At 62.2% G+C, this 99162-nt stretch carries 90 protein-coding genes, 1 tRNA gene and 1 pseudogene; 52 read left to right on the top strand and 40 right to left on the bottom strand.

Annotated features, from left to right (window positions below; translation table 11 throughout):
• From MPC4_RS07865 to rpmG, 12 genes and pseudogenes are all read left to right on the top strand, one after another.
• Positions 1-192 (top strand): annotated as a pseudogene (locus MPC4_RS07865) (hypothetical protein); the annotation flags it as partial.
• A 229-nt stretch (positions 193-421) separates the two neighbouring features.
• The gene (locus MPC4_RS07860; protein ID WP_174512025.1) at positions 422-736 is read left to right on the top strand and encodes a hypothetical protein; all 315 of its coding nucleotides are present in this window, start codon (positions 422-424) and stop codon (positions 734-736) included.
• Positions 737-805: 69 nt separating this feature from the next.
• Positions 806-1840 carry a ligase-associated DNA damage response exonuclease gene (locus tag MPC4_RS07855; protein ID WP_174512024.1) on the top strand — a complete coding sequence of 345 codons (1035 nt, stop codon included), beginning with the start codon at positions 806-808 and terminating at the stop codon, positions 1838-1840.
• Complete coding sequence (locus MPC4_RS07850) at positions 1837-3495, top strand: cisplatin damage response ATP-dependent DNA ligase (RefSeq protein WP_174512023.1); 1659 nt, start codon at positions 1837-1839, stop codon at positions 3493-3495. The genes MPC4_RS07855 and MPC4_RS07850 overlap by 4 nt, the downstream gene beginning before the upstream one ends.
• A gap of 598 nt (positions 3496-4093) precedes the next feature.
• On the top strand, positions 4094-4789 hold the full coding sequence (locus tag MPC4_RS07845) for a response regulator transcription factor (RefSeq protein ID WP_134486331.1): 696 nt from the start codon (positions 4094-4096) through the stop codon (positions 4787-4789).
• Positions 4790-4834: 45 nt separating this feature from the next.
• The gene (locus MPC4_RS07840; protein ID WP_174512022.1) at positions 4835-6667 is read left to right on the top strand and encodes a stimulus-sensing domain-containing protein; all 1833 of its coding nucleotides are present in this window, start codon (positions 4835-4837) and stop codon (positions 6665-6667) included.
• Positions 6668-6710: 43 nt separating this feature from the next.
• On the top strand, positions 6711-7262 hold the full coding sequence (locus tag MPC4_RS07835; protein WP_174512021.1) for an HPr kinase/phosphorylase: 552 nt from the start codon (positions 6711-6713) through the stop codon (positions 7260-7262).
• 345 nt (positions 7263-7607) lie between these two features.
• Positions 7608-8009, top strand: coding sequence for a PTS sugar transporter subunit IIA (locus tag MPC4_RS07830; protein WP_134486327.1), 402 nt, complete (start codon positions 7608-7610; stop codon positions 8007-8009).
• Positions 8006-8341, top strand: coding sequence for an HPr family phosphocarrier protein (locus tag MPC4_RS07825; protein WP_134486325.1), 336 nt, complete (start codon positions 8006-8008; stop codon positions 8339-8341). Before MPC4_RS07830 ends, MPC4_RS07825 begins: the two co-directional genes overlap by 4 nt.
• 337 nt (positions 8342-8678) lie before the next feature.
• Positions 8679-9128, top strand: coding sequence for a DUF983 domain-containing protein (locus tag MPC4_RS07820; RefSeq protein ID WP_174512020.1), 450 nt, complete (start codon positions 8679-8681; stop codon positions 9126-9128).
• 23 nt (positions 9129-9151) lie between these two features.
• The gene (locus MPC4_RS07815; RefSeq protein ID WP_244628902.1) at positions 9152-10351 is read left to right on the top strand and encodes an MFS transporter; all 1200 of its coding nucleotides are present in this window, start codon (positions 9152-9154) and stop codon (positions 10349-10351) included.
• A gap of 204 nt (positions 10352-10555) precedes the next feature.
• Entirely contained in the window at positions 10556-10723 is a 168-nt protein-coding gene (gene rpmG, locus MPC4_RS07810; protein ID WP_134486319.1) for a 50S ribosomal protein L33, read from the top strand.
• A gap of 104 nt (positions 10724-10827) precedes the next feature.
• Here the strand turns inward: rpmG and recO are convergent, their stop codons facing one another.
• The 11 genes from recO to pyrH form a co-directional block, all read right to left on the bottom strand.
• Entirely contained in the window at positions 10828-11574 is a 747-nt protein-coding gene (gene recO / locus MPC4_RS07805) for a DNA repair protein RecO (protein ID WP_174512018.1), read from the bottom strand.
• A gap of 51 nt (positions 11575-11625) precedes the next feature.
• Entirely contained in the window at positions 11626-12597 is a 972-nt protein-coding gene (locus MPC4_RS07800) for a quinone oxidoreductase family protein (RefSeq protein ID WP_174512017.1), read from the bottom strand.
• Between the two features lie 100 nt (positions 12598-12697).
• Entirely contained in the window at positions 12698-13177 is a 480-nt protein-coding gene (gene fabZ / locus MPC4_RS07795; RefSeq protein ID WP_174512016.1) for a 3-hydroxyacyl-ACP dehydratase FabZ, read from the bottom strand.
• A 125-nt stretch (positions 13178-13302) separates the two neighbouring features.
• A complete protein-coding gene (lpxD, locus tag MPC4_RS07790) occupies positions 13303-14349 on the bottom strand; it encodes a UDP-3-O-(3-hydroxymyristoyl)glucosamine N-acyltransferase (RefSeq protein ID WP_174512015.1) in 1047 nt (348 codons plus the stop codon).
• A 317-nt stretch (positions 14350-14666) separates the two neighbouring features.
• The gene (gene bamA / locus MPC4_RS07785; RefSeq protein ID WP_244628901.1) at positions 14667-17093 is read right to left on the bottom strand and encodes an outer membrane protein assembly factor BamA; all 2427 of its coding nucleotides are present in this window, start codon (positions 17091-17093) and stop codon (positions 14667-14669) included.
• 277 nt (positions 17094-17370) lie between these two features.
• Entirely contained in the window at positions 17371-18516 is a 1146-nt protein-coding gene (gene rseP, locus MPC4_RS07780; protein ID WP_174512013.1) for an RIP metalloprotease RseP, read from the bottom strand.
• Positions 18517-18677: 161 nt separating this feature from the next.
• Positions 18678-19907, bottom strand: coding sequence for a 1-deoxy-D-xylulose-5-phosphate reductoisomerase (gene dxr, locus MPC4_RS07775; protein WP_174512012.1), 1230 nt, complete (start codon positions 19905-19907; stop codon positions 18678-18680).
• Positions 19908-20102: 195 nt separating this feature from the next.
• A complete protein-coding gene (locus MPC4_RS07770) occupies positions 20103-21038 on the bottom strand; it encodes a phosphatidate cytidylyltransferase (protein WP_244628900.1) in 936 nt (311 codons plus the stop codon).
• Complete coding sequence (locus MPC4_RS07765) at positions 21035-21817, bottom strand: isoprenyl transferase (protein WP_134486306.1); 783 nt, start codon at positions 21815-21817, stop codon at positions 21035-21037. Before MPC4_RS07765 ends, MPC4_RS07770 begins: the two co-directional genes overlap by 4 nt.
• A gap of 269 nt (positions 21818-22086) precedes the next feature.
• Positions 22087-22647 (bottom strand): ribosome recycling factor, encoded by a 561-nt coding sequence (frr, locus tag MPC4_RS07760; RefSeq protein WP_174512011.1) that lies wholly within the window; start codon positions 22645-22647, stop codon positions 22087-22089.
• Positions 22648-22872: 225 nt separating this feature from the next.
• A complete protein-coding gene (pyrH, locus tag MPC4_RS07755; protein WP_174512010.1) occupies positions 22873-23631 on the bottom strand; it encodes a UMP kinase in 759 nt (252 codons plus the stop codon).
• A 324-nt stretch (positions 23632-23955) separates the two neighbouring features.
• On the opposite strand from pyrH, the gene MPC4_RS07750 reads away from it, so the two are divergent.
• Positions 23956-25413, top strand: a complete 1458-nt coding sequence (locus MPC4_RS07750; RefSeq protein WP_174512009.1) for a histidine kinase — start codon at positions 23956-23958, stop codon at positions 25411-25413.
• The gene (locus MPC4_RS07745; protein WP_174512008.1) at positions 25410-26045 is read left to right on the top strand and encodes a response regulator; all 636 of its coding nucleotides are present in this window, start codon (positions 25410-25412) and stop codon (positions 26043-26045) included. Before MPC4_RS07750 ends, MPC4_RS07745 begins: the two co-directional genes overlap by 4 nt.
• Before the next feature lie 98 nt (positions 26046-26143).
• Here the strand turns inward: MPC4_RS07745 and MPC4_RS07740 are convergent, their stop codons facing one another.
• On the bottom strand, positions 26144-26938 hold the full coding sequence (locus tag MPC4_RS07740; RefSeq protein WP_174512007.1) for an invasion associated locus B family protein: 795 nt from the start codon (positions 26936-26938) through the stop codon (positions 26144-26146).
• 312 nt (positions 26939-27250) lie between these two features.
• On the opposite strand from MPC4_RS07740, the gene MPC4_RS07735 reads away from it, so the two are divergent.
• The 9 genes from MPC4_RS07735 to MPC4_RS07695 all read left to right on the top strand — a co-directional run bounded on the left by MPC4_RS07735 (position 27251) and on the right by MPC4_RS07695 (position 37495).
• A complete protein-coding gene (locus MPC4_RS07735) occupies positions 27251-29086 on the top strand; it encodes an extracellular solute-binding protein (protein WP_174512006.1) in 1836 nt (611 codons plus the stop codon).
• 120 nt (positions 29087-29206) lie between these two features.
• Positions 29207-29980: an SPFH domain-containing protein gene (locus tag MPC4_RS07730; RefSeq protein WP_210253614.1), complete on the top strand. Its 774-nt coding sequence runs from the start codon at positions 29207-29209 to the stop codon at positions 29978-29980.
• Between the two features lie 249 nt (positions 29981-30229).
• Entirely contained in the window at positions 30230-30883 is a 654-nt protein-coding gene (locus tag MPC4_RS07725) for a DsbA family oxidoreductase (protein ID WP_174512005.1), read from the top strand.
• A 252-nt stretch (positions 30884-31135) separates the two neighbouring features.
• Complete coding sequence (smc, locus tag MPC4_RS07720) at positions 31136-34591, top strand: chromosome segregation protein SMC (RefSeq protein WP_174512004.1); 3456 nt, start codon at positions 31136-31138, stop codon at positions 34589-34591.
• A gap of 266 nt (positions 34592-34857) precedes the next feature.
• Complete coding sequence (locus MPC4_RS21180; RefSeq protein WP_244628899.1) at positions 34858-35244, top strand: AtpZ/AtpI family protein; 387 nt, start codon at positions 34858-34860, stop codon at positions 35242-35244.
• Between the two features lie 82 nt (positions 35245-35326).
• Complete coding sequence (locus tag MPC4_RS07710) at positions 35327-36067, top strand: F0F1 ATP synthase subunit A (protein WP_174512030.1); 741 nt, start codon at positions 35327-35329, stop codon at positions 36065-36067.
• 54 nt (positions 36068-36121) lie between these two features.
• Positions 36122-36349: a F0F1 ATP synthase subunit C gene (locus MPC4_RS07705; RefSeq protein WP_134486290.1), complete on the top strand. Its 228-nt coding sequence runs from the start codon at positions 36122-36124 to the stop codon at positions 36347-36349.
• A gap of 90 nt (positions 36350-36439) precedes the next feature.
• A complete protein-coding gene (locus MPC4_RS07700) occupies positions 36440-36997 on the top strand; it encodes a F0F1 ATP synthase subunit B family protein (protein WP_174512003.1) in 558 nt (185 codons plus the stop codon).
• 15 nt (positions 36998-37012) lie between these two features.
• Entirely contained in the window at positions 37013-37495 is a 483-nt protein-coding gene (locus MPC4_RS07695; RefSeq protein WP_174512002.1) for a F0F1 ATP synthase subunit B family protein, read from the top strand.
• A 250-nt stretch (positions 37496-37745) separates the two neighbouring features.
• Here the strand turns inward: MPC4_RS07695 and MPC4_RS07690 are convergent, their stop codons facing one another.
• On the bottom strand, positions 37746-38558 hold the full coding sequence (locus MPC4_RS07690; protein ID WP_174512001.1) for a transglutaminase-like domain-containing protein: 813 nt from the start codon (positions 38556-38558) through the stop codon (positions 37746-37748).
• A 196-nt stretch (positions 38559-38754) separates the two neighbouring features.
• Here MPC4_RS07690 and lptM point away from each other — a divergent pair, with 196 nt between their 5' ends.
• The 5 genes from lptM to MPC4_RS07665 all read left to right on the top strand — a co-directional run bounded on the left by lptM (position 38755) and on the right by MPC4_RS07665 (position 44068).
• The gene (lptM, locus tag MPC4_RS07685) at positions 38755-39012 is read left to right on the top strand and encodes an LPS translocon maturation chaperone LptM (RefSeq protein ID WP_174512000.1); all 258 of its coding nucleotides are present in this window, start codon (positions 38755-38757) and stop codon (positions 39010-39012) included.
• 12 nt (positions 39013-39024) lie between these two features.
• Complete coding sequence (lysA, locus tag MPC4_RS07680; RefSeq protein WP_174511999.1) at positions 39025-40296, top strand: diaminopimelate decarboxylase; 1272 nt, start codon at positions 39025-39027, stop codon at positions 40294-40296.
• A 126-nt stretch (positions 40297-40422) separates the two neighbouring features.
• Positions 40423-43107, top strand: a complete 2685-nt coding sequence (locus MPC4_RS07675; protein WP_244628898.1) for a TIGR02302 family protein — start codon at positions 40423-40425, stop codon at positions 43105-43107.
• Positions 43108-43217: 110 nt separating this feature from the next.
• On the top strand, positions 43218-43406 hold the full coding sequence (locus MPC4_RS07670; RefSeq protein WP_134486278.1) for a twin transmembrane helix small protein: 189 nt from the start codon (positions 43218-43220) through the stop codon (positions 43404-43406).
• Between the two features lie 68 nt (positions 43407-43474).
• Entirely contained in the window at positions 43475-44068 is a 594-nt protein-coding gene (locus MPC4_RS07665) for a cob(I)yrinic acid a,c-diamide adenosyltransferase (protein WP_174511998.1), read from the top strand.
• A 27-nt stretch (positions 44069-44095) separates the two neighbouring features.
• Here MPC4_RS07665 and MPC4_RS07660 read toward each other — a convergent pair whose 3' ends face one another.
• The 4 genes from MPC4_RS07660 to MPC4_RS07645 are packed head-to-tail and all read right to left on the bottom strand — an operon-like array spanning position 44096 to position 47874.
• Positions 44096-45682: a peptide ABC transporter substrate-binding protein gene (locus MPC4_RS07660; protein WP_174511997.1), complete on the bottom strand. Its 1587-nt coding sequence runs from the start codon at positions 45680-45682 to the stop codon at positions 44096-44098.
• Positions 45683-45724: 42 nt separating this feature from the next.
• Positions 45725-46564, bottom strand: coding sequence for a carbon-nitrogen hydrolase family protein (locus tag MPC4_RS07655; RefSeq protein ID WP_174511996.1), 840 nt, complete (start codon positions 46562-46564; stop codon positions 45725-45727).
• An 8-nt stretch (positions 46565-46572) separates the two neighbouring features.
• A complete protein-coding gene (locus tag MPC4_RS07650; RefSeq protein ID WP_174511995.1) occupies positions 46573-47220 on the bottom strand; it encodes an alpha-ketoglutarate-dependent dioxygenase AlkB in 648 nt (215 codons plus the stop codon).
• A gap of 33 nt (positions 47221-47253) precedes the next feature.
• Entirely contained in the window at positions 47254-47874 is a 621-nt protein-coding gene (locus MPC4_RS07645) for a 2,3-bisphosphoglycerate-dependent phosphoglycerate mutase (RefSeq protein WP_174511994.1), read from the bottom strand.
• Between the two features lie 306 nt (positions 47875-48180).
• Between MPC4_RS07645 and MPC4_RS07640 the strand changes: the two genes are divergently transcribed.
• Positions 48181-48576: a DUF6460 domain-containing protein gene (locus MPC4_RS07640; RefSeq protein ID WP_174511993.1), complete on the top strand. Its 396-nt coding sequence runs from the start codon at positions 48181-48183 to the stop codon at positions 48574-48576.
• Positions 48577-48599: 23 nt separating this feature from the next.
• On the opposite strand, the gene MPC4_RS07635 is transcribed toward MPC4_RS07640, so the two are convergent.
• Positions 48600-49718, bottom strand: coding sequence for a quinone-dependent dihydroorotate dehydrogenase (locus tag MPC4_RS07635; RefSeq protein ID WP_280514762.1), 1119 nt, complete (start codon positions 49716-49718; stop codon positions 48600-48602).
• A gap of 195 nt (positions 49719-49913) precedes the next feature.
• Here MPC4_RS07635 and MPC4_RS07630 point away from each other — a divergent pair, with 195 nt between their 5' ends.
• Entirely contained in the window at positions 49914-50603 is a 690-nt protein-coding gene (locus MPC4_RS07630; RefSeq protein WP_174511991.1) for a 4'-phosphopantetheinyl transferase family protein, read from the top strand.
• A gap of 78 nt (positions 50604-50681) precedes the next feature.
• Here MPC4_RS07630 and MPC4_RS07625 read toward each other — a convergent pair whose 3' ends face one another.
• From MPC4_RS07625 to MPC4_RS07610, 4 genes are all read right to left on the bottom strand, one after another.
• The gene (locus MPC4_RS07625; RefSeq protein ID WP_244628897.1) at positions 50682-50966 is read right to left on the bottom strand and encodes a YodC family protein; all 285 of its coding nucleotides are present in this window, start codon (positions 50964-50966) and stop codon (positions 50682-50684) included.
• A 154-nt stretch (positions 50967-51120) separates the two neighbouring features.
• Positions 51121-52020 (bottom strand): oxygen-dependent coproporphyrinogen oxidase, encoded by a 900-nt coding sequence (gene hemF / locus MPC4_RS07620; RefSeq protein WP_174511990.1) that lies wholly within the window; start codon positions 52018-52020, stop codon positions 51121-51123.
• Between the two features lie 197 nt (positions 52021-52217).
• Entirely contained in the window at positions 52218-53753 is a 1536-nt protein-coding gene (locus MPC4_RS07615; RefSeq protein WP_174511989.1) for a globin-coupled sensor protein, read from the bottom strand.
• 170 nt (positions 53754-53923) lie between these two features.
• Positions 53924-54433, bottom strand: coding sequence for a tRNA (cytidine(34)-2'-O)-methyltransferase (locus MPC4_RS07610; protein ID WP_174511988.1), 510 nt, complete (start codon positions 54431-54433; stop codon positions 53924-53926).
• Positions 54434-54616: 183 nt separating this feature from the next.
• Here MPC4_RS07610 and petA point away from each other — a divergent pair, with 183 nt between their 5' ends.
• The 9 genes from petA (at position 54617) to rimO (ending at position 63786) form a co-directional block, all read left to right on the top strand.
• Positions 54617-55144, top strand: a complete 528-nt coding sequence (petA, locus tag MPC4_RS07605; RefSeq protein WP_174511987.1) for a ubiquinol-cytochrome c reductase iron-sulfur subunit — start codon at positions 54617-54619, stop codon at positions 55142-55144.
• Between the two features lie 96 nt (positions 55145-55240).
• The gene (locus MPC4_RS07600) at positions 55241-56494 is read left to right on the top strand and encodes a cytochrome b (RefSeq protein ID WP_174511986.1); all 1254 of its coding nucleotides are present in this window, start codon (positions 55241-55243) and stop codon (positions 56492-56494) included.
• Positions 56495-56627: 133 nt separating this feature from the next.
• Positions 56628-57497, top strand: coding sequence for a cytochrome c1 (locus tag MPC4_RS07595; RefSeq protein ID WP_174511985.1), 870 nt, complete (start codon positions 56628-56630; stop codon positions 57495-57497).
• A gap of 240 nt (positions 57498-57737) precedes the next feature.
• On the top strand, positions 57738-57872 hold the full coding sequence (locus tag MPC4_RS21735) for a multicopper oxidase domain-containing protein (RefSeq protein WP_210253613.1): 135 nt from the start codon (positions 57738-57740) through the stop codon (positions 57870-57872).
• Positions 57873-57914: 42 nt separating this feature from the next.
• The gene (gene chrA, locus MPC4_RS07585) at positions 57915-59144 is read left to right on the top strand and encodes a chromate efflux transporter (RefSeq protein WP_210253612.1); all 1230 of its coding nucleotides are present in this window, start codon (positions 57915-57917) and stop codon (positions 59142-59144) included.
• A 389-nt stretch (positions 59145-59533) separates the two neighbouring features.
• Positions 59534-60256, top strand: coding sequence for an outer membrane protein (locus MPC4_RS07580; protein WP_174511984.1), 723 nt, complete (start codon positions 59534-59536; stop codon positions 60254-60256).
• Between the two features lie 222 nt (positions 60257-60478).
• The gene (locus MPC4_RS07575) at positions 60479-61264 is read left to right on the top strand and encodes an outer membrane protein (protein WP_174511983.1); all 786 of its coding nucleotides are present in this window, start codon (positions 60479-60481) and stop codon (positions 61262-61264) included.
• A 257-nt stretch (positions 61265-61521) separates the two neighbouring features.
• A complete protein-coding gene (locus MPC4_RS07570) occupies positions 61522-62271 on the top strand; it encodes an outer membrane protein (RefSeq protein ID WP_174511982.1) in 750 nt (249 codons plus the stop codon).
• Positions 62272-62415: 144 nt separating this feature from the next.
• Positions 62416-63786 (top strand): 30S ribosomal protein S12 methylthiotransferase RimO, encoded by a 1371-nt coding sequence (rimO, locus tag MPC4_RS07565; protein WP_174511981.1) that lies wholly within the window; start codon positions 62416-62418, stop codon positions 63784-63786.
• A 90-nt stretch (positions 63787-63876) separates the two neighbouring features.
• Here rimO and mltG read toward each other — a convergent pair whose 3' ends face one another.
• The 5 genes from mltG to fabD all read right to left on the bottom strand — a co-directional run bounded on the left by mltG (position 63877) and on the right by fabD (position 69554).
• Positions 63877-65595 (bottom strand): endolytic transglycosylase MltG, encoded by a 1719-nt coding sequence (gene mltG / locus MPC4_RS07560; RefSeq protein WP_174511980.1) that lies wholly within the window; start codon positions 65593-65595, stop codon positions 63877-63879.
• A gap of 341 nt (positions 65596-65936) precedes the next feature.
• Positions 65937-67199 (bottom strand): beta-ketoacyl-ACP synthase II, encoded by a 1263-nt coding sequence (gene fabF / locus MPC4_RS07555; RefSeq protein WP_174511979.1) that lies wholly within the window; start codon positions 67197-67199, stop codon positions 65937-65939.
• A gap of 119 nt (positions 67200-67318) precedes the next feature.
• Positions 67319-67558 (bottom strand): acyl carrier protein, encoded by a 240-nt coding sequence (locus tag MPC4_RS07550; protein ID WP_134486242.1) that lies wholly within the window; start codon positions 67556-67558, stop codon positions 67319-67321.
• A gap of 270 nt (positions 67559-67828) precedes the next feature.
• The gene (fabG, locus tag MPC4_RS07545) at positions 67829-68566 is read right to left on the bottom strand and encodes a 3-oxoacyl-[acyl-carrier-protein] reductase (RefSeq protein WP_174511978.1); all 738 of its coding nucleotides are present in this window, start codon (positions 68564-68566) and stop codon (positions 67829-67831) included.
• A gap of 25 nt (positions 68567-68591) precedes the next feature.
• The gene (gene fabD / locus MPC4_RS07540; protein ID WP_280514757.1) at positions 68592-69554 is read right to left on the bottom strand and encodes an ACP S-malonyltransferase; all 963 of its coding nucleotides are present in this window, start codon (positions 69552-69554) and stop codon (positions 68592-68594) included.
• A gap of 247 nt (positions 69555-69801) precedes the next feature.
• On the opposite strand from fabD, the gene MPC4_RS07535 reads away from it, so the two are divergent.
• The 5 genes from MPC4_RS07535 to rplI all read left to right on the top strand — a co-directional run bounded on the left by MPC4_RS07535 (position 69802) and on the right by rplI (position 73089).
• Positions 69802-70218, top strand: a complete 417-nt coding sequence (locus MPC4_RS07535; protein ID WP_174511976.1) for a hypothetical protein — start codon at positions 69802-69804, stop codon at positions 70216-70218.
• Between the two features lie 254 nt (positions 70219-70472).
• Positions 70473-70922 carry a 30S ribosomal protein S6 gene (rpsF, locus tag MPC4_RS07530; RefSeq protein WP_174512026.1) on the top strand — a complete coding sequence of 150 codons (450 nt, stop codon included), beginning with the start codon at positions 70473-70475 and terminating at the stop codon, positions 70920-70922.
• Entirely contained in the window at positions 70922-71164 is a 243-nt protein-coding gene (gene rpsR / locus MPC4_RS07525) for a 30S ribosomal protein S18 (RefSeq protein ID WP_134486235.1), read from the top strand. The genes rpsF and rpsR overlap by 1 nt, the downstream gene beginning before the upstream one ends.
• Positions 71165-71435: 271 nt before the next feature.
• The gene (locus MPC4_RS07520; protein WP_174511975.1) at positions 71436-72497 is read left to right on the top strand and encodes a YybS family protein; all 1062 of its coding nucleotides are present in this window, start codon (positions 71436-71438) and stop codon (positions 72495-72497) included.
• Between the two features lie 22 nt (positions 72498-72519).
• Positions 72520-73089, top strand: coding sequence for a 50S ribosomal protein L9 (gene rplI / locus MPC4_RS07515; protein WP_174511974.1), 570 nt, complete (start codon positions 72520-72522; stop codon positions 73087-73089).
• A gap of 229 nt (positions 73090-73318) precedes the next feature.
• Here the strand turns inward: rplI and MPC4_RS07510 are convergent, their stop codons facing one another.
• The gene (locus tag MPC4_RS07510) at positions 73319-74965 is read right to left on the bottom strand and encodes a porin (RefSeq protein WP_174511973.1); all 1647 of its coding nucleotides are present in this window, start codon (positions 74963-74965) and stop codon (positions 73319-73321) included.
• 424 nt (positions 74966-75389) lie between these two features.
• Here MPC4_RS07510 and MPC4_RS07505 point away from each other — a divergent pair.
• A tRNA-Ser gene (locus MPC4_RS07505) sits at positions 75390-75483 on the top strand.
• 152 nt (positions 75484-75635) lie between these two features.
• On the top strand, positions 75636-76106 hold the full coding sequence (locus tag MPC4_RS07500; RefSeq protein WP_174511972.1) for a DUF2147 domain-containing protein: 471 nt from the start codon (positions 75636-75638) through the stop codon (positions 76104-76106).
• An 861-nt stretch (positions 76107-76967) separates the two neighbouring features.
• Here MPC4_RS07500 and MPC4_RS07495 read toward each other — a convergent pair.
• The 5 genes from MPC4_RS07495 to gatC form a co-directional block, all read right to left on the bottom strand.
• Positions 76968-77408, bottom strand: a complete 441-nt coding sequence (locus tag MPC4_RS07495; RefSeq protein WP_174511971.1) for a histone H1-like repetitive region-containing protein — start codon at positions 77406-77408, stop codon at positions 76968-76970.
• Between the two features lie 684 nt (positions 77409-78092).
• A complete protein-coding gene (gene gatB, locus MPC4_RS07490; protein ID WP_174511970.1) occupies positions 78093-79580 on the bottom strand; it encodes an Asp-tRNA(Asn)/Glu-tRNA(Gln) amidotransferase subunit GatB in 1488 nt (495 codons plus the stop codon).
• Complete coding sequence (locus MPC4_RS07485) at positions 79577-80386, bottom strand: toll/interleukin-1 receptor domain-containing protein (protein WP_174511969.1); 810 nt, start codon at positions 80384-80386, stop codon at positions 79577-79579. Before MPC4_RS07485 ends, gatB begins: the two co-directional genes overlap by 4 nt.
• Positions 80387-81868, bottom strand: coding sequence for an Asp-tRNA(Asn)/Glu-tRNA(Gln) amidotransferase subunit GatA (gene gatA, locus MPC4_RS07480; protein ID WP_174511968.1), 1482 nt, complete (start codon positions 81866-81868; stop codon positions 80387-80389). It abuts the gene before it with no gap.
• A gap of 57 nt (positions 81869-81925) precedes the next feature.
• Positions 81926-82213 (bottom strand): Asp-tRNA(Asn)/Glu-tRNA(Gln) amidotransferase subunit GatC, encoded by a 288-nt coding sequence (gene gatC / locus MPC4_RS07475; RefSeq protein WP_134486222.1) that lies wholly within the window; start codon positions 82211-82213, stop codon positions 81926-81928.
• A 199-nt stretch (positions 82214-82412) separates the two neighbouring features.
• On the opposite strand from gatC, the gene MPC4_RS07470 reads away from it, so the two are divergent.
• On the top strand, positions 82413-83210 hold the full coding sequence (locus tag MPC4_RS07470; protein ID WP_210253611.1) for an alpha/beta hydrolase: 798 nt from the start codon (positions 82413-82415) through the stop codon (positions 83208-83210).
• Between the two features lie 106 nt (positions 83211-83316).
• On the opposite strand, the gene MPC4_RS07465 is transcribed toward MPC4_RS07470, so the two are convergent.
• Positions 83317-86214: a cation-translocating P-type ATPase gene (locus MPC4_RS07465; protein ID WP_174511966.1), complete on the bottom strand. Its 2898-nt coding sequence runs from the start codon at positions 86212-86214 to the stop codon at positions 83317-83319.
• 155 nt (positions 86215-86369) lie between these two features.
• Positions 86370-87068, bottom strand: a complete 699-nt coding sequence (locus MPC4_RS07460; RefSeq protein ID WP_174511965.1) for a metal-dependent hydrolase — start codon at positions 87066-87068, stop codon at positions 86370-86372.
• Between the two features lie 196 nt (positions 87069-87264).
• On the opposite strand from MPC4_RS07460, the gene ruvX reads away from it, so the two are divergent.
• Positions 87265-87747 carry a Holliday junction resolvase RuvX gene (gene ruvX / locus MPC4_RS07455; protein ID WP_174511964.1) on the top strand — a complete coding sequence of 161 codons (483 nt, stop codon included), beginning with the start codon at positions 87265-87267 and terminating at the stop codon, positions 87745-87747.
• Between the two features lie 83 nt (positions 87748-87830).
• On the opposite strand, the gene MPC4_RS07450 is transcribed toward ruvX, so the two are convergent.
• Positions 87831-89336, bottom strand: a complete 1506-nt coding sequence (locus MPC4_RS07450; RefSeq protein WP_174511963.1) for an amino acid permease — start codon at positions 89334-89336, stop codon at positions 87831-87833.
• A gap of 287 nt (positions 89337-89623) precedes the next feature.
• On the opposite strand from MPC4_RS07450, the gene MPC4_RS07445 reads away from it, so the two are divergent.
• The 3 genes from MPC4_RS07445 to MPC4_RS07435 all read left to right on the top strand — a co-directional run bounded on the left by MPC4_RS07445 (position 89624) and on the right by MPC4_RS07435 (position 92733).
• Positions 89624-90892, top strand: coding sequence for a flavin monoamine oxidase family protein (locus MPC4_RS07445; RefSeq protein ID WP_174511962.1), 1269 nt, complete (start codon positions 89624-89626; stop codon positions 90890-90892).
• Between the two features lie 76 nt (positions 90893-90968).
• Positions 90969-92222, top strand: a complete 1254-nt coding sequence (locus MPC4_RS07440; RefSeq protein WP_174511961.1) for a GNAT family N-acetyltransferase — start codon at positions 90969-90971, stop codon at positions 92220-92222.
• Positions 92223-92298: 76 nt separating this feature from the next.
• Positions 92299-92733 (top strand): HIT family protein, encoded by a 435-nt coding sequence (locus MPC4_RS07435; RefSeq protein ID WP_174511960.1) that lies wholly within the window; start codon positions 92299-92301, stop codon positions 92731-92733.
• A gap of 79 nt (positions 92734-92812) precedes the next feature.
• Here the strand turns inward: MPC4_RS07435 and clpA are convergent, their stop codons facing one another.
• The 3 genes from clpA to MPC4_RS07420 all read right to left on the bottom strand — a co-directional run bounded on the left by clpA (position 92813) and on the right by MPC4_RS07420 (position 96584).
• Entirely contained in the window at positions 92813-95305 is a 2493-nt protein-coding gene (gene clpA, locus MPC4_RS07430) for an ATP-dependent Clp protease ATP-binding subunit ClpA (protein ID WP_174511959.1), read from the bottom strand.
• Positions 95306-95318: 13 nt separating this feature from the next.
• A complete protein-coding gene (gene clpS / locus MPC4_RS07425; RefSeq protein WP_425312432.1) occupies positions 95319-95720 on the bottom strand; it encodes an ATP-dependent Clp protease adapter ClpS in 402 nt (133 codons plus the stop codon).
• A gap of 522 nt (positions 95721-96242) precedes the next feature.
• Entirely contained in the window at positions 96243-96584 is a 342-nt protein-coding gene (locus MPC4_RS07420; protein WP_134486202.1) for a phasin family protein, read from the bottom strand.
• Between the two features lie 248 nt (positions 96585-96832).
• Here MPC4_RS07420 and MPC4_RS07415 point away from each other — a divergent pair, with 248 nt between their 5' ends.
• Positions 96833-98641 carry a serine hydrolase gene (locus MPC4_RS07415; protein ID WP_174511958.1) on the top strand — a complete coding sequence of 603 codons (1809 nt, stop codon included), beginning with the start codon at positions 96833-96835 and terminating at the stop codon, positions 98639-98641.
• A gap of 69 nt (positions 98642-98710) precedes the next feature.
• Here MPC4_RS07415 and MPC4_RS07410 read toward each other — a convergent pair.
• The coding region (locus MPC4_RS07410) for a DnaJ domain-containing protein (RefSeq protein WP_174511957.1) at positions 98711-99162 on the bottom strand (452 nt) is incomplete at its 5' end.

The raw sequence follows: 99162 nt of genomic DNA, 5'->3' as shown, positions 1-99162 counted from the left end.
GGTTGGCGCGGCGGCGGCTGGGGCGGTCCGGCGGCGGCCGGTGTTATCGGCGGCCTTGCGGTCGGCGCGCTCGCAGCCTCGGCCTATCCTTATGGCTACGGCGGCTATGGCGGCTGCTATGTCCAGAATCAGCCGGCTTACGACGGCTATGGCTTTTTCCTCGGCTATCGGCCCGTGCGCGTTTGCTACTGACGCTTCAGCTACTTACGCTTTTGCTTGGCCGCAAAGTCCAGCAGCGTCGGTTTATTACGGAAGCCCCGTCGAATTGACGGGGCTTATTTAATTTTTGGCTAATTTTGTTGCGCGATCGACGCAACTTTCCAGCTTGCGCTGCGTTATAGGTGTGATGCCGCACAGCGTGCCCTGACGTGATGAAGGAAAGTCGTCGTGTCAGACGCGCCGGGTGGAAGGAGACAGGCTGATGGTCAATTCTCGCAAAATAATCGGATTGCAGGCCCTGAAATTCACGATGGCGGGGATTGCGGTTTCGTGCCTTGGCGTGGCTGTCTTCGCGGCGCCGATGACGATGACGCCGAAGAGCAAAATTGCCGACACCGGCCAGATCTTCGAGCATAGGAGCGTATATTCGCCAGGTTACGAGCCGCTGGCCCGGGGTCCGGCGATGCAGCTTGGCCGCGCCGCTCCCGGCGAAGATGAAGATTGCGTGCGCGTCACCCGCGTCACCGGCCCCGATGGCCGCGTCTATGTGACCCGCGGGCTCGTCTGCGCGAACTGAAAGTTTCAATCCGGCGAGGCTTCGCCGGCGGATCTTGCTGACGTCGGGTCTCTTCCCCATCTCGGGATCATGGCGTCAGCTTATTTTCTCTCCCTGACGCCCGCTGGTCTTTACTGCCCGGCGGGCGATTTTTTTGTCGATCCGCTGCGGCCGGTCCCGCGCGCGCTCATCACACATGCGCACTCGGATCATGCCCGCGCCGGTCACGGCGCTGTTCTCGCAACGCGCGAAACGCTGGAGATCATGGCCATTCGGCTCGGCTCCGCTTTTGCCGGGTCGACTCAGACTGTCGCCTATGGCGACCAACTGCGGCTCGGCGCGATCGACGTCAGTTTTCATCCGGCGGGCCATGTCCTCGGCTCAGCCCAGATCCGAATGGCGGACAGGACGTGCGTCATCGTTGCTTCGGGAGATTACAAGCGCGAGGCCGACCCGACCTGCGCGCCATTCGAACCCATATCCTGCAACGTCTTCATTACCGAGGCGACATTTGGCCTGCCGGTGTTCCGGCGCTCGAAGACGAAGGATGAGATCGAAAAGCTTCTTGCTTCACAAAGTCTTTTTCCCGAGCGCGCGCATCTCGTCGGCGCCTATGCGCTCGGCAAGGCGCAGCGCATCATCGCCCTGCTGCGCGCGGCCGGCTATGACCGGCCGATCTACCTGCACGGCGGCGTCGAAAAACTGACGGCCTTTTATCAGGGGCGAGGGATCGAGCTTGGCGAATTGCGCAGCGTCGCTCTCAGCGATCGCGCGAAACTCGCGGGCGAAATCGTGATCTGTCCGCCGGGCGCCTTGCAGGACCTATGGTCCCGGAAATTTCCGGATCCGGTGGCGGCCTTCGCTTCTGGCTGGATGCGGGTGCGAGCACGGGCGCGCCAGCGCGGCGTTGAACTGCCTCTCGTCATTTCCGATCACGCCGACTGGGACGGTCTGACGCAGACCATCATCGAGACCGGCTGCGAAAAGGCGCTGGTGACGCATGGCGAGGCGGAAGCTCTCGTCCATTGGGCGCGCGGCGCCGGGATCGAGGCCGAGCCTTTGCATCTGCTCGGCTATGGCGACGAGGAAAACGAAGGTCAGCCCGCCACGGAGGAGAGCGCTTGAACGCTTTCGCCGAACTCCTCGACCGCCTCGCTTTCGAGCCTTCGCGCCTCGGCAAATTGCGATTGATGACGGAATTTTTCCGCCATCAGCCGGACCCGGAGCGCGGCTATGCGCTTGCGGCGCTCACCGGCGCGCTATCCTTTCAGCACGCCAAGCCCGGCCTTATTCGCGGCCTCATCAGCGAACGCGTCGATCCGGTCCTGTTTGCGCTTTCCTATGATTTCGTCGGCGATCTGTCGGAAACCGTCGCTCTGCTCTGGCCAGATCGCCCCGACGCAAATCGGGACGCCGGCGACAATGGCGCGCCTCTGCTGCTCTCGGATGTGGTGCGCGAACTCGGCTCCGGCGGCAAGATCGGTCTTGCAAGGCGGCTCGCAGCCTGGCTCGACGCGCTGGATGAGACCGGCCGCTGGGCGCTGTTGAAGCTGATCACCGGCTCGCTGCGCGTCGGCGTTTCCGCGCGGCTGGCAAAGACGGCGGTCGCTAAACTCGGCGGCAAGAAACCGAATGAAGTCGAAGAGACATGGCACGGCTTGAGGCCGCCTTACCTTGATCTCTTCGCCTGGATGGAGGGCCGCGAGGACCGGCCGGACCCTTCTGATCCCGCGCCCTTTTGTCCCGCCATGCTTGCTCATGCGATCGAAGAGAGGGATTTCGATGAAATTGTTCCGGCCAATTTCATCGGCGAATGGAAATGGGATGGAATCAGGGTTCAGGCGGCGAGCGGGCGCGACGGCGACGGACGCCGGGCGATGCGTCTGTTTTCGCGCACGGGCGAAGATATTTCCGCGGCCTTCCCGGACCTTACGGAATGTCTCGCGCAGCTTCCCTTCGAGGCTTTTTCGCTCGATGGCGAATTGCTGATCGTCAGGGACGCCCGCGTCGAGCCGTTTGGCGTGCTTCAGCAAAGACTGAACCGCAAGACGGCTTCGGTCAAGCTCCTTGCCGAGTTCCCAGCTCACATTCGCGCCTATGATCTGTTGCGGCAGGACGGCGAGGATTTGCGTGCGCTGACGTTCACCGAAAGGCGCGCCAGGCTCGAAACCTTCGCCGCGGCGGCCGGTTGTTCGCGGCTTGATCTATCGCCGCTTGTTCCCTTCGTCTCCTGGGAGGAACTGGCGCAGGCGCGGAAAAATCCGGCGGCCTTCGGCGCCGGGCAGAACGCCGAGGCGATCGAAGGCTTGATGCTGAAGCGGAAGGATTCGATCTATGTGCCGGGGCGCCCGAAAGGCCTCTGGTACAAATGGAAGCGCGACCCCTTCACGGTCGACGCCGTGCTCATGTATGCGCAGCGCGGCCACGGCAAACGCTCATCCTATTATTCCGACTTCACCTTCGGCGTCTGGCGCGACGAGCCCGAAGGAGCCCGGCTGGTTCCCGTCGGCAAGGCTTACTTCGGTTTCACGGATGCGGAGTTGATCGAGCTCGACCGCTATGTCCGCAACCACACCGTCAATCGATTCGGTCCTGTGCGGGAGGTGGCCTACGGACGCGCGGAGGGGCTCGTCCTCGAGATCGCCTTTGAAGGGCTGAACCGCTCGAGCCGGCATAAATCAGGCGTTGCGATGCGCTTTCCGCGCATCGCCCGCATCCGCTGGGACAAGCCGGCGCGCGAAGCTGACTGGATCGAAGGGCTTGAAGCTTTGCTGCGGTAGCGTTTCTTCAAGGTACGGCGTCTTGCGCAGGACTCTCAAGTCTCCTTGGCGTTGACGCAAGCTCCGGCAAGTTACGGCGCGCGTTCGTTTGGATGCTTGCCGGCAAGCGGTCGCGTTCAAGAGTCGCAGGGCGAAAGAACGGCCAGGCTCACGCCCTCCCTCTATGATTGCGGCGAACTCAGCCTTTGTCGCAGCGCAAAACAGGCGATAAAACGGCGCCAAACCGGTCAACCGTGGGCTTGCCTTATTTCGGCCGCTGAATTTTCCTGTTATGACATTGAGGCGCGCGTGGTAACCGGAAGCAAAATCTGCCTCCGGCTCCCAAAAATCCAACGTTGAAAGCTGTGGCGGTCGAGCTGACGGTAAGTTCAGTGATGATCTTCTAGGCAATAGCCTGTATCGGTGCTATCTGGAGTCTTCCCGATGCTGTCTCGGCGGTTCGTGCAAGTCGTGTCTGGCGCTGGAAAATTCGGTCTGGCGCGGGATTTGGACGAATATCGCGCTGACGCAATCATCAAATCGAGTGACTGAGACTACTGCATTTCCGGTAGTTCACGCGAAGTTCCTTGCGCGCTCACTTTCGAAGTTAGGACCATTCATGCCTATGATTGCCCTGGTCGATGATGACCGCAATATTCTCACCTCCGTTTCGATCGCTCTCGAGGGCGAAGGCTATCGGGTGCAGACATATACGGACGGCTCGACCGCGCTTGACGGCCTCAAGAGCGATCCGCCGGATCTCGCCATTTTCGACATCAAAATGCCGCGTATGGACGGGATGGAGCTGCTGCGCAGGTTGCGGCAGAAATCCGATCTGCCGGTGATTTTCCTCACCTCCAAGGATGAGGAGATCGATGAATTGTTTGGCCTCAAGATGGGCGCCGACGATTTCATCCGCAAACCATTTTCGCAGCGCCTCCTCGTCGAGCGGGTGAAGGCGATTCTGCGCCGGGCCAATCCCAAGGACGCCGCGTCGCAGAAGGAAGCCGATGCGAAAATTCTTGAGCGCGGCCTTTTGAAAATGGATCCGGAGCGCCACGCCTGCACCTGGAAAGACGATGCGGTCACGCTCACCGTCACCGAGTTCTTGATCCTGCAGGCGCTTGCGACGCGGCCGGGCGTGGTCAAAAGCCGCAACGCCCTGATGGACGCCGCCTATGACGATCAGGTCTATGTCGACGATCGCACGATCGACAGCCACATCAAGCGCCTGCGCAAGAAATTCAAGGCTGTGGACGATGAGTTCGAGATGATCGAAACGCTGTACGGCGTCGGCTATCGCTTCAAAGAGTAGCGGTGCGCCATTCTTGATCCGCTTCGCTTGGGGGAAGAGGAAGCGATGAGCCTCGAGGCGCAACAGGACTTAAACTTCGAGCGAACGCGCGTCGCCGCGCAGCGCGCCAAGCGCATGCGCCGGAGCTTTTCCGCGCGGCTGCGCGGGCTGCTGCGCAGCTTGAGCTCGCGTTTTTCATCATCGCTGACGCGCCGCATCGTCGTCTTGAATCTCGGCGGCCTCGTCGCCCTGCTCGTCGGCTTTCTCTATCTCAACCAGTTTCGCGAGGGCCTCATCGACGCCCGCGTGCAGAGCTTGCAGACGCAGGCCGAAATCATCGCGGCGGCGGTCGCGGCCTCGGCGACGGTCGACACCGATTCGATCACGATCGACCCGGAAAAGCTTCTCCAGCTGGCGCCGGGAGAAAGCTACGGGCTCGCCGACGACAGCACGCCTTCTCTCCAATTTTCGATCAATCCCGAACGCGTCGGGCCCGTGCTGCGCCGCCTCGCCTCGCCAACGCGAACGCGCGCGCGCATCTATGATCGGGACGGCTATCTGCTGCTCGATTCGCGCTCGCTGACCAGCCGCTCGAATATTCTTCGCTTTGATCTGCCGCCTACCTCCTCTGGCGAAAAAATTTCGCTCATCGAGCGGCTGTGGAGCAAACTGACCAGCATGCTCTGGCGCTCCGACCTGCCGCTCTACGAAGAAAACGGCGTCGACAACGGCAGGAACTATCCCGAAGTCATTCATGCCCTCGGCGGCGGCGTCCAGTCGATCGTCCGCGTCAATGTCAAGGGTGAGACGATCGTCTCCATCGCCGCGCCCATCCAGCGCTTTCGCGTGGTGCGCGGCGCGCTCCTGCTGTCGACGGAAGGCGGCGACATCGACAAGATCATCGCCTCCGAGCGCTGGGCGATCGTGCGCGTCTTCCTCGTCTCAGTGATCATCATGTTTCTCCTTTCGCTGTTCATCGCCGGCACCATAGCGGAGCCGATCCGGCATCTCGCCGAAGCGGCGGAACGGGTCAGGCGCGGCACGAAATTGCGCCGGGAAATCCCGGATTTCACCGATCGCTCGGATGAAATCGGCCATTTGTCCGGCGCCCTGCGCGACATGACCAAAGCGCTTTACAACCGCATCGACGCGATCGAAAGTTTTGCCGCCGATGTCGCGCATGAACTGAAAAATCCGCTGACGTCCCTGCGCAGCGCCGTCGAAACCTTGCCGAACGCGAAGAAGCCCGAGTCCCAGCAGCGTCTGCTCGCCGTGATCGAGCACGACGTCCGGCGTCTCGATCGGCTGATCAGCGACATATCCGACGCCTCGCGCCTCGACGCGGAGCTAGCCCGCGCCGACATGGACCAGGTCGATCTCGAACTGATCCTAAAAACGGTCACAGCGATCAGCAATCAGATCAAAGCCGAACCATCTGTCCAGGTCAGCCTGACGATCGCGCGTCTATATCATGACGGGAACCATAGGCTGGAGTTCAGCGTGCTCGGCCATGATTCGCGGCTTGGTCAGGTCTTCAACAATCTGATCGACAATGCGCGCTCCTTTTCGAACCCGGGCGGATGGGTGCGCGTTCACATGCGCCCGGCCAAGGATTGCACGGACGATGGCTATTGGCGCGACGGATTTGAGATCACCGTCGATGATGATGGTCCGGGCATTCCGGCCGACGCCTTCGACCGCATTTTTGATCGATTCTACACTGACCGGCCCAATCAGGGATTTGGCCAGAACTCGGGGCTTGGCCTATCGATCTCCCGTCAGATCATCGAAGCGCATGGCGGCCGGATCTCCGCGCGCAACCGGCTTGGCGCGATGACCGAAGATGAAGAAGCGCCCGTGCTCGGCGCACGCCTGACGATCTGGCTGCCGAAGGGCTGACCCCAGAGGTTTCTTCTCGAGCGCGCGGAAACGCGAAAGACCCATGCCGCAACTCGATGTGCATGCAAGCGCGGTGGCGATCAGGGAGGCCGGCGTTCTCATTCGCGGGCCCTCCGGGTCCGGCAAGAGCCGGCTAGCTCTTGCCCTAATCGCGGGCGCGCGCGGCGCCGGCGCCTTTTCCCGCCTCATCGGGGACGACAGAATAGCGCTTGAAGCGCGCCACGGACGTCTGATCGCCCGCGGCCATCCAAAAATCCGCGGCCAGATCGAACAGCGCGGCGCCGGCATCTTGCGCCTGCCCTACATAGAGGCAGCGGTCATCCGGGTCGTCGCCGACCTTGCACCCGCCGATGAAGCGGCGCGCTATCCAGAGCCGGCGAGCGAGGACGCGGGGGCCCGCCCGCTAAACTGCGAAGATTGGGATTTCCGAGGTCTTGGCTCCGTCAATGTCGGCGGCCTCTGGCTACCCTCTCTCGTGCTGCCGGCCTGCGTCGGGGCGAGCGACCTCGCTCTGGTGATCTTGCAGCGTTTTCGCTTCGGCTGCGAGTCTGGGTCCCGTCCGAGGCAAGGCGGCGGTGGAACAATGATGACATAGCTGGAAAGAAAATTTCCGAAATCAGACGCTTCATGATTCATTTCACTTGCCAAGACGGCCGCAACGCACAAAATGAGCGCCGCTTACGCGTCTGCAAGAGGTCACGTCTCCGCAAAGATCGTCCGCGCCGCGGTGGCGCTGGAGGAAACCGCTGGAAATCAGGTCATTTAAGCTGGGTCTTGTCATTTCGGATCTTGTCCCTTCGAGACTTTTGCCGCATCGGGTTTTCCACAAGAGGCATTTCTGCTGTGAACCTTCCAAAAGCGCGCGGGTCCCACCTTTGACGAATGTTTGTCCTTTCCGCGCTGATCACCGACGGAGTTCCTGAATGCGCAGGCGCATCCGATGATTGGGATGGTTCTCGTCACCCACGGCCACCTCGCCACGGCTTTTCGTGCGGCCCTGGAGCATGTCGTTGGTCCTCAAAAGCAGATCGAAACAATTTCGATCGGTCCCGATGACGATATCGAACAGCGACGCAAGGACATCGTCGCCGCGGTGGAACATGTCGATAGCGGTTTTGGCGTCGTCGTCCTGACGGATATGTTCGGCGGAACGCCGTCGAACCTTGCAATCTCGGTGATGAATGGATCGCAGGTCGAGGTCGTCGCCGGGATCAATCTCCCGATGCTGATCAAGCTCGCTTCGGTCCGCGATACGTCGAGCCTCGAACAGGCCGTCATTCAGGCGCAGGATGCGGGCCGCAAATACATCTATGTCGCCAGCCGCGTGTTGAGTGGGAAATGATGCATAACGAGCGCGACCCTGCCGATTGGGAGGACTGTCCCGCGTGTCAAGCGCCGGATGGAGCGCTTGTGCGCAACCTCACGATCGTCAACCGCAAAGGATTGCACGCACGGGCGACAGCGAAATTCGTGCGCTGCGTCGATGGCTTTAAGGCCGACGTCATGGTCGGACGCTGCGGAGAGATGGTCGGGGGGACCTCGATCATGGGCATTTTGACCCTCGGCGCGGGACTTGGCATGACGATCACGGTGACCGCGACCGGCGCCGAAGCGCAAAAGGCGCTTGACGCCATCGAGGCGCTTGTGGCCGACCGCTTCGGCGAGGACGAATGAGCGCGAAGGGGCTCCCGTCGCGAGGAAGCTTCTTCATCGCGACCGTCACCTTTGCATGAAGCGGCGCTCCTGAAAGCCGGCCGCCATTGCGGCATCGGCGCAGGATGACCATATAAATTAGGATCATGGACGGTCGAAGCTGTCGGGGCTGGCGCCTCGCAGGGATTCCTCGGCGCCGGACTTTCCATGATTTCGCATTTTCCTGTCGCCGAAGGCGGACTCCGCAGCTGAGAGGATGCTCTTTGCGAAAGCGTCTTACGCACGGCGCGAGAAAACAGTATCAGTCGGGCTGAAAATCCTTGATTGCTTTCTGGAATGATTGGATGAGGAGGCGTTCATGCCTACGCCCGCGCTAGACGCGCCGGCCTTTGCGCCGCAGGCTGCCGAGCAGGAAAAGCGCGACGTTTGGCTTTCCATTCGCCGCGGCTTGGCGGGGCATTGTCCGGCCTGCGGAAAAGGCAGGATTTTCGGGCGCTATCTCAAGGTCAACGCCGTTTGCCCGCATTGCGGCGAGGAGCTGCATCACCACCGCGCCGACGACGCTCCGCCTTATGCGACGATCTTTATTGTCGGCCACATCATCGGCACCCTGATGCTGCTGACAGAGGAATTCTGGCCGGACGCGCCGATTTGGCTGCACGCGATGATATGGCCAACGCTGACCGCCATGCTTTCGCTCTGGTTCCTGCCGCGCGTCAAGGGCGGCTTGATCGCGCATCAATGGGCTTTGCGCATGCACGGGTTCGAAACGGCCGCGTCGCCGCGCCCGCCGAAGCCGGCCGTCTAAATCCCAACTCACTGGATATTGCTGTGCTCAACCGGCCTGAACGCCCTGACAAGGGCGGCGGCGTAGCCTCCGCCCGGGGTCCCTTTGGCGCCATCGCCTGCGCGATCGCAACCGTCTCGATCGTCGGCGTCGGCCTCTCGCTGACGATGACGCTGATCGCCGTCCGCCTCGGCGAGCAGGGGTATTCCGCGCGCGCGATCGGATTCAATACGGCGGTCGCCGGCTTTGCGACTTTGATCAGCGCGGGATTCATTCCAGGTCTCGCACGGCGCATCGGCCTTCAGCGATTGCTCTTCGCCGCCCTGCTCCTTTGCGCGCTATGCCTCGCGGCCATGGCGGCCACGGATAATTACTGGGCCTGGCTTGCCCTGCGGGGAATATTCGGCGTCGGCCTCACCGTCCTTTTCGTTCTGAGCGAATATTGGATCAACGCCATCGCCCCGCCGCATCGGCGCGGGTCGGTCCTTGGATTTTACGCCGCGAGCGTCGCGCTCGGCTTTGCCGCCGGCCCTCTCATCCTCGCCGCCGTCGGGACGGCCGGCCCGGCCGCGTTCATTGTCGCGATCGGGCTTTTCACGGCGGCCGCTTTCCCCATCATTCTGGGCAGCGCGGCGGCCCCGGAGCTTACAAGGCAATCCTCTCTGCCGATCCTCAGCTTCCTGCTCGTCGCCCCGGTGGCCACCCTCGCCGGCCTCCTGCACGGCGCCATCGAGACGTCGAGCATGGGATTGCTTCCCGTTTATGCGCTGCGCTCCGGCCTCAGCCCCGAGACCGGCGCCTCATTCGTCACCCTGTTCGCGCTCGGCAGCGTCGCCTTCCAGTTTCCTGTCGGCTTTTTGGCGGACCTCATGGAGCGTGGAAGGCTGCTGGTCCTCATTGCGCTCATCAGCGTTCTGGGGGCTGTTGTTCTGGCGTTTTCGCCACCCGGGAGTTCGACCGGATTTGGCGCTCTGCTGCTCGTCTGGGGCGGCGTCGTCGGCAGTTTTTACGCGGTCGCCCTCGGCTATCTCGGCTCGCGTTACAAGGGCTCGGAGCTCGCCAGCGCCAACGCGGCCTTCGTTATGCTGTACTCCGCCGGAATGCTGGGTGGACCGCCGGTCATGGGGGTCGGCATGGATGCGCTGGGCCCGCGCGGATTCTTCCTCAGCATAGCCGCGCTGCTCATCGTCTATGTCGTCATCGTTGGGCTGGCGCGCGCCAACGCCTCGAAAGCGCATTCTTGACAAGTGGGCCGCGATCCTTATGGTCGCGACTTTCAGAAATCTTCGCCCCCTAAGCCTTTGGCTTGGGCGCGGGGCGTAGCGCCGCATCCGAAACATGATGGTTCAGCATTGAATCATCATGTTTCTTTAACGTCTCGTTTCAACGTGTGACAGCATCCGAAAAGTCTGCGACTTTCCGGCGTCACGCCCTAAAGGACTGCTTCGATGGCCAAGGCCGCAATGCTCAAGATCAAGCTCCTGTCCACGGCGGACACGGGCTATTTCTATGTCACTAAAAAGAACGCGCGGACGAAGACCGAGAAGCTGACGTTCAAGAAATATGATCCTGTCGTGCGCAAGCACGTTGAGTTCAAGGAAACCAAGATCAAGTAGCCTCTGACAGTTCTGCGACGCGTTGGGGCGCGCCCGTGTGGCTGGCCGCGCGGCGAATGGAAAAGTCGGGAATGTCTCCGATTCTCAGAAAATCGGAGACATTTTTATTGGCCCCAGTCGGCGCGCTTGGCGAGTTCGGCGAGATAGGCGGATCGCGCCTCCGGCAGGCCGAGGCCGCGCGGTCCGAAAACATCGCGAATAAGAAAAAATTCGGTGAGCCTGAAGCCGTCGCGAATATCGCCGGGGCTCGGGCTGCTTTCTTCATACGGATCGCCGCCCTGGCGCAAAAAGGGCGGCAGCGGCAGGAGACGGCCGCGATAGGGCTCCCCCGCTCCCGATGAGACCGCCCGGCCCGATTTCGGCGACACATAGACGAGATCACGCGTGTCGCCCGTCGCCGCGCAGCGGGAAAGATCGAGCCCGAACCCGGTCTCGGTCAGAATATCGACTTCGAGCCGCACGATCAGAGCTGGAAGCTCATCATCATCGATATGATCGGCGATGAACGTCGCCGCGTCATAAAGGTCTGGGTGGGGGTCGCGCTCGGCCAGCAGCCGTAGCAGGGCGCCGATGAGGCCGATGGCGTGCAGCGCCTCCGCGCTCGCCATCAGGCGCGCTGTGCGCAACCGTGTCGGCTCAACGGCGAAGAAGCCTAAATGCTCGTCGAGCCGGGCGCGCCAGACGAGGTCTGCGCTATTGCCTGGCTGCAGAAAGGCTTGCATTTTCCGGGATCTGCCGCCCTTGACGAGACCAAGATGGCGGCCATGCGCGCGCGTCATCGCCTCGACGATAACGCTCGTCTCGCCATATTTCTTCAATCCGATGATGAGGCTCTCATCACGCCATTCCATAGCGGCGAGTCTCTCGGCGTCCGGGCGCCAGCCTGATCCAGGCCAGCGTCATCAAGGAATGAGCACCATCGCGCCGGTCGTCTCGCGCGCTTCGAGGGCGCGGTGCACACTGGCGACATCGTCCAGCGGATAGGTTCCGTGCAAGGGTATCGTGACATCGCCGTTTTTGACGACGCGCAGCAGATCGCGCGCCATCTTGACGAAATCCTCGCGTTTAGCGGCATAAGTATTGAGCGAAGGCCGCGTTGCGAACAGCGAACCTTTGGCGGCCAGCAGCCCGATGTCGAAGGCCTCGATCGGACCTGAGGCCGAGCCGAAGCTGACGAACATGCCAAGCGGCTTCAGGCAATCAAGCGAGGCGGGGAAGGTCGCTTTTCCGACGCCGTCATAGACGACGTCGCACAGAGCGCCCTTCGTGATCTCCTTGACCCGCGCGGCAAAATCCTCCTCCCGGTAGAGGATCACATGTCTCGCTCCGGCTTTTTTGGCGAGCTTCGCCTTCTCGCGCGTGCCGACCGTGCCGATGACATGGGCGCCAAGCGCCCTCGCCCATTGGCAAAGGATGAGGCCGACGCCGCCCGCCGCGGCATGGACGAGGATCGTGTCGCCCGCCTTCACCTTGAACGTTCGACGCACCAGATACTGCGCCGTGAGCCCTTTCAGCAGCATCGCCGCCGCGACGTCGTAAGGAAAGCCTTTCGGCAATTTGATCAAGCGATCCTCGTTGACGATACGCGCCTCGGCATAGCCGCCGAGAGTCGCAAGGGAGGCCACCCGATCGCCGACCTTGACGCTTTTGACCCCTTTGCCGACTTCGATCACTTCGCCGGCCGATTCATTGCCCGGCGTAAAAGGGGAAGGCGCGGGATAATCGCCCTTACGGAAATAGACATCGATAAAATTGACGCCAATGGCGTGATTGCGAATGAGGACCTCGCCGCGCCCCGGCGGCGGCAGCTCGATCTCCTCGACGCGCATCGCCTCCGGCCCGCCAGTTTCGTGAACGCGAACAGCCTTGACCATGAACGCGCCTCCCATTTCTTGTCCAGCGTCCCTTTTGTGAAACCGTCAAGCCGGCGTCTTGCCGCCCGTTCTTAGCTTTTTCCCGGCGGACGAATCGCCGTTATCTCCCGGCCCCGCCATCCTCCGCGATCATCGCGGCGATCTCCGCCTCGCATACGAGAACGCTATCGACGAAAGCCTTGCCCGAATACCACCACATATTGCGGCGGTTATTGGTTTTGGTCATGTGAAACTCGACGCGATCGCCTGGCAACACAGGCTTGCGGAACTTCGCCTTGTCTATGCTCATGAAATAAACGAGCGGCGGGACCGCGCGGTCCCGGGTGTGGGCCCTGATGCACAGCGCGCCAGCCGTTTGCGCCATTCCCTCGATCAAAAGCACGCCCGGCATGACGGGGCGGCCGGGAAAATGACCCTGAAATTGCGGCTCGTTGATGCTGACATTCTTGACGCCGACGCCGAACGCATCGCCTCTCGCCTCAACGATCCGGTCGACCAGCAGAAACGGATAACGATGCGGCAGATATTTCAACAGCTGCAGAATATCAAATGATTCAAGTGTCGCCTCCGGCTCGTTCATCTTGACGCTTTTGCCCTCACTTCTTGTGTGCGACGCTACTTTTCCGTGACATCTCCTTTGAGCATCTTCAGGCAAAGGGGATCAAGGTCGAAACGACGAAAAACCAGCCCAAGCCTCGCCAGACGTCAATTTTTTCCGCGCGTCAATCGCTCGACGATCGCGAGGGCGCGCAGCCAACGGCGCAACGGCCGCGCGGGGGCGCCGGCGTAATGGGCTCCAGCCGGAACATCCGTCCCGACTCCCGACTGCGCGGAAATACGCACGCCGGACCCTATTCGCAGACTTTCCCCGACGCCGGACTGCGCTCCCACGCAGACGAAATCGCCTATGTGCGCCGAAGCGCCAATCATCACCTGCGGCGAAATCCAGCATTTGCGTCCAATCGAGACATCCGGACCAACTTGGGCGAGATTGCCGATTTTGGACGCTTCACCGATCACTGTATCGCGGGCGAAGCCTCGATCGATCGTCGCATTGGCCCCGATTTCGACGTCATCTTGAATGATGACGCGGCCGATCTGGGGCATTGCGAGCGCGTCTGAATGCATGAGACCAATCTCACTGCGCCGTGACCCCGCTTGGCCTATGCGCGCGCCCGCATGCAGATGAACCCGATTGCCGACCAGCGCATTGGTCAGCGTCGCCTGCGCCCCGATCGAACAGTCCCGGCCGACGCGAACGCCAGCTCCGATAACGCTATTGGCCGCGATGATCGAACCGGAGCCGATCTCGGCGCGAGGCCCGATTACAACTCCCGGATCAATGATGACCCCAGGCTCAAGACGCGCCTCCGGATGGACGGACGCGCCAGGATTGACCCCGGTCGCGGCGAACAAGGAGATCGGCCGGAGCGCCGAAGGAAACATCCGCGCGAGGGCGAGCGCAAAGGCGTGCTCCGGGCGCTCCGTCACCAGCGCCACCGTCGGGGCCGGGACGCGACCCGCGAAACGATCCGTCACGAAGCACGCCGTGGCGTTGGTTTCCTGAAGAAGATCGAGACGCTCTGGATGCGCGAAGAAGGTCAGATCGCCGGATTCAGCTTCATCGAAAGGCGCCGCCCCATGGACCAAGAGCGTCAAATCACTGCCATCGGCGACCGCCGCTCCAGTGAGGGCGATGATGTCAGCGAGCGAGAGCTGCATGGCTCTCAAGAAGAAAAGCGGATCACTCATTCAGCGCCCGCGCGGAGGCGAAAAAGCAAATCAGACGACCGCGTCCGGAAATGGTTCATCCGAAACGTCCCGCGCGTTTCAAACAAGGCCAGCTAGAGGCTCTCGTCAAAGGAATGCGTACCACACAATGAGATCGTCACGCATTTCGATTCCATGGGATCCGGCAACGTATCGACGCCGCATCGCCCTGACGAATACACCAGCTCTTTTCGCGAAAGAGAGGCTAAAATTACTCGCCAGGGACCGCGGCCCCACTCAGATCGTCGGCTTAAGCCAGGCATACGGGCGCCAATGGCCGTGGCGCCCGGATTCGTGGCTCAAAAGCTCGTGCCGCCGGTGAACCGGAAGAACTGGGTCTGGTCAGCATTGCTCTTGGTCACGGCCTTCGCGAAGTCGAACCGGATCGGACCCAAGGGCGACTGCCAGATAAGCGAAGCGCCAAGCGATGAGCGAATGGTCATGGCGGCCCCGCCCAAGACAATGCAGTTGCTCTGGGTATAGAGCGGAGGCATGTCATTCAGCGTGCAAGTGCCATTCGGGCTGAAATTCGTTTTGCCAGTGAAGCCCCACAGGCTGCCGGCATCCGCGAATAGCGCGCCCTTAAGGCCAATATCCCGTGGCAGATAGGGGATCGGGAATTGCACTTCGGCGCTGCCGCCGAAATAGCTGGTTCCGCCAAGCGCATTACCCTGAGAGTAGTAATAGCCGCTCGACACGTCGCGAGGACCAAGGCCGTTCGGAGCGAAACCGCGCACAAGGCTCGGACCAAGATTGAAATTATCTACGATGCGGAGCGGATTGCCGCCAAAGCCGAAGATCTCGCCGCCCTGCACGTGAATGACGCCGACTATCTGGTCCATGATCTCGTGGTAGTAGCGAATGTCGCCGGTCGTGCGCACGAACTGCGATTGACCGCCGGCGCCGGCGATGTCCTGCCGCAGCTCCGCCAGGATGCCGCCCGTCGGATTTTTGTTGTTGTCCAGCGTATTGTACGAAAGCGAATAGCCAAACATGGACGTCAGCGTGTTCCCCTGCGCCTCTTTGAGCGCCAGCGAAGCTTCGCCGTTGTTCAGGCAGCTATTGTAATAATTCGGAACCGTCCAGTTGTAGCCTGGCGTCGTTCCCCAGAGAGGGTAAGTACAATCGTTGTAGGGGAACTGCGCTGAGTTCGGGATCGAGATATTCGTATTATAGATCGAATAACGGGGAGAGAAGGTGAGCTCGTCGGTGATAGGCAGGCCGAAGCGCACCGTGCCGCCAGTGACGAAATTCGTATAATAGGAATACTGATTGACGCTCGATTGCTTCGCATAGAGATCGAAGCCCGCGGCGAGACGGTTACCGAGAAAATAGGGCTCGGTAAAGTTGAGTTCGACGCCGCGCGCATATTGTCCCTCGGAGACCGAGAGGCGCACATATTGCCCGCGTCCCATGAAATTGGTTTCCGTCACGGCGACTTCGGCGATGAAGCCGTCCGAAGTCGAGTAGCCGCCGGACACCGACAGCGAGCCGGTCGGCTGATCTTCGACGTCGACGACAACGATGACGCGATCCGGCGCGGAGCCCTGCTCGTTGGTGATCTTCACCTTCTTGAAGTAGCCGAGATTGTTGAGGCGCCGCTCCGCGCGCTCGATGAGCACACGATTATAGGCGTCGCCTTCGCCGAGCTCGAACTCGCGCCTGATGACATAATCGCGCGTTCTCGTGTTGCCGCGGATGACGATGCGCTCGATGTAGACGCGCGGACCTTCCTCGACGACAAAAACGATGGCGACGGTGCGCGTCGCAGGATCACGATCGCCGCGCGGCCGCACCTGCGAGAAGGCGTAACCGTGGGTGGTGACTTCCTTGGTCAGGGCGTCCGTGGTCTTTTCGACGAGATCGCCGTTGTAGGTCTGCCCCGCGGAGAAGCGCACAAGCGGCCGCAATGTCGCCGCGTCGAGCGTTGGCAGGTGGGACTCAACGTCGACGGATCCAACCGTATATTGGGGACCCTCCTCGACGGTGATGGTGATGATGTAGCCGCCAGCTTCCGGATTATATTGCGCGTCCGAGCCGATCACGCGAAAATCGGCGTAGCCATTTTTCAGATAGAACCGACGGATCAGCTCGAGGTCAGACGCGATCTTGTCCGGGTCGTAGACGTCGGACGTCTTGAAGAAGGACATGAAGTTCATTTCCGTCGTCTGCATGAGATCACGCAGCTTGTCGGAAGAATAAACATGATTGCCGACGAAATTGATGGTCTTGATGCCAGTCTTCTCGCCTTCGTCGACGGTGAACACCACATCCATCGTGCCATTTGGCAAATCCACGGTGCGGGCCGTCACCTTCGCTGCGGCGCGGCCAGACCGGCGATATGCGTCCTTGATCCGCTCGATGTCGGCGTCGACCGTCGCCTGACTGTAAGGCCCGCGCGACTTGGACTGAATTTCAGACGCCAGCGTTTCTGTCTTGACCTTGCTGTTTCCCTCGAAGGCGACGCGATTGATGACGTTATTTTCTGTCACTGCAATGACGACGCGGCCGCCTTCATGGAGGACGCGGACATTAGAGAACAAGCCAGTGGCGTAAAGAGCTTTCACGCCCTTGTTGATCGCATCCTGATCGGAGCCGCTGAAATAGGATTGGATCGTCTCGGTGTCGATGCGCTTGTTGCCCTGCACCGAAACGCCCGCAGCGGCGGCCGGCAGCGCGCCGATCAGCCACGCAAGGGCGAGCACGGTGACAAAAAGCCGGTTCATTTGACGACGCACAGACAGCATTAAGACCGGTCTCCACCACGCGCGCTCCCGCCGACTGCCGCCCGAACGCCAGAGTTTGATGCAACTGGCTTTAGGGCGTGGCAGACGCCGACTCGCAAACCCTCAGCTCTGCTTCTACAAGCTTTGCCCCTCGCTGCAAATCAAGATTCACCCGAACGCGGCGTTTTGGACAAGGCGTGGCGATCAAGACACGCTTTGCGGTGAGTAGAAGGTTAACCGTTAAAGTTAATGCTTTGCATCAATGGAGCCGCGGCGCTCAGCCCCAGCGCATCAGCTGCCGCGTCAAGCGTAAAATGTCATTATAGGTCGCGAAGATCATCAACCCCGCGACCAGCGTAAGCCCGACCTTGAAGCCGAATTCCTGCGCTTTTTCGTTCAGCGCCCTGCCCCGCACAGCCTCGACCGCATAGTAGAAGAGATGTCCGCCATCGAGGAGCGGGATCGGCATAAGGTTCAAAAGCCCGACCGAGATCGACAGGACGGCGGCAAGGTTCAAGAGAGCCGCGACGCCGATCTTGGCCATTTGGCCGGAAACCTCGGCGATGCGGATTGGTCCCGAGAGCTGATCAGCCGACTCGCGCCCCATCACCAGCCCGCCGAGATAGGAGCCGGTGCGCGCGACGACATACCAGGTCTCTCCGGTCGCGCGCATGAAGGATTCGCCAAGGCCATAACGCTGAAGGCGCCAATTTTCCGGCTTCGCGCGCGTCTCGACGCCGAGAACGCCGACCCGCGTCGTTCCGAAAGGCGTCGAGATATCGCGTCGGCGCGGAGTCGCAACGAGTTCAACCGTCTTGCCCTCGCGATCGACGTCGAAGGTCAGCGCCGTGTCGCTCGCCGTCTGGACGATGCGCTGCATGTCCTCAAAGCTTTCGATCTTCTTGCCATCGATCGAAACGATGAGGTCGCCGGGCAGGAATCCGGCCGCCTCGGCGGCGCTTCCCGCCGTCACGGCGTCGACCAGAGGCGCGAGCAAGGCGCGCCCGTTGATGAAATAAATGCCGGTGAATATCACGATCGCCAATATGAAGTTGGCGATCGGGCCGGCAGCGACGATGGCTGCGCGCTTCCATACGTTTTGCGCGAAAAAGCTGACCGCGCGATCCTCGGGTGACATCGCGGCCGCGGCGGCGCCATCGGTCATGGAGGCGCCATTCGCGTCGCCATGAAACTTGACATAGCCGCCAAGCGGCAAAGCGCCGATGCGCCAGCGCGTGCCGCGGCGGTCAGTGAAATGGAAAAGCTCCGGCCCGAAGCCCAGCGAAAAGGCGTCGACTTTCACGCCGCACCAGCGGCCGACGAGAAAATGCCCGAGCTCATGGAAGAAAACCACGAGGCTCAGGACGAAAATGAACGGCACGATATAGGCCGCGACCGACCAGAGATGGGCAAGGATCGTCATTTCAGCTCCCGGAGCATTTCAAGCGATGCGGCTTGGCGGCTCGCATAGAGAAGATGCAGTAAAACAACATGCTAGGGCGTTTTCTAAAATTCCTGAAATTGCAAAAACTTAATCAAGGCCGCGCGGCGGCGTCTGTGGTTTGCTCCAAATGATCGCCGCGATCAGTTGACGGCGGCGCCCGCTCTGCCCGCGAGAGCAAAGCGCGCTCTCTCACGCGTCGCCTGATCGATGGCGAGCGCATCTTCAATCGATTCCGGCTCACGCGCGAGGCCGTCAGCCAGAGCCGAATTGCAAGCCTCCTCGACCATTCGGGCGATCTCATGGAAAGAAATCAGTCTTTTGAGAAAGGCCTCGACCGCGATCTCGTTGGCGGCATTCAAAACAGTGGGAAGTCCGCGGCCCATTCGCAAGGCGTCCAAAGCGACGCGCAAAGCGGGAAACCGCTCGAAATCCGGACGCTCGAATGTCAATTGGCCGACCCCCGCGAGATCGAGACGGCGCGCTTTCGTCGAAATGCGCTTCGGATGGGAGAGGCAATGCGCGATCGGCACCTTCATGTCGGGCGCGGCCAGCCCCGCCGTCACCGAGCCATCGGAAAACGCGACAAGACCGTGCACCACGGACTGGGCGTGCACGAGAACGTCGAGCCGCGCGGCTTCGACGCCGAACAGATAATGCGCCTCGATGAGTTCAAGACCTTTGTTCATGAGCCCGGCGGAATCGATCGTGACCTTTGGTCCCATAGCCCAGTTCGGATGGTTCAGCGCCTGCTCGGGCGTCGCCCTGGCGATCTCGTCGGCCGTCCAGGTTCGAAACGGTCCGCCGGAGGCGGTCAGCGTGATCATCTCGATGGTGGCGAGATCGGCGTCGCCCATCGCCTGGAAAATCGCATTATGCTCGCTGTCGACCGGCAGCAGGCGCGTTCCCGACGCGGCGGCCTGGCGCATGAAGGCGTGCCCGGCGCAGACGAGGCACTCCTTGTTGGCGAGGGCGACGGTGCGCCCGGCGGCGAGCGCCGCGAAGGTCGGAGCCACTCCGGCCGTTCCGGCAATGGCGCCCATGACGATGTCGGCTTGATGCAAAGCCGCCTCGATCACGGCCTGCGGGCCGGCCGCCGCCTCGATCGAGGTTCCAGACAACGCTTCTTTGAGGTCAGCATAGCCGTCCGGGTCGGCGACCGCCGCGAATTTGGCGCCGAGTTCACGCGCGACCTGGGCGAGCGCCCTGCCGTCGCGCCCTCCGGCGACCGCCTCGACGGTAAAGGCGCCGTCAGCGCCCTTGATGATCTCGGCCGTCGATCGGCCGATCGACCCTGTTGCGCCAAGCACGACGATGCTGCGCGGTCGGGCGGCCTCGTCCACGGCCTGCCGCAGTTGAATGATGCGTTCCATGCAGCCCCATTGTCGTTTTTTTGAGGATAACCAAAGGCGTGCGGTCTCAGGATAAGATCACGCCCGCAAACATTTGGATAGTGAAGCTTTGAAGCGCCGGAAAGCGGCGTTCCGGCGCATTCCCGAGCGCAATTATCGACGAACCCGATGAGCTGCGCGCTTTTCCCGCTTTTGCGGCGGGGTCGGGAACGCCGACTAGAGCCAATCGAACAATCCTGACGCCAAGCTCCAGTCCCCGATTAACGCCGCGACCAGGGCGGCGAATGTCGCCGCGGCGAGAAAGCCGTCAAGCCGGTCCATGAACCCGCCATGACCCGGGATCAGGGCGCTGGAATCCTTGGCGTCGAAGCGGCGCTTGACGAAGGATTCGAAAATATCGCCGCCCTGCGACACCAGCGCGGTGAGAAGGCCGAGCGCGAAAATAGGCAAGGCGAGCCGCGCGCCGCCGAAACCGGCGGCCATCAGAGCGCCGATCAAGGCTCCGGCGAAAACGCCGCAGAGGGTTCCGGACCAGGTCTTCGAGGGAGAAATTCGCGGCCAGAGTTTTGGGCCGCCGATCAAGCGGCCGCCGAAATAAGCGAAAACGTCGGTGCCCCAGACCGTGGCGCAAAGCCAGAAAATCGCTCTCGCGCCGAATGCCGGCAACGCGTAGAGAAGGCTCACCGACACGATGAGGGCGCCTGCGTAAAGGATGCCCGCGAAGGCCCATATCCTGCGGCGGGGGCCCGCCGCCAGAGCGGCCAGCGCGCCAGCGGCCAGCAGCACGCCGCAACCCAGGATGAAACGGCCTTCGGCCGCGAAAAAAGTGGCGAAGGCCAGAGCCGTCGCCGCAATGAAGAAACGCAGGCGCAGACGCGGCGCGTCGATCAGATTTTGCCATTCCCAGCCAACGGCGAGCGTTGCGCTGAACCAGATCACGGCAAAAATGGCGCCGCCCTGCCAGACCGCCGTCAGCGCCGCGCCGGCGAGCACAAGCGAGGAAGCGACGCGCGGGAGAAGATCGGCGAGCCGCCGGGCGCCCTGGCGCTTCCAGTCAAGGCCCTGCAAGGGCGGCGCGTCCACGCCGCGTGGGTTTTCGGCGCCGTCTTTCAGCATTGAGAGAGAAACCGGCCTATCGAGCAAATGACTCATGTCCTCGCTTTGCCGGCCTCGACAGCCGGGGTGACGCCGCCGAACCGGCGCTCGCGCGAGCCGAACTCGGCGAGAGCCGCCGCGAAAGCCTTGCGGTCGAAGTCCGGCCAATGCATCGGCAAGAAGACGAATTCGGAATAGGCCGCTTGCCACATCAAAAAATTGGACAGCCGTTTTTCGCCGGAGGTTCTGATGATGAGATCGGGATCTGGAATGCCGGCCGTATCGAGCCGCTGGGCGAAAAGCGTTTCGTCAATGTCACAGGCCTTGACGCGTCCGGCGGCGACATCCTCGGCGAGCGCGCGCGCGGCCGCGGCGATTTCCTGCCGCGCTCCGTAGTTGAAGGCGACGACCAGATTGAGCCCGGTGTTCGCGGAGGTCGCCTCCTCGGCCTCGACGAGCAATGTGCGTATATCTTCCTGAAGATCGTCGCGCCGGCCGATCACTCTGATCTTGACGTTAGCCTTATCGAGGTCGCTGAGATCGTGCCTGATGAAGCGCTTCAGCAGCCCCATGAGGTCGGCGACCTCCTGCATAGGCCGGCTCCAGTTCTCCATTGAGAAACTGTAGACCGTGAGATAATCGAGACCGAAATCAATGGCGGCGCGGACGGCGCCGCGCAAAGCTTCGAGACCGCGCCTGTGTCCCTCAAGACGCGGCAGTCCGCGGCTCGCCGCCCAGCGCCCGTTGCCATCCATGATGACGCCGACATGCGCGGGCGCGCCAAAGGGGCGCTGCTGCGCCGCCAGCGCGGGCTTGTCCGAGATCATGCTGTGCATGATGTTGTCCTGGTCGAGAATGGCGCGCGGCGGCCCCGCCCGCGCCTTCGTTCTTTTAAGCGAAATTTCACGGAAAGTCCCAATTCTGCCCGCGCCTTCGACCTGTTAGAAGCTTTAAGAGCCAGCGCCCGGAAGCTTTCAGCCCTGCAACCGGCCGCACCACGAGCGCGCGCTGAAACCGGAAAACCGCAAAGCCGATCGCTGCGCGGTTGCCGGTTCGCCGCCGGCCCGGCGCCCGGCTCATGTGTCCTTATACCAAAAGACCTCGCTCAAACCTGCATGATTTCGCGCTCCTTGGCGGCGACCGCGGAATCGACCTCGGCGACGCTTTGATCCGTGACTTTCTGCACTTCGCTCTCGTGCCTTTTTTCATCGTCTTCGCTGATCGCCTTGTCTTTCAGCAACTTCTTCAATGTGTCGAGGCCGTCGCGGCGCACATGCCTGACCGCGATGCGCGCGTCCTCGGCATATTTATGCGCCACCTTCACCATTTCCTTGCGCCTTTGCTCATTCAGCTCCGGAATGCGAATGCGCAGGATCTGCCCTTCGACCGTCGGGGAGAGCCCGAGATTGGAGTTTCGAATCGCCTTGTCGACGGCGGCGACCATGCCTTTGTCCCAGACCTGGACCGACAGCATGCGCGGCTCCGGCACGCTGATCGTCGCAACCTGGTTCAGGGGCATCGACTGCCCATAGGCTTCAACATGCACCGGCTCGATGAGGCTCGCGGAGGCGCGCCCGGTGCGCAGTCCCCCCAATTCGTGCTTCAAAGTCGCGATCGCTCCCTGCATTCGCCGCTGGAGGTCTGAAATGTCGAATTCTGCGCTCATCGTAAAATCCTGATGCCTGTCCTCATGCACGGTCCTTTAGACCATTTTCGGGCGAAGGGGGATCTTTCGCGCAAAGAAATGCGCTATAACAAAACGATAGAGCTTTTCGTCGATCCCGCGCAATTGCATGGGCGCCTGAACCCCACCCGGCGCCATGATCGCCGCGCCAATCGCCGCCCAACGCCGGTGTTCGTTCGGCCAGCGCGCCGGAGCGAATTCGAGCCGTCAGGGCGAAACGAGGCTGTAGCGGCCATGGCCCTGAAGCGCGCTGCAGATCGCGCCAGGCTCACGAATCGAGAAAACGATGATCGGAATCCGGTTCTCCCGTGCGAGGGCGAAGGCGGCGGTGTCCATGACAGCGAGGTTTTTGGCGATCGCCTCGTCATGCGTCAGTTGTTCATAGCGGGTCGCGGCCGGGTCGCGTTTTGGATCCGCTGAATAAACGCCATCGACCTGCGTCGCTTTCATGATGAGATCGCAGGACAGCTCCGCCCCGCGCAGGGCCGCTCCCGTATCCGTCGTGAAAAAGGGATTGCCCGTGCCGCCCGCCAGCACCACGATGCGGCCCTTGCCGAGATGATGCAGCGCCGCCTGCCGGGAAAAAGGCTCGCACAGCGATGGCATCGGCACAGCCGACAAGGCCCGCGCGCTCTTGCCTTGTTTCTCAATGGCGTATTCGAGCGCGAGCGCATTCATGACCGTCGCCAGCATGCCGATCGAATCGGCGCGCGCCCGTTCGATGCCCTTATCTGCCCCTGCGATGCCGCGGAAAAAATTGCCGCCGCCGACGACTACCGCCACCTCGACCCCAAGCGCCGCCGCGCCGGAAAGGTCCGCGGCGATCTGCGTCAGGGTGGGCATGTCAAGGCCGTGGCTGTGCGCGCCCATCAACGCCTCGCCGGAAAGCTTGACGACGACGCGCCGCCAGGGCGAAGGCTTGGAGGCGAGGCTGGGCGCAGAGCCCTCTTGGCTGGTCTCGGTCATCAACGCCGCCATTCTCGTTGGTTGAAAATCTTCGCCTGAAATCCGGCCGCTCAGCCGGTCGCGAGCAGGCGGCGCCAAAGCGCCGCTACATGGCGCATGCCGCTTTGACCCGTCAAGTCATATGCAAATTATTGCGACGAAACCATTAAGCGGGCAAGGTGGGCCGGGCGCCCGCGACGAGAGCCGGCGCACTCCGCTTTGCGCCCACGCCGTGAATAAATTGCTTCTTTCGTAATGGCCACGCATAAAACGCCGAAGTCGCCGGCTGGCGATGAAGGCGCGAACCATTCGTCCAGGATGCTTTCTAAAGAGCGCACCTCCGTTATGCCGCATTTGACCGCGCAAAACTCCATCAGAATGCGGCTTATTCTCATTCCGGCCTGCATTCTGTCGCTTGGCATCGCCGCTGTCATCGGCGTCACTCTCTATGGCGCAAAGGCCCGCATCGCTTCGGAAATCGACTCCGGCCTGACGCTTGGCGATCACCTGATCCGTTATGCGCTTGACGATCTCGCCGATGCGAGAAGCGGCGACGCCACAGCGCAGAGCCAGGCGCTGTCTCGGCTGCGCGAAGGCCTCGCGCATGTTCGCCATATCAAGGTCGCCTATGCCGCGGGGGCCGCCGCCCCCCCGTTCCCGGAACCGGGCGCTCCCCCGAAGCCGAAAACCGCGGTCCCCGCCTGGTTTCAGGCCCTGCTCCGGCCGGCGACGATTGAAAAGATCTATCCCGTCGCCATCGGCGGCGCGCCGCGCGGCGAGATCGTGATGTCGAGCGAACCCGCCGACGAAATCGCCGAGATCTGGTCCAGCCTTCTGTTTTTGACGGCGCTTTTGATCGCGATCTCGATCGCCATCGTGACGCTGATCCTGTTGACCGCGCGCCATACGCTGGCGCCGCTACGCCAGCTCGTCGATGGCCTCGATCGGCTGGGCCGAGGGCAGTTCGGCGCGGTGGGGGAGATCAGGATCGCCGAATTGCGCCGCATCGGCGAGCACTTCAACAAGCTCGCCGCGACGCTCGCGCGCTCCGAAGATAATAATCATCTGCTCATCGACCGTCTGCTGTCGATCCAGGACGCCGAACGCAAAGAACTCGCCCGCGAGCTCCACGACGAGTTCGGCGCTTCCCTGTTCGGCGTCAGGGCCGCCGCCTCCTGCATCGTCGAGGCGGCGTCCGGCTCCCTCATCGGCCCTGCCGAGGCGCGCGAGATCGTCGAGCGCGCGCAAACAATCTCGGCGCTCGCAGACGCCATCCAAAAGCAGAACTATCGCATTCTCGATCGCATCCGGCCGGTCATCTTGCACCAGATGGGCCTACCCGACGCCCTGCGCCAGCTTGCCGAGGCCTGGCGGTCGCAGCACCGTGATTTCTCATGCGTGATCGATATTGCGGGCCAAGGGCGGATCTTCAATGAAGAGGTCAGCCTGACGAGCTATCGCATCGTGCAGGAATGCCTGACCAATGTCGCACGCCATTCGAAGGGGGGCTCCGTTCGCATCGGCATGTCGGTTGACGCCGCCGCCGCGCCTTCGGGGAGCCCTGAGCTCCGCTTGCGGATCGAAGACGACGGCGCCGGCCTGCCGGCTGATTTCAGATATGGCTTCGGTTTTTTGGGCATGAGCGAGAGAGTGCGAAAACTCGACGGGCGCCTTAAGATCGGCGCCGGCGCGACAGGAGGAGCCTTGATCGAGGCGTTCATTCCTGTGGGGCCGAAAGCACAGGCAGAGACCGCCGGCGATCAAGCAGGCGACAGACGGGCGGAAGAGACGGCCATTCCATGACTGAGCGCGTAAAAATCCTGTTGATCGAGGATCATCCGATCGTTCGCGACGGCTGTTTGCGAATCCTCGCGCGGCGATCCGATTTCGACGCGATGGAGGCCAATTCGGCGGCGGCGGGCCTTGCGGCCAACCGCAGCTTTTCCCCGCAGGTTATCATCCTCGATCTCGAATTACCCGACACTGGCGGGCTCGAGGTCATCCCGGAGCTTTTGCGCGACAACCCTTCGACGCGAGTCGTCATTTTCAGCATGTATGAGGCGGCGACCTTCGTCACCCGCGCGCTCGATCGCGGCGCGCGCGGCTATGTCACAAAAAACGACGATCCGAACGCCATCCTTCACGCCGTCGACAAAGTCCTGTCCGGCTCTGTCTATCTTGGCCAATCGGTCGCCCAGAACCTTGCGTTGGCCAATTTCGAGCCGAGCGAGGATCCGCTGCGCGTCCTCAGCGAAAGGGAGCGGCAGGTCGTGAACCTGCTTGGCGAAGGCATGAGTCTGACGGAAATTTCCGCTTCACTGGCGATTGGCTACAAGACGGCGGCAAATATCGTCTCGGCCGTCAAGCAGAAGCTTCATATCGGCACGAGCCCGGCCTTGATCAAATTCGCCGTCGAATTGAGAAGCAAGGTTTAGAGACAAGCCACAAATGCAAAGTCCGGGAGCCGCGCGGCTCCCGGACCTGAATAACGGGTTTCTGAAGGACAGCCGCCGGGCGACAGATGAACTGGCCCTTACGGCTTGGCCGGGGCCGCCGGCGCAGCGGTGGGCGGCGCGGCGCCGCCCGTGGCGTCGGGCTTGGCCGCCTCGAGCTTCTTACGCTCTTCCTCGGCCCGCTTCTGCAATTCCTCCTGCAATTTCTTCTGCTGCTCCTCGAGCACTTTCGGATCGACCGGCGGGCCCTCGAAAGCCTTTTCGAAATTGGCCATCGGGACGCTGAAGGTAACCAGATTATTAGCCTGATTCTTGACGTCGATACTCATCGTCGTCCCCTTCTTCATCTCGGCGATGGTCGTTCCCTTGACCCGCGCCTCGGCGAAGCAGCCATTCGGGAAGCAGATTTCAAACGCGCCTTCCTGCGTCGCGCCCTTGTCGATCGCGAAACGAAAGCCTGGCCGGAGCATCAGACCGACCGGCAGCAGAAGGCGCACGATACGCGTATCCTCGCCCTTGATGTCGTAGACCGCGAGCGCGAGAACGGGGGCCTGGTCCTTTTGCGCGCTGAAATCGCGGGTCGTGTAGCAAATTTCCTTATTGGCCGCCTGATCTTTGCCGCAGACCTTCGTCCAATCGTTCTGGGTCGGGTAAAGCTCAACCTTGAACGGCCCCTGCTGGGGAGCCGGCTGCGGCGCCGGCGAGCCGGGCACGGCCTGAGGCGGAGCTTCCGCCGGAGCGGCTGGCGCCGCCGCGGGAGCTTGCGCCGGCTTGGCTGGCGCCGTCTTTTTTGCTTGCGCGAAAGCTTCCGCGCCGGCCAGCAAAAACAAGCCAGCGAGACCAGCCGCGCCGAAGCGTTTCAACGAGAAAGACATTGGAATTCCTTTCAAATGGTCCGCCCTTATAGTTCAAGCTTTCGGTAAAATCACCCCCGCGTGTGAGCAAATTCAGACGCCAGGCAAAGAAATGCACGCGAGGCGGATAAAACCGATTTTGCGGACGCCGATAAGGATGGCGCTGATGCGCGCGGGGCTTTATGTGTCAACGCCGCCATGGCGTTCCGGTTATCCAAGATGCGCGTGACTGGCAAGTCCGCGTTCAAAATTGGGCGGCCAGGACCAGCGACTCCATCGGTTGCCGCGAGGCGGCGCCAAAAAAATCATGATTGAATGGTCTAAATTGGCGCGATGACTGAGATTTCAACCCGAATCATCGCAGCCGCGTCACTCGTTTGCGCGATTTTCTGCGGCCTTGCCGCGTTGACTTCGAAGGCCTGGGCCGATTCGGCGCCGCGGCCGGGCATCGCCATGCATGGCGAGCCGGCGCTGCCTGACGGTTTCGATCACCTGCCCTACGCCGATCCGGGCGCACTCAAGGGCGGGCGCGTCTCCATCGGCTTTCTCGGCGCTTTCGACAGCCTCAATCCCTTCAACCTCAAGGCGGGCTCGACCGCGCAAGGATTGAACGGCAACGTGTTCGAGACTTTGATGACGCGCTCGCTCGACGAGCCGTTCACGCTCTATGGGCTGATCGCAAAGACGATCGAGACCGACTCCGAGCGCACGCACGTGACCTTCAGGCTCGATCCTCGCGCGCATTTTTCCGATGGGACGCCGATCACATCGGACGATGTGCGCTTCACCTTCGAATTGCTCAAGACCAAGGGCCGCCCGCAGCAGCGCGCCGCTTATTCTCTCATCAAATCGATCGAAACGCCGGATCCCTGGACCGTCCGCTATGAGATCGCCGCCGCCGGCGATCGGGAAATGCCACTGACCCTGGCGCTGATGCCTGTCCTGCCCCGGCACGCCGTCGATCTCGCGAAATTCGACGACGCTAACCTCGACGTCCCGATCGGATCAGGCCCCTACAAGATCGCCGAGGTAAGGCCGGGCGAGCGCCTCATCTTGAAGCGCGATCCGAATTACTGGGGCAAGGATCTGCCGGTCCGTCGCGGTCTTTTCAATTTCGACGAGATCGACATCGAATATTTCCGTGACGCCAACAGCCTGTTCGAGGCCTTCGCCGCCGGCCTCCTCGATTTTCGCGAGGAGACAAGCCCGGTGCGCTGGACCACCGCCTATGATTTCCCGGCTCTGCGCGATCATCGCGATGTGAAAGCGACGCTGCCCATCGGCGGCCCGAAGGGTATGGAAGGCTTTGTCTTCAATCTGCGCCGGCCGCTGTTCGACGACGTCAGGGTGCGCGAAGCGCTCGGCCTGATGTTCGATTTCGAATGGATCAACGCCAATCTCTACAGCGGCCTTTACAAGCGGACGCAGAGCTTTTTCGATGAATCCGAACTCGCCTCGACGGGCCGCCCGGCAAGCGCCGAGGAGCGCGCCCTGCTCGCGCCATTTCCGGGCGTCGTCCGCGACGACATCCTCGAGGGGCGCTGGCGCCCGCCGGTGACGGACGGATCCGGCAACGACCGGACGATGCCGAAGCGCGCGCTCGCATTGCTCGAAGCGGCCGGCTACGTCTTAAAGGACGGCCGGTTGATGAAGGGAAACGAGCCGCTCGCCTTCGAGATCATGGTGAAAGACCGCAGCCAGGAACGCCTCGCGCTGAACTATTCCGATTCTCTCGCGCGCATTGGCGTCGCGGCGAAGGTGAGACTCGTCGACGAAGTGCAATATCAGCGGCGGCGCCAGAAATTCGACTTCGACATGATGATCGGAAGCTGGATCGCCTCAGCTTCGCCCGGCAATGAGCAGCGTTCGCGCTGGGGATCGAAAAGCGCCGGTCAGGAAGCCTCCTTCAATCTTGCCGGCGTGAAATCGCCCGCGGTCGACGCCCTGATCACGGCCCTTCTCGCCGCCCGGACGCATGAGGAATTCGTCACCGCCGTGCGCGCCTACGACCGCGTGCTGCTGTCCGGTTTTTATATCGTGCCGCTCTTCCATGCCTCGGATGAATGGATCGCGGCCTCGGCGGCGCTGGAGCGGCCGCGTTCGCTGCCGCATTATGGCTCGCCGACCGGCAGTTCGACGCTTGATACGTGGTGGCGCAAACAGCCTTGAAGCATTGGACGCGGATTTTTTCATTTCGGGCGACGCTGCCGCACTACGCGTCAAAAAACTACGCTAAGCTCACCAAAATTTTTACGCCGACAAACTTCCTGCGCCGAAAGGGCTCGGACGATGATCGAGGGCGATGCGACCTTGACCTTTCTGGCCTTGCTGCTTGTGCTTCTCGTCCTTTCGGGTTTCCGCATCGCCAATCAATATGAGCGCGCGGTGGTGCTGCGGCTTGGCAAATATCAGCGCACCGCTGGGCCGGGCCTCTATTATCTGATCCCGCTCGTCGACCGGCGCTGGAAAGTCGACCTGCGCACGATGACGACCGAGGTCGGGCAGCAGGAGGCGATCACCAAGGATAATGTGCCGGTCAAGATCAACGCCGTGATCTGGCGGCGCATCGTGAACCCGCAGCGCGCCGTTATCGAGGTCGCCAATGTCGGCGAATCGGTGATCCAGGTCGCCGTGACGGCGCTGCGCAACGTCATCGGCCAGCACACGCTCGACGACGTTCTGAAAGAACAAGAAACCATCGCGCAGGCGCTGCAGACCTCGATCGACCGCGTGACGGAACCGTGGGGCGTAAAGGTCGAGCGCGTGCAGATGCGCAATGTCGAGATCCCGGAATCGATGCAGCGCGCCATGGCGCAGGAGGCCGAGGCGCTTCGCGAAAAGCGGGCCCGCAAGATCAAGGCCGAAGCCGAAGTCGAGGCGGCCGCCTTGCTGCGTCAGGCGGCCGAGATCATCATGCACAGCCCGGCCGGCCTCGAATTGCGCCGGATGCAGATGATCACCGAAGTCGGTGCCGAGCAGAACACAATGACCATCATCATGATGCCAAGCGAGTTCGTCGAAATGGCGCGCGCGTTCTCCGTCAGAAAGGCGGACGGCGCCTGAAGCCTTTGCGGCGCCCGTATTGAGCCGGCGCAGCTGCGCAGCCTATGGTTGCGCCAACGCGCAATGGCCATTGTCAGTTGAGGCTTGACCATGTATTTTCACCATGAGAGCCTTGTGGAATTCCAGCCGAGGCACGGAGTCGGGCAGCCGAACGGCGGCCCGTTTTTTTTACGCATGATTTGATGTTATTTTCACACGTTTATAATGTTGAATGCGCAAGGTTGGACTTAAAAGCCCCAGGAGCCTTGCATGAGCATCGAAGATCCGTCGCCGATTGCTATTGACCTCGTGGCTGATATCGCCAGCTCCGAGTGCTTCATCGGCTTGCACCTGATCCGGGCCGTTGTCGGCACGGTGCCGGGGCTTTCCGTCGATATTCGCTGGCGGCCTTTCCAGATAGACCCCGACATGCCGCCGGAAGGGCAGGATCGAGCCGCCTATCTGGCCGAGAAATGCGGCCCTCCGGGCGAGGTTCACGAAGTGCTTGCCAATCTTTCCGAACTCGCGCGCGAGTTCGGGCTCGAGCTTGCCTACGACAAGATCGAGCGCCAGCCCAACACGCTCGACGCGCATCGCCTTATCCGCTTCGCGCGCAACTTCGGCGTCGAGATGGCGATCGTCGAGGCTCTTTTCGAGGCTTTTTTCCTGCGCGGGCAGGATATCGGAGACCGCGGCGTTCTCGCGGCGATCGCCGGCCGAAAAGGCATCGATCCGGAGCTTGTCGAGGCGTTTCTCAGCGGATCTGACGATATCGGGGCGATGAAACAGGAGCTCTCGGGCTTTCGTGCGCTCGGCGTCGAGCATGTGCCGCGCTTCATCATCGCGGGCAAGGAAACCATCACCGGCGTCAAGTCGATCGAAGATTTTGCCGACGCGCTGTTCAGATCGATTGAGGATGAGTGAGAGGGTTTTCGATCTGGCGGTTTGCTTGCGTCATAGCCGCCTAACTCCCCTCCTGCCGCTTTGAAGCTTGATGTGCACAGATAATTCAGCGCGCGGTCTTGCGCGCGCCGCTTGGCTCGCGCCGTAATCAGGTGCGGCGAATCGCGCGCCTATCTATTTTCGGTTAACCAAAAGCTAACGGGTTCGGTAAACACTCAAATCTGATGCAGGTTTTTTCCGCGGGGCCTTGCGCCTCGCATTCAGCTTGGTCCTATGAAATTCACCAAACTGCGCATCGCAGGGTTCAAAACCTTCGTCGAGCCGACCGATTTCCTGATCGAGCCGGGCCTCACGGGCATTGTCGGGCCTAACGGCTGCGGCAAATCCAATCTCGTCGAGGCGATGCGCTGGGTGATGGGCGAGACCTCGTCCAAAAACATGCGCGCCTCCGGCATGGACGATGTGATTTTTTCGGGCGGCGGCAACCGGCCAGCGCGCAACATGGCCGAAGTCGTCCTTTTTCTTGATAATAGCACGCGCACCGCCCCCGCCGCCTTCAACGATAATGACGCCATCGAGGTCTCGCGCCGGATCGAACGCGAATCGGGATCGACCTATCGCGTCAACGGCCGCGAAACGCGCGCGCGCGACGTCCAGCTTCTGTTCGCCGACGCCTCCTCCGGCTCGCGCTCTCCGGCGATGGTGCACCAGGGGCAGATCGGGCAGATGATCTCGGCGAAACCTCAGGAGCGCCGCCGCATTCTGGAAGAAGCCGCCGGCGTCGCCGGCCTGCACTCGCGCCGCCACGAGGCGGAACTCCGCCTCAAGGCCGCCTCCGACAATCTTTTGCGCCTCGATGATATTTTGCAGCAGATCGAGAGCCAGACCAAAGGTCTCGAACGGCAGGCCCGGCAGGCGTCGCGTTACCGCGACCTTGCCGCCAGCATCCGGCGCTCCGAGGCTTTGCTCGCGCTGATCAATCATCGCGAGGCGACGCAGGCTCTCGCCGACGCCGAAGCCAAGCTCGCATTTTTTGCGTGCGAGGTTGAGGAAAAGACAAGGCTCCAGGCGGAGGCCGCGCGCGCGCAAGGCATGGCGGCGCATGCTCTGCCAGTGCTGCGCGAGGCGGAGCTCGCCCGCGGCGGCGATCTGCAAAGGCTGATCATCGCGCGGGAGGCGCTCGACGGCGAGGAAAAGCGCGCCAAGGCGCGCAGCGCCGAATTGTCGCAGCGCATCGCTCAAATGAGCAGCGATCTTTCGCGCGAACGCGCGCTGATCGCGGACGCCGCGGGCGTTCTCGAACGTCTCGACATGGAGGCGGCTGAACTTTCGGACGCCGCCGCGGCTGAAGCCGACATCGAGACGCAGGGCCGCGCCCGCCTGATCGAGGCGGAGGCCGCCCTCGCCGCGGCGGAAGCGGAATTATCCGAGGCGCAGGAGCAGCGCGCGGGAATCGAAGCTCGCCGGATGAGCTGCGAGGCCGCGCTGCGCGACGAACGCGCGAGACTGGCGCGCCTTGAGGCGGAATTCACAAAGGTGGCCGACGAGAAAGCCGCGCTTCTCGCTGACCTCGGCGGCGGCGAGGACCGCGCTCTGCTGCAGGAAGCGCTGGAGCAGACGATCGAAACCGCTGGCGCCTATGAAGATGAAATCGCCCAATTCGAGGCGGCCCATGCCGACGCGCGCTCATTGGAAGCCAGTGCGCGCGGAAAGCTGGCGGAGGCCGAACGCAAGGCGCAAAAGCTCGGCACCGAGGCCCAAACGCTCTCGAAGCTGCTGACTGCCGCGAGCGGCGGCTTCTGGCCCCCTGTCACCGACGAAATTACCGTCGCAAGGGGCTTTGAAGCGGCGCTCGGCGCGGCGCTTGGCGATGATCTCGACGCTTCAACCAATCCTTCAGCGCCGGCGCATTGGGCTGAAACCGACAGGCGGGCCGATCCGGCCCTGCCCGAGGGGGTCGAACCACTCGCTGATCTCGTCACGGCGCCCGAGGCGCTCGCGCGGCGGCTCAATCAGATCGGGGTCGTTTCCCGCAGCGAAGGCCCTGCCCTGCTCCCGCTGCTGAAGCCGGGTCAGCGGCTGGTCTCAAAAGAGGGCGACCTTTGGCGTTGGGACGGTTTCGTCCAGGCGGCGGAGGCGCCGACCCCGGCGGCGCGCCGCCTCACGGAAAAGAATCGTCTCGGCGAACTGACCCTTGAGGCCGAGGCCGCCCGCGAGACCGCCGATGCGCTGAAAGCCGAGGCCGAGGAGGCCGAGGCCAAGGTCGCCGCTTGCGCGGCCGCCGAAAGCGGAGCGCGCCAGAGCCACAAAGCCGCCTTGCGCGAGGTTGAAACAGCGCGCGCAAGACATGCCGCGGCCGAACGCGCCGAGGCAAGCGCCGCGGCCCGCCTCTCCGCGCTGGAAGAGGCGACGCAGCGCCTGACCAGCGGTCGCGACGAAGCGCGGGAAAAATTCGCCGAGGCGCAGATGGCGCTCGATGATCTCGCGGATTCCGCCGAATTGGCTGAACGGCTCGAAGTCTGCCGCACGCGAGCCGGCCGCGAGCGCGCCGTCGTCGGCGAGGCGCGCGCCGAACTGCAGGCGCATTTGCGCGAGGCGCAATCGCGGGCGAGGCGCCTCGAGGCGATCGCCAATGAGCGCAAATCCTGGCTGCTGCGTTCGGAAGGCTCCGGCGGCCAGATCAGCGCTTTCGAGGCGCGGATCGAGGAAGCCACAATCGAATATGAACGGTTGGCGGAGGCGCCCGATACATTCCTGGCAAGCCGCCGCGCGTTGATGAATCAGATCGACGCCGCCGAGGCCGCCCGCAAAGAGGCCGCGGACGAGCGCGCCGCCGCCGAGACGATGGTCGCCGCGGCCGATCGCGAGGCGCGGATGGCGCTTGAAGCGATGGGCGCGGCGCGTGAGCAAAAAGCGCGCAGCGAGGCGCGCATCGAAGCGGCGCGGGCGCGTCTCGACGAGGTTTTGCGCGCCATTGGCGCGGAGCTCGACTGCGCGCCTGAAGAGCTTCCGGCGCTGGCGCAAGTCGGCGCCAATGATGATCTTCCGGCGCTGACCGACATCGAACGCCGGCTCGAAGCCTTGAAGCAGGATCGCGAGCGGCTTGGGGCGGTCAATCTGCGCGCCGAGGAAGAACTCACCGAGGCCGAGGCGGCCAAGGCGCGTCTTGCCGCCGAACATGCCGACCTCACCGAAGCGATCCGGCGTTTGCGTCAGGCCATTCAAAGCCTCAACAAGGAAGGGCGCGAGCGTCTGCTCGCCGCCTTCGAGAAGGTCAATGCTCATTTCAGGGAGCTGTTCACGACGCTGTTCGGCGGCGGCTCCGCTGAGCTGCAGCTCGTCGAATCCGACGATCCGCTGGAGGCGGGGCTTGAAATCCTCGCGCGTCCGCCGGGCAAAAAGCCGCAGGTGATGACGCTGCTCTCCGGCGGCGAGCAGGCGCTCACCGCGATGTCGTTGATTTTTGCGATCTTTCTCACCAATCCCTCGCCCATCTGCGTTCTCGACGAGGTGGATGCGCCGCTCGACGACGCCAATGTCGAGCGTTTCTGCGATCTCCTGGAAGAAATGCGCCGCAAGACGGAAACGCGCTTCATCACCATCACGCATAATCCGATCACGATGGCGCGGATGAACCGGCTTTTCGGCGTCACAATGGCCGAGCGCGGCGTCAGTCAATTGGTCAGCGTCGATCTCGAAGACGCCGAACGCCTGCTCGACGCCGGCTGAGTGCGGCGATTCGTCATCGCGGCGGCTTTTGCCAAAAAACATGAATTTTAGTGTAGTTCTAAAGGCTTAGCGCGCGCAGTCTAAGTCTTGACAGGCATTTGCGCCGCCCATATGTTGCCCCCGCTCGCAAGAGTTTGTTCTGCAGTCGCCCTATTCCCGCGCCGCCCGCCCAAAATTCGCCGCCTTTGCTCGCTTTTCGCAGCGAGGCGACCTATAAAACGCTTCCGCGCCTCTTCGCGAGGCGCCTCGAAACGGAGGCGGATGCTGTGGGCGAGCGCGACGACTCTCGGAGCGAAGATCAAAAGCGCGCGGACGCTCGATTTGAAGCGGACCAGCGCGAAGCCGCGGCGCTGCGGTCAAGGCTCGACAAATTGTCGGCCGATCTTGGCGCCAGCAAGGATTCGAGCGCCGGAAACGGCGACAAGGACGCCGACCTTACGGCCGGCTCGTTCGGCGGCGCGATGAGCCTCGGCTTTCGCGTCCTTACGGAATTTGTGTCGGCGGTCGTCGTCGGCGCGCTGATCGGGTGGCAACTCGATAAATGGTTCGGGACCAGCCCGCTGTTTCTTCTCGTCCTCCTCCTGCTGGGGACGGCGGCGGGATTTTGGAATGTGTATCGCATCGCCGTCAAACCTCCGGGCACGAAGCCTTGAGGGTTGAAGCGGCGGCTCCGGCGTTTTTGACATCGGGGCCGGAATCAAAGTCATACGAAGGGGTTCGCACGTGGCAGAAGCAATGGATCCGATCCATCAGTTCAAGGTAGAACCGATCATCAGCCTGCATCCTTTCGGCATTGACGCGTCCTTCACCAACTCGTCCCTGTTCATGCTGATTATCATTCTCGCGGCGTCGGCGCTGATGATCGTCGGCACATCATCGCGTTCGCTCATTCCCGGCCGGCTGCAATCGGCCGCCGAGATGAGTTACGAATTCGTGGCGAATACAGTGCGGATGACCTCCGGCCAGGACGGGATGAGGTTTTTTCCGTTCGTCTTCACGCTGTTTCTCTTCGTGTTCTTTGCGAACATCATCGGGGTCATTCCTTATAGCTTTTCCGTGACGAGCCAGATCATCGTGACCTTCGCGCTCGCAGCGCTCGTCATCGGCATGGTCATCGTCTATGGCGTCATCCGCCACGGGACGCATTTCCTCGGCCTCTTCGTGCCGTCGGGAGTGGCGCCGGCGCTGCTGCCATTCATCGCGCTGATCGAGGTCATTTCCTTCGCTTCGCGCCCGATCAGCCTTTCGGTTCGTCTGTTTGCGAACATGCTGGCGGGTCACATCACCTTGAAGGTTCTGGGCGGCTTCGTCGCCGCTCTCCTCGGCGCCGGCGCTTACGCCATAGTCGCGCCGCTTCCTCTCATTGGCATCGTCGTGCTCACGGGCTTCGAACTGTTTGTGGCCGCGCTGCAGGCCTATGTCTTCGCCATTCTCACTTGCGTCTATCTGAACGACGCAATTCATCCGGGTCACTGAATAAATATCAACAACAGATCAGCGCCCGCTTCCGTAAGCCTCCAGGAGTAAAACATGGATCCCGTTGCAGCTAAATTCATCGGCGCCGGTCTCGCCGCCATCGGCATGGGCGCCGCCGCCATCGGCGTCGGCCTGATTTTCGGCAATTTTCTTTCCGGCGCCCTGCGCAATCCAACGGCATCCGACGCTCAGTTCGGGCGCGCCTTCATTGGCGCGGCGCTTGCGGAAGGCTTGGGCATTTTCGCCTTCCTCGTGGCGATTCTTCTGCTTTTCGTGCTTTAACGTCAAATGCGTTGCGCCCGGGCGGAAACAGTCCGGGCGCATCTTTTTGCATCGGACTTTTCGCTCAGGATTTGACGCAGGAATTGGACAATGGCTAGTCATACACCCGAAGGCCACACCAGCGGCACAGTCGAGCCGGCTGACATAGACCATGGGGCGCATGCCTTTCCGCCATTCGATTCGGCCAGTTTCGCCTCGACGCTGATCTGGCTCGCGATTACGTTCGGGCTTTTCTATTATCTGATGTCGAGGATCGCGCTGCCGCGCGTCGAAAATATCCTCCATACCCGCGCCGGCAAGATCAGGCAGGATTTGCACGAGGCTCACGCCGCCCGCGAAAAGTCGGAAAAAGCCGCCGCGGAGCAGGACAAAACCATCGCCGACGCCAGAGCCAAGGCGCAGGCCCTCGCCCAGCAAACGCAGGCGAAGATCAACGCGGAAAACGACGAGAAGCGGCACGCGCTGGAGGCCGACCTCAACGCCAAGCTCGCCGCCTCCGAAAAGCAGATCGTCGAAACCAAAGCCAAAGCGATGGACAATGTCGGAATGATCGCCGCAGACGCGGCCGCCGCCATCGTCGAACGGATCACCGGCAAGCCCGCCGACCAGAATGCGGTCAAAGCGGCCGTCACCCAAGCCAAAGCTTAAGGCCGGAGAGAGACGATGCTGAACGAAGAAACTTTCGTCGCCTTTGGATTCATCCTTTTCGTTGGCCTGCTTGCCTATCTCGGCGTCCATAAAAAACTCAACGCGGCGCTCGATCATCGCGCCGACAGGATCAAGGCCGAACTCGCCGAGGCCGAAAGGCTGCGCGCCGAAGCCGAGGCCGTTCTCGCCTCTTTCGGCAAGCGGCTCGCTGACGCCGAGGCCGAGGCGGCAGCCGTTGTCGCGCAGGCTCATGCCGAAGCCGATCGTCTCGCCAAGGAAGCCGCCGACCGGCTACAGGAATTCATCCAGCGGCGCACCAGGCAGGCGCAGGACAAGATCGCGACAGCCGAGTCCCAAGCGACGGCCGAAGTACGCGCAGCCGCGGCCGACGCCGCGACAAGGGCCGCTGGCCTCGTTCTCAAAGATCAGGCGAAGGGGCCCTTTGGCGAGCAGCTCATTCAAAAGGGCATCGCCGATCTGAAAGGGCTGTTTCACTAAAGCATGATGCCATTGCAGACTTTTCGGACCCACATCATGCGTTCAAAGGCATAAGCGAAAGAAGTTACGAACGTCTCAGAGATCATGCGAGATCAGGAGCGGATGTTGTCCGAGGAAATCGGCAAACCCGCTCTTTTTTTATCGGCGTCTTCTCAGCTGAACTGACGCCCTCCTTGCGTGAAACTTCGGCGGCTGGCGCGGTTAAGGCCGCAGCCACGGAAGTGAGGACGGCGATCCGCCGTCGCTGAACTCAGGCGTCCAATACTTCATCTGTCCACACCCGGAAGCCGGCCAGCGTATTGGGTCCAAACGTCGTCGTAATGGCGACGTCGGCGGCGTCTCTGCCGCGCGCCAGGAGAACGCGGCCGATGCGCGGCTCATTGTTGCGCGCATCGAAGGTGCGCCATTGACCGCCGAGATAGACCTCGAACCAGGCGGCGAAATCGCCCGGCGGATAAGGCGGCGGCATGCCGACGTCGCCGAGATATCCGGTGCAATAACGCGCCGGAATGTTGAGCGCGCGGCAGAACGCGACGGCGAGATGGGCGTAGTCGCGGCAGACCCCCTGCCCTTCCTGATAGGCTTCCGAGGCGGTGCGCGTCACGCGCGCAAAATGATATCCGAACTCGATGCGCTGATGGGTAAAGTCGCAGATCGCCTGAACCCGCTCCCAGCCGGGTTTGGTCTGCCCGAACAAGGTCCAGGCGAGATCCAGCAGACGGTCGCTGTCGCAAAAGCGGCTCGGAAGGAGAAACAGGATCGCCTCTTCGGGAAGGGCTTCGACCGGCATCTGCGCGGCGCCTGGCGCGATGTCGTCGGCAAGACCCGAGTCGGAGATGATGGCGTCGGTCGACAGCGTCATCCTCCCCGCGGGCGCGAGGATGCGGCTGCACCAGTTTCCGTACATGTCGCGGTAGCCAGAAATCGGAACCGATGGGAACGTCTTGATGTGATCGGGCTCGGCGAGGTCAGCGACGCGCGAATAATGCACGTTCAACATGCCGATCAGCGGGGTCGGCTGGGGAAATTCATAGCTGATTTCGTAACCGATTCGAAGTTTCAAGGAGCGTCTCCGCATTGGGGCCGGCCGGAAGGCGAAGCCGCGTCCGCACACCATCCGTCTCTCATGGTAGCAGCTATGGCGCCCGTCGCCTGAGGGTTTATTAGGCACTCATTCGCGCGCCCGGGCAGAGCGGGAGCCGCCTTTTCGTTTCCCATTGCGCTTCATTTATAGTAGCGCTCCTCCCCGGAGCTGCTTCGTGATTTGCTATCGCCCTATCTTCCGCGCCGCCGTCTGCCTCGCCTTCGCCCTGGCCCTTGCGGGCTGCGGTCGTCGCGGGCCGCTTGAGGCGCCGCCTGGTTCGACTCCCGTGACGCCGCTGTCCGGGGTTCCCGAAGCCGCGCAGGAGCCGAGAAGCGAACTCGCCTTGCCGGGCGAGGCGACGGCTGCCGCGAAGCCGGCCGCGGCCCCTGTGAAGGCTCCGCCGCGGCCATTCATTCTTGATCCCCTGCTCTGACGTCCTGGCGCCATGCATCACTTTGCGATGAAGAACGGCGTCATGCACGCTGAGGATGTCGATCTTGCCGCATTGGCCGAGGTCGTCGAAACACCCTTTTATTGCTATTCAAGCGCGACGCTGAGCCGGCACTACGAGGTCTTCAAAGGCGCGCTCAGCCATCTCGACGCGCTCGTCTGTTACGCATTGAAAGCCAATTCCAATCAGGCCGTGCTGACGACGCTGGCGCGGCTCGGCGCCGGAATGGACGTGGTTTCCGAAGGGGAATTGCGACGCGCGCTCGCGGCTGGCGCGGCCGCCTCAAAGATCACTTTTTCCGGCGTCGGCAAGACGAAGTCCGAGATGGCGCTCGCGCTCGAGGCGGGGATTTTGTGCTTCAACGTCGAGTCAGAGCCTGAATTGCGCGCGCTCTCCGAGGTCGCCGCCTCCATGGGCCGGACCGCGCCGATCGCGCTTCGCGTCAATCCCGACATTGACGCGCGGACCCACGCGAAAATCTCGACCGGAAAGGCCGAGAACAAATTCGGCATCCCGATCAGCCATGCCCGCGCCGTTTTCGCGGAAGCGGCGGCGTTGCCGGGGATCAAGGTGAGCGGCATCGATATCCACATCGGCTCGCAAATCACCGACCTCAATCCCTTTGACGACGCTTTCGCGCTCACGGCCGATTTCGTCTCAATCCTTCGCTCGGACGGCCACGACATCGACCATGTCGATGTTGGCGGCGGGCTCGGCATTCCCTATCGCGAGAGTGAAGATCCAGACAGCTACCATCCCGACCGTTACGCCAAGATCGTCACAGCGCGGCTCGGCGGCCTCGGCTGCCGCCTGATTTTCGAGCCGGGACGCCTTATCGTCGGCAACGCCGGGATTCTCGTGACCAAGGTCATCTACGTGAAGCGCGGCGAGGCAAAGACTTTTGTTATCGTCGATGCGGCGATGAATGATCTCGTCCGCCCGACCCTTTATGACGCCCATCACGATGTGAGGCCGGTGCGCGCCACCCGGCCGCAGGCGCCGGAAATTCTCGCCGATATTGTCGGCCCGGTCTGCGAAACAGGCGACTATTTGGCGCAGGGGCGCAAAATGCCAGAGCCCCAGCCCGGCGATCTCCTCGCCGTCATGTCGGCTGGAGCCTATGGCGCGGTGCAGGCCGGAACCTATAATTCCCGGCTTCTTGTTCCGGAGGTGCTCGTCAACGGCGGCGAATATGCGCTCGTTCGTCCGCGTAGAACCTACGATGAATTGATTGCGCTGGACAAAATTCCGGCGTGGTTGCGCTAGATAGTCCCGGCTCGCCTCTGGCGAAGACGCGCCAACGTGCTAGCTTTATTGAAGACGAGGCGCGCGCCGGCTCAAAATTCAGCCAAACCGCGCGAGAAGCCGCAGACCGCCGATCTGGAGATCTTTTTGCGGATATTTGGACGCCCGATCCCTGGCAACCCCGATGTCTCTCCCGAGGCGGCGCCCCCCGGCGCGTCGAAACATCCCCGGCTTGAGCAACTGGCCGCGAGGACTCGGGCGCTTCTACTCTTTGAACGGAGCTGGCGCCTCCTCGCGCCGCCGCTCATCCTCATCGGCCTTTTCATCTGCCTTTCCTGGACCGGGTTTTGGCTGGAAATCCCGCATTGGGCGCGGGCGCTTGGCGTCGGCGTTTTCGGCATCGGCCTTGTCCTCGGCCTTGCGCCGCTGCGGAAACTGCGTTTTCCGTCACGCCGGGAAGCGCTGGAGCGGATTGATCGCGTCTCGAAGCTAAAGGAACGTCCGGCGGCGGTGCTCGATGACCGGCTCGGCAACGCTGGCGAGGACCCCGCGACGGCCGCCTTGTGGAGCCTGCACCGGCAGCGCGCGGCGAAGGCGGTGGCGCTGCTTCGGACAGGGCTGCCCTCGCCCCGCCTCGTAGACGTTGACCGCTACGCCTTGCGCGCCGCGGTTCTCGTCGGCCTCATCGCGACCGCCTTCGTCGCGGGGCCCGAAAAATATGCGCGCCTCGCCGCCGCTTTCGATTGGCGGCTCAGCGGCCTGCCCTCCGCCGGGCAGCGGATCGACGCCTGGGTCGATCCCCCCGCCTATACCGGCCGGGCGCCCATCGTCCTTTCAAAGCAGATGGAGGCGCAGAAGATCGCGGCGCCGATCGGCTCGACCATCGTCATTCGCAGCTCAAGCGGAGCAGTCGATTATCAGGCGGCCGGCGCCTTGACGGAAGCACCGATCGAGCCCGCCAGGGACAAACAGACTGACGGTGCGAATGGGCCGGCGCCGGCTGCCGCGAAGGCGCAAAATCCGGGCGAGAAGAGGCTCGTTCTGAACGGCGACGCAAGTCTCGCGATCGCCTCGATCGGCGCATTCCAATTCGCGGCGATCGCCGACAATCCGCCTGTGATCGCCTTGACCGACCCGCCAAAGGCGAATGCGCGTGGCTCCCTGACCCTGAAATACCAGATCACCGACGATTACGGTGCGATCAACGCAGAAGCGTCCTTCGCAAATCCGATCGCGCCCGGGGGCAAGCCGGGCAAACGCTCGCTGGTCGATCCGCCTAAGGCGCCGCTCCAGCTTCCGCCCACGGGCGACGAGGCCGGGGAGGCGGAAACGACGATCGATCTCTCCGAGCATCCCTGGGCCGGGGCCAAGGTCGAAATGACGCTGATCGCCCGCGATGAAGGCGGCAATGAAGGCAAAAGCGATCCCGTGACGATCACCCTGCCGCAAAAGCCATTCACCAAGCCTCTTGCCCGCGCGCTTGTCGAACAACGCCGCAATCTCGTGCTTGCTCCGGACGACAAGGGACGCGTGTCGACGGCTCTCGACGCTTTGATGATCGAGCCTGACGCTTTTGGCGTCAGCGCCGGCGTTTATCTTGGCCTTCGCGTCGCCTCCGAGCGTCTCGCTGCGGCGAGCAAGGACAGCGATCTCGTCGAGGTTGCCGATTATCTCTGGCAGATGGCGCTGCGCATCGAGAACGGCGATCTCTCGGAGGCCGAACGCGACTTGCGCGCGGCGCAGCAGCAATTGCGCGAGGCGCTGCAACGCAATGCGCCGCCCGATGAAATCAAGAAACTGACCGAGAATTTGCGCGAGGCCATGGACAAGTTCCTGCGCGAATTCGCCGAACAGCAGCAAAAGGACATGGATCGGGCCGATCAAGGCGCGGATGACAAGCAGAGCCGCGGCAAGGCGATCAGTCAGAAGCAGTTACAGGCAATGCTCGACAAGATGCAGGATCTGGCCCGGAACGGCGACAACGCCGAGGCTCAGAAAATGCTCGACCAGATGCAGAATATTCTCGAAAATCTGAAGCAGGCGCGGCGGCGCAACGCCGATCCGAAATCGCGCGAACTCAGCCGCGCGGTCGACCAGCTCGATCAGATGAGCAAACAGCAGCAGGATCTGCGCGACGACACCTATCAAAGCGGCGAGGCGGCCAAGCGCCAGCAGCGACGCCAGCGTAATCCGCTGGAGGACCAGGACGAGCAACAAGGCTTGGGCCAGCCACAGGACAATGGCGATAATGATCAGGAGAGCGAAGGCGATAGCCAGACCGGAAAGGCCCCTCCTCCCGGTCAGAGCCAGGCCGAGTTGCAAAATCGTCAGAATGATCTCCAAAGGCGCCTTGAAGAGCTGCAAAAGCGACTGAACAAGGCGGGTCAAGGAGATACCGGCCTCAGTGAAGCGCAAAAGGCGATGCGCGATGCGCAAAAGGCGCTCGGTGAAGGCGCCCACGGCAATGATCCCGCGGTAGAGGCGCAGGGACGCGCCGTCGACGGGCTGCGTGAGGGCGCGCAAAAACTGGCGCAGGCGCTGCGCAACCAAGGGGAAGGCGAGGGCGAAGGCCAGCCCGGCGAAGGCGAAGGCGAAGGCCAAGGCGAGGGCGAAGGCCAGCAGGGACAGTTCGGTCAGAATGGCACGGACCCGCTCGGCCGGCCGACGGGCCGCGAACGCGCCTTCAATCCGAGCGCCAAATACGACCCCTTGGGCGTTCCCGCGGCAGAGCGCGCCCAGCGGGTGCTTGAGGAATTGCGCCGCCGCCTCAGCGAACCGTCACGGCCGCGCGAGGAGACCGACTATCTCGAACGCCTGCTGCGCCGGTACTGAATTTTCAGAACAGTAGCGACGCCTCGCCATGCGTTTCGTCTCGATTCGATGGATTTCGCTTAGTTTTTGTTCGTTCGCTTGCCCTAACTTTTCGCCGGAGCGCTTCAGGCATGTACGCCGCAACCAATTTCATCGCAGCCATCGCCATTGGCGCGGTATTCCTCGTCCTGTTGGCCGGATTCGCCAATATGATCCGTGGCGGCAATCCCAATCTGTCGCAAAAGCTGATGCGATGGCGGGTTGGTTTGCAGTTTGTCGCGATCATCGTCATCATCGGCATATTGTGGTTGCGCCGTTGACGTCGGCGGCGAATGGATAAATTTTAATTGGCGCCGTCAAGAGCGCCGCCTTGGGATAATGGAAACGCATGGTAGTTTTGAATCGAATTTACACGCGCACGGGCGACTCGGGGAAAACGTCGCTCGGCAGCGGCGAGCGCCGCCCAAAGAACGATCTGCGGATCGAGGCCTATGGCACGATTGACGAAGCCAATTGCGCAATCGGCCTCGCCCGCGTCTCCACCTCGATCGCGCCGCATTGCGCAAGGGTCGACGCGATGCTGCTTTGCCTCCAGAATGATCTCTTCGACCTTGGCGCCGACCTTTGCGTCCCCGAATCGGACGAGGGCGCCGCGCCACAATATGAGCCGCTGCGGATCGTTCAGGCGCAGGTCGATCGGCTCGAACGCAAGATCGACGAGCTGAACGCCGAACTGCCTCCCTTGCAGTCTTTCGTCCTGCCGGGCGGCTCGCCGGCGGCCGCGGCGCTCCACCTCGCCCGCACGGTGACGCGCCGGGCTGAGCGGCTCCTCGTCGCCCTCGCCGACGCGCCAGGCGAAAAGGTCGGCGAGCCGGCGCTGAAATTTGTCAATCGGCTCTCCGATTTTCTGTTCGTCGCGGCGCGCTACGTCAACCGCAAGGGCGAAGGCGATATTTTGTGGGTGCCTGGACAAAACCGCTGAGACCAATGATTTATCCGAGCATCCGCTTCACGGCGCGATGGAAATATAGCGGCCGGGATGAACGTCGAGCGCATTCGGCTCCCAGCCGCGCAGTTTTGGCGAGATCAGATCGCTCGAGCGATAATCCATCAGCACGAGATAGGGCTGCTCTTTCAAAAGCAGCGCCTCGGCCTCGTGCAGAATGGCGGAGCGCCGCGCAGGATCGCCCTCCCCGCTCGCCTTGCGCATGAGCGCATCATAGGCTGCGCTGGAAAAGCTTGCGACATTCAATCCCTGATTGCCGCTCTCGCCAAGAAACAGAAAGTTCTGGGCGTCGGGGTAGTCCGCGTACCAGCTCATTCGCACGACGTCGAAAGGCGGTTTTTCGCGCAAGAGAGCGTAGTGGGTTGCGGCGTCGGAGCCGATGAGGCGCGTCGTGACGCCGATCGTCTTCCACATGTCGGCGATAGCGACGGCGGTGGCGCGGTGGCTGCCTGAATTGTTGAACCGTATCTCGACATCAAGCGTCTTGCCGCCCTCTCCGAAGCCCGCTTCACGCAAAAGATGGCGCGCCTCCTCCCGCCGCTGCGCAAGGCTCAAGCCTTTCCAGGAGACCTCGGCCGGAGCGCCATAGCTCGCGATGCCGGGCGGCACAAAACTGTAACTTGGCGACATGACGCCGCCCCAGATGCGGCCGGCAAGAAATTCGCGATCAATCGCCATTGAGAGCGCCTGCCGCACCCTGACGTCGCTGAAAGGCGGCCGCCTCGTATCGAAGGCGTAAAAATAGGCCCCAAGATTGGGCGAAATGCGTAGCGCCTCGCCCAAATTCTTGCGCACGAAAGCGATCTCCTCGACCGGCACTTCATCATAAGAGTCGATTTCACCGGCCATAAATCGGCGCAACGCAGCCGAGCGGTCTTCCAGCGGAATAAAGACCTCCCGATCGAGCGCCACCTCGTCCGCGTCATGGTAGTGCGGATTTTTGACGAGAACGATGGAATCGTTCGGAATGAATTTCTGCAACGTAAAGGGGCCGTTCGTCACCATGTGCTGCGGATGGGCGAAGTCGGCGCCGAACGCCTCGATCGACTTTCGATGCAGGGGCTTCGCGGTGAAATGGGCGAGCTGCTCGAGAAAATAGGGCGTCGGGCGTTCAAGCGTGATTTCAAGACGCCCGTCCGCCAAAGCGCGGACGCCCAGAGCCTCAGGCGCAACTTCGCCCTTGTTCACTTTTTCCGCGTTCTTCAACGTGTAAAGGATGCTCGCGTAAGGAGCGCCCGTACGCGGCGCCATCAGCCGGCGGAAGGCGAAAACGAAATCATCGGCGGTCACAGCTTCGCCATTCGACCATTTGGCGTCCGGGCGCAAACGAAAAACATAGACGACGCCGTCCTGGCTGACGCTCCAGCTTTCGGCGACGCCTGGAACCAGAGCGCCATGCGCGTCGCGGCTGACGAGCCCCTCGAAGAGATCCTCAAGCACATTATTCTCGATGAGGGTCGTCGCTTTATGCGGATCAACCGAACCGGGATCGCCAAGCGCGCCGCGCCGCCAGACCATTTCCGCATGCGAGGCGCCGCCGAGGCAGAGAAGCAGCGCAACGATGAGGAGCCCGCGCGAGATCAACGCCATGATCCTTTCGGGCGGCTTCCAGTCAAGACGCCATCCGCCCGCTCAGTGTTCTGGCGCGGAAAGGTCGAACCGGACCTTATGCTGCGCCACCGGAATTTGCCGGCGCACCCGATCGACCTGCGAGAGATCGATGCGGGTCGATACGATTCCAACGCCGTCGGAGGCTTTGGCGATCACATGGCCCCATGGATCGACGACCAGCGAATGACCATAGGTCAGGCGCTTTTCATTGCCGACGACATGGGCGCCCGTCTGCGCCGGGGCGCAAAAAAAAGTCTGCGTCTCGATCGCCCGCGCACGGCACAAAACCTCCCAATGGTCTTTGCCCGTCTGCTGCGTGAACGCCGCGGGCAGCGCGATCATTTGCGCCCCGCGCGCGGCGAGCGCCTGAAAAAGGTCCGGAAACCGCAGGTCATAACAGATCGAGCAGCCGACGATCATGTCCTCGCAAGGATAGGTCACGACGGCCTCGCCGGGCGCGAACGAATTGCTTTCGCGATATTGCGCGCCGTCCGGCGTCGTCACGTCGAACATATGGATTTTCCGATAGCGGGCGATCTCCGTTCCGCCCCGGTCGAAGACGACTGTCGTGTTATGGAGACGGTCTCCCTGTTCCGGTTTTTCGAGGATTGAACCGGCATGTATGAAGATTTTGTGACGGCTGGCCAGCGCCTGCATGGCGGCGTAGGCGGGACCATCGGGGAGCTTTTCCGCGGCCTCGAATTTGGCGGCCCGGTCGCCGCCGAGGAAGTCGAAGCATTCCGGCAGGGACACCCAATCCGGCCCTTCTTCCGCGACAGCCCGTTCAATCAGCCTGGCCGCAGCTTCGATATTGGCAGATTTGTCGCTGACCGAGTTCATCTGAATGAGCGAAACCTTCATCGTACCCTCTAAGGCATTGGCCTCGTCACCCCGCGCAGGGTGAGATTGATGCGCCCCCCGCCCGGCAGCAGCGACGACGAGCCGGCGAGAATCCGGTCAACGCCGTGGAAGGCGAGCCGGGACGGGCCGCCGAGCACGACGACGTCGCCCGAATGGAGCTTGACGCTTCTTGTTGGATCGGCGCGGCTGCGCCCGCCAAAGCGAAAAATGGCTGTGTCGCCGAGCGAGATCGAAACCACCGGGGCGGAGAAATCCCCTTCGTCGCTATCCTGATGCAGGCCCATGCGCGCGCCGGCGTCGTAGAGATTGACAAGACACGCCTGCGGCGGATGCGGATAGGACGAAAGCGCGCTCCAGGCGTCCATCGCCAGTTCAGGAATGGGCGCCCACGGCTCGCCCGTCACGGGATGGCGCGACTGGTAGCGATAGCCGTCGACATCGGAGACCCATCCGAGCGCGCCGCAATTCGTCATCTGGACGGAAAACGGCTTTCCTGAGCGCGGCATGCGCGGCCGATACCAGGGCGATTGCGCGGCCAGGGCTTTGACGTCCGCGACCAGCTGTTTTTGAGCCGCGGCGTCGAAAAAGCCGCGCGCGAGGATCAATCCGGGAGCGAGCTCGGCGTCAACTCGTGACGCTGGAAACAAGTCCTCCATCAAAATCGTCGGCGCTCCTTCAGGATCGCTTGATCAGCCGGCCAAAACCTCTTTGCTGTCCACGGTCGAATCGGACTTCAGCCGGTATAATATGGGGATGCCGGTCGCGAGCTCCATCGATGGAATCGTCTCCGGGGTCAATTTGTCGAGCACCATCATGAGCGCGCGCAAGGAATTGCCATGCGCGACGACGATGACGCGCCGCCCGTCGAGCACGGCCGGCAGGATGGTCTGGCAATAATAAGGGAGAACGCGCGCGACCGTGTCCTTCAGGCTTTCGCCGCCGGGCGGCGGCACGTCATAGGATCTGCGCCAGATATGAACCTGCTCCGGGCCCCATGTCTTTACCGCCTCAGCCTTGTTGAGGCCCGAAAGATCGCCGTAATCGCGCTCATTGAGCGCAACACTATTCGCCGTCGGCACATCCGGCGCGCCGAGTTCGTCAAGGAGAAGCCGCATCGTCCGTTTCGCCCGCAGCAGATTCGACGTGAACGCGAGGTCGAAGCCGACGCCCGCCGTTTTGAGCCGGCGCCCTGCTATCCTGGCCTCCTCGACCCCCAAATCCGTCAGGTCGGGATCTTTCCAGCCGGTAAAGATGTTTTTCAAATTCCATTCGCTCTGGCCGTGGCGCACGAGCACGAGAATGCGATCCATCTCTCATCCTTGTTTGGCGAATGAGCGATAACGCCTCTTTGCGCTCACGCTCATCGGCAGGCTTGAACTCCACCGAACTCCTCTAAAGCAATTTTCCGGCCCGGCAAACCCAAGGGCTGAGCGAACTTCGCTGGCCCGCGCGCATACGAAGCCCCGCGCGGGCTTGCGGCGTCAACGGAGAATGATGGCGTGCGGCGTCCGATCGCGCGGCATGTTCAGAGCGCCGCACGGCCGATTCGCCAAGATCCGCGCAAATCCGATTTTTCGTTTTCTCCGAGAACGGAAAAATGCTCTAAAGGAGTTGCAATGACCGACCGCATGAGTGATCCGACGCGTTCGACGCCAGAACCGCCGCCAGGGTGGACGCGTTCGACGCCAGAACCGCCGCCAGGGTGGACGGCGGGTCAGCGCTCGCCCGCCGCGCCGCGCTCGGGCAGCGCCCTCAACCGTTTTCTCGGGGGCTCCCCCGCCAGCGTCTTTCTGCGCCTCTTTTTTGTCTCCCTCATCGTCGGCGCCCTCTTCATGTGGCTCGACATCAGGCCGATCGACATTTTTCGCGGGCTGACCGATCTCTTCAACCGCATCTATCGCATGGGTTTCGACGCCATCCGGGAGGTTTTCGATTATGTCCTTGTCGGCGCCGCGATCGTCGTGCCGATCTGGCTCGTTCTGCGGCTTTTGAACATGCGCGGAGAGCGCTGAGTTTTGGCTCCAAGGCCCCGGTTTCAGATGTCTTCCGCTGCGATTTTTCCCGCCGCCCAATCTTTCGCCGATGCGCCAACCGCGGCTGCAAGGGTCGGATAGGCGCTGCGCTCCAACGCTGCGAGAAGGCCGCGCTTGATCGTCGCGGGGAGACCGAGACCCTTGTAGACAAGCGCCGAATACAATTGAACGAGGCTCGCGCCCGCCTCGATCTTGGCCAGGGCGCGCGCCGCGCTGTCGACGCCGCCGGCCCCGACCAAGGGAAATTGGCCTTCGACGCGCAGAAACGCGGCGGCGAGCATCTGTGTCGATAATGCGAATAGCGGGCGCCCCGAAAGACCGCCTTGCTGCTTTGCCGTCTGCGTCTCCAAAAGCGTCGCCGGACGCGAGAGCGTCGTATTGGAGATAATGAGGCCGTCGATCCTGCGAGCCCTGGCGCGGGCGACGATCGAATCAAGTTCAGTCAGCGAAAGATCCGGCGCAATTTTCAAAAGCACCGGCTTACGGCCAAAAAATTCCCTTTGCTCGTCGCGAGCCGCGACGACGCGCGCAAGCAGATCGTCGAGCGCGTCCGCTTCCTGAAGATTGCGCAGTCCTGGCGTGTTCGGCGAAGATACGTTGATCGTGAAATAATCCGCAACCTCGGCGAGCGCAGCAATGGCGCGCACATAATCGGCGGCGCGGTCGGCGCTCTCCTTATTGGCGCCGACGTTGATTCCGATTACGCCCGGCTTTTGCGCGGCGGCAGAGCCTTTGCGCCGCGCAAGACGCTGGCCGACGGCCGCCGCGCCCTCGCTGTTGAAGCCGAAGCGATTGATGACGGCCTCGTCGCGCATGAGTCGAAACAGGCGCGGGCGCGGATTACCGGGTTGCGGCAGCGGCGTGATCGTACCGGCCTCGGTGAAGCCGAAGCCGAGCCTAAAGACAGCGTCGACCGCCTCGCCATTCTTGTCGAAGCCTGCCGCCAGCCCCAGCGGATTGGGAAAATCGAGACCGAACGCCTTGACCGCAAGCCGCGCGTCATCCCGCTCCGCCAGAACGGCAAGCGGCAGGCGCGCCAGCGCCTTGATCGCTGCTTTATGCGCGGTCTCCGGATCGAGGCGGAACATGACGGGCTGCGCGAGCGCGCTTAAAAGCGCGATGCAGCGGGAACGATCGACGTGGATGGCTGAAACTCCTTGACGCGCCAGTTGCAACGCAGTGGAGAACCCGATCTATCATTTTCTGATTTCACGGGAATATGAAAAATTTCCGGTGATTGCGTCTCATCGGATATTTGTTAAGCGGCTTCCTGCTCCTTGAAAGTTCTCTCCCAATAGGGCGCCCAGAAAAGCTTCATGCAGCACAAAGCGTCTGCCGGTTTGCAAAAGATCGAGAGTCCCGATGCGACGGTCGAGCTCTGGCTTGTCGACGTTGGAGGAAGCGCTCACCTCGCCGAGTCGGCCCTTGTCTTATCGGGCGACGAAATCGCACGAGCCAATCGGTTCTATCGCGCGGAGGATCGCGCGCGTTTCATGCTAACGCGGGCCGCCCTTCGGCGTCTGCTCGCCGACGCGAGCGGCCGGCGGCCTGAAGATCTCGCCTTCACGATCGGCCCTTTCGGCAAACCCGTCCTCGCGGGGCGAGAGGATTTGCATTTCAACGTGTCGCATTCCAGCGCACTGGCCCTGATTGGACTGTCGCCGCTGCGTCCAATCGGCGTCGACATCGAGCTGATGCGCGAGAATATCGACGAGCTCGCGCTGGCGGAGGCTTTTTTCTGCGAAGACGAGCATCGCTTCCTTAAAAACCTTGAGGGAGCGGCGCAACTCGACGCATTTTACAAGATATGGACATGCAAGGAAGCCGTGCTCAAAGCATTCGGGGTCGGAATAACCGCCTATCTCAAGGACTTTCTGGTTGAATTAGGCCCGCAAAGGCTCGACATCCACCCTCAGCACAATTGCTTCACGCCCGCGCTGGCGCAGGTGCGCGTTGAATCGCTCGAAGTTCCGGCCGAATACGCAGCCACCATTGCATTGACTTGAACGCGCCGGCGCCGCACCCCCGCGAGACTTGAAACGGCCTCGCAATGGCGCTTTGTTCATGCGCGCCGGCCAAATGGGTCAATCGTCGCGGCGGCGCTTCTTCTTGCCAGCCTGCTTGCCCTTGCGATCGTCGTCCTCATCGTCCTCGTCTTCTTCATCCTCGTCCTCATCGAGCACGGTGATTTTTTCGAGTGCGATCGCCGGGATGACATGCGTTTTCAGTTCATCCGTCGCTTCGCCATACCACAGCACATGGACGCCCTCGGCGTCGACGGAGACGACCGTCATGGCCGGCCCAAAGGACTTCAGTTGAACGATGTCGCCTGGTTCGAAAGTCGCGCTGCCGATGCTGGTCTCGCTCAAGGGCTTGCCTCCCATGTTGTGCGCAAATGCGGCCTCTATTTGCCCGGCGCCGACGGGCCGCGGCGTTTCCTCGCAGCAGCCCGGCGCCAGACTCCCTTGCGTTAAATTCAACGCATGTCGCCGTCGTGACGGTCGCCTCGCGCGAGCCCGAAACTTACGGCCATTTTACAAGCGGCGGCATCGACGACAGGATCGCCTCGACATTGCCGCCCGTTTTCAGCCCGAAAATAGTGCCCCGGTCGTAAAGAAGGTTGAATTCGACATAACGCCCACGCCGGACGAGCTGTTCAGATCGATCCTCCGGCGTCCAGGCGAGATGGAAATTGCGGCGGACCAGTTCCGGGTAAATCGAAAGAAAGCTGCGGCCGACAGCTTGCGTGAAAGCGAACGTCCTGGCGAATCTTTCTTCGTCGTCAAGCGGGCATTCGAGATAATCGTAGAAAATTCCGCCGATCCCGCGCGGTTCATTGCGATGCTTCAGGTAGAAATAATCGTCGCACCAATTCTTGAATTTCGCATAATCGGCGAGGGGCTCAGAGCCCTCGCAGGCGCGCGCCATGGCCGCGTGGAAATCTTTGGCATCCGCGTCGGTCTGGAGCCGGCGCCGGTCAAGGACCGGCGTGAGATCAGCGCCGCCGCCGAACCAGGCCTTGCTGGTTTCGACAAAGCGCGTGTTCATGTGAACGCATGGGACATTCGGATTCCATGGATGCGCGATCAACGAAACGCCGGACGCCCAAAAGCGCGGATCCTCCTCTGCCCCCGGCATCTGCCTGGCGAATTCTGGCGTGAAGGCCCCGAACACGGTCGAGGTGTGGACGGCCATTTTTTCGAATACGCGGCCCTTGAGGATCGCCATCAGGCCGCCGCCGCCATTATTCGCCCTTTGCCAGGGCTTGGTCTCGAAACGTCCCGGCGCCATGCCGGGCTTGGCGAACGGCCCCGGAGCGTCGTCTTCCAGGCTTTCAAAGCCGGCGATGATCTTGCGCTGCAATGTCTCGAACCAGGCGCGCGCCTGCGCCTGGCGGCTCTCGCCAATTTGGCACTCAACCATTCGTCCAGCCTTCCCCGGCTTTCGCCAATCGGCGCCGTCCTGAAATCGCTCGCTCATTGCCCTCGCGCGCGCCCGTGAATGATCAGGAGCGCACCGCGATCGCGCCGGCTTATCCGCAGCGCCAATCGCCGCCGGCCGCCGCGTTGAATATCCCGAAGCCGAGGTCTTTGGAAGCTACCCGCCGCATCCGGCGGGCTTCAGGTCTTGCCGCTGGCGTAGGCCGCGAGCCTTGGCCGCTGCGCCGCCGGCTTGTCGCCTTGCGCGCGTGCGCGATTCGGCTCGTCGATCCGAAAGCGCGCGACGAGGCGGGAGAGTTCGCCGGTCTCCTCTCTGAGAGAGCGCGTCGCGGCCGCGGCTTGCTCGACCATGCCGGCATTCTGCTGCGTCAGCTGATCCATCTGGTTGACGGCGATATTGACCTCATTGAGGCTCGCCGCTTGCTCCCGGGCCGATATTGCGATCGCGTCCACAAGACGATCGACCCCCGCGATCTGGTCGATATTTTTCTGCAGCGAATCGCCGGTCTGGCGGACGAGATCGACGCCGACGCCGACTTCTTGCCCGCTCGATGCGATCAGGAGCTTGATCTCCCTGGCGGCTTCAGCCGAACGTTGAGCCAGCGCGCGGACCTCCTGCGCGACGACTGCGAAGCCGCGGCCGGCTTCGCCCGCGCGCGCGGCCTCAACTCCGGCGTTAAGAGCCAGAAGATTGGTCTGGAACGCGATTTCATCGATGACGCCGATGATCTTCGAGATTTGCTGCGACGACCCCTCGATCCCGCCCATCGCGGAGACGGCCTGCTTGACCACCTCGCCGGATTCGGCGGCGTCGGCCTTCATTGCGGCGACGACTTTCGCCGCTTCGCCCGCGCCGCTGGCGGTCTGCTTGACGCTGGCGGTCAACTGCTCGAGCGTCGCCGCGGTCTGTTCGAGGCTCGCAGCCTGTCTCTCGGTGCGTCGCGATAGATCCTCAGAGGCCTGGGCAATCTCCTCAACGCCCAGCCGGATGCCGGAGACCGACTTCGACACCGCGCCTATGGCGTCTTGCAGTTGCGCCACGGCGGCGTTGAAATCAGCCTTCACGGCTGAAAATTCCGGCGCGAGATCGACGTCGATCCGCCCCTTGAGATCGCCATTCGCCAAATGCCTCAGCGCCGCGGCCGTCGCGTTCATCGCCGCCGCGGCCTTCTGCTCGGCGTCGCGTTGCGCCGCCTGCGCGCAAAGACGCTCCGCATCAATGGCGTCAAGATAGCTCGATATGGAATAATCCATATCGAGCATCACCGCCTTCACGAGCGCGGAGAGCGCTCCTGCGACGCCGGCGGCGTCATGCTTCGAGCGCCGCAGCAAGCTCGGCCAATGCTCCGCTACAAGGGCGCGAATGAGACCGGCGGTGATGAGGGCGTAGCCGCCAATATACCAGCGCGGCTCAAGGCCGAGGCGCGCGTGAACCTGACCAATCGCCCTCACGGCTTGCACATAGGTCTGATCATAGGCGGCTGAGCTGATGATCCGCCAATGCTCTTGCTGGCGGCCTTTGGCCGCCGCCGCATGCTCATCGTCGCGGAAAAAGCCGCGCGTTTGCGGCGTGCTTCGGATCTTCCCGTAAAAGGCCACGAGCATCGGCGGCAGCGATTTTTCGATCAGAGGCTTCAGTGCGCGGAGCGCGGCGCGCTCCCTCGCGTCAAAATCAATAAATTCGAGCCGTTGCTGTAAAGGGTCGAGCGTGTTCATACTTAACGTCCATTCGGGCGGCGAACCGCCGGATCAACCGATGGCTTGTGCGCCACGGGTCCACATGAGCGTCTCGAACATTGCGTCAGGCTGTCGGAGGCCCCCGCCCACCCGCCAAGGCGCGCGCCCGGCAGGCGCCTGGCGTTGCATGACCCTACGATGACGCAGCGTTAGCCGCGTTCGGCGATATTGGCGTCGGCCAGGCGCGCGATCTGTATTTGCCGCGCCGCCTCTCCTGCGACCATCGCGGCGGCGACGGCGACATTCAACGATCGCATGGAGTTTTGCAGCGGAATGAGAAGGCGCGCGTCGGCGGTCTGATGCACTTCCTCCGGCGCGCCCGCCGATTCGCGTCCGAGCAGCAAAATGTCTCCCGCCTCGAAGCGAAATTCCGTATAGGCGAGGCTCGCCTTGGTCGACAGCAGGATGAGCCGCGCGCCCTCGCGGCGGCGCCAGGCGTCGAACGCGCTGAACGAAGCGTGACGGGCGATCGCCACATGATCGAGATAGTCCATGCCGGCGCGGCGAAAGTGGCGGTCGCTGACGGGAAAGCCGGCCGGCTCGATGATCGCGGCGCCAAAGCCGAGACAAGCGCACATGCGCAGGATCGTTCCGGCGTTCTGTGGAATGTCCGGCTGATAGAGCGCAAGGGTCAATTGCGCTGGCGAAGTTCCCGGCATGATGGAGCGCTCCCGGTTCGGCGTCCGGCGGCCCGGCGCGAGTATGATGATTTATTTATGCCAAAAAAAGCGGCGTCGAAGCGTCACACCTTAGTCTGAGATGTTGATTCTTTCCCTACGCTTCATTAGTGCGTAGCGCAGAGGCGTTCGGAACTTGCGGACGCAGCGCCAGTCGAGGATGTCATGGCAGTCACTACGACGTTGCAAGAACCGACCCGCAGAGATTTCCTCTTCATAGCGACCGGCGCCGTCGGCGCGGTCGGAGCGGCTGCGGCGATTTGGCCGCTGATCAGCCAAATGAGCCCCGACGCGACGACTTTGGCCGCGGCTTCGGTCGAAGTCGACATCAGCGGCATAGCGGAAGGCCAGATCCTGACCGTCAAATGGCGCGGCAAGCCGATTTTCGTGTCGCATCGCACGCCCGACGAAGTCAAAGAAGTCCGCGCGGTGCCTTTGAACGAACTGAGGGATCCCGCGACGGATCAATCGCGGGTGCAAAAACCCGACTGGCTCGTCGTCATCGGCATCTGCACCCACCTCGGCTGCGTTCCGCTCAAGAACGAGGGGCCGTTCCGGGACGGCGGCTTCTTCTGCCCCTGCCACGGTTCGGTCTACGATCAATCGGGCCGCATCCGGCAGGGACCCGCGCCCGCCAATCTGGCGGTGCCACCCTACAAATTCGCAAGCGACATCAAAATCATCATAGGCTAGGCTTGAGGCGAAACGGCATACCGTCCGCGCCTCAGGCGGGCGACCGCAAGCCGACTCGCAGATTTCCACGCGGCACACCATGGCAGAGACGAGAGCATGAGCGGAGATTCGACCTACGTCCCAAAGCATCCGGCTGCGAAGTGGCTTGAAAGCCGGTTGCCGATCCTCGGGTTGATGCACTCTTCCTTTGTGGTTTTCCCCAATCCGCGCAATCTGAATTATTGGTGGACGTTCGGCGGCATCCTCGCCTTCCTGCTGGTCTCGCAGATCGCCACGGGCGTCGTGCTCGCCATGCATTACACGGCGAACGCGGATCTCGCGTTCGACTCGGTCGAACACATCATGCGGGACGTGAATTTCGGCTGGCTGCTTCGCTATTGGCACGCCAACGGCGCCTCGATGTTCTTCCTCGGCCTCTACATCCACATCTTTCGCGGCATGTATTACGGATCCTATAAGGCGCCGCGCGAAGTCCTGTGGCTGATCGGCTTCCTCATCTACCTGCTCTCCATGGCCACCGCGTTCATGGGATATGTCCTGCCCTGGGGTCAGATGAGCTTTTGGGGCGCGACCGTCATCACCAGCCTGTTTTCCGCGATCCCCCTCGTCGGCGACGCGATCACGACATGGCTCTGGGGCGGCTATTCGGTCGACAACGCAACGCTTAATCGCTTCTTTTCATTGCACTATCTGCTCCCCTTCATGATCGCCGGCGTGGTCGTGCTGCATATTTGGGCGCTGCATGTGCCGGGCTCGAACAATCCCGCGGGCGTCGAGCCGAAGAGCGAGAAAGACACGCTGCCCTTCCATCCCTATTTTACCGTCAAGGATGGGTTTGCGCTGACCTGCTTCCTCGTCCTTTATGCCTGGTTCGTGTTCTACATCCCGAATTACCTCGGCCACGCCGATAATTACATCGTGGCCAACCCGCTCCAGACGCCGCCTCATATCGTGCCTGAATGGTATTACCTGCCCTTTTACGCGATCCTGCGGTCGATCCCCTCGAAGCTCGGCGGCTTTCTGGCCATGTTCGGCGCTGTGCTGATCCTCGCCGTGCTGCCCTGGCTCGATACCGCGAAGGTCAAATCGGCGGCCTATCGCCCGCTCTTCAGAATCTTCTTCTGGATCTTCGTCGTCGATGCGGTGTTGCTCGGCTATGTCGGCTCGCAGCCTCCGGCAGGCGGCGCCGTTCTCGCCGGACGCGTCCTCACGGCCTATTATTTCTTCCACTTCCTGGTGATTTTGCCTCTGCTCAGTCATTTCGAGACGACACGGCCGGTGCCCGCCTCCATCTCGGAAGCCGTGCTCGGCGAGCAGGCGGACGCGAGCCCCGCGCTGGCGGGTCACTAGAGACTCTTCCGGTTTCCCGGCGTCGGGAAACTGCCTGCCCGTGTTTGTCGCATTTGCTTAAGTCCGGTTAAGCGTCGCTCGAGAGCGCTCTAAAAAGCAAGATCGACGGCTGATGTCCAAAAGGAATGAATTCATGAGGCTTCGCAGGATATTCGCCGCGGGCGCCGGAACGGCTCTCATCGGCGCCTTGGCCCTGGCTCTGACCGCCGGCGGAACGCGCTCTGTCGCCGCCGACCAATCAGCCGCAACCGCCGCGCCGGCCCTCGAAGAGAATCCCGCGCCGGCGCGCCAGTCCTGGAGCTTTTATGGTCCCTTCGGCAAGTTCGACCGGGCGCAGCTTCAGCGCGGATATCAGGTCTATCATGAAGTCTGCTCCAACTGCCATTCGATGAAGCTGGTCGCCTTCCGCGATCTGGCGTCATCAAGCGGCCCCGCCTTCTCGGAAGATCAGGTCAAGGCGCTCGCGGCCACCTTCAAGGTCAAGGATGGACCGAACGAGGCGGGCGACATGTTTGAGCGTCCCGGCAGGCCGTCGGATTACTTCCCGTCGCCCTTCCCCAATCCTCAAGCGGCGCGCGCCGCCCTTGGCGCCGCTCCGCCCGACATGTCGGTTCTCGCCAAGGCGCGCGACATCGAGCGCGGTTTCCCGCTCTTTATCGTCGACGCCTTCACCCAATATCAGGAGGAAGGCGTAGACTATATCTATGCGCTTCTGAATGGCTACTCGAAGGCCGACAACCCAAATTACAACGAATACTTCCCCGGACACCGCATCGCCATGCCGCCGCCCTTGAGCGATGGCGTCGTTGATTATACTGACGGCTCGCCAAAGACAGTCCCGCAATACGCCAAGGACGTTTCGGCCTTCCTCATGTGGGCCGCCGAGCCAAAGCTCGAAGCACGAAAGAGCCTCGGCTTCGCCGTCATCATCTATCTCGTGATCTTCGCGTCGCTCCTCTATCTCGTGAAGAAACGTATCTGGGCGAAAGTCGGCCCGCACTAGAGCATATTCCGATCAGATCGGTTCGATCTGATCGACAAGAATATGCTCGAGCCTTTGAATCTGGAGCGATTTCTGATCGATCGAATGACTCCATTCGATCGGAAAACGCTCTACCGGCTCGATCCAGTCAGATTGACCGGTAGAGGCGCTTGAGCTTGAAGCGGGCGTCGGCTGAGGTGAGCTCGCCCGCTTTGGCGTAGTTCGGCCGGCGGACAGCCGCCCTGCGCCATCAGCCGAGACGTGATCCGGCTCCATGAGAGCCGACCTGAGTGGATCAAGCCGATTTTCGCCGGCACTCCGGGCCCGGCGCTCTTCCACTGCCACCAGCAGCTCCACATGGATTTCGGATTCATGGCGCTCTTCAAGTATGCGTAGGCGCCGGCGCTCGCGAACCTGCCAATACGGGGGAGAAACGCGATGATGATCGCGGCGCAATCGGCCACGATCAAAGACCGGGGGACAGGCTCGGCGCTTGAAGTGCTGCTTGTCTTCCTCAAGCTTGGCGTCACGTGCTTCGGCGGGCCGATCGCCCATATCGGCTATTTCCGCGACGAGTTTGTCGTGCGCCGACGCTGGCTCGACGAACACGCCTATGCCGATCTTGTCGGGCTGTGCCAGTTCCTGCCGGGTCCGACGAGTAGTCAGGTCGGGTTTACCATCGGGCTCCTTCGCGCCGGTTACGGCGGCGCGCTCGCGGCGTGGGTCGGCTTCACGTTGCCGTCGGCGATCGCCCTTGTGCTCTTCGCCTATGGCGCGGCCGCGCTCAGCGGTCCGACTGGCGCCGGGCTGCTACATGGACTGCAGCTCGTCGCCGTTGCGATCATCGCCCAAGCCGTGTGGGGCATGGCGCGCACGCTATGTCCCGACCGCGAGCGCGCTTCCATCGCTGTTGTCGCCGCGCTGATCATTCTGTTCAGCGCTTCGTCCGCGGCGCAGGTTGCTGCGATCGGGCTGGGCGCGCTTGCGGGGCTGTGGTTCTGCCGGGGCGCGCCGACCTCTCCTGCTGACCATGTTGTCGTGCTTGTCTCACGCAGGGTGGGATTCGTCGCCTTGACCGCCTTTTTCGGGCTCCTCTTTGGGCTCCCGGTCCTGCGCGACCTCGGCGGCTCCCAGCCTGTCGCCCTCTTCGACGCCTTCTACCGCTCCGGCGCATTGGTCTTCGGCGGTGGTCACGTCGTATTGCCCTTACTGCGCGAGGCTTTCGTCACGCCTGGTTGGATTGACGACAACGCCTTCCTCGCCGGCTACGGCGCCGCCCAGGCGGCGCCGGGACCGCTCTTTACCTTCGCGGCCTATCTTGGGACCGTGGTCAGCGCGCAGCCGCGTGGGCTGGCGGGCGCCGTCCTGGGCCTCCTCGCCATCTTTCTTCCCGGCATGCTAATTCTGCTGGGCGCGTTGCCCTTTTGGGATGTCTTCCGGAAGCACCCGAGGGCGCAAGCAATGATGCGCGGCGTCAACGCCGCCGTCGTCGGTGTGCTCGGCTCAGCGCTCTACAACCCTGTTTGGACCAGTACAGTCGGCGGCCCGGGAGACTTCGGAATCGCTCTCGTGGGCTTTGTGCTTCTCACCGCATGGCGTGCTCCGCCCTTGTTCGTGGTCGTCCTCAGCGCAGCTGGCGGGATCGCGCTACCGCATATCATGTCGTAAGGGCGCGTATCACACTCCGATCCAACGATACTTCGGAGGTCTTTCCCCGAAACGCCGCGGCGTGGTCAGCCCGATCGCGGCGCGAACAGTTGCGCCCAATCGCGGCGGCGGCATGGGTCGCTCGCTTGACCTTCGCGGGAGACAACGCCCCGCGCCGAGCCTGCTTGGCTGCTCATCCATCAAATTGCCGCTGAAGCGATTTGGTAAGGATATTCCGAGACATTTTAGTAACCGTTTCCCCCTATCCCGTAAGCAATTCGAAACGCTAAGCCGATCGCTCTGCCGCCAGCTGCGAATGCTTTACGCCAGGCCTGAGAGCGGAACCGTTTCCACGGGCCTTCGTGGCCGTTTCGACGCTTCGAACGTCTTGCCTTGGAAAGGAGACGAGCATGTTCAAAAGATTGCTCCTGACGACCGTCGCGGCCGCCACGGCCGGCTCGGCGCTGGCCGCCGACCTTCCCTACGGCCAGGGTCCAAGCGACTACGCTCCGGCAGTTCCCGTCTTTACCTGGAGCGGGCTCTATCTCGGCGGTCAGATCGGCTATGCGTGGGGAACCAGCGCTCTCTCGGCGTGGGGGCCCGGCTATTCCATATCCGGCGTCAAGTACAATCCCAATGGCGTCCTCGGCGGCGCCCATGTCGGATATAATCTGCAATTCAATCAGGTCGTTCTCGGCGTTGAAGGCGATGTCGACGGAACCGGAATCAGCAGATCCTACGGCTTCGGACCCGTCACCTATGGCACCCAGATTCCGGTGGAGGGGACGATTCGCGGCCGGCTCGGCTTCGCGCTCGACCACGCGCTTTTCTATGTGGCGGGAGGCGCCGCCTTCGCCAGCGTCACAAACAACTATCAATCTTTCCTTGGCTACAATTCAATCGGAAAGTCGGTCGCGGGCTGGACCATTGGCGGCGGCGTTGAATACGCGCTGACCAATAACTGGTCTGTGCGGGCGGAATATCGTTACATGGATCTCGGCTCTTCGACAGACTATACTTTTGTAACTGGCCCTGGCGCCGGCGTTAATCATGCGCTCACGACCAACGACGTTAGGGTCGGCTTCAGCTACAAGTTCGACGGACTGCTGCCTCCCTCGGGGATCGCAAGATAATGATATTATAAGCCCTTTTTTGAACATATCGGCGCGTGACACAGCCAGAAGCTGTGCTCGGAACGGCTGCGCCAGAGCGATCCCTTCGAATCCGTTGCTCCTAGGTCACACCAAGGGGAATTGCGTCTCGAAAAAGCCCATTTCTGCCTAGACTCGGTTTGTTGGTCACCTGAAACGGAGTAGTTTGCAAAAGCTTCCAACCCTTGAAAGGAGAAAGCAATTATGTTCCGTCGTATGCTTTTAGCTTCGGTTGGCGCTGTTGCGCTTGCCGGCACGGCCTTCGCGGCCGATCTTCCCTCGCGGGCTCCGCCGCCAATCTATGTGCCGCCGGTTCCGATCTTCACCTGGACCGGCGTCTATATCGGTGGCCAGATCGGCTACGCCTGGGGTAAATCAAACGTCAGCTATGGCGACAACTTCGGCGACTATGCGGCCTTCAGCACCACAAACAGTGGCGTTATCGGCGGCGCGCATGTCGGCTATAACCTGCAGCTCAGCCAGTTCGTCGTCGGCCTCGAGGGTGACGTTGACGGCTCCAGCTTGAGCAAGACCTGGAACGGCTATGTTCCTCTCTTCGGCGTCGTTCCCGGTTTTGCTCCCGCTACCGCTGTTCACACGAGCCTCGGCGTCCAAGGTTCGATTCGCGGCCGTGTCGGTTATGCTTGGGATCGCGTTCTCCTGTACGCCACCGGCGGCGTGGCCTTCGCGGGCGTCAACGGCAGCATTTCGACTCCGTTTGGCTATGACAGCGCTTCGTCGACCCGCGTCGGCTGGACTGTCGGCGGCGGCCTCGAATATGCCGTCACCAACAATTGGTCGATCCGCGCGGAGTATCGCTACTCTGACTTCGGCCACTCCACGGTTTACGCCGCGAACTCCTTCGCTTTCCCGGGCTTGACCGCCGTCGGCGCCTTCGCAAATCGTCGAATCACCGAAAATCGCGTTCAGGTCGGCTTCAGCTACAAGTTCGACACGGCCATGCCGGCTCCCGTCGTCGCCAAGTATTGAGGCCAAGCGTCTCGGCTTCAACTTTCAAGGCGTAAAGATTAAAAAGCCCGACCAGCAATGGCCGGGTTTTTTCTTATTTTTAAGGACTTAGTAAGATTTGTAGCGGTCGGCTCTGGATCTTGAATTCGTATGTGGCATGCCCGCCACACCCCTCTAAATTACGGGCTTCGATTGGCGATTTCCCCGCCCTAGCAGTTGTGCGCAAGCGGAAACGCGGTAGTTTGCGGAAGCTTTGAACCCCGGAAGGAGAAAGCATTATGTTGCGTCGTATTCTTTTAGCATCGGTTGGCGCGATCGCGCTGGCCGGCTCGGCCTTTGCGGCCGATCTTCCCTCACGCGCTCCGCCGCCAGTCTATGTGCCGCCGGTTCCGATCTTCACCTGGACTGGCGTCTATATCGGCGGCCAGATCGGCTACGCCTGGGGCAAGACAAATAGCAATATCGGCGACGCGTTCGGCGATTATGCGGCCTTCAGCACCAACAATAGCGGCGTCATCGGCGGCGCCCACGTCGGCTATAACCTGCAGCTGAGCCAGTTCGTCGTCGGCCTCGAGGGCGATGTCGATGGTTCGAGCATGAGCAAGAGCATCTCGGGCGTCGTCGGCGGCGTGCCGACCACGGTCAGCTCGAACATGAGCGTTCAGGGTTCGATTCGTGGCCGCGTCGGCTACGCATGGGATCGCGTCCTGATCTATGGCACCGGCGGCGTCGCCTTCGCTGGTCTCAACGGCAGCATTTCAACGCCGTTCGGCTATGACAGCGCTTCGTCGACCCGCGTCGGCTGGACCGTTGGCGGCGGCCTCGAATATGCCGTCACCAACAACTGGTCGATCCGCGCCGAATATCGCTACGCCGATTTTGGTCATTCCACTGTGTATGCCAACAATTCGTTCGTTGGGCTCGGCGCCTACGCCAATCGCCGCATCACCGAGAACCGCGTGCAGGTCGGCTTCAGCTACAAGTTCGACACCTTCGGGCCGCCGGCTCCGGTCGTCGCCAAGTACTGAGATCAAGCCCTCAGCTTGCAAAAAAGGAACGCCCGGCCAGCAATGGCCGGGTTTTTTTTGCGTTGCTCCGCGCTCTTTTTCCGCCTGCCGCCGGTCGGACGCGCTTTCGCTTGCAAGGCGCATGCGCTCGTGTAAAGCAACCGGATGATACTTGATCCTCCCCCCAGCGCAGCGGCCCCCGGCGGCGACGCCCCTCGCGGCGCCGCGGCGCCGAAAATTGCGTTCGTCTCCCTTGGATGTCCAAAGGCCCTCGTCGACAGCGAGCAGATCATCAGCCGCCTGCGGGCCGAAGGCTATGAGCTGACCAAAAGCTATGACGGAGCGGCAGCCGTCATCGTCAACACCTGCGGCTTTCTCGACAGCGCCAAGGCCGAATCACTTGCGGCGATTGGTGCGGCGGCGGCGGAGAACGGCAAGATCATCGTCACCGGCTGCATGGGCGCCGAGCCAGAATCAATCGAGACGCGCTTTCCGAATATCTTCAGCATCACCGGCCCACAAGCTTTCGAATCAGTGATGCAGGCGGTCCACGCCGCGGTCGCCCCACCGCATGATCCGCTCTTCGACCTCCTGCCAGCGCAAGGCGTCAAGCTGACGCCGCGCCATTACGCCTATCTGAAAATCTCCGAAGGCTGCAACAACCGCTGCTCCTTCTGTATCATTCCGAAGCTGCGCGGCGATCTTGTCTCACGTCCCGCGGCCGACATTTTGCGCGAGGCCGAGAAGCTCGTCGCCGCCGGCGTCAAGGAGCTCCTCGTCATTTCTCAGGACACCAGCGCTTATGGTCTTGACCTGCGCTACGCAGAAAGTGTCTTCCACGATCGCGCCGTCCGGGCGAAGTTCATTGATCTCGCCCGCGAACTCGGCTCCCTCGGGGTCTGGGTGCGTCTCCATTACGTCTACCCCTACCCGCACGTAGACGACGTCATCGAACTGATGACGTCGGGTCTCGTCCTGCCCTACCTCGACATTCCTTTTCAGCACGCGAGCCCGAGCGTCTTGCGCGCGATGAAACGTCCGGGCGATCAGGAGAAAACGCTGGAACGCATCAAGCGTTGGCGTTCGATCTGTCCCGATCTTTCGATCAGATCCACTTTCATCGTCGGCTTTCCCGGCGAAACGGAAGCCGACTTTGAATTTCTGATGAACTGGCTCGGCGAGGCCAAGCTCGACCGCGTCGGAGCGTTCAAATATGAGCCGGTCGAAGGCGCCGCCGCGAACGGTCTCGGTCTGCCGCATATAGAGCCGCAAACGCAAGACATTCGCTATCGCCGCTTCATGGAGCAAGCGCAGGCCGTCAGTACGCGCAAACTGAAAGACAAAGTCGGCAAACGGCTTTCAGTCATCGTCGATGAGGCAAGCCCGCGCGCGGCCGAAGGACGTACGAAAGGTGATGCGCCCGAGATCGACGGGAAAGTTCATATTGTCTCGCGGCGGCCGCTGCGGGCTGGCGAGATCGTTAGTGTGAAGATCGAGCGAAGCGACGCTTATGATCTTTACGGAACGGCCGTGTAAATCTTGGCGACGGGAGCCGGACCGCTGTCATGACGGCTGGCCGCGCACCGTTTCTCGCCGCGGCGTCCGACCGATTTGCAAGCTGAGCGTCTAATTCGGCAGCACCATCTGCTTTGCCGAGGGCACGGTCTTGGCGTAATTCAAATCATAGGTCTTGTCGCGAAGCGGATCGAGAGGCGTGCCTTCCGAAACGTCAATCACGCGCGGATGCGGGCCGTTGCTGGCGGGCGCCAGCGGCGCGTCGCCCTTGTCTGCGCCGTCGACGAGCTGATCGGCTTGCGCGCCCGGCGCCGCCTCCGCCGCGCCAGCGTTCGCAGCAAAAGAACGCGTCGAGGCCGCGGTTGGCGAGGGAGAATCAGGCGCGTCGACGCCGTCGGAGCGGCCGATAGGACCGTCGAGATCGACAATGCCCGGCGCTCCCCGCACGCTGATGCCGAGTTCGCTGAGGCCAGGGCCCATCGCGAACGCGTGGGGCTGTGGCGAGGCTGCGTCGGCCTGACCCTTTTTCGCCTGCATCTTAGTGCTTGTGGAGCCCTCAGCCGGATTCAAGCTTGCGCCGGTCCAGGGCGCAGCCGCCGCCAGGGCGAGGCTTCCGGCTCCATAGGCATGCGTGAACGAAGCAGGGGCTGCAAGCGCCGGATCGCCGGCCGTGCGCGAGTCGACCGAGGCCGGCAGCGCTCCATAGATCGATCCTCCGCCGTCAAGCTCTCCATGCTGATCGCCGCGTGAGGGGCCTGCCGGCGCAGCGCCGGGGGGCGGGCCTCCAGCGGGACCGGAAGCGGGCGCGGGCGACGCCTTGTCTACATCCGCGCCAGCGGCCCCGGCCTTGTCCTTTGCGTCTTTCTCGATCTGGCGCCAGCGCTGAACATTGCGGGCATGCTGATCGAGCGTTTCCGCGAAGACATGGCCGCCGGTCCCGTCGGCGACGAAATAAAGGTCCTGCGTCCGGGATGGATTGGCGACGGCCTCGAGGGCTGCGCGGCCGGGATTTGCGATCGGGCCCGGCGGCAGCCCGTCGATCATATAGGTATTATAAGGCGTCGGCTTTTCGAGTTCGACTCGCGTGATGCCGCGGCCGAGCGTGCCTTTGCCGCCGACGAGGCCATAGACGATCGTCGGATCCGATTGCAGCCGCATGCGCTTTGCCAGCCGATTCATAAAGACGCTTGCAACGCGCGACCTCTCGTCCGCCTTGCCCGTTTCTTTTTCGACGATCGAGGCCAGAGTCACGAGCTCATAGGGCGAATGCAGCGGCAGATTATTGGCACGCCGCGCCCAGATCTGGTCGACGACCTTCTTTTGATCGTCCTGCATTTTTCTGATGAGGTCGGCCCGCGACGCACCCCGCACGACCTTATAAGTGTCCGGCATCAGCGTGCCCTCTTTGGGCAAATCCCTCACATCGCCGATGAGAACGTCATTTTCCTGCAGGCGCTCGACGATCTGCTGGGTGGTCAGCCCCTCCGGGATGGTAATCGCGTGCAGGACCTGCTTGCCGCTGACCAGCGTATCCATCACCTCGCGCAGGCTCGCGCCTTGCTTGAAGAGATATTCCCCGGCCTTTACCTTGGAACGGTTGCCTTCCACCAAAAGCGCGACATTGAGCGCAAAGGGGCTGTCGATTATCCCTTCATGCTCCAGCTCGCTGATGATTTCCGGAACATCGGTGCCCGGAACGATATAGAGCACTTTGTCGGCGGCGAGCGGCCCCGGTTCGCGCATGCGCTGCTCGCTCCAGATCAGCCCGATCATTACGGCGACGGCCGCGATCAGAAGAAACGACAGGAAACCGCTGAGGGCGGAAAGCATCGGCCGCCGCCGGCTCGGGGGCAAAGGCGGCGGAGGCGGCGCCGCGTCAGGCTGCAGCGCTTCGTTCGGGCTTTGGGGCGCGACCCGATAGCCGGCGAATCGACCACCCGGACGTTGATCGGATCTCTGCCCCGTTTTGTCGTCTTGGTCGTTTGGAGGCGCGCCGCCCATCAACTCAACTCACCCAGTCCGCTTCATTGCGCCGCCTATCGCCCGTGGACGCCCCACGGACTGCGACTTTCGACGGCGCATTTTGCCAGCCGGTTGGATCGGCGACAACCCAACCCGAAAAATGTGGCTAATTCGCGTTGAGATTCAAGCGGCCAGCGTCGCCGCCAAAGCTATTCGGCTTGCTTGAAGATCAAACAGGCGTTTGTTCCGCCAAAGCCGAAGGAATTCGAAAGAACGAATTCGACCTCGCGCTTGCGCGCCTTGTGAGGAACAAGATCGATCTTCGTTTCCATCGAGACATTGTCGAGGTTAAGGGTCGGGGGGACGATCTGATCGCGCATCGCCAGAAGCGAAAAGATAGCTTCGACCGCTCCGGCCGCGCCGAGTAGATGTCCGATGGCCGATTTTGTCGACGACATGGACAGCGAACTTACCCCTTCGCCGACAAGCCGCTGGACGGCCTGCAACTCGATCTCGTCGCCAAGCGGCGTCGAAGTGCCATGCGCGTTGATGTAATCGATGTCGCCCGGCGAAATTCCGGCGCGTTTAATCGCGCTGCTCATGGCCCTGAAGGCGCCGTCTCCGGTCGGTTGCGGCGCAGTGATGTGATAGGCGTCGCCCGACATGCCATAGCCGACCACTTCGCCGTAGATGCGCGCGCCACGCGCCTTGGCATGTTCATAGGCTTCGAGCACGACGCAGCCGGCGCCCTCGCCGACGACGAATCCGTCGCGATCCTTGTCGTAAGGGCGTGAGGCCTGCTTCGGCCGGTCGTTGAAGCCGGTCGACAGCGCCCGGCAGGCGGCAAAGCCCGCGATCCCGATGCGGCTGATCGGCGATTCGGCGCCTCCTGCGACCATCACTTCGGTGTCGCCAAGGGCAATCAGGCGCGCGGCGTCGCCGATCGCGTGAGCCCCCGTCGAACAGGCGGTGACGACCGCATGATTTGGACCGCGCAATCCATGCTGGATCGAGACATAGCCGCCGGCAAGATTGATGAGGCGGCCCGGAATGAAAAAGGGAGACACGCGGCGCGGCCCTTTTTCGTGCAGCGTGATCGCGGTTTCAGCGATGCCGCCAAGGCCGCCGATGCCTGAGCCGATGAGAACGCCGGTCTCGATCTGGTCCTCGTAGCTCGTCGGCTTCCAGCCGGCGTCGTTCAACGCCTGCGTCGCCGCCGAGACAGCGTAAAGGATGAAATCGTCAACCTTACGCTGCTCTTTCGGCTCCATCCATTCATCGGGATTAAAGGCGGCGTCCCGGCCATCGCCACGCGGAACCGGCATGGCGACCTTGCAGGGCAAATCCGATGTGTCGAACCCGTCGATGATGCGGGCGCCGCTTTGACCTGCAAGTAAACGGCTCCAGGTCGGCTCGACGCCGCAGGCGAGCGGCGACACCATGCCGAGACCGGTAACGACAACCCTACGCATGTTTGGACCCGGCCAATATGTCACCCTGCGCCCAGCCAATTCCGGCGGCCGCTTTAGCTCCTGCCGAAAGGATTCGCTCTCGAGATTGAGTTCGCAGCCGCCCGACTACGCTTGAAACATCAAGCGGCGGTCGCCTTTTGGAGAAAGTTGACCGCATCGCCAACGGTCACGATCGTTTCGGCTGCGTCGTCGGGAATCTCAACGCTAAATTCCTCTTCGAACGCCATGACCAGCTCGACGGTGTCGAGCGAGTCCGCGCCGAGATCCTCGATGAAGTTGGCGTTGTCGACAACTTTATCGGCATCTACCCCGAGATGCTCTATGACTATCTTCTTCACCCGCTCGGCGACATCGCTCATGGTCGTTTAATCCCTCGTCCTAACAAATTTGCCGACATAGGCCGACGTCGATGCGCGGCACTCGGCGTCCTTGCCATGCTCGCTGCCCGTAACTCGCGCCGGCGTCGCCGATCGATCGAGTTTCATGCACGGCGCCGGATCGAGGTCCAGAAACTGGCGCCTCAATCCCGCAAAGATCGCTTCCCTGACTGCTCAACGCTGGCTTGGTAACACACTTCAATCCCATTGGCGAGAGGCTGCGCGAGGCGCCGAAAACTCGCCCTAATATACTCAAATCATTGCCATTCCTCCGTTAACATGCAGAGTTTGGCCAGTCACGTAGGATGCTTCCGAACTCGCCAGATAAACGACCGAGGCGGCGATTTCGGCGCCGGTCCCGAGCCTGCCCATCGGCACAGTCTGAAGCACGGCGGCCCGCTGCTTCTCATTGAGGACGTCCGTCATCGGGCTTTCGATGAACCCCGGGGCCACGCAATTGACCGTGACGTTCCGGCTCGCCACCTCGGCGGCGAGACTTTTGAACATGCCGATCATCCCCGCCTTCGAGGCGGCATAATTGCCCTGCCCCGGATTGCCGACGACGCCGACGACGGACGAGATCCCGATGATGCGCCCGTAGCGTTTGCGCATCATCGATTTAACGCACGCCCGCGCCAGACGGAAGGTCGCCGTGAGATTGACCGCGATGACCTTGTCCCATTCCTCATCCTTCATTCGCATGAAGAGATTGTCTTTCGTCACGCCAGCGTTGCTGACCAGAATGTCGAGGCTGCCCATCGCGGCTTCCGCGGCCGGAACGAGCGCCTCGACGGCCTTTGTGTCGGAGAGGTCGCAGGGCAGCACCTCGACCCGTGTGGCGAGCTCGGTCGCAAGCGCGTCGAGCGGATCGCGCCGCGTGCCGGATATGGCGACCGTCGCGCCCTGAGCGTGCAGGGCGCGGGCGATTGCCTGGCCGATGCCGCCGCTGGCGCCGGTGACGAGGGCGGTCCTGCCAGTGAGATCGAACATTTGAGGAAAACTCCAAAAGCGCCGGTCAGGCTTGCGCCTTATAGCCGGCTATATCGGCGGGCGTCCCTACGGAAATGCCGGTCGCGTCGGCGCAAACGCGCTTGACGAGGCCTGACAAGACCTTGCCGGCGCCGCATTCGACGAACAGGGAGACCCCCTTGCCCGCCATGAAAATCAGGCTTTCGCGCCAGCGGACGGCGCCCGTCACCTGCGCTACAAGAAGACGGCGGATTTCGGCCGGATCGCTCACCGGCGCCGCCAGCACATTGGCGACGAGGGGCGCGCAGGGGGGCCGGATCTCGACCTTCGCCAGGGCCGCCGCCATAGCCTCGGCCGCCGGCCGCATCAAGCTGCAATGGAAAGGCGCCGACACGGGCAGCAGCAGCGAACGCCGCGCTCCTTTCGTCTTGGCGATTTCGATGGCGCGGTTGACGGCGGCGACTGAACCAGACACCACCACCTGACCGCCGCCATTGTCATTGGCGACGTCGCAGACCGCGCCGGGGCCTGCTTCTTCAGCCGCCTGTCTCGCAATCTCGGCCGCCGCCTCGACCTCGACGCCAAGCAGGGCGGCCATCGCCCCTGCTCCAACGGGCGCGGCGTCCTGCATGGCCATGCCGCGCAGACGCAGCAATCTCGCGGCCTCGGCGACGCTGAAAGATCCCGCCGCCGCCAGCGCCGAATATTCGCCAAGGGAATGGCCGGCGACAAAGGCCGCGTCGCGCGAGAGATCAAGCCCGGCTTCCGCCTCAAGCACGCGGATAGCGGCGAGGCTCGCCGCCATCAGGGCCGGCTGCGCATTCGCTGTCAAAGTGAGTTCGTCCTGCGGGCCTTCGAACATCAGCTTCGACAGGCGCTGCCCCAAAGCCTCGTCGACGTCGTCCAGAACAGCCCGCGCCTGCGAAAACTCATCCGCCAAAGCCTTGGCCATGCCGACAGACTGCGATCCCTGGCCCGGAAAAATGAAAGCTTTCGACGTCCCGCCCAATGCGCCAACCTGACCTGTTGCCCGTTTCGGAAGCGGCAGCGAGTCGCATTGCCGTCAACGCCTGTCAAGACGCCCGGGCCAAATCATTTTCCAGGCGATGCAGCCAAGCGCCGCCCAAACCATCGCATTCTCTTGCGTCGCGCCGCGTGCTCTTGGGTCGCGCCGCGTGGAATTCTCTTGCGTCCCGCCGCGCGCGGGTGAAGCTTTCACAAAGCGATTCGGCCAATGCGAAGGATTGAAGAAGCCCATGCTGCCAATTCCGGGCAAGGCCTGCGGCGCGTGCAGCTTCTGCTGCAAGGTTCTCGAAATCGTCGAATTCGAGAAGCCGGCGGGCCTGTTGTGCGAAAACTGTCTGAAATCGGGCGGCTGCGGCATCTACGAATCCCGGCCCGATGTTTGCCGTGACTATGAATGTCTCTGGAAGGGCGATCGCGGCCTTGGAGCGCCATTGCGCCCCGACCGGGTCGGCGTCATTTTGATGGAGGATCCCGATTCGGACGAGTATCGCGCCGTTTGCGATCCGGCCAAGCCCTTGGCCTGGCGCCATCCGCTCGTCTTCCAACATCTTGTGGCGATGGCCAGGAGCGGCCGGATCGTCGTCGCCAAAGCGGGGCTGAAATCCTGGCGGATCAGGGCCAGCGGCGAAACTGGACCCTGCATCTGAAACGCGCGGAACGCCCCGCGCCGCCACAAAATCCGCACGCGGCGGCGAACGCGCCTTGCCTACTGGCGAAATCACGCTATAAAGCGCCCTTCGCGGCTTCGGCTGGGGGCTGAACGGAAAGCTCGTTTTGCGGGCAGGATCTTCAAAAGATCCGATTTCCAGTGTCTCCGCCTTCGTTTGTCTTGTCGAGCCTTTCCAGGGCTCGAAGGGCTCTGCGCCGGAGCGCCGCGACCACGTAAAGAAAGGCAATGAAAATGGCTCTCTACGAGCATATTTATCTTGCTCGTCAGGATATTTCCGCCCAGCAGGTGGAAGCCTTGACCGAGCAATTCAGAGCGATCATCGAAGGCCTCGGCGGCAAGATCGAGAAGGTCGAATACTGGGGCGTAAAGTCCCTCGCCTATCGCGTCAAAAAGAATCGTAAGGCCCATTTCACGCTTCTGAACATTGACGCCCCGCCAGCCGCCATCACCGAGATGGAGCGCCAAAGCGGCATCAACGAAGACGTCATCCGCTTCCTGACCATCCGCGTCGAAGCGCTCGAACAGGGCCAGTCGGCGATGATGCGCAAGCGCGATGACGACGACCGCGGCGATCGCGGCGACCGGCCCGACAGAGGAGACCGCAGTCGCGCCCCGCGTCCTGACCGGGGTCCAAGACGCCAGCGCGACGATGTCGGCGCCGTTGAGGAGGGCACTTTCTGATGACGACCGCAGCAGCTCCCCGCCGTCCGTTCTTTCGCCGCCGCAAGACCTGCCCATTTTCGGGCCCCAACGCGCCGAAGATCGACTACAAGGATACGCGCCTGCTTTCGCGTTACATTTCGGAGCGCGGCAAGATCGTGCCCTCGCGCATCACCGCTGTCTCCGCCAAGAAGCAGCGCGAGCTCGCGCAAGCGATCAAGCGCGCCCGCTTCCTTGGACTGTTGCCCTACGTGATCCGCTGATCGACAGGCGCGCCTCTGCCGCATGATCATCGAAAAGACGCAAGCTTTTTCGATAACGCATGCTCGAAAGCAAAATGATGAAGAGCGCGGTCGCCCAAGGCGCTGCGCTTTCGCCTTCGGCGGCCCTTAAGCTCATTGAGCGACATGGCTTCAGGCGGACTTCAGTTTTCCCGGATCGGCCATTTGTCCGGTTCGGCCAATGTGTTGGGACGGGTGGAGGCGTTAAGTTTCCGACCCGCCTCTAACCGCCGATGAGCGGGACAGCAGGATTATGAAGAGTCGCTTTTCTCAGTTTGGCGCTTCGAGCGCGGTCGCAGTCGGAGCAGGTCTTGCTTCCGCCCTGCTGTTCAGCCTGGTCAGCCAGGCGACCATCGTCGCTATCGCGCTCGCCTATCTTTCGCCGCTCCCGATCATGATCGCTATGATCGGTTTCGGCCGCGCCGCCGGCGTAACGGCGACGTTTGTCGCCACGCTTGCCGTGTTCGCGGTCGCATTCGTCCAGCAGGCGGGCGAAGCAGAAGGCGCAGCGCTTGCCGCGGCGGGAATCGCGGGATTGACTTTTGCGCTAAGCCTGGCAGCGCCGGCTTTGTGGCTAAGCTATCTTGCCGCGACCAGCCGGCCGAAGGATGGCCCCACCTGGAGCGGCGCGCCCGCAGCCGGACGATCCGGCGCGCAGGACCGATCAACGCTCGAGCGGCTGCTCGCCTATGGCGTCGCTGTATCTGCGACGATCGCAGTCATCGCCACTGTCGTCGTCAGCGCGCGTCAGGGCGGCTTCGAGGCGGCGCTGAACCACGCCGCCGGCGCGTTGACGCCCATGCTCAAGATCCTCGCCGCGGAAGCGCCGCTTCCATCTGGCGTTGATCTTCTCAAACTGGCGCGGCTGATCGTGCTGGCCGCGCCGCCGGCGGTCGCGGCTTCAACCCTGCTGATGCTGCTGCTCAATCTCTGGCTCGCCGCACGCGTCGCGCAGGTTTCCGGACGATTGTCGCGCCCCTGGCCCGACATTCCCCACGAATTGCGGCTTTCGCGCATCTATGCCCCTGTCTTCCTCGCGGCGGTGGGCGTCGCTTTCGTCGGGGGCCTTGCCGGAACCATCAGCGCCATCGTCGCGGCGGCGCTCGGCATGGCGTTCGCTCTGCAGGGCCTTGCGGTCATCCACGACGTCTCGCGTGGGTCGAAGTACCGGGTCTTCATTCTCGGGCTTGTCTACATAGCCCTCATTATACTGGCGCCGCCGTGGCTGCTTATCGCTTTCGCCGCGCTCGGGCTCGTCGAATCCATATTCTCTCTGCGTGATCGCAAAAAGAATTCGATTTCTCCAAAATCTTGAAACAACTCGAAGGATTAAACCAATGGAAGTGATCTTGCTGGAGCGCGTCGCCAAGCTCGGACAGATGGGCGATACGGTTCGCGTCAAGGACGGCTATGCGCGCAATTTCCTCCTGCCCGGCGGAAAGGCTCTGCGCGCGACTCCCGGCAATAAGGCCAAGTTCGAGGACCAGAGGATTCAGCTGGAGACCCGCAACCTTGAACTCAAAACTGAAGCGTCGCGCGTCGCGGAAAGTCTCAACGGCCAGAGTTTCGTCGTCATTCGCCAGGCTGGCGAGACCGGGCATCTCTACGGCTCGGTGTCTCCGCGCGACATAGCGGACGCGATCACGGCCGGCGGCTTTACCGCCAACCGCAACCAGGTGGTGCTCGGCGCGCCGATCAAGACCATCGGATTGCACCAAGTCCCGGTTCATCTCCATCCCGAGGTTATCGCGACGGTCACGGTCAATGTCGCCCGCTCGGTCGCCGAAGCCGAACGCCAGGCTGTCGGCGAAGAAATCAATGTCATCGAAGAAACCACGATGGATGATCTTGGCCTTGAGGTCGGAGCAGCTCTTGCCGACGCGGGCGGCAGCCTTGGCGACAGATAAGCTTCGCGGCGGTCTGTGGGCCGCGGCCTGAGCTCAATAATAATTCCTCTGAACTCAAAGCCTCCCATGCAAACGCGGGAGGCTTTTTCTGTTCAGCGACAGCGGCGCAGGGCGGCCCGCGCGGATAGCGCTGGCGCCCGGCGGCGCGGGTTGCGGAAGCTGAGGCCAATCAAACGAGCGGCGCTGTCGCTGGCGCCCCCTTCGTTTGTTTGATTTTGCAAAGATACGATCAGAAAGCGCGCTGGACTCGAACGCGGCCTTCATATTCGTTCTCGCTGCCCTTGAAGCCCGGCAGGCCGACAGAGTTCAGCACGCTGTCGGGCGCAAGACCCGCCGGACGCGACTGGGATACGTTGACGTACATAAACTCAGCGCCGACGTCGAAGCCTTTGATCGGCGTCCAGACGAGGTTCGCGCCAACGCGCGTGTTCGTGAGGTTTGCGGCGCCAACGGCCCCGCCAAAGCCCGCAAGCGCATTGTTCGAATAATTGATGGCCGCGAAAGATCCAAAGAATGCCGAGGCAAGGGTTGGCAGCCAATAGTGCTTATAGGCCCCCGTTACGGAAAAACCCGATTGCTGCTCGCAGATGCCGCTGAGTGTGAAGATGCAGTCGTATAAATTGGCGTTCCAGCCAGCGCCGCCGTCGGATGGCGAATAGCCCGAGCCCGTGAAGCGATTGCTCGAGACGGCGCCATAGGATGAAGAAAGATTATCGCCCCAGATGTAGCTGACCGCCCCTTTTTCATAGGCCGCTTGCAGCCACAGCTTGTCGCCTGGCGAGAGATAATCGGCGTTCAGCTGAACGCCGGTCTGCGCCGCCCAGCCATAGGCGTTCGCGCTCGCAGCGGGAGAAGCGTAGGACGCGCTCGCAGGACTGGCGGAGGTGGCGTAGAGGCTGCCGCGCGCTTCGTGACCCGCGGCGGACACCTGAACCGAGCCCCAGGGCTGATCGACGCGGACATTGCCGACAATATCGGGCCAGGCCGTCCCCGACGGAGCGCCGGCGAAGGATGTCCCCGAGACGCCGCCGACCCGGATATTCTGGATCGAGCCTCCGGCGTAAGAGGTGCTTGCGACCGTGCTGCCGATCTGGGCCTCGCGCGCATTCTCATCCTCCAGCGAGATCGTGCCGGAAAAGCCGTCGCCGAATGTATGGGTATAGGCGAGCAATTGCGTCGTCGCCGAAGATCCGGCTATTCTTTGAAAATTATAGGCGTTTGCGTAAAAGTCGAACATCGACTGCGCGCGGCCCGCGGTCAGGCCCGCGAACTGGATGAACGCCTTGTTGATGACGGTCGTCGCGCGCGTCACGCTGTTTCCGGCGCCTGCGTTATAGGGGTTCGCGGCGAAGCTGGAGGCTGTGCTCCAGGACCCAACGTTCCCTGCGCCGGTCCCGACAAAAGCGTCCATGCGGAAAAAGGCGCGCAGGGTTCCCCAAGGCGTGCCGGTGCGGGCGTCCAATTCGACGCGGCCGAGCGCATCCCACCCGGCGTCATCACGCGAGCGCGCGTTCGAATATTGCGCGACGGTCGGGATGTAACCCCAGGCCGTGGAGCCGCCGCCGTTGCGCACGGGATTGGAATAGATCCAGGGGTTTGAAGTCCCGCCCTTGCCCGAAATCATGCCGGTGGCGCCGATTGGCGCGACGCTGTAGCCGGCGTTAAAGGACTGCACCTCGGAAAGGGCAAGGCCGCCGATCTTGAGACAGGTGTCTGTGCCGGGCACAAAGAAGAAGCCCGCCCCATAGGCGTCGCAGACCCTCACATAGTCGATGGGAGCCTCAACCGTCGCCGCAGGCGAATCCGCCGCATGCCCCTCGGGCGCGCTCGCCAGGGCCATAACGGACCCTAGCAGGAGGCCCTTCAAGAGCATCATGTCAAACCTCCGATTGAAGACCCAATCAGGACCGGCCTGGCATCCGGCGCCACAGCGGCAGTAACAATTGCCTTCGCGAAGCTTAAGATTCGGACTGTCCAAGCATATTTTGGTCCCGTTCTTTGCTCGGATCAAACCGCATTATAGGCCGCGTCGCCCTGACCGCCAATTGCGTTCTATCGAATCGAAGATCGGTTCTCGCCTCCCCTCTCGCTCGCATCGCCACCCTAGACGCGAGCCCTATCCGGGGAAACAGATTTCAGGCACAAGACCGCGTTTCAGTCATTAACTGTGGCGTTAGTGCAACCTTTACAAGAGGCGGCGGCCAAGATCGGTCGCTGGAGGGTCTTGCCATCGCCCTAAGGGTCGGGCATATGTGCCAAATCAACGGAGACCGCGCAGCCATGCGCCGCTCCGCTGGTTTGGAGATGTGGCCGAGAGGCTGAAGGCGGCGGTTTGCTAAACCGTTATAGGGTTGTAAAGCCCTATCGAGGGTTCGAATCCCTCCGTCTCCGCCAACCAGCCTCCAGCGGCTCGCTTCAGGTCTGTTCAGGCTGGGACGGGTGCGCGCTGGGCGCGGTCCGGAGTAAACGCAATGTATCTGGCTGGATTTCGACTTGACCGTTTTCGACGCGGCGGCGCTGGCGGCCGGGGACGATCGAGGTCTTTCTTGCCAGCGACGGCTTCGCTCGCCCTCGCCATAGCGGCCGCCATGTCCTCGCCAGCGAGCGCCGCTCCCGAACCGCCGACGGGCTTGTGGTTCACCAAAAATGACGGCTCGATCATCAAAATCGCGCCTTGCGGCGCGGATTATTGCGGCACGCTGATCTGGCTGAAAGAGCCGAACGGCTTCGATGGAAAGCCCAGGATCGACAAATATAACGAGGATCCCGCCAAAAGGGGGCGGTCACTGGTCGGGATCGAAATCCTCATAGATCTCGCGGCGGACGATGACCGTTGGCGCGGCAAGGCCTATAATCCCGAGGACGGCAAAACCTATGACATCACCTTCAAGGTCGTGCCGGACAAAATCACCGGCGACAAGGCGGAAATCGAAGGTTGCATCCTGAAGATTCTTTGCAAGACCGACGTTTTCACCAAAACGCAATCCGTGCCCAAGGACGCGACGCCGGCGCCATAAATGGAGCCCTTGCGCCAGCGCTTGCATTCGCATCGGCGGGGCCGCATTGATCGGCCCGTGAGGTCCAGGTGGATGGTACTGTAGTGTTTCGTCGCCGTCAGCGAAGTGTGAGACTTTTGCGTCCGCTTGCCGGAGGAGCCTTGTCCGCTAACCCTTGGGCCCTTGGCTCGGGGCCATCGTTCGGCCCGGCGCAAGTCTTTCCTGCGAGGCTGGCGATCGCCCTTGTCTGCGCCACGGCATCAATGGCGGGCGCCATGGCGCAGGAGCCAAATCCCAAGGCCAAGCCAGGCCTTATCATGCCGCTCCCTCCATCGCGCCCAGCCAATCTGGGCTCGCCGCCAGCCGGCGCCATCCCGGCCCCGGTCGCGCCTCCCACGGCCGCGCCACAGCCGCCAGCACCCGATGCAGCTCCCGCCGCTCCCGTTCAAAGCACGACGGCGGGGCCGCATCCCTTGCCAGTGGCCTCGCGCCAAAGGATGCATGAGTGCGGCGCCGAATGGCAGAAAATGAAAATGGACGGATCGGCGAGGGATAAGACCTGGCATGATTTCGCGGAGATCTGTCTCGCTCGATAAAGTGAGACCAGCTGCGCTGCGATCATCGCGCGATTGGCGTCTTGCTCGAACCGAGCTTCACCCCGGCGTCGCGCCGGGAGAGATGATTCGAGGACGCGAGCGCCATCATCAGACACGGCGACATTTGGGGCCGCTCATCGCCTCGTCTTCTTTGCTCCGGCTTTGATGGATCAATCAAAAAAAACGGAGACAGCCCGCGACGAAATCGCGGCGCGCAGGCAGCGCGTGGCATACGGCCGAGGCCGGCTGTCTCCATGCATCCGCAAACGGTCGAGATCCGCGGCCGTTAAGCCGACTCCGGCGGAGTCGCCGGGGGAGGCGCCTTTGGCTTGCGGGGCGCGGTTTTCTTGACGGCGGCCTTCTTGACCGCGGCCTTCTTGACGGCGACCTTCTTGACGCTGGCTGACTTCGCGGGGGCCTTGCGCGCCGTCGACTTCACCACAGCCTTTTTCGCAACCGTCTTTTTGGCAGTCGCCTTTTGAGCGACGGCTTTCTTGGCCGGGGCTTTCTTGGCGACGGTCTTTTTCGCAACGGTCTTTTTGGCGACGGTCTTCTTTGTCGCCATTTTCTTCGTCGCGGTTTTCTTCGCCGGCGCCTTCGTAGCCACTGTCTTCTTCACAGCGGCCTTGGCGGGCGCGCTCTTTTTCGCAGCCGAAGTTTTCTTCGCTGCTGTCTTCTTCGCAGCGGTCTTCTTCGCTGGCGTCTTCTTGGTTGTTGCCTTAACCATGCTCGAACTCCCCTCCGATAAAACGTCAGTCGGTTCATGCGCCGACTAGAGGCGTGCATAGCGTAGCGTTGTTAATAAGACGCGCAAGAGGCGTTGCGATCCAGGCGTCATCATCACATGCGAAGACGCCATCGCTGGCGGCGTTAAAAACACATCCGCGTCAAGCGCGAAGAGCAAGCCGAGCGATCGTCATTCAATCGCACGCCGCCCGTGATGAGCCGCCGATGATCGGGCGAAACACACCGCCATCAAACGATGAAAGGCATCTCCAAAAGCCTTCGCCGGCATCCGTTGCCTAAATACAAAGCCATTGTTTTTTGAGGCTCTATTCAATTTTTGAAATTCATTCGAAGGCGCATACGGCAGCCGTGCAAAGCGCACTTCGAGCGAATGCAAAGCCGGGGAGCAACGCGCGGCGAGGGCTGTCAAAGCGCGTAAACAAGGATGAAAACAGATCCATTCGTCAGACTCGAATGGCGAACGTCAGCCGGCGATTTTGCAGGACTGCAGGCGCAAAAAAAAATGCTGGCAACTTCAAAAAAGATACGCCGCGGGGCGCGCCCGGCGTTTCGAACAACGATCGAGTCGCGAATCATCCAAAGTGATTCGCGACTCGCAATCCACCGCCCGTGGCTCGCAATCGCATCGCGGCGTCGAAACGAGGCGCCGCGCGAGGCTTGCGCGTCAGATGCCGAGCTTCGATTTCAGCTCATCATTGACGGCTTGCGGATTGGCTTTGCCGCCAGTCTGTTTCATCACCTGGCCGACGAACCAGCCAAGCATCGAAGGCTTCGCCTGCGCCTGCGCGACCTTATCCGGATTGGCCTTGATGATGGCGTCGACCGCGGCCGCGATGGCGCCGACGTCGGTCACCTGCTTCAAGCCGCGCGCCTCGACGATAGCTTTCGGATCGCCGTCCTTCTCTTCATTGATGATGATGGCGAGAACGTCCTTGGCGATCTTGCCGGATATGGTGCCGTCGGCGATGAGGTCGACGAGCCCGGCGATCTGGCCGGGCTTGATATGTGTCTGCGCGACCGGCAGCCCGACTGAATTCGCATAGGCTGCAACGTCGCCGGTGATCCAGTTGGCGACGAGCTTTGGATCGCGCGTCACGCCGCCGAAGCCGAGTGCCGCCTCATAATAATCGGCGGTCTCCTTATCGGCGACGAGCACGCCGGCGTCATAGGGCGGCAGCCCATAGTCCTTGATGAAACGCGCCTTCTTGGCGTCCGGCAATTCGGGCAGCCCGGCCTTCAGCCGATCGACATAAGCCTGATCGAACTCGAGAGGCAGCAGGTCGGGATCGGGAAAGTAGCGATAGTCGTGCGCTTCTTCCTTGGAGCGCATCGAACGCGTCTCGCCGCGCGCGGGATCGAACAGGCGCGTCTCCTGCTGGATGACGCCGCCGTCTTCGATGATGCCGATCTGGCGGCGCGCCTCGGTCTCGATCGCCTGGCCGATGAAGCGGATCGAATTGACGTTCTTGATCTCGCAGCGCGTGCCCAAAGGCTCGCCCGGCCTGCGCACCGAAACATTGACGTCGGCGCGCAAGGAGCCCTGCTCCATATTGCCGTCGCAAGAGCCGATGTAGCGCAGGATCGTGCGCAGCTTGGTGACATAGGCGCGCGCCTCATCGGACGAGCGCATGTCGGGCTTCGATACGATCTCCATCAGCGCGACGCCCGACCGGTTGAGGTCGACGAGCGACTCCGTCGCCGACTGATCATGCAACGATTTGCCGGCGTCCTGCTCGAGATGCAGCCGCTCGATGCCGACTTCGATCTGCTCGGTCGGCGACACGTCGACCGTGACGACTCCCTCGCCGACGATGGGGCTCTTGTATTGCGAGATCTGATAGCCCTGCGGCAGATCGGGATAGAAGTAATTCTTGCGGTCGAACACCGAGCGCAGGTTGATCTGCGCCTCAAGGCCAAGCCCCGTGCGGACAGCCTGCGCCACGCATTCCTCATTGATGACCGGAAGCATGCCAGGCATCGCCGCGTCGACGAGCGAGACATTGGCGTTGGGCTCATTGCCGAATTGCGTGGAGGCGCCGGAAAACAGTTTCGATCGCGATGTGACCTGAGCATGGATCTCCATGCCGATCACGACTTCCCAGTCGCCGGTCGCGCCCTTGATGAGTTTGGATGGCTTTGCGTGCGTGTTCATTTCCAATTGATCCCTTCTACGCGCAATGGAAGCGCACGGACGATCTCGGCAAAAGCGTCGAGTTCATGAACACAAGTCTTCCAAACGTAAGCTCTCAGCAGGTCCGGCACTTCAGGGGTGACGTGGTCGGCGTCCGCAAAAACTAAGGTAACAATCTTGAACCGATCGCCTTTCGTCCGTTCTTCCGCGATCGCGTAGTCAATCTCCGTACCCAAATATCCGCTGTCTCGATAATTCGCCGTCACAAAGAAGACCGCTGCGCAAGACTCGTGGAACCCCTGCAAAAGGCCACGTTCGAGTTTGACGCCCGCTGCCATAGCGTCCTCGTCAAGCCAAGGCTGAAAGCCGACCTGTTCCAGCGCCTTATGGAAACGTCGGACCATCGGCTTATCGACACCCCTATGACTCAGGAAGACGCGTTTTGGCATATGGCGCTCAACGTCGCTGGGACGGACGACAATTTCACCATACGCATGTTCTCTTACCCTTCCGAACTCGTCTCTGCGCTCTGCTTGGAAGTCCATTTTGAGTGTCAATTGACCTTTCAACCAGCCGTCACTCTGCAGGATTTCGAACGACTGTCTGAAGGCTTCTACATCCAGATCCCATCCCTGGGGTTTCCAAGACAGCCATTTGATCTCGTTCCGTCTGAGTACGCCTTCTAAGAATTCCTCCGCCTCTCTTTGGAAGCGCTGGCTCCCCAAAACGAAGTGTAGAGCTACTCCCAATCCTTCGTCATGTTGGCCCTGTAATTGCTGCCAGACGATATTACCCCCCAGCAAAATCTGGCAAACGAAGTGTTTCACTCAAGCCCACCATTTTTGCGGCGGCTTCACCTTCGGCGCCGCGTCTTCAATGACCTTCGCGACTGCGAACAAAGTCTCCTCATCGAAGGGGCGCCCGATCAGTTGCAGGCCGAGCGGCAGCCCTTCGCTCGACGCCCCCGCGGGAACGGCGAGGCCCGGCAGGCCCGCCATATTCACAGTCACCGTGAAGACGTCGTTCAGATACATTTCGACCGGATCGGCGGAGCCCTTTTCGCCGAGGCCGAAAGCCGCGGACGGCGTCGCCGGAGTCAGGATCGCATCGACGCCCTCGGCGTAGGCGCGTTCGAAATCGCGCTTGATCAAGGTGCGGATCTTCTGCGCCCGCACATAATAGGCGTCGTAATATCCGGCCGAAAGAACATAGGCGCCGATCATGATGCGACGTCGCACTTCCTTGCCGAAGCCGGCCGCGCGCGTCGCTTCATACATGCCGATGATGTCCTTGCCCGGAACGCGAAGGCCGTAGCGCACGCCGTCATAGCGCGCGAGGTTCGACGAGGCTTCCGCCGGCGCCACGATATAATAGGCCGGCAAGGCATAGCGCGTATGCGGCAGTGAAATGTCGACGATCACGGCGCCCGCCTCTTTCAGCCATTCGACGCCCTGGCGCCAGAGCGCGTCGATCTCGGCGGGAATGCCGTCAAGCCGGTATTCTTTCGGAATGCCGATCTTCAGGCCTTTGACGCCGCGCCCGAGCGCGGCCTCATAGTTCGGCACCGGCGCATCGACCGACGTCGTATCCTTGGGATCATGGCCCGCCATCGAGCGCAGAAGGATCGCGGCGTCCTGAACCGTGCGGGCGATGGGTCCTGCCTGATCGAGCGAGGACGCGAAAGCGATGATGCCCCAGCGTGAGCAGCGCCCATAGGTCGGCTTGACGCCGACGGTGCCTGTGAAGGCCGCCGGCTGGCGGATCGAGCCGCCCGTGTCCGTCGCCGTAGCGCCAAAGCAGAGCCGCGCCGCGACCGCCGCGGCCGAGCCGCCGGAGGAGCCGCCGGGAACCAGCGGCGCGTCGGAGCCATTGCGCCGCCACGGCGAGATCACCGGCCCGAAATAAGAGGTCTCGTTCGACGAGCCCATCGCAAATTCATCGAGATTGAGCTTGCCCAGCATCACCGCGCCGTCGCGCCAGAGATTTGCGCTGACGGTCGACTCATAGGCCGGCGTGAAGCCTTCGAGAATATGGCTCGCGGCGGTCGTCGGCACGCCTTCCGTGCAATAGAGGTCCTTGATCCCAAGAGGTATGCCTTCGAGCGGTCCCGCCTCGCCCTTGGCGATCCGCGTATCGGACGCCGCCGCCATCGCCAAGGCCTTGTCCGGCGTCTCGGCGAGGAAAGCGTTGAGGGTTCGCGCCTTCTCGATCTCGGCGATCTGCGCGCGCGCGAGATCGACGGCGGAGACTTCTTTCTTCAAAAGCGCATCGCGCGCCTCAGTGAGGGTAAGGTCGGTGAGTGCGGTCAACGTCGCGTCCGTTCTGCCTTGAGTTATCGTTCCGGGTTGTCGAGCGCCTGAACGCTTCTATTCAACCACCTTCGGCACCTTGAAGAAGTGGTCGTCGCGCTCCGGCGCATTGGCGACGATGGCGTCGGCGATCCCGCCATCGGTCACGACGTCGGGACGTTTCTTCATCGGCATCGGCATGACCGAGGTCATTGGCTCTATTCCCTCGACGTCGACGCTGGCCAGCTCCTCGACAAAGCTCAAAATGGCATTGAGCTCCTCCTGCAGATGTGGCACGTCTTCATCGCTGACCTTGATACGAGCAAGATGCGCGATACGCCGCACGGTCGCCTGATCGACGGACATGAGTTCTTCCTTGCCATGATTACGAAGAGGCAGCCTATAGCACCGGCAGTCGGCGCTGGGCAAACAGCGAGGCGACCGGCCGCACGCGGAGGATTCCCGCAAGGAAAAGTCTTCGGCCCGCACCGCCGCCCGCATGTCGGCGATATGGGCGCGGCCGCCCGAATTTTCATCGCCGCCGGCGCAAATACAGGAATTTTTCGTGAAACAGGAAGTCTTGCATCGCCTTCCAAACGCGCCGGCCGGGCGTCCGCCCGTCCTTTTCGTCCACGGGGCGTATAGCGCCGCCTGGATCTGGGAGGAACATTTTTTACGCTTTTTCGCCGATCGGGGTTATCCCGCCTACGCCGTCTCCCTGCGTGGTCATGGCGCGAGCGAAGGCGATCTTTCGAGCGCGTCCTTCAGCGACTATGTGGACGACGTCGAAATCGCCGCCAAAGCGATCGGCGGCGAGCCGGTTTTGATCGGCCATTCGATGGGAGGCCTCGTCGCCCAGCATTATCTCGCCCGCGGCGGCAAGGCCAAGGCTCTTGTGGCGCTCGCCTCGGCGCCGCCCTCAGGGCTTCGATCGTCGGCGCTGCACATGACGATGTTCGCGCCGGACGTGCTGTTCCAGCTGGCCCTGCTGCAAAGCCTCGGACCCAATTGGACATCGCCGGCGGTGATCAGCCGGGCGCTTTTTTCCAGCCGGTCAACGCTCGAATCCAAATCGGGGCTTTTTCAAAAAATTCAGCGGGAGTCGCCCCGCGCCAGCGCCGACTTGCTGGCGCCGCCGGCGCTCAGCCTCTTCGATGCGGGTAAAAAAACCCCGACCTTTGTGCTCGGCGGCGACGCCGATGTATTCCTGCCGCGCTCGGCGCTGCAGGAGATCGCCGATTTCTGGCAGGGCGACCTCGAAGTGCTGCCCGGCGCGCCGCATGGGCTGATGATCGACACGGCATGGCGTGACATCACCGCCGAGAAGATCATCGCCTGGCTCGACGCCAAGGTCGCGGCCTAGAGCATATTCCGATCAGATCGGTTTGATCTGATTGACAAGAATATGCTCAAGCTTTTGAATCTAGAGCGCTTTCCGATCGAATGACTTCATTCGATCGGAAAGCGCTCTAGCCGCGGCGGGCGCGCGCCAGCCGCCCGATCAGCTTGCTTGCCTCGCGCAACCACAGCACCGAGCTCGCCACCGCGGCGCAGAGAAGCCAGTCGCCCGCGCTAAGGCCCGTGGTCGAGAAAGCCTCCTGCAGAAAAGGCAGATAGATCACGCCAGCCTGCAGGAGGAGCGAAAAACCGACGGCCCCCCACACCCAGGGATTTGCGGCGGAGCCGCTGAACGCGCTACGCTCATCGGAGCGCGCATTGAAGACGTTGAACAGCTGAAACATCACCAAGGTCGTGAACGCCATCGTTTGAGCGTGGCTGATCGTGCCTGTGCCTTCGATCAGGCCGCCCGGAAGCGACAAATCGAGCACAAGCAGCGTTCCAACAGCCATCACCGCGCCGACAAAGAAGACGCCCACCCACATCCGGCGCGTAATCACGCCTTCCCCGCGCGGGCGCGGGGGCTGGTTCATAATTCCCGGATCAGGGGGATCGACGCCGAGCGCCAGCGCCGGCGCCCCGTCTGTGACGAGATTGATCCATAGAATTTGCGTCGCCGCCAGCGGCAGGACGACGCCGGATTCTCCCGCAGCTCTCAACCCGAGCGCCTGGGTCAAAAGCACTCCAAAGAACATGGTCATGACTTCGCCCATGTTCGACGAGAGCAGGTAGCGCAGAAATCGTCTGATGTTCGAAAAGATGGCTCGGCCCTGCTCGACCGCGGCGACGATGGTGGCGAAATTATCGTCGGCGAGCACCATGTCGGCGGCCTGCTTCGTAACTTCCGTCCCGCTCACGCCCATGGCGACGCCGATGTCGGCTGTCTTCAGGGCGGGCGCGTCGTTGACGCCGTCGCCGGTCATCGCGACCGTCATGCCTTCGCGCTGCAATGACTTGACGATCCTGAGCTTATGTTCGGGATCGACGCGCGCATAGACCGAGACCTCGCGGACCGTCCGGTCCAAGACATCGTCCGGCATCAATTCGATCTCTGCGCCTGTGACAGCGCGGCCGTCGTCGCAGATGCCGAGTTCCCTCGCAATCACAGCCGCGGTCCTCGGATGATCGCCGGTAATCATGATGGGGCGGATGCCAGCGCCCTTCGCGCGCGCGACGGCCTCCCTCGCTTCGACTCGAGGCGGATCGATCATCCCGATCAGGCCGAGAAAGACGAGATCATGCTCCACCGCATCATCGAATGGTCTATGCGCTGAGGCGGCTTCCGGCAGCGAACGGAAGGCGACGCCGAGCACGCGCAAGGCCTCGCCGGCAAGCTCGTCGTTGACGGCGAGTATTTCCGCGCGTCGCTTCGCCGTCAAAGCAACGGCCGTTTCACCGACACGTTCGTGCGAGCAGCGCGCCAGCAGGGCGTCCGCGGCGCCCTTTGTAAAGACCAGCAAGCGCTCCGCTCTTTCGGCATCGGCATGAACCGTGCTCATCAACTTGCGCTGCGAGGAGAAAGGCAGCTCTCCAAGGCGCTCGAAGCTACGATTCAACTCTTCCGGGTCGAGCCCCGCCTTGCGTGCGGCGACAAGCAGCGCGCCCTCTGTTGGATCGCCCTGCACTGTCCAGCGTCCGCCGTGATCCACCAGGACTGCGTTGTTGGCGCAACCGGCTGCGGTAAGCGCCCACGACACTTCGGCTTGCAGCACGTCGCCGAGCAGCCCGCCGTCGCAGCTCAACTTCCCATGCGGATCGTAACCCGTTCCGGCGAAGTCAGCGCGCCCTTGCGCGGTCACGGCGACGCGCGCCGTCATCTCGTTCTTGGTGAGCGTGCCCGTCTTGTCCGACGCGATGACAGTTGCGGAGCCGAGCGTTTCGACAGCCGCGAGGCGGCGGATGATGGCGCGCTTTTGCGCCATACGCTGGACGCCGAGAGAAAGCACCGCCGTTACGATTGCCGGCAGGCCTTCCGGCACGGCGGCGACGGCGAGCGCCACGCCGAAGATCAAGACATCGATCACGGCCCGGAAACCGCGCACGTCCTCAACGAAAAGAATCGTCGCGATCATCACCACGGCGATCGCCACGACGCCAGCCCCGAGCAGCTTGCCAACGTGGTCCAGCTCCCGCTGCAACGGTGTCGGCTCGGCCGGCGCTTGCATCAACATGTCGGCGATGCGCCCCATTTCCGACCGCATCCCTGTCGCCGTGACGACCGCGCGGCCGCGACCGTAAGTCGCGGCGGAGCCGTTGAAGATCATGTTGCGCCGATCGGCCAGCGCGACCTCTCCAGAAATCGCATCAATGTCCTTCGCCACCGGCACGCTCTCGCCGGTCAGCGCGGCCTCGGCAATCTGCAAAGAGGTCGATTCAATCAGCCGCGCGTCGGCGGGGACAGTGTCGCCTTCCTCGATCAGGATGATGTCGCCCGGCACGAGCTCGGCCGCCGGAATTCGCGCTCTCTCGCCGCCGCGAACCACGTTGGCGTGCGCCGTCGACATCCGCTGCAGCGCGGCGGCGGCCTGCTCCGCGCGAGCCTGTTGGACATAGCCCATGATGGCGTTGACAAGAACGATAGCGATGATCGCCATAGCTTCGAACGGCAATGCCGAGTTGCGCTCATAGAGCCAGCTCGCGGCAGAGACGAGCGCTGCGATCAGCAGCAGGATTACAAGAACATCCTTGAACTGCGCCGCGAATTTACGCCATCGGGGCGTTGGTTTTTCGGGCGTAAGCTCGTTCTGGCCATATTGGCTGAGCCGCTCGCGCGCCTGCGTCTCGCTCAATCCGGATCGCCAATCCGTATGGAGCGCCGCCAGCACCTGATCGACCGACCGTTGATGCGGCGCAATCGTCGATTCTACGCTGTTGCTTCCCACCGCGTCTTTATGCGGAGCCGGCGACGAGGATGGCTGATGGTCTCGCGCCGGATCATCGCAGGCATGGTCCCGTTCGCTCCCCGCCATCGCGGCGCTCGCTCCTTCGCCCGGTCGTTTACCGTTGAAATACGCCCGTCCATGATCGCACACAAAAGCGTCGATCACGATGAATTGCAGCTAACGGGAGCGAGGGGCCTCTAAAGCGCCTGCCCTTCAAGGGCCATGCCGCCAGAGCCCGCTCTTCAGTAAATCTGGCTGCCGCCGATTGGCAGCGCGTCCACCCTGACGTTCGAGCCTTTGAGCGCCTCGACGAATTCGCGCGGGTCCTGCGCGAGCGCGTCAAAGGTGCCATAGTGGCACGGCACGACGGCCTCGAATGCGAAAAAACGCCTGACCGCGAGAGCCGCCGTTTTGCCGCTCATGGTGAAGCGGTCTCCAACCGGCACGAGGCCGATCTTGGGCTGATGGATTTCTGCGATCAGGGCCATGTCCAGGAAAATGTCGGTGTCGCCCATATGATAGACGCTTGGACCGGCCTTTGGCTTGATGACGACGCCGTTGGGGTTGCCAAGGTAGATCGACTGGCCGTTCACGACGGTCCCCGAGGAGTGGAGCGCGTCGGTGAAGCTGACGGCGAAAGCGCCGCAGTCGATCGAGCCGCCGGTGTTGCCTGGATTGATGTTTGCTGCGCCCTGCCCTTGCAGGAACATGCAGACCTCGAAATTCGAGATCACCTGCGCCCCCGTCGCTTTGGCGATGGCGGCGGCGTCGCCGATGTGATCGTCATGGCCATGCGTAAGGATGATATGCGTCGTTCCTTCGGACGCCTGCTCTACTGTCCCAGTAAATTTCGGATTGCCGCTGAGGAACGGGTCGATCAGGATGACCGCCTCGGGCAGCTCGATCCGGAACGCCGAATGTCCGAGCCAAATCAGTTTCATCTTTGAGTCTCCTGGCGAAAGCGAAATCGTTTTAGAATCCGGCAGCCGCGCCGGAAAGGCTTTTTCGCGCCGATGACGATCACGGCTTCGAAAAGGCTGCGCGTTTTCGGCTGAACCATGCGATGCAGGCGGGATGTTCGATCATGGACTCTTCGATTGAAGCCAACATGACCGGAAGGAAAGGCGGAAAGGCCGAATGGCTGCGGAAATTCTGGATATCATCGACCTCCGGCCGCGCCTGGGCGCGCGTCAGCGTCTCATCGGCGTCGATCTCGGCACGAAAACCATCGGCCTTGCGCTCTCCGATGTCGAGCGCCGCATCGCAACCCCGCTGGAGACGATCAAGCGCACCAAATTCACGCAGGACGCCGCCCGGCTGATCGAGCTCATGGACAAATTCGAGGTCGCGGCGCTGGTCATCGGCCTGCCGCTGAATATGGATGGATCGGAAGGACCGCGCGTGCAATCGACGCGCGCCTTTGTCCGCAGCCTCGGCGCCCTCATGACGCGGCCTTTCGTCTATTGGGACGAACGCCTTTCGACCGCCGCGGTGACGCGCTCGCTGATCGAGCAGGACGCCTCGCGCGCCAAACGCGCTGAGGTGGTCGACAAGATGGCGGCCGCTTACATCCTGCAAGGCGCGCTGGACCGGCTGCGCTGGCTCGCCGGCGCGCCATAGCAGAGCTATCCTTACCCCGAGCGAACACCCTGCATTTTGACGTATGCCTCTTTCCGGCGCCTCTGCGCCTTCGCGTGCGCGCTTTATTTGTTGGCCCTGCTTTGCGCCATCCGGCTTTGGCCGAGGCGGCTGTGCCAACGCCCGTAAGCGAAATAGATCGCAAGGCCAATCGCCAGCCAGATGGCGAATCTGATCCAGGTGTCGCGCGGCAGGCCGAACATTAAAAACACGGCGGCCGCGGCGCCGAGCGGAGCGACGATAAAAACCGCTGGCGCCCTGAATGGCCGATGGATCTCCGGATGCGTCAAGCGCAGGACCAGGACGCCGACGCAAACGATGGTGAAGGCGAATAGAGTGCCGATGCTCACCAATTCTCCGACGAGGCCGATCGGCAGCAGGCCCGCCATGATCGCGACGACGGCGCCCATCAGCAAGGTCGTGACATAGGGCGTGCGAAAGCGCGGGTGCACCCTGGCGGCGATCGCAGGCAGCAAACCGTCCCGCGCGATCGAAAAAAGGACGCGTGTCTGGCCGAGAAGCAGCACGAGCACGACAGAACTCAATCCGAGGATCGCGCCAAATTTGATCACAGGAGACAGCCAGCCGAGCCCGATCATGTCGACGCCGAGCGCGATCGGGTCCGGCACGCTCAGACGATCGAACGGAACAATGCCGGTGAGCACAAGGCTGACCAGCACATAAAGAACTGTGCAGATGAGGAGCGAGCCCAAAATGCCGATGGGCATGTCGCGCTGCGGATTTTTGGCTTCCTGAGCCGCCGTCGAGACCGCGTCGAAACCGATATAGGCGAAAAACACAACAGCCGCGCCGCGGATGACGCCGCTCCAGCCATATTCGCCAGGGCCTGCGTTCGGCGGGATGAAAGCCCCTGAGGGATTGCTCGCCGTCGCCCAGTTCGATGTGCTGAAGGACCAGATTCCAGCGAAGATGAAAATGACGATGATCGCCAGCTTGATGGCGACGATGACATTATTGACCTTCGCTGATTCATGGATCCCGGCGATGAGCAGCGCCGTCAACACGAGAATGATCGCGACAGCTGGAGCATTGCAGAGAGCGCCCGTGTGAGTCCAGCGTTCGCTCGCCGGATCAAATGCGAAGGGCGCGCCGTCCAGCACGGCCGGAACCACGATATGGAGATCGCGCAGGAAGCTTGTGACATAGCCGGACCAGCCGATGGCGACGGTGGCTGCGCCGAAAGCGTATTCGAGCAGAAGGTCCCAACCGATGATCCAGGCAATGAATTCGCCCATGGTGGCGTAAGCGTATGTGTAGGCGCTCCCGGCGATCGGAACGGTCGAGGCCATTTCGGCGTAGCAGAGTCCGGCAAGGCCGCAGACGAGGCCGGCGAGAATGAAAGACAGGCTGATCGCCGGACCTGCGTAAGCCGCCGCCGCATGCCCCGTCAGGACGAAAATGCCGGCGCCAATGATGCAGCCGATGCCGAGCGAAATGAGACTCGTCAATGAAAGCGTGCGGTGAAGATTGGGGCTTTCAGAGCCGAACTCGGCCTCATGCGCTTCCGCCTTCAACAGCGCGACTGATTTCCTGATCCAGATGTTCCCCACCTTTGCCCTCGCTCAAATTCAAGACGCATCCTTTGCAACGAGATGCTCTGGGCTGCTGCTTCGCCAGGTCCCGCACGCCGCCGCGCCGCTTTCGCTTTGAACGAACGATCATGCCAAGACCATCGCCCCGGCACATCGCCGCATCGCCAAAAAGTGTTGTCGCATGTCAGCGCAATGTTGCAAGGAACCTGCAAGAATCGTCCCGCCGGTCATGGCGTTGCAACGGCCGCGGCGTCATGACGTTGCAACCCGACAACGCGGCGCCGGCGCCGGAAAAAGGAGACCCAATGACGAAAACGCCGGGCGATTTCGATGTCGTCGTCATAGGCGCAGGAGCCGCCGGACTGGCGGCCGGCAGGCGGCTCGCAACTGAAGCGCTGTCGTTCATAATCATCGAGGCGCGAGAGCGCATCGGCGGCAGAGGACTGACGCGGACCCTCAATGGTTTTCCTCTTGATCTAGGCTGCGGCTGGCTCCATTCCGCCGACCGCAATCCCTGGGTCGCGATCGCCGAGAGCCTCGGACTTTCGATCGACAGAAGCGCGCCCGCATGGACGAGACAAAGCCTCGATCGCGGCTTCCGCCGGCAAGATCAAGCAGCGTTCGCCGCCGCCTCGCAGGCATTCCATGCACGTCTTGAGGGCGCCGACGTCAGCGCGGGCGACTTTCCGGCAGCGCGCCTGCTCGATCCCGAAGGCGATTGGAACGCCCTCATCAACGCCGAAAGCGCTTTTATGAATGGCGCCGAACTCGACCGCGTTTCCACGCAGGACTGGAAGCGCTACGCCGACAGCGGCGTCAACTGGCGCGTCGCCGAAGGCTTTGGCGCGGCGATCAAAGCCTATGGCGCCGGCCTTCCGGTCCGCACCGGCTGCGCAGTCACATTGATCGATCATGAGGGCGCAAACATCAGGATCGAAACCGCGCAGGGGCGCTTGAGCGCAAACGCCGTCATCCTGACCATTCCGACGAATTTGATCGCCGCCCAAGCCATCGTCTTCAAACCGGCGCTGCCGGAAAAACTCCGCGCCGCCGACATGCTGCCGCTCGGCCTCGCCGACAAGCTTGTCATGACGATCGATGAGCCAGGGCTGGCGATCGACGAGCCAAGGCTGCCGAAAGGCGGTCATCTCTTCGGCGATCCGAAGACAACCGCGACGGGAAGCTATCATCTGCGCCCGTTCGGCAGGCCGCTGATCGAAGGTTTTTTCGGCGGCGAACTTGCGCGTGATCTCGAACGAAGCGGGCCCGGCGGCTTCTTCGATTTCGCGCGCGGCGAACTCCGTCATTTGTTCGGCGGCGCGTTCGCCGCCCGGCTCGCGCCCCTCAGCGAGACCGCCTGGGGGCGCGATCCATTTTCGCGCGGCTCCTATTCCTATGCGCGGCCGGGTCATTCCGAGGCGCGCTCAAGCCTCGCGGCGCCGGTCGACGGACGGCTGTTCTTTGCCGGCGAAGCCTGCTCCAGGCATGGTTTTTCCACAGCGCACGGGGCTTATGCTTCGGGAGTCGCAGCGGCCGAGGGCGTCGTCGCCGAGCGCCGGAAATCGCGGGCGTGACAGCACTGCGGCTTGACCGCGCGCCTTCGCATGGTGTCTCCTGCGGCGCCTCAAAAGCCAAGGACATCGTCCCCCAATGCCTCAGCCTTACAAGGTCGAGATCGCGACCTCCATCGCCAGGATCGATGCGGCGGAATGGGACGCTTGCGCCAACCCGGATGCGCGCTCCCGCGTTGCGAGCGATCGCGCAACGGCTGTGGCGGCCGCGCCAGCGCTTTTTGACGCTATTGAAGAAGCCGCGGCGCGCGATGACGGCGAGCGTTTCAACCCTTTTCTGACGCACGCCTTCCTCAAGGCGCTCGAGACATCGAAGTCGGTCTCGCCCGCGGCCGGCTGGAGCAGCGCGCATGTGCTCGTCAAGGACGCCAATGGACGGCTGGCGGCGGCGGCGCCGACCTATTTGAAAAGTCATTCCATGGGTGAATATGTTTTCGATTTTGGCTGGGCCGACGCCTATCAGCGCGCCGGGCTCGACTATTATCCGAAGCTGCAGGTCGCCGCGCCCTTCACGCCCGTCACCGGCCGCCGGCTGCTGCTCTCCCCCGGCCACGGCGAAGCGGCGCGGCACGCTCTCATAGCCGGCTTGCGCGCCTGCCGGGAAGCGGTCGGCGCCTCCTCGATCCATGTCACTTTCCCGACGAAGGCCGATTGGGAGGCGCTGGGATCGGAGGGATTTCTGCAGCGCACCGGTCAGCAGTTTCACTTCATCAATAAAGGCTACGCGACTTTCGACGATTTCCTGAACGATCTTGCCTCACGCAAACGCAAGATGATCCGGCGCGAACGCAAGGAGGCGCTGGCTGCCGGCGTCGAGATCGAATGTCTGACGGGATCTGACATCAAGGATGAGCACTGGGATGCGTTTTTCCTCTTTTATACGGACACCGGCGCCCGGAAATGGGGAACGCCCTATCTGACGCGCGCCTTTTTCGAGAGCATCGGCGCAGCGATGGCCGACGATATTTTGCTGGTGATGGCGAAACGCGCAGGCCGCTATATCGCAGGCGCGATCAACTTTCTGGGCAAGGACGCGCTCTATGGCCGCAACTGGGGCGCGATCGAAGATCATCCCTTTCTGCATTTCGAGGTCTGTTATTATCAGGCCATTGCGTTTGCTATTTCGCGCGGGCTGTCGCGCGTCGAGGCTGGAGCGCAAGGCGAACATAAGCTTGCGCGCGGCTATGGGCCTGTCGCGACCTATTCGGCGCATGAGATCGCCGATCCGCGTTTTGCCCGCGCCATTGACGATTATCTCAAAAGAGAGCGCCTGCAATCCGAGATGACGTTGGCGGATTACGCGGAGCAGACCCCCTTCAAGAAAGCGCCCTGAACAGCCTTGCGGCAAGCCTCTTGACCCCAGCTTGCGGCCTTGCCTAATCAAGCGATCTCTTTGAGGAGCTTGGGCCATGGCGTCGGCGACCTACGACAACAACAATATTTTCGCGAAAATCCTGCGCGGCGAGATTCCCTGTCAAAAAGTCTATGAAGACGATGTCGCACTGGCTTTCATGGACATCATGCCGCGCGCTGATGGCCATGTCCTCGTCATCCCCAAGGCTCCATCGCGCAACATTCTGGACGCCGATCCCGGCGCCCTCGGCGCGCTCATGGCGCGGGTCCAGACGCTGGCGCGCGCCGTCAAGACAGCGGTGGCGGCGGAAGGAGTGATGATCCTGCAGTGCAACGAGCCGGCCGCCGGGCAGACGGTGTTTCATCTGCACTTCCACATCCTGCCGTGCTGGAGCCATGTTGAACTGCGCCCGCACGCGGGCGATATGGTGAGCGCCGAAGCTCTCGCGCCCATCCGCGACAAGATTATCGCGGCGCTCCAGGCCGGCTGAGCTTTTCGCGCCGCAAAACCAAAAAGGCCGCGACGACGCCGCGGCCTTTTCTTTTTCGGTCAGCCTCGCGGCTTCAACCTCAGTGCTTCGTCTCCGACTCGTCCGCAGCGCCAAAGGGCTCCGCTTCATCGTCGTCGGCAAGCGGCTCATCGTCGTCGCCCTCGCTCTCATCCGTCTTGAGACGGCGGGATTTGGCGCGGCGCACCTCCGGCTCCGGCCTCACGCGTTTCTTGCTGGCCTCGACGATGTCGCGTTCCGGGCGCGGCAGGATCGGACCTTCGGGGAAGACGAAGCCGAGCTTTTTGACGCCATCCTCTTCCGTGACCACGACACGCACCGCGCCGCCGTTCTTGAGGCGGCCGAAAAGCACCTCGTCGGCGAGCGGAGTCTTGATCGTCTGCTGGATGACCCGGCCCATCGGCCGCGCGCCCATCTGCTCGTCATAGCCATGCTCGACCAGCCAGCTGCGCGCCTCATCGGCGAGTTCGATCGTGACATTGCGGTCGGCGAGCTGAGCTTCCAGCTGCATGATGAATTTGTCGACGACCTTGACGATGACTTCCTGCGGCAGATGGCCGAAGGTGACCACCGCGTCGAGGCGGTTGCGGAATTCGGGAGCGAACATCCGATTGATCGCCTCGATGTCCTCGCCTTCCCGTTTGCCGCGGGTGAAGCCGAAGGAGGAGCGCTGCATGTCGGCCGCGCCCGCGTTGGTCGTCATGATCAAGATGACGTTGCGGAAATCGACCTGCTTGCCGCTGTGGTCCGTCAGCTTGCCGTGATCCATCACCTGCAACAGGATGTTGTAGAGGTCTGGGTGGGCCTTTTCGATCTCGTCGAGAAGCAGCACGCAATGCGGATGCTGGTCGATGGAATCGGTGAGCAGTCCGCCCTGATCGAAGCCGACATAGCCGGGAGGCGCGCCGATCAGCCGCGACACAGTGTGGCGCTCCATATATTCTGACATGTCGAAGCGGACGAGTTCGACTCCGAGCGCGACGGCGAGCTGCCGCGCGACCTCGGTCTTACCAACGCCGGTCGGACCGGAAAACAGATAGCTGCCGATCGGCTTTTCGCCATCGCGCAGGCCGGCCCGCGCCAGTTTGATCGCCGAGGTCAAAGCCACAATCGCGCTGTTCTGGCCATAGACCACGCGCTCCAGCGTCTCGGTGAGATGCTCGAGAACTTCGGCGTCATCCTTCGACACCGTCTTCGGCGGAATGCGCGCCATCGTCGCGATCGTCGCCTCGACTTCCTTGATGCCGATTGTCTTCTTGCGCTTGTTCTCGGGCAGAAGCATTTGACTGGCGCCCGTCTCGTCGATCACGTCGATCGCCTTGTCCGGCAATTTGCGATCATGGATATAGCGCGCCGAAAGCTCCACCGCGGCCTTGATCGCCTCATTGGTGTAGCGGATCTTGTGGAACTCCTCGAAATAGGGCTTTAGCCCCTTCATGATCTCGATGGCGTCCGGAACCGACGGCTCATTGACGTCGATCTTCTGAAACCGCCGCACCAGGGCGCGATCCTTTTCGAAATACTGGCGGTATTCCTTGTAGGTCGTGGAGCCGATACAACGCAGCGTGCCCTGCGCCAGAGCCGGCTTCAGGAGATTGGACGCGTCCATGGCGCCGCCGGACGTCGCTCCCGCGCCGATCACTGTATGGATTTCGTCGATGAAGAGAATCGCATTCTTGTGATTCTCGATTTCCTTCATGACCTGCTTCAGGCGTTCCTCAAAATCGCCGCGATAGCGCGTTCCCGCGAGCAGCGTGCCCATGTCGAGCGCAAACACCGTCGCTTCGGCGAGCACTTCGGGAACCTCGCTCTTGACGATCTTGCGCGCGAGCCCCTCGGCGATGGCGGTCTTGCCGACGCCGGGATCGCCGACCAGAAGCGGATTGTTCTTGTGGCGGCGGCAGAGCACCTGAATCGTGCGCTGCACCTCGGCCTCGCGGCCAATCAGCGGATCGATGCGGCCTTCGCGCGCTTTCTTGTTGAGGTTGACGCAATAAGCGTCGAGCGCCCCTTCCTTCTTTTTTGAATCGCCCGCGTCCTTGCCTTCCTTCGCCTCGCGCGCTTCGGCCTCCTCGTCCGCGCCGCGCGGCGCTTTGGACGGATCGGAGAGTCCTGGACGCTTGGCGATGCCATGGCTGATGTAGTTCACGGCGTCGTAGCGGGTCATGTCCTGCTCCTGCAGGAAGTAGGCGGCGTGGCTTTCGCGCTCTGCAAAGATCGCAACCAGCACATTCGCGCCGGTGACTTCCTCGCGGCCCGAGGACTGGACGTGAATGACGGCGCGCTGAATGACGCGTTGAAATCCGGCGGTCGGCTTGGCGTCTTCGCGGCCGTCGCTGACTAGATTGTCGAGCTCCTGGTCGATGTAGTCGCGAAGATTCTTCTTCAGATGATCGAGGTCGACCGAGCAGGCGCGCAGCACCGCCGATGCGTCGCTGTCGTCAGTCAGGCTCAGAAGCAAATGCTCCAGCGTGGCGTATTCATGATGGCGCTCGTTAGCGACCGCGAGAGCGCGATGGAGCGATTGTTCGAGATTGCGGGAGAAGGACGGCATAGGCTCCAACCTCTCATTTCTTTTCCATGATGCACTGCAGGGGGTGCTGGTGCTTGCGGGCGTAATCCATAACCTGCGTTACTTTGGTCTCGGCGATTTCGTAAGTGAATACGCCGCATTCTCCGACGCCATGCTGATGGACATGGAGCATGATGCGCGTGGCTTCTTCCGGGCCCTTGTTGAAATATTTCTTCAAGACGGCGACGACGAATTCCATCGGCGTATAGTCGTCATTCAGAAGCAGGACCCGATACATATTCGGCCGGCGCGTCTGCGTTTTGGTCCGGGTGATGACCGCTGTTCCTGAGCCCGGCCCGCCCCCCTCTCCGCCTTTTTGCGGGTCTTTTGCAGCAAAGATCGGCGCGTCGACGCCATTCGCATGAGTGCCCCAAAGAGGAGCGCATGGTTGCGTCAAAGCTGGCCGCTCCATTCGAGGAAACGATCGTGCAAGAAGTCCGTCCGTCACCCCAATCCCCGTCCTAGCCAATGTTCGTTCAACCCAAATAGGTATGCTGCTTGCCAAACTCCAGTGAACAACGCGCGCGGCTTTCGAGCAAGAGAGAATTGGCCGCAGTGAACTGCGTTTCGGCCAACGCGTAAGGCTCGCTCCAGTTCGAAATGCCATCGCCACAGAAATTTTAGGCAAAAATCGCGCCGCGGGCCGCAAGACCGGCGCGCTGGCGCGCGCCATCGGACATGGGCACAACAAAAAGCCCGGCAAAAGCCGGGCTGTAAGCGTGATGGTTGCTGAGCCGAATGAAGGATGCGCATCGAGCCGCCTGGGCTGGCGGCTCCCGCGCGAAGCTCGGCTTCATCGTCAAGGAGCGCGCGCTCCTGAGCATAAGTCCGGCCCGGAGCTCGAGCGTTGCTCCAACGCCTGAGAGCCGGATGATCCGGCGCCGGCGGTCGAGGCAACGCAGGAGCAATCGGCAGAGAGTTATTCCTTCGCCGCCTGCACCTTGGCGATCGCGAGCTCGATCGGCTTGAACGCTTCCTTGGCGAGGGCGGAATAAAGCTCCCCGAGCTTTGTCGCTTCGGCGACAAAATCAGCATAGGAGGTCTTGGCGTATTCGGTTTGAAGCTGAATCGCGGCGTCGAGCGATTTGACGCCAAGCAGTTTCTCGAGGAAAGCGGATCCGTTCTCCAGCGTCTTCTTTGAATAATCCGTCGTTTCAGCCGCGATGGACTGCAGTCCCTTCACGAAAGACGAAGAAGAGGAGGTCGCCGACTCGAACTGCGCTTTGCCGAATTTCTGGAAGTCTTCCAACGTATTTGCCATGTTGATTTCCCTTGGTCGAGCTTGCGCCGACTCTCCCTAGCTCGAGGCGGCTGACTATGAGCGTTAAATGCTCACGCCATTTTTTATAGTGCGGCGCACAAATCACGTCAAGTTTATATTGCACTGCACCATTCTCATCCGTTAAGGGAAACGGGCCGGTTGAAACTGCTCTCTTAACCAAGCAGTAACCGAGGGGAATTAGCGTCCAAGGGGAAATCACGCTGCGTAAATGGCTGGGGACGCTAAAAATGTTGACGCTTGGTGCGACAGTTCGCCGCATGATGAAAGGCGACGCTCTATCCGCCCTCTCGATGGCGATGGCGGCGTCGTGCGTCCTCGCGACCAGCGTCGCCGTGACGGGCCTGACCGCGTCGCCCGCCGAGGCGCGTCATCGGCCGCATGTCCACCATGCCGCGAGACATTTTCCAAGGCATTTCGCCCGCGAGAGCCATTCCCGCCATTCCGTGCGCTACATGCGCGCGCGCACTTTTGCGCCGAGCCGGAATTTCGCGGCGATCGTCGTCGACGGCAACAGCGGCGAGACCCTTTACGCCCGCAACGATGACGAGCCGCGCCATCCCGCCTCGATCACAAAAGTAATGACGCTTTATCTTCTGTTCGAGCAGCTCGAGCAGGGACGGCTGAGGCTGGACAGCGAGTTGCGCGTCTCCGCCCATGCCGCGGCGCAAAAGCCGACTAAGCTTGGTTTGCGGCCTGGCCGGACAATCACGGTTGAAGACGCGATCAAGGCGGTGGTCACACGTTCGGCGAACGATATGGCTGTCGCCATCGCCGAGGCCATCGGCGGCGACGAAGACCATTTCGCTGAAATGATGACCCGCAAAGCCCATGAGTTGGGCATGAACCACACGCGTTACGTCAACGCCTCGGGGCTTCCCGACGACGCGCAGATCACAACGGCGCGCGACCTTTCCATTCTCGGCCGCGCGGTGCAGGAGCGTTTCCCCCGCTACTATCATTATTTCTCGACCCGGGCGTTCTATTACGCCGGCGCGACGATCATGAACCACAACCATCTGATGGACCGCGTGGAGGGAATGGATGGCATCAAGACCGGCTACACGCGCGCGTCCGGCTTCAATCTTCTGACCTCCGTCAAGCGCGACGGTCACTATATCGTCGCCGTCGTCATGGGCGGCGTCAGCGCGCCCTCGCGCGATCGCATCATGGCCGATTTGATCGACGATCAGATCGATCATGGGAAGACGGTCCGCACCGCCTCCGTTCTTTCCGATTTGCCGCCTCGGCCGCAAGAAACGGAAGCGGCGCGGCCCGATCTGCCAACGCTCCGCGCGCCGGCGCCGCAAGAAGCCCAGCAGCGGCCTCAGCAGGCGCCAAAGGCCGCCCTCGCCTATGTTGAGCCGGAGGCAACGGCGGCCGCGAACGCGAGTTCGAAGCTTGCCTTGTCGGCGATCGCGCCAAAGCCGGCGCGGGCGATTGATCCGATCCGCGTCGCCTCGATCAGCCCGGAAGTTCCGGTCGAGAAGCCGCGGCCTGCCTATGTCTCAGGCGCGGTCAGACAGTCAGCGGCGGAGGCCCGGCCCGCAGCGAAAGATTGGGCCGCCAAAGCCGCCGCGCTCGACGGTTCGACCATTCATGCGGCGTATTTCGCGCCGCCTAGCGCCACCCCTTCGACCCTTCGCTGGGTCACAGGCCCAGCTCCCGCCAAAGACCGCAAATTCGAGAAGCCCAACGATAGAACAGCGGCCCTCAGCGTCGAGACCGCCCCTTCCGAAAAGCTCAAAGCCGCCGAGAAAGCCCCGGAGGAAGCGCGCCGTCCCGCCGCGGCCCGCACCGGATGGATGATTCAGATTGGCGCGACAGATGACATCGCCAAGGCCAACGCGCTGCTCGTCAAAGCCAAGGCCGATGGACGCAAGACTCTGAGCAGCGCGCAGCCCTTCACTGAAAAGGTGCAAAAGGGTTCGGAAACGCTTTATCGGGCGCGTTTTGCCGGCCTTGAGGCGGACAGCGCCGAACTTGCCTGCAAGACGTTGAAGCGAACGGGATTTTCCTGCTTCGCAACGAAAAACTAAGGGATTGGCGGCAAATATAGATCATGACCGCGCGCGCCGATTCGCTTGACCGCTGCGCAAAACTGGACGCTACGGATGACGCCGCATCAAGACTTCCTTCGCTTCGTTCACACGGGCCGCCAAGTCCGTCGTCCCGCCATGATCTGGATGAAGCTTTTTCATCAGGGAACGGTGCGAGCGAACGACTTCTTCGCGCGACGCGCCTTTTTGAAGCCCCAGAACTTCATACGCTTCATCCTGGGACATAGCGCCGGAACGTCGTCGCGCCTCACTGCGCCACGAGTCTCTTTGAGTCTCGCCTGCCGGACGCCAGCCGGCAAAGCGGCGATCGAGATAAGCCTCCAGAAGTCGGGCGCCCTCCGGATCATCTCGACGGCAAAGATCGTAAACGACCTCGCATTGCGGGCGCGTCAGCGCGTCTAGCTCCTTGCCTTCGTCCGGACCAGCGAGAATGACGCCGCGCATCTTGCCGGTCTCGTGATCGAGCTCCATTTCGATCATCGCTGATCGGACGCACGACA

Origin of the sequence: Methylocella tundrae, assembly GCF_901905185.1 — a bacterium.
Classification (GTDB): Bacteria; Pseudomonadota; Alphaproteobacteria; order Rhizobiales; family Beijerinckiaceae; genus Methylocapsa; species Methylocapsa tundrae.
This window is presented reverse-complemented; position numbering and strand designations above follow the sequence as displayed.

Bases quoted from the DNA above. Each gene is read 5' to 3' on its own strand.
- MPC4_RS07575 (WP_174511983.1), top strand. From the start codon at position 60,479: ATGTTCCGTCGTATGCTTTTAGCTTCGGTTGGCGCTGTTGCGCTTGCC.
- MPC4_RS07830 (WP_134486327.1), top strand. From the start codon at position 7,608: ATGATTGGGATGGTTCTCGTCACCCACGGCCACCTCGCCACGGCTTTT.
- MPC4_RS07855 (WP_174512024.1), top strand. From the start codon at position 806: ATGGCGTCAGCTTATTTTCTCTCCCTGACGCCCGCTGGTCTTTACTGC.
- MPC4_RS07740 (WP_174512007.1), bottom strand. From the start codon at position 26,938: ATGTCTTTCTCGTTGAAACGCTTCGGCGCGGCTGGTCTCGCTGGCTTG.
- MPC4_RS07600 (WP_174511986.1), top strand. From the start codon at position 55,241: ATGAGCGGAGATTCGACCTACGTCCCAAAGCATCCGGCTGCGAAGTGG.
- rimO (WP_174511981.1), top strand. From the start codon at position 62,416: ATGATACTTGATCCTCCCCCCAGCGCAGCGGCCCCCGGCGGCGACGCC.
- MPC4_RS07445 (WP_174511962.1), top strand. From the start codon at position 89,624: ATGACGAAAACGCCGGGCGATTTCGATGTCGTCGTCATAGGCGCAGGA.
- MPC4_RS07440 (WP_174511961.1), top strand. From the start codon at position 90,969: ATGCCTCAGCCTTACAAGGTCGAGATCGCGACCTCCATCGCCAGGATC.
- rpmG (WP_134486319.1), top strand. From the start codon at position 10,556: ATGGCCAAGGCCGCAATGCTCAAGATCAAGCTCCTGTCCACGGCGGAC.
- pyrH (WP_174512010.1), bottom strand. From the start codon at position 23,631: ATGACCGAGACCAGCCAAGAGGGCTCTGCGCCCAGCCTCGCCTCCAAG.
- MPC4_RS07730 (WP_210253614.1), top strand. From the start codon at position 29,207: ATGATCGAGGGCGATGCGACCTTGACCTTTCTGGCCTTGCTGCTTGTG.
- MPC4_RS07820 (WP_174512020.1), top strand. From the start codon at position 8,679: ATGCCTACGCCCGCGCTAGACGCGCCGGCCTTTGCGCCGCAGGCTGCC.
- MPC4_RS07695 (WP_174512002.1), top strand. From the start codon at position 37,013: ATGCTGAACGAAGAAACTTTCGTCGCCTTTGGATTCATCCTTTTCGTT.
- MPC4_RS07645 (WP_174511994.1), bottom strand. From the start codon at position 47,874: ATGGATCGCATTCTCGTGCTCGTGCGCCACGGCCAGAGCGAATGGAAT.
- MPC4_RS07415 (WP_174511958.1), top strand. From the start codon at position 96,833: ATGTTGACGCTTGGTGCGACAGTTCGCCGCATGATGAAAGGCGACGCT.
- chrA (WP_210253612.1), top strand. From the start codon at position 57,915: ATGATGATCGCGGCGCAATCGGCCACGATCAAAGACCGGGGGACAGGC.
- fabF (WP_174511979.1), bottom strand. From the start codon at position 67,199: ATGCGTAGGGTTGTCGTTACCGGTCTCGGCATGGTGTCGCCGCTCGCC.
- MPC4_RS07700 (WP_174512003.1), top strand. From the start codon at position 36,440: ATGGCTAGTCATACACCCGAAGGCCACACCAGCGGCACAGTCGAGCCG.
- MPC4_RS07550 (WP_134486242.1), bottom strand. From the start codon at position 67,558: ATGAGCGATGTCGCCGAGCGGGTGAAGAAGATAGTCATAGAGCATCTC.
- MPC4_RS07615 (WP_174511989.1), bottom strand. From the start codon at position 53,753: ATGAACACGCTCGACCCTTTACAGCAACGGCTCGAATTTATTGATTTT.
- MPC4_RS07860 (WP_174512025.1), top strand. From the start codon at position 422: ATGGTCAATTCTCGCAAAATAATCGGATTGCAGGCCCTGAAATTCACG.
- rpsR (WP_134486235.1), top strand. From the start codon at position 70,922: ATGACGACCGCAGCAGCTCCCCGCCGTCCGTTCTTTCGCCGCCGCAAG.
- MPC4_RS07520 (WP_174511975.1), top strand. From the start codon at position 71,436: ATGAAGAGTCGCTTTTCTCAGTTTGGCGCTTCGAGCGCGGTCGCAGTC.
- MPC4_RS07710 (WP_174512030.1), top strand. From the start codon at position 35,327: ATGGATCCGATCCATCAGTTCAAGGTAGAACCGATCATCAGCCTGCAT.
- MPC4_RS07465 (WP_174511966.1), bottom strand. From the start codon at position 86,214: ATGGCGGGGAGCGAACGGGACCATGCCTGCGATGATCCGGCGCGAGAC.
- gatC (WP_134486222.1), bottom strand. From the start codon at position 82,213: ATGTCCGTCGATCAGGCGACCGTGCGGCGTATCGCGCATCTTGCTCGT.
- MPC4_RS07765 (WP_134486306.1), bottom strand. From the start codon at position 21,817: ATGCACAGCATGATCTCGGACAAGCCCGCGCTGGCGGCGCAGCAGCGC.
- MPC4_RS07510 (WP_174511973.1), bottom strand. From the start codon at position 74,965: ATGATGCTCTTGAAGGGCCTCCTGCTAGGGTCCGTTATGGCCCTGGCG.
- MPC4_RS07705 (WP_134486290.1), top strand. From the start codon at position 36,122: ATGGATCCCGTTGCAGCTAAATTCATCGGCGCCGGTCTCGCCGCCATC.
- bamA (WP_244628901.1), bottom strand. From the start codon at position 17,093: ATGAACCGGCTTTTTGTCACCGTGCTCGCCCTTGCGTGGCTGATCGGC.
- gatB (WP_174511970.1), bottom strand. From the start codon at position 79,580: ATGAACACGCACGCAAAGCCATCCAAACTCATCAAGGGCGCGACCGGC.
- MPC4_RS07660 (WP_174511997.1), bottom strand. From the start codon at position 45,682: ATGGCGTTGATCTCGCGCGGGCTCCTCATCGTTGCGCTGCTTCTCTGC.
- smc (WP_174512004.1), top strand. From the start codon at position 31,136: ATGAAATTCACCAAACTGCGCATCGCAGGGTTCAAAACCTTCGTCGAG.
- MPC4_RS07825 (WP_134486325.1), top strand. From the start codon at position 8,006: ATGATGCATAACGAGCGCGACCCTGCCGATTGGGAGGACTGTCCCGCG.
- MPC4_RS07595 (WP_174511985.1), top strand. From the start codon at position 56,628: ATGAGGCTTCGCAGGATATTCGCCGCGGGCGCCGGAACGGCTCTCATC.
- MPC4_RS07835 (WP_174512021.1), top strand. From the start codon at position 6,711: ATGCCGCAACTCGATGTGCATGCAAGCGCGGTGGCGATCAGGGAGGCC.
- MPC4_RS07845 (WP_134486331.1), top strand. From the start codon at position 4,094: ATGCCTATGATTGCCCTGGTCGATGATGACCGCAATATTCTCACCTCC.
- rseP (WP_174512013.1), bottom strand. From the start codon at position 18,516: ATGACGATCCTTGCCCATCTCTGGTCGGTCGCGGCCTATATCGTGCCG.
- MPC4_RS07495 (WP_174511971.1), bottom strand. From the start codon at position 77,408: ATGGTTAAGGCAACAACCAAGAAGACGCCAGCGAAGAAGACCGCTGCG.
- rplI (WP_174511974.1), top strand. From the start codon at position 72,520: ATGGAAGTGATCTTGCTGGAGCGCGTCGCCAAGCTCGGACAGATGGGC.
- MPC4_RS07800 (WP_174512017.1), bottom strand. From the start codon at position 12,597: ATGGTCAAGGCTGTTCGCGTTCACGAAACTGGCGGGCCGGAGGCGATG.
- MPC4_RS07650 (WP_174511995.1), bottom strand. From the start codon at position 47,220: ATGGAGGACTTGTTTCCAGCGTCACGAGTTGACGCCGAGCTCGCTCCC.
- MPC4_RS07745 (WP_174512008.1), top strand. From the start codon at position 25,410: ATGACTGAGCGCGTAAAAATCCTGTTGATCGAGGATCATCCGATCGTT.
- MPC4_RS07770 (WP_244628900.1), bottom strand. From the start codon at position 21,038: ATGAGTCATTTGCTCGATAGGCCGGTTTCTCTCTCAATGCTGAAAGAC.
- MPC4_RS07535 (WP_174511976.1), top strand. From the start codon at position 69,802: ATGCTGCCAATTCCGGGCAAGGCCTGCGGCGCGTGCAGCTTCTGCTGC.
- MPC4_RS07420 (WP_134486202.1), bottom strand. From the start codon at position 96,584: ATGGCAAATACGTTGGAAGACTTCCAGAAATTCGGCAAAGCGCAGTTC.
- MPC4_RS07735 (WP_174512006.1), top strand. From the start codon at position 27,251: ATGACTGAGATTTCAACCCGAATCATCGCAGCCGCGTCACTCGTTTGC.
- MPC4_RS07570 (WP_174511982.1), top strand. From the start codon at position 61,522: ATGTTGCGTCGTATTCTTTTAGCATCGGTTGGCGCGATCGCGCTGGCC.
- lysA (WP_174511999.1), top strand. From the start codon at position 39,025: ATGCATCACTTTGCGATGAAGAACGGCGTCATGCACGCTGAGGATGTC.
- MPC4_RS07460 (WP_174511965.1), bottom strand. From the start codon at position 87,068: ATGAAACTGATTTGGCTCGGACATTCGGCGTTCCGGATCGAGCTGCCC.
- hemF (WP_174511990.1), bottom strand. From the start codon at position 52,020: ATGGTTGAGTGCCAAATTGGCGAGAGCCGCCAGGCGCAGGCGCGCGCC.
- rpsF (WP_174512026.1), top strand. From the start codon at position 70,473: ATGGCTCTCTACGAGCATATTTATCTTGCTCGTCAGGATATTTCCGCC.
- MPC4_RS07640 (WP_174511993.1), top strand. From the start codon at position 48,181: ATGACCGACCGCATGAGTGATCCGACGCGTTCGACGCCAGAACCGCCG.
- MPC4_RS07610 (WP_174511988.1), bottom strand. From the start codon at position 54,433: ATGCCGGGAACTTCGCCAGCGCAATTGACCCTTGCGCTCTATCAGCCG.
- MPC4_RS07655 (WP_174511996.1), bottom strand. From the start codon at position 46,564: ATGAAGGTTTCGCTCATTCAGATGAACTCGGTCAGCGACAAATCTGCC.
- petA (WP_174511987.1), top strand. From the start codon at position 54,617: ATGGCAGTCACTACGACGTTGCAAGAACCGACCCGCAGAGATTTCCTC.
- MPC4_RS07665 (WP_174511998.1), top strand. From the start codon at position 43,475: ATGGTAGTTTTGAATCGAATTTACACGCGCACGGGCGACTCGGGGAAA.
- mltG (WP_174511980.1), bottom strand. From the start codon at position 65,595: ATGCTTTCCGCCCTCAGCGGTTTCCTGTCGTTTCTTCTGATCGCGGCC.
- MPC4_RS07725 (WP_174512005.1), top strand. From the start codon at position 30,230: ATGAGCATCGAAGATCCGTCGCCGATTGCTATTGACCTCGTGGCTGAT.
- lpxD (WP_174512015.1), bottom strand. From the start codon at position 14,349: ATGAGTGATCCGCTTTTCTTCTTGAGAGCCATGCAGCTCTCGCTCGCT.
- fabG (WP_174511978.1), bottom strand. From the start codon at position 68,566: ATGTTCGATCTCACTGGCAGGACCGCCCTCGTCACCGGCGCCAGCGGC.
- MPC4_RS07630 (WP_174511991.1), top strand. From the start codon at position 49,914: ATGCAGCACAAAGCGTCTGCCGGTTTGCAAAAGATCGAGAGTCCCGAT.
- ruvX (WP_174511964.1), top strand. From the start codon at position 87,265: ATGGCTGCGGAAATTCTGGATATCATCGACCTCCGGCCGCGCCTGGGC.
- MPC4_RS07435 (WP_174511960.1), top strand. From the start codon at position 92,299: ATGGCGTCGGCGACCTACGACAACAACAATATTTTCGCGAAAATCCTG.
- MPC4_RS07750 (WP_174512009.1), top strand. From the start codon at position 23,956: ATGCCGCATTTGACCGCGCAAAACTCCATCAGAATGCGGCTTATTCTC.
- recO (WP_174512018.1), bottom strand. From the start codon at position 11,574: ATGGAATGGCGTGATGAGAGCCTCATCATCGGATTGAAGAAATATGGC.
- MPC4_RS07670 (WP_134486278.1), top strand. From the start codon at position 43,218: ATGTACGCCGCAACCAATTTCATCGCAGCCATCGCCATTGGCGCGGTA.
- fabZ (WP_174512016.1), bottom strand. From the start codon at position 13,177: ATGAACGAGCCGGAGGCGACACTTGAATCATTTGATATTCTGCAGCTG.
- dxr (WP_174512012.1), bottom strand. From the start codon at position 19,907: ATGGAACGCATCATTCAACTGCGGCAGGCCGTGGACGAGGCCGCCCGA.
- frr (WP_174512011.1), bottom strand. From the start codon at position 22,647: ATGAGCGCAGAATTCGACATTTCAGACCTCCAGCGGCGAATGCAGGGA.
- MPC4_RS07840 (WP_174512022.1), top strand. From the start codon at position 4,835: ATGAGCCTCGAGGCGCAACAGGACTTAAACTTCGAGCGAACGCGCGTC.
- clpA (WP_174511959.1), bottom strand. From the start codon at position 95,305: ATGCCGTCCTTCTCCCGCAATCTCGAACAATCGCTCCATCGCGCTCTC.
- MPC4_RS07580 (WP_174511984.1), top strand. From the start codon at position 59,534: ATGTTCAAAAGATTGCTCCTGACGACCGTCGCGGCCGCCACGGCCGGC.